101 protein-coding genes and 2 pseudogenes (2 of these 103 cut by a window edge) are annotated in these 115,343 nt (G+C 38.6%); 55 read left to right on the top strand and 48 right to left on the bottom strand.

Annotation, left to right across the window (positions count from 1 at the left end; all coding sequences use genetic code 11):
* Together Q0093_RS00680 and Q0093_RS00675 are read left to right on the top strand one after the other, a co-directional pair.
* A protein-coding gene (locus tag Q0093_RS00680; RefSeq protein WP_297928051.1) for a T9SS type A sorting domain-containing protein crosses the window boundary here: on the top strand, positions 1-331 show its end. The gene continues 620 nt to the left of window position 1, outside the view; the window shows 331 of its 951 coding nt (coding positions 621-951); its start codon lies beyond the left edge, outside the window; its stop codon occupies positions 329-331.
* A 73-nt stretch (positions 332-404) separates the two neighbouring features.
* Complete coding sequence (locus Q0093_RS00675) at positions 405-803, top strand: C25 family peptidase propeptide domain-containing protein (protein ID WP_297928049.1); 399 nt, start codon at positions 405-407, stop codon at positions 801-803.
* 757 nt (positions 804-1,560) lie between these two features.
* Here the strand turns inward: Q0093_RS00675 and rhuM are convergent.
* From rhuM to Q0093_RS00625, 10 genes and pseudogenes are all read right to left on the bottom strand, one after another.
* Positions 1,561-2,334 (bottom strand): annotated as a pseudogene (rhuM, locus tag Q0093_RS00670) (RhuM family protein); the annotation flags it as partial.
* Positions 2,335-2,383: 49 nt separating this feature from the next.
* On the bottom strand, positions 2,384-3,745 hold the full coding sequence (locus Q0093_RS00665; protein ID WP_297928048.1) for a hypothetical protein: 1,362 nt from the start codon (positions 3,743-3,745) through the stop codon (positions 2,384-2,386).
* Positions 3,723-4,994, bottom strand: a complete 1,272-nt coding sequence (locus Q0093_RS00660) for an AAA family ATPase (protein WP_297928046.1) — start codon at positions 4,992-4,994, stop codon at positions 3,723-3,725. Before Q0093_RS00660 ends, Q0093_RS00665 begins: the two co-directional genes overlap by 23 nt.
* An 11-nt stretch (positions 4,995-5,005) precedes the next feature.
* A complete protein-coding gene (locus Q0093_RS00655) occupies positions 5,006-5,530 on the bottom strand; it encodes an exonuclease domain-containing protein (protein WP_297928044.1) in 525 nt (174 codons plus the stop codon).
* Between the two features lie 3 nt (positions 5,531-5,533).
* Entirely contained in the window at positions 5,534-6,499 is a 966-nt protein-coding gene (locus Q0093_RS00650; RefSeq protein ID WP_297928042.1) for a WYL domain-containing protein, read from the bottom strand.
* 467 nt (positions 6,500-6,966) lie between these two features.
* A complete protein-coding gene (locus Q0093_RS00645; protein WP_297928041.1) occupies positions 6,967-7,998 on the bottom strand; it encodes a hypothetical protein in 1,032 nt (343 codons plus the stop codon).
* A gap of 10 nt (positions 7,999-8,008) precedes the next feature.
* Positions 8,009-8,311: a hypothetical protein gene (locus Q0093_RS00640; RefSeq protein WP_297928039.1), complete on the bottom strand. Its 303-nt coding sequence runs from the start codon at positions 8,309-8,311 to the stop codon at positions 8,009-8,011.
* 51 nt (positions 8,312-8,362) lie between these two features.
* Positions 8,363-8,851: a hypothetical protein gene (locus Q0093_RS00635; protein ID WP_297928037.1), complete on the bottom strand. Its 489-nt coding sequence runs from the start codon at positions 8,849-8,851 to the stop codon at positions 8,363-8,365.
* 35 nt (positions 8,852-8,886) lie between these two features.
* A complete protein-coding gene (locus Q0093_RS00630; protein ID WP_297928035.1) occupies positions 8,887-9,330 on the bottom strand; it encodes a hypothetical protein in 444 nt (147 codons plus the stop codon).
* A 53-nt stretch (positions 9,331-9,383) separates the two neighbouring features.
* Positions 9,384-9,620, bottom strand: coding sequence for a hypothetical protein (locus Q0093_RS00625; protein WP_297928033.1), 237 nt, complete (start codon positions 9,618-9,620; stop codon positions 9,384-9,386).
* Between the two features lie 345 nt (positions 9,621-9,965).
* Here Q0093_RS00625 and Q0093_RS00620 point away from each other — a divergent pair.
* From Q0093_RS00620 to Q0093_RS00550, 15 genes and pseudogenes are all read left to right on the top strand, one after another.
* Positions 9,966-10,441, top strand: a pseudogene (locus Q0093_RS00620) (transposase); the annotation flags it as partial.
* Positions 10,428-10,622, top strand: coding sequence for a T9SS type A sorting domain-containing protein (locus tag Q0093_RS00615; RefSeq protein ID WP_297928031.1), 195 nt, complete (start codon positions 10,428-10,430; stop codon positions 10,620-10,622). The pseudogene Q0093_RS00620 and the gene Q0093_RS00615, both read left to right, overlap by 14 nt.
* A gap of 114 nt (positions 10,623-10,736) precedes the next feature.
* Complete coding sequence (gene tsaD / locus Q0093_RS00610; RefSeq protein ID WP_297928029.1) at positions 10,737-11,759, top strand: tRNA (adenosine(37)-N6)-threonylcarbamoyltransferase complex transferase subunit TsaD; 1,023 nt, start codon at positions 10,737-10,739, stop codon at positions 11,757-11,759.
* A gap of 12 nt (positions 11,760-11,771) precedes the next feature.
* On the top strand, positions 11,772-13,007 hold the full coding sequence (locus Q0093_RS00605) for a M48 family metallopeptidase (protein WP_297928027.1): 1,236 nt from the start codon (positions 11,772-11,774) through the stop codon (positions 13,005-13,007).
* 1 nt (position 13,008) lies between these two features.
* Positions 13,009-14,250 (top strand): CinA family nicotinamide mononucleotide deamidase-related protein, encoded by a 1,242-nt coding sequence (locus tag Q0093_RS00600; RefSeq protein ID WP_297928025.1) that lies wholly within the window; start codon positions 13,009-13,011, stop codon positions 14,248-14,250.
* A gap of 128 nt (positions 14,251-14,378) precedes the next feature.
* On the top strand, positions 14,379-14,618 hold the full coding sequence (gene rpmB / locus Q0093_RS00595; protein ID WP_009319564.1) for a 50S ribosomal protein L28: 240 nt from the start codon (positions 14,379-14,381) through the stop codon (positions 14,616-14,618).
* 19 nt (positions 14,619-14,637) lie between these two features.
* Positions 14,638-14,826: a 50S ribosomal protein L33 gene (rpmG, locus tag Q0093_RS00590; protein WP_009319565.1), complete on the top strand. Its 189-nt coding sequence runs from the start codon at positions 14,638-14,640 to the stop codon at positions 14,824-14,826.
* A gap of 9 nt (positions 14,827-14,835) precedes the next feature.
* On the top strand, positions 14,836-14,988 hold the full coding sequence (locus Q0093_RS00585; protein WP_009319566.1) for a DUF4295 domain-containing protein: 153 nt from the start codon (positions 14,836-14,838) through the stop codon (positions 14,986-14,988).
* 212 nt (positions 14,989-15,200) lie between these two features.
* The gene (ftsY, locus tag Q0093_RS00580) at positions 15,201-16,157 is read left to right on the top strand and encodes a signal recognition particle-docking protein FtsY (RefSeq protein ID WP_297928022.1); all 957 of its coding nucleotides are present in this window, start codon (positions 15,201-15,203) and stop codon (positions 16,155-16,157) included.
* A 114-nt stretch (positions 16,158-16,271) separates the two neighbouring features.
* A complete protein-coding gene (rimO, locus tag Q0093_RS00575; RefSeq protein WP_297928020.1) occupies positions 16,272-17,576 on the top strand; it encodes a 30S ribosomal protein S12 methylthiotransferase RimO in 1,305 nt (434 codons plus the stop codon).
* 39 nt (positions 17,577-17,615) lie between these two features.
* Entirely contained in the window at positions 17,616-18,722 is a 1,107-nt protein-coding gene (locus tag Q0093_RS00570) for a chorismate-binding protein (protein ID WP_297928018.1), read from the top strand.
* A 56-nt stretch (positions 18,723-18,778) separates the two neighbouring features.
* Positions 18,779-20,464, top strand: coding sequence for a 2-succinyl-5-enolpyruvyl-6-hydroxy-3-cyclohexene-1-carboxylic-acid synthase (menD, locus tag Q0093_RS00565; protein WP_297928017.1), 1,686 nt, complete (start codon positions 18,779-18,781; stop codon positions 20,462-20,464).
* Positions 20,465-20,485: 21 nt separating this feature from the next.
* Entirely contained in the window at positions 20,486-21,310 is an 825-nt protein-coding gene (menB, locus tag Q0093_RS00560) for a 1,4-dihydroxy-2-naphthoyl-CoA synthase (protein ID WP_297928015.1), read from the top strand.
* A gap of 10 nt (positions 21,311-21,320) precedes the next feature.
* The gene (locus Q0093_RS00555; RefSeq protein WP_297928013.1) at positions 21,321-22,367 is read left to right on the top strand and encodes an o-succinylbenzoate synthase; all 1,047 of its coding nucleotides are present in this window, start codon (positions 21,321-21,323) and stop codon (positions 22,365-22,367) included.
* The gene (locus tag Q0093_RS00550) at positions 22,358-23,386 is read left to right on the top strand and encodes an AMP-binding protein (RefSeq protein ID WP_297928011.1); all 1,029 of its coding nucleotides are present in this window, start codon (positions 22,358-22,360) and stop codon (positions 23,384-23,386) included. Before Q0093_RS00555 ends, Q0093_RS00550 begins: the two co-directional genes overlap by 10 nt.
* Here Q0093_RS00550 and Q0093_RS00545 read toward each other — a convergent pair.
* Positions 23,377-24,693 (bottom strand): Na+/H+ antiporter NhaC family protein, encoded by a 1,317-nt coding sequence (locus Q0093_RS00545; RefSeq protein ID WP_297928009.1) that lies wholly within the window; start codon positions 24,691-24,693, stop codon positions 23,377-23,379. The genes Q0093_RS00550 and Q0093_RS00545 overlap by 10 nt on opposite strands.
* Positions 24,694-24,870: 177 nt before the next feature.
* Here Q0093_RS00545 and Q0093_RS00540 point away from each other — a divergent pair, with 177 nt between their 5' ends.
* Positions 24,871-25,827 (top strand): FimB/Mfa2 family fimbrial subunit, encoded by a 957-nt coding sequence (locus Q0093_RS00540; RefSeq protein ID WP_297928007.1) that lies wholly within the window; start codon positions 24,871-24,873, stop codon positions 25,825-25,827.
* Between the two features lie 56 nt (positions 25,828-25,883).
* On the opposite strand, the gene secG is transcribed toward Q0093_RS00540, so the two are convergent.
* The 6 genes from secG to Q0093_RS00510 form a co-directional block, all read right to left on the bottom strand.
* Positions 25,884-26,237 (bottom strand): preprotein translocase subunit SecG, encoded by a 354-nt coding sequence (gene secG / locus Q0093_RS00535; protein WP_297928005.1) that lies wholly within the window; start codon positions 26,235-26,237, stop codon positions 25,884-25,886.
* Position 26,238: 1 nt separating this feature from the next.
* Positions 26,239-26,991 carry a tetratricopeptide repeat protein gene (locus tag Q0093_RS00530; RefSeq protein WP_297928003.1) on the bottom strand — a complete coding sequence of 251 codons (753 nt, stop codon included), beginning with the start codon at positions 26,989-26,991 and terminating at the stop codon, positions 26,239-26,241.
* Positions 26,992-26,993: 2 nt separating this feature from the next.
* On the bottom strand, positions 26,994-27,491 hold the full coding sequence (locus Q0093_RS00525; protein WP_009319578.1) for an LptE family protein: 498 nt from the start codon (positions 27,489-27,491) through the stop codon (positions 26,994-26,996).
* 9 nt (positions 27,492-27,500) lie between these two features.
* Positions 27,501-28,724, bottom strand: coding sequence for a sigma 54-interacting transcriptional regulator (locus Q0093_RS00520; RefSeq protein ID WP_297928227.1), 1,224 nt, complete (start codon positions 28,722-28,724; stop codon positions 27,501-27,503).
* Positions 28,725-28,932: 208 nt separating this feature from the next.
* Positions 28,933-30,726: a glycoside hydrolase family 15 protein gene (locus Q0093_RS00515; RefSeq protein ID WP_297928001.1), complete on the bottom strand. Its 1,794-nt coding sequence runs from the start codon at positions 30,724-30,726 to the stop codon at positions 28,933-28,935.
* An 8-nt stretch (positions 30,727-30,734) separates the two neighbouring features.
* A complete protein-coding gene (locus tag Q0093_RS00510; protein WP_297927999.1) occupies positions 30,735-32,996 on the bottom strand; it encodes a bifunctional alpha,alpha-trehalose-phosphate synthase (UDP-forming)/trehalose-phosphatase in 2,262 nt (753 codons plus the stop codon).
* Between the two features lie 429 nt (positions 32,997-33,425).
* Between Q0093_RS00510 and Q0093_RS00505 the strand changes: the two genes are divergently transcribed.
* The 3 genes from Q0093_RS00505 to Q0093_RS00495 all read left to right on the top strand — a co-directional run bounded on the left by Q0093_RS00505 (position 33,426) and on the right by Q0093_RS00495 (position 38,921).
* Positions 33,426-33,977, top strand: a complete 552-nt coding sequence (locus Q0093_RS00505; RefSeq protein WP_297927998.1) for a DUF3575 domain-containing protein — start codon at positions 33,426-33,428, stop codon at positions 33,975-33,977.
* Positions 33,978-34,039: 62 nt separating this feature from the next.
* Positions 34,040-36,040 carry a hypothetical protein gene (locus Q0093_RS00500; protein WP_297927996.1) on the top strand — a complete coding sequence of 667 codons (2,001 nt, stop codon included), beginning with the start codon at positions 34,040-34,042 and terminating at the stop codon, positions 36,038-36,040.
* A 37-nt stretch (positions 36,041-36,077) separates the two neighbouring features.
* Positions 36,078-38,921, top strand: coding sequence for a hypothetical protein (locus Q0093_RS00495; RefSeq protein ID WP_297927994.1), 2,844 nt, complete (start codon positions 36,078-36,080; stop codon positions 38,919-38,921).
* A 67-nt stretch (positions 38,922-38,988) separates the two neighbouring features.
* On the opposite strand, the gene Q0093_RS00490 is transcribed toward Q0093_RS00495, so the two are convergent.
* Positions 38,989-43,056 (bottom strand): two-component regulator propeller domain-containing protein, encoded by a 4,068-nt coding sequence (locus Q0093_RS00490; protein WP_297927993.1) that lies wholly within the window; start codon positions 43,054-43,056, stop codon positions 38,989-38,991.
* A 730-nt stretch (positions 43,057-43,786) separates the two neighbouring features.
* On the opposite strand from Q0093_RS00490, the gene Q0093_RS00485 reads away from it, so the two are divergent.
* The 5 genes from Q0093_RS00485 (at position 43,787) to cydB (ending at position 50,702) form a co-directional block, all read left to right on the top strand.
* Positions 43,787-46,888: a glycoside hydrolase gene (locus Q0093_RS00485; protein ID WP_297927991.1), complete on the top strand. Its 3,102-nt coding sequence runs from the start codon at positions 43,787-43,789 to the stop codon at positions 46,886-46,888.
* A gap of 166 nt (positions 46,889-47,054) precedes the next feature.
* Complete coding sequence (locus Q0093_RS00480; RefSeq protein ID WP_009316473.1) at positions 47,055-47,561, top strand: ferritin-like domain-containing protein; 507 nt, start codon at positions 47,055-47,057, stop codon at positions 47,559-47,561.
* A 156-nt stretch (positions 47,562-47,717) separates the two neighbouring features.
* Positions 47,718-47,960, top strand: a complete 243-nt coding sequence (locus tag Q0093_RS00475) for a DUF4492 domain-containing protein (RefSeq protein WP_297927989.1) — start codon at positions 47,718-47,720, stop codon at positions 47,958-47,960.
* A 27-nt stretch (positions 47,961-47,987) separates the two neighbouring features.
* Positions 47,988-49,544, top strand: a complete 1,557-nt coding sequence (locus tag Q0093_RS00470; RefSeq protein WP_022602773.1) for a cytochrome ubiquinol oxidase subunit I — start codon at positions 47,988-47,990, stop codon at positions 49,542-49,544.
* Between the two features lie 6 nt (positions 49,545-49,550).
* Complete coding sequence (gene cydB / locus Q0093_RS00465) at positions 49,551-50,702, top strand: cytochrome d ubiquinol oxidase subunit II (protein WP_009316476.1); 1,152 nt, start codon at positions 49,551-49,553, stop codon at positions 50,700-50,702.
* A gap of 76 nt (positions 50,703-50,778) precedes the next feature.
* Here cydB and rsxA read toward each other — a convergent pair whose 3' ends face one another.
* From rsxA to Q0093_RS00430, 7 genes are read right to left on the bottom strand one after another with little or no spacing between them, the layout of a single operon-like run.
* Entirely contained in the window at positions 50,779-51,357 is a 579-nt protein-coding gene (rsxA, locus tag Q0093_RS00460) for an electron transport complex subunit RsxA (protein ID WP_297928226.1), read from the bottom strand.
* A 6-nt stretch (positions 51,358-51,363) separates the two neighbouring features.
* Entirely contained in the window at positions 51,364-51,948 is a 585-nt protein-coding gene (locus tag Q0093_RS00455) for an RnfABCDGE type electron transport complex subunit E (protein WP_297927986.1), read from the bottom strand.
* Positions 51,949-51,963: 15 nt separating this feature from the next.
* Entirely contained in the window at positions 51,964-52,587 is a 624-nt protein-coding gene (locus tag Q0093_RS00450; protein WP_297927984.1) for an RnfABCDGE type electron transport complex subunit G, read from the bottom strand.
* Positions 52,580-53,530, bottom strand: coding sequence for an RnfABCDGE type electron transport complex subunit D (locus Q0093_RS00445; RefSeq protein ID WP_297927982.1), 951 nt, complete (start codon positions 53,528-53,530; stop codon positions 52,580-52,582). Before Q0093_RS00445 ends, Q0093_RS00450 begins: the two co-directional genes overlap by 8 nt.
* A gap of 21 nt (positions 53,531-53,551) precedes the next feature.
* Complete coding sequence (gene rsxC, locus Q0093_RS00440; protein ID WP_297927980.1) at positions 53,552-54,889, bottom strand: electron transport complex subunit RsxC; 1,338 nt, start codon at positions 54,887-54,889, stop codon at positions 53,552-53,554.
* A 58-nt stretch (positions 54,890-54,947) separates the two neighbouring features.
* Positions 54,948-55,802, bottom strand: a complete 855-nt coding sequence (locus Q0093_RS00435; RefSeq protein ID WP_297927978.1) for a Fe-S cluster domain-containing protein — start codon at positions 55,800-55,802, stop codon at positions 54,948-54,950.
* Positions 55,803-55,836: 34 nt separating this feature from the next.
* Positions 55,837-56,250 (bottom strand): SoxR reducing system RseC family protein, encoded by a 414-nt coding sequence (locus Q0093_RS00430; protein WP_297927976.1) that lies wholly within the window; start codon positions 56,248-56,250, stop codon positions 55,837-55,839.
* A gap of 258 nt (positions 56,251-56,508) precedes the next feature.
* On the opposite strand from Q0093_RS00430, the gene Q0093_RS00425 reads away from it, so the two are divergent.
* From Q0093_RS00425 to Q0093_RS00405, 5 genes are all read left to right on the top strand, one after another.
* A complete protein-coding gene (locus tag Q0093_RS00425; protein WP_297927974.1) occupies positions 56,509-57,711 on the top strand; it encodes a dTDP-glucose 4,6-dehydratase in 1,203 nt (400 codons plus the stop codon).
* Between the two features lie 3 nt (positions 57,712-57,714).
* On the top strand, positions 57,715-58,611 hold the full coding sequence (gene rfbA / locus Q0093_RS00420; protein ID WP_297927972.1) for a glucose-1-phosphate thymidylyltransferase RfbA: 897 nt from the start codon (positions 57,715-57,717) through the stop codon (positions 58,609-58,611).
* A complete protein-coding gene (locus Q0093_RS00415) occupies positions 58,592-59,002 on the top strand; it encodes an FdtA/QdtA family cupin domain-containing protein (protein ID WP_297928225.1) in 411 nt (136 codons plus the stop codon). Before rfbA ends, Q0093_RS00415 begins: the two co-directional genes overlap by 20 nt.
* The gene (locus tag Q0093_RS00410; RefSeq protein ID WP_297927970.1) at positions 58,995-59,438 is read left to right on the top strand and encodes an FdtA/QdtA family cupin domain-containing protein; all 444 of its coding nucleotides are present in this window, start codon (positions 58,995-58,997) and stop codon (positions 59,436-59,438) included. The genes Q0093_RS00415 and Q0093_RS00410 overlap by 8 nt, the downstream gene beginning before the upstream one ends.
* 725 nt (positions 59,439-60,163) lie before the next feature.
* The gene (locus Q0093_RS00405; protein ID WP_297927968.1) at positions 60,164-61,369 is read left to right on the top strand and encodes an MFS transporter; all 1,206 of its coding nucleotides are present in this window, start codon (positions 60,164-60,166) and stop codon (positions 61,367-61,369) included.
* Positions 61,370-61,427: 58 nt separating this feature from the next.
* On the opposite strand, the gene Q0093_RS00400 is transcribed toward Q0093_RS00405, so the two are convergent.
* From Q0093_RS00400 to Q0093_RS00380, 5 genes are all read right to left on the bottom strand, one after another.
* Positions 61,428-62,105 carry a hypothetical protein gene (locus Q0093_RS00400; protein WP_297927966.1) on the bottom strand — a complete coding sequence of 226 codons (678 nt, stop codon included), beginning with the start codon at positions 62,103-62,105 and terminating at the stop codon, positions 61,428-61,430.
* An 11-nt stretch (positions 62,106-62,116) separates the two neighbouring features.
* Entirely contained in the window at positions 62,117-63,352 is a 1,236-nt protein-coding gene (locus Q0093_RS00395) for a porin (protein ID WP_297927964.1), read from the bottom strand.
* Between the two features lie 29 nt (positions 63,353-63,381).
* Complete coding sequence (locus Q0093_RS00390; protein ID WP_297928224.1) at positions 63,382-64,749, bottom strand: di-heme oxidoredictase family protein; 1,368 nt, start codon at positions 64,747-64,749, stop codon at positions 63,382-63,384.
* A 100-nt stretch (positions 64,750-64,849) separates the two neighbouring features.
* Positions 64,850-65,995, bottom strand: a complete 1,146-nt coding sequence (locus Q0093_RS00385) for an imelysin family protein (protein WP_297927963.1) — start codon at positions 65,993-65,995, stop codon at positions 64,850-64,852.
* A 32-nt stretch (positions 65,996-66,027) separates the two neighbouring features.
* Entirely contained in the window at positions 66,028-67,317 is a 1,290-nt protein-coding gene (locus Q0093_RS00380) for a hypothetical protein (RefSeq protein ID WP_297927960.1), read from the bottom strand.
* Positions 67,318-67,539: 222 nt separating this feature from the next.
* On the opposite strand from Q0093_RS00380, the gene Q0093_RS00375 reads away from it, so the two are divergent.
* The 3 genes from Q0093_RS00375 (at position 67,540) to cysK (ending at position 70,083) form a co-directional block, all read left to right on the top strand.
* Entirely contained in the window at positions 67,540-68,241 is a 702-nt protein-coding gene (locus Q0093_RS00375; protein ID WP_297927958.1) for a hemerythrin domain-containing protein, read from the top strand.
* A complete protein-coding gene (locus Q0093_RS00370) occupies positions 68,231-68,839 on the top strand; it encodes a response regulator transcription factor (RefSeq protein ID WP_297927956.1) in 609 nt (202 codons plus the stop codon). The genes Q0093_RS00375 and Q0093_RS00370 overlap by 11 nt, the downstream gene beginning before the upstream one ends.
* Positions 68,840-69,132: 293 nt before the next feature.
* Entirely contained in the window at positions 69,133-70,083 is a 951-nt protein-coding gene (cysK, locus tag Q0093_RS00365) for a cysteine synthase A (protein ID WP_297927954.1), read from the top strand.
* A 47-nt stretch (positions 70,084-70,130) separates the two neighbouring features.
* Here the strand turns inward: cysK and Q0093_RS00360 are convergent, their stop codons facing one another.
* The 4 genes from Q0093_RS00360 to Q0093_RS00345 form a co-directional block, all read right to left on the bottom strand.
* Positions 70,131-70,781, bottom strand: coding sequence for a response regulator transcription factor (locus tag Q0093_RS00360; protein ID WP_297927952.1), 651 nt, complete (start codon positions 70,779-70,781; stop codon positions 70,131-70,133).
* A 17-nt stretch (positions 70,782-70,798) separates the two neighbouring features.
* Positions 70,799-71,974, bottom strand: a complete 1,176-nt coding sequence (locus Q0093_RS00355; RefSeq protein WP_297927950.1) for a MalY/PatB family protein — start codon at positions 71,972-71,974, stop codon at positions 70,799-70,801.
* 37 nt (positions 71,975-72,011) lie between these two features.
* Entirely contained in the window at positions 72,012-72,563 is a 552-nt protein-coding gene (locus Q0093_RS00350; protein ID WP_297927948.1) for a GNAT family N-acetyltransferase, read from the bottom strand.
* Between the two features lie 347 nt (positions 72,564-72,910).
* Positions 72,911-73,159, bottom strand: coding sequence for a YtxH domain-containing protein (locus tag Q0093_RS00345; protein ID WP_297304340.1), 249 nt, complete (start codon positions 73,157-73,159; stop codon positions 72,911-72,913).
* A gap of 225 nt (positions 73,160-73,384) precedes the next feature.
* Here Q0093_RS00345 and aspT point away from each other — a divergent pair, with 225 nt between their 5' ends.
* Both aspT and Q0093_RS00335 read left to right on the top strand, forming a co-directional pair.
* A complete protein-coding gene (aspT, locus tag Q0093_RS00340) occupies positions 73,385-75,085 on the top strand; it encodes an aspartate-alanine antiporter (RefSeq protein ID WP_297304339.1) in 1,701 nt (566 codons plus the stop codon).
* A 41-nt stretch (positions 75,086-75,126) separates the two neighbouring features.
* Positions 75,127-76,794 carry a bifunctional aspartate transaminase/aspartate 4-decarboxylase gene (locus Q0093_RS00335; RefSeq protein WP_297927946.1) on the top strand — a complete coding sequence of 556 codons (1,668 nt, stop codon included), beginning with the start codon at positions 75,127-75,129 and terminating at the stop codon, positions 76,792-76,794.
* 43 nt (positions 76,795-76,837) lie between these two features.
* Here Q0093_RS00335 and Q0093_RS00330 read toward each other — a convergent pair whose 3' ends face one another.
* Positions 76,838-77,665, bottom strand: coding sequence for a transporter substrate-binding domain-containing protein (locus Q0093_RS00330; RefSeq protein ID WP_297927944.1), 828 nt, complete (start codon positions 77,663-77,665; stop codon positions 76,838-76,840).
* 27 nt (positions 77,666-77,692) lie between these two features.
* Entirely contained in the window at positions 77,693-79,669 is a 1,977-nt protein-coding gene (locus Q0093_RS00325) for a putative porin (RefSeq protein ID WP_297304335.1), read from the bottom strand.
* A 370-nt stretch (positions 79,670-80,039) separates the two neighbouring features.
* Between Q0093_RS00325 and Q0093_RS00320 the strand changes: the two genes are divergently transcribed.
* From Q0093_RS00320 to Q0093_RS00295, 6 genes are all read left to right on the top strand, one after another.
* Positions 80,040-80,609 (top strand): HdeD family acid-resistance protein, encoded by a 570-nt coding sequence (locus Q0093_RS00320; RefSeq protein ID WP_297304334.1) that lies wholly within the window; start codon positions 80,040-80,042, stop codon positions 80,607-80,609.
* A gap of 330 nt (positions 80,610-80,939) precedes the next feature.
* Complete coding sequence (locus tag Q0093_RS00315; protein WP_297927942.1) at positions 80,940-82,181, top strand: hypothetical protein; 1,242 nt, start codon at positions 80,940-80,942, stop codon at positions 82,179-82,181.
* A 122-nt stretch (positions 82,182-82,303) separates the two neighbouring features.
* Complete coding sequence (locus Q0093_RS00310) at positions 82,304-83,941, top strand: OmpP1/FadL family transporter (RefSeq protein WP_297927940.1); 1,638 nt, start codon at positions 82,304-82,306, stop codon at positions 83,939-83,941.
* Between the two features lie 117 nt (positions 83,942-84,058).
* Positions 84,059-84,625: a Crp/Fnr family transcriptional regulator gene (locus tag Q0093_RS00305; RefSeq protein ID WP_297927938.1), complete on the top strand. Its 567-nt coding sequence runs from the start codon at positions 84,059-84,061 to the stop codon at positions 84,623-84,625.
* 97 nt (positions 84,626-84,722) lie between these two features.
* A complete protein-coding gene (locus Q0093_RS00300) occupies positions 84,723-85,649 on the top strand; it encodes an EamA family transporter (RefSeq protein WP_297927936.1) in 927 nt (308 codons plus the stop codon).
* Between the two features lie 13 nt (positions 85,650-85,662).
* Positions 85,663-86,199, top strand: a complete 537-nt coding sequence (locus Q0093_RS00295; protein ID WP_297927934.1) for a GNAT family N-acetyltransferase — start codon at positions 85,663-85,665, stop codon at positions 86,197-86,199.
* Between the two features lie 90 nt (positions 86,200-86,289).
* On the opposite strand, the gene hisB is transcribed toward Q0093_RS00295, so the two are convergent.
* The 8 genes from hisB to Q0093_RS00255 all read right to left on the bottom strand — a co-directional run bounded on the left by hisB (position 86,290) and on the right by Q0093_RS00255 (position 93,393).
* Positions 86,290-87,429 (bottom strand): bifunctional histidinol-phosphatase/imidazoleglycerol-phosphate dehydratase HisB, encoded by a 1,140-nt coding sequence (hisB, locus tag Q0093_RS00290; protein ID WP_297927933.1) that lies wholly within the window; start codon positions 87,427-87,429, stop codon positions 86,290-86,292.
* Entirely contained in the window at positions 87,426-88,463 is a 1,038-nt protein-coding gene (gene hisC / locus Q0093_RS00285) for a histidinol-phosphate transaminase (protein ID WP_297927931.1), read from the bottom strand. Before hisC ends, hisB begins: the two co-directional genes overlap by 4 nt.
* Before the next feature lie 10 nt (positions 88,464-88,473).
* Entirely contained in the window at positions 88,474-89,760 is a 1,287-nt protein-coding gene (hisD, locus tag Q0093_RS00280) for a histidinol dehydrogenase (RefSeq protein WP_297927929.1), read from the bottom strand.
* A gap of 1 nt (position 89,761) precedes the next feature.
* A complete protein-coding gene (hisG, locus tag Q0093_RS00275; protein WP_297927927.1) occupies positions 89,762-90,613 on the bottom strand; it encodes an ATP phosphoribosyltransferase in 852 nt (283 codons plus the stop codon).
* Between the two features lie 277 nt (positions 90,614-90,890).
* Positions 90,891-91,313 (bottom strand): DUF6789 family protein, encoded by a 423-nt coding sequence (locus tag Q0093_RS00270; RefSeq protein ID WP_297304319.1) that lies wholly within the window; start codon positions 91,311-91,313, stop codon positions 90,891-90,893.
* A 377-nt stretch (positions 91,314-91,690) separates the two neighbouring features.
* Complete coding sequence (locus Q0093_RS00265; protein ID WP_297304317.1) at positions 91,691-91,942, bottom strand: DUF4834 family protein; 252 nt, start codon at positions 91,940-91,942, stop codon at positions 91,691-91,693.
* 60 nt (positions 91,943-92,002) lie between these two features.
* Positions 92,003-92,692, bottom strand: a complete 690-nt coding sequence (pssA, locus tag Q0093_RS00260) for a CDP-diacylglycerol--serine O-phosphatidyltransferase (protein WP_297927925.1) — start codon at positions 92,690-92,692, stop codon at positions 92,003-92,005.
* A gap of 44 nt (positions 92,693-92,736) precedes the next feature.
* The gene (locus Q0093_RS00255) at positions 92,737-93,393 is read right to left on the bottom strand and encodes a phosphatidylserine decarboxylase family protein (RefSeq protein ID WP_297928223.1); all 657 of its coding nucleotides are present in this window, start codon (positions 93,391-93,393) and stop codon (positions 92,737-92,739) included.
* 401 nt (positions 93,394-93,794) lie between these two features.
* Between Q0093_RS00255 and Q0093_RS00250 the strand changes: the two genes are divergently transcribed.
* From Q0093_RS00250 to Q0093_RS00240, 3 genes are all read left to right on the top strand, one after another.
* Positions 93,795-94,724 carry an RluA family pseudouridine synthase gene (locus tag Q0093_RS00250; RefSeq protein ID WP_297927923.1) on the top strand — a complete coding sequence of 310 codons (930 nt, stop codon included), beginning with the start codon at positions 93,795-93,797 and terminating at the stop codon, positions 94,722-94,724.
* Between the two features lie 239 nt (positions 94,725-94,963).
* The gene (gene pheT / locus Q0093_RS00245) at positions 94,964-97,432 is read left to right on the top strand and encodes a phenylalanine--tRNA ligase subunit beta (protein ID WP_297927921.1); all 2,469 of its coding nucleotides are present in this window, start codon (positions 94,964-94,966) and stop codon (positions 97,430-97,432) included.
* Positions 97,433-97,469: 37 nt separating this feature from the next.
* The gene (locus Q0093_RS00240) at positions 97,470-98,198 is read left to right on the top strand and encodes a YebC/PmpR family DNA-binding transcriptional regulator (protein WP_009316537.1); all 729 of its coding nucleotides are present in this window, start codon (positions 97,470-97,472) and stop codon (positions 98,196-98,198) included.
* A gap of 235 nt (positions 98,199-98,433) precedes the next feature.
* Here Q0093_RS00240 and Q0093_RS00235 read toward each other — a convergent pair whose 3' ends face one another.
* Positions 98,434-99,156: a hypothetical protein gene (locus tag Q0093_RS00235; RefSeq protein WP_297927919.1), complete on the bottom strand. Its 723-nt coding sequence runs from the start codon at positions 99,154-99,156 to the stop codon at positions 98,434-98,436.
* Positions 99,157-99,342: 186 nt separating this feature from the next.
* Between Q0093_RS00235 and Q0093_RS00230 the strand changes: the two genes are divergently transcribed.
* Positions 99,343-99,591, top strand: a complete 249-nt coding sequence (locus tag Q0093_RS00230; RefSeq protein WP_297304308.1) for a TIGR03905 family TSCPD domain-containing protein — start codon at positions 99,343-99,345, stop codon at positions 99,589-99,591.
* A gap of 233 nt (positions 99,592-99,824) precedes the next feature.
* Here Q0093_RS00230 and Q0093_RS00225 read toward each other — a convergent pair whose 3' ends face one another.
* Together Q0093_RS00225 and Q0093_RS00220 are read right to left on the bottom strand one after the other, a co-directional pair.
* On the bottom strand, positions 99,825-100,715 hold the full coding sequence (locus Q0093_RS00225) for a transporter (RefSeq protein WP_297927917.1): 891 nt from the start codon (positions 100,713-100,715) through the stop codon (positions 99,825-99,827).
* A gap of 258 nt (positions 100,716-100,973) precedes the next feature.
* Positions 100,974-102,035 carry an endonuclease/exonuclease/phosphatase family protein gene (locus tag Q0093_RS00220; protein ID WP_297927916.1) on the bottom strand — a complete coding sequence of 354 codons (1,062 nt, stop codon included), beginning with the start codon at positions 102,033-102,035 and terminating at the stop codon, positions 100,974-100,976.
* Between the two features lie 452 nt (positions 102,036-102,487).
* On the opposite strand from Q0093_RS00220, the gene Q0093_RS00215 reads away from it, so the two are divergent.
* The 5 genes from Q0093_RS00215 to Q0093_RS00195 all read left to right on the top strand — a co-directional run bounded on the left by Q0093_RS00215 (position 102,488) and on the right by Q0093_RS00195 (position 110,228).
* Entirely contained in the window at positions 102,488-105,490 is a 3,003-nt protein-coding gene (locus Q0093_RS00215) for a TonB-dependent receptor (protein ID WP_297927914.1), read from the top strand.
* Positions 105,491-105,509: 19 nt separating this feature from the next.
* Positions 105,510-106,763: a DUF5689 domain-containing protein gene (locus Q0093_RS00210; RefSeq protein ID WP_297927912.1), complete on the top strand. Its 1,254-nt coding sequence runs from the start codon at positions 105,510-105,512 to the stop codon at positions 106,761-106,763.
* Between the two features lie 52 nt (positions 106,764-106,815).
* Positions 106,816-108,027, top strand: coding sequence for a DUF5689 domain-containing protein (locus Q0093_RS00205; protein ID WP_297927910.1), 1,212 nt, complete (start codon positions 106,816-106,818; stop codon positions 108,025-108,027).
* Positions 108,028-108,128: 101 nt separating this feature from the next.
* Positions 108,129-109,508: an endonuclease gene (locus tag Q0093_RS00200; protein WP_297927908.1), complete on the top strand. Its 1,380-nt coding sequence runs from the start codon at positions 108,129-108,131 to the stop codon at positions 109,506-109,508.
* A 15-nt stretch (positions 109,509-109,523) separates the two neighbouring features.
* A complete protein-coding gene (locus Q0093_RS00195) occupies positions 109,524-110,228 on the top strand; it encodes a hypothetical protein (protein ID WP_297927906.1) in 705 nt (234 codons plus the stop codon).
* A gap of 125 nt (positions 110,229-110,353) precedes the next feature.
* Here Q0093_RS00195 and Q0093_RS00190 read toward each other — a convergent pair whose 3' ends face one another.
* Positions 110,354-110,857: an RNA polymerase sigma factor gene (locus Q0093_RS00190; protein WP_009316612.1), complete on the bottom strand. Its 504-nt coding sequence runs from the start codon at positions 110,855-110,857 to the stop codon at positions 110,354-110,356.
* Between the two features lie 453 nt (positions 110,858-111,310).
* On the opposite strand from Q0093_RS00190, the gene Q0093_RS00185 reads away from it, so the two are divergent.
* From Q0093_RS00185 to Q0093_RS00170, 4 genes are all read left to right on the top strand, one after another.
* The gene (locus tag Q0093_RS00185; RefSeq protein ID WP_297927902.1) at positions 111,311-112,717 is read left to right on the top strand and encodes an NfeD family protein; all 1,407 of its coding nucleotides are present in this window, start codon (positions 111,311-111,313) and stop codon (positions 112,715-112,717) included.
* Positions 112,718-112,728: 11 nt separating this feature from the next.
* A complete protein-coding gene (gene kdsB / locus Q0093_RS00180; RefSeq protein WP_297304295.1) occupies positions 112,729-113,469 on the top strand; it encodes a 3-deoxy-manno-octulosonate cytidylyltransferase in 741 nt (246 codons plus the stop codon).
* A 58-nt stretch (positions 113,470-113,527) separates the two neighbouring features.
* Positions 113,528-114,808 carry a pitrilysin family protein gene (locus tag Q0093_RS00175; RefSeq protein WP_297927900.1) on the top strand — a complete coding sequence of 427 codons (1,281 nt, stop codon included), beginning with the start codon at positions 113,528-113,530 and terminating at the stop codon, positions 114,806-114,808.
* A gap of 99 nt (positions 114,809-114,907) precedes the next feature.
* Positions 114,908-115,343: the 5' portion of a methylglyoxal synthase gene (locus tag Q0093_RS00170; RefSeq protein WP_009316617.1), read on the top strand. It continues 8 nt past the right edge of the window; 436 of the gene's 444 nt are visible here — the first part of the coding sequence; the start codon lies at positions 114,908-114,910; its stop codon lies beyond the right edge, outside the window.

Genomic DNA, 115,343 nt, shown 5'->3' with positions numbered 1-115,343 from the left:
ACGTAGTGCATTAATGTGTTTAAAAGTGGGAGATAAGATTCGTTATAAAGATCCGGGATGTGAAGAATGTATGGAAGTCTTGAATGTATCGGAAAATGTTGTAATTCCGGTAACGGTACGACAAGTAGGTAACAGGCGGTTATTTATACAAAGTTCAGAGAACAGTCTCCCCTTGCGATTTGAATTGTTAAATTTGTCAGGGCAGATAATGCAATCTCAAATTATTCGAGAAGCGGAAAGTCGTATCGAATTACGAGTAATTCCGGGTATCTATCTGTATCGTTTAATCGGCGATAAAGTCTATAAAAGTGATAAAATCGTGGTGCGATAGTTCCTGACACTTCCTTATTCCTTTCAAGAAAGGGAAAAAAGAAAATATGATCCTTAATCTAATTTATTATATCATGAAAAAATTGTGCTTATTGGCGGGTATATTGTTTTGTATTTGCAATAGTTCGTTGGCTCAAATTACAGATAGTTTCCGGGTCGAAGAGCCGGAGGTCGAGGTCTCCGAGTCGGGATACGAACCGAATGTTTCGATTTCGTTTCCCGGATCTCAGCCTATGACGGAGATCGGTTGTCCGCAACTGCCGTATGTAACCCGTTCGTATGTGATTCCTGTCGATGCCCGGGTGACAGGAGTGCAGGTGGTGCATCTTTCTAAGCGATTGTTTCCGGGTTATTACCGTATTGTCCCTGCACAACCGCCTGTACCTACCGATAATGTAGAGATGTCCTCCGATTTTCAGATTAACGATTCGTTGTATGCTTCGTCTGGCAGATACCCCGGCTTTGGGTACTGAAATATTGGTTAAGTAGATGAATATCAGCGGTTATCTGATTTTATTTTGCGCTTATTATTCCCTTTTTGTTCCCATACAAATCCATTATTCATCTTATTAAATGAGTTTGAATGTCTTTAAACATTGGTTATCTTGCTATTGGGTCAGTCTTTAAAATTGGTGATTTATTGAATAGATACAAGGCAAAAAACACTTGGCATTATTAGACTTAATGTTAATGGATGGGCAAAGACTCAATGGGTGTACAAACATAGGAAAATATAGTTTGTTATATGGATGTCTTTTTAACAATACCATTTCTTCAATATTATTTCAAAATAGAATCTCAAAAGCAAATAAAATCTTTCTCCTATAAGAGTTTATCAAGAAAATGAGTAACTTTACAAATAAATAGGGGTAACCCTTTTCAAAATATAGATAAAAAAGAAGCGTTATGCTTATCTTGTGAATTGGAAACATAGGAAATTTCACAATAACACACAAGGGTGGCATAGAGAGGTTCTCACGCTATAGCGTGAGCTGCTATTACAACATTCGTATGTACAGGTTCCCTACGACCTCCAATTCAGAACGTGGCATTTGCAGTTCCATGTTTGAGCCGAAGTATAATTTATATCAATCTTATATACAACTAATAATTTATATTTGTTTCCATTATATTTGATACCACTAACCTCCCATCTATTGTTGATTTTCCCAAAAGCAAGCATAGCGTCCCAAATGCAAATTTCATTTGGACTAATCTTTATTCCTCAATTATTTTCAATGCTTGAAACTCTGCAAAATCCAAGAAACCTGAAACAAGCAAATTCAGACGTTGTAATTCAATTTCAGACAAATAGTTCTTGGCTATTTTCACATCATCTTTGGTTACATAGTTCCCTTTGAAGTTGGTCATTTCGACAAAGTTTTTTTCATTATCTACACGATTGTATATGATTTCGGCAGCGGTATTTTCATGAACAGCGTAATACAATTTGTTTTGCACTGTAGCGAAAAAGATTTTGGTCATTTCACTACGAGGGTCATAGTCCGTCGCAGTGTCATAAATATCTGTAACTTGTTGGTAGAAGTTACGTTCACTACTACGAATATCCCTGATGTGTTACAGTAGTTCTCGGAAATAGCGATTCCCTCCCTGTTTCAACCGCTCATCATCCATAGCAAACCCCTTTTGAATATATTCGTGAAGCCGTTGTGTAGCCTATCTGCGGAATCGTGTAGCTACCTGTGATTGGACACGATACCCTAAAGCGATAATCATATCAAGATTATAGGGCATAACACTACGCTGTACCTGACGGTTGCCTTCCTGACGAACTGTCAAGAATTCCTTTACAGTTCGATTTTGGTCAAGCTCTCCATCGTTTAATATATTATCAATGTGCTGACTTATATTCTGCTTTGTCGTATAGCATATATCTGCCAACTGATTCTGTGTCAGCCACAAGTCTTCATCTGCAAAGTGTACCGACACGCGAGTTATTTCATCATCGTCTTGATAGAGTATGATCTTGTTTTCTTTGTTCATATTTAACAATTTGAGGATATGAAGTTTTTGTTACTTATATTGGTGCACCTCACCTAGGCATTAAATAAGATAGTTCATTTATTATCCCATTCTCTTCTGCTACTATTTCTTTACAAAATTCATCCATACTATTTATATTCTGAGGAATATTTAGTTCTATTAGACCTATTTCTCCTCTCATACCGTTCAAAGTGCCGATTGTTTTGACACAAGAGTTATGATTGCCATCAATAGGATGTGCAAGATATGCACCATTCGCGTCAAGAACATGAAGATAAGATATTATTTGATGTATATCGTCTCTGGCAATGTCAGTGTGGCCTAAATGTTTATACTTGGCATCTATAATAATTGTGTTCGTTAAAAAGAAATCCGGATAACGTACATATTTGTTGCCTTCAAACAAATAAATAGGATTTTTGCCTGTCTTGTTTTCAGCATGATAAATTCCCAATGGCTTAAGCAGGGTATTCAGATATTCTTCCCAAAGCCATGCTCCATCGAAGAGTATGCCGTGAATTTTGTCTTTGTTGGAGCCATATTTCAATTCTTCGTGTCGCAATATACTGATACACAATTTTTGTAAAACGGTATATTTTGTAAAATAAGGATGGCGCAACTCTTTGTGATTGCTTGCTATCACTTTACGACGATCACTGTAGCAGTATGAACTGGTGTTATCGACAATGAGGCGTATGTTATCTTGAGTATCTTTCCCCACCAGAAATGAACGTCCAATTGGTGATGTCTTTAAGAATTCAATGGTGTGACGTATCAGTTGAGTAATAGGATTATCAAATGAAAACTCACGGGTGCGATAAGCTATTGTCCCTTTAAAGGGTATGTTGTTCCGAATATGACGAGGGATGTCAATAGTTCCGTTTATTTTGCTATCATTCCGTTCGAAATTACGATACATTTTGAATAACCCTTGTTTCATTGCTTCATTGAAATAATGCGGGAAAAGATATAAGAGGAAATCGAATGCTGCATCTTTACTTGTTTCGTGCTTCAGGTCGAAGATGTTGGGACAGAATACTTTTATAAGCATATAATGCAGAAAGAAGTCTTCATCTCCTTTGGCAAATCTTGACGTGATGCTCATTTGGGTATCATTGACACCAACAAATCCCATTAGATTTCCAGTATATACACGGTTGTAAGCCTTACTATATGAGCAAATATGTAAATTTTCAACACCATCTTGATGTGCACCAAGAGTAGGCGGAAAGACGAGAAGATTGGGGTTTTCAGCCACTACATCTTTCAATCGCTTTCCACTTATAAGACTGAGGTCACGGATTGTCTGTTCACGAGATTGTTCTTCTAACGGAAATTCGCAACAACGTTCCAACGACCATCCTTCTTCTCCATTCTGACGAGCATTATCAGTTATTTTGAGCTTTACCATTATCGTATGCCGCTTTTAGTCTTTCCATTTTTGAACTTTCCTCGCCAGTTCCTCGGAGATACTCCGTAAGGATACTTTTCAGGTGATTGTTCCAAAGCGAATTAAATGCCTGTTCTTTTTCTTGATCTGCATAAAGTGCGTATTTCAGAAAATAGGCGGCTCCGATTTGGTAGTCAGAAGAAAGACCTATTGCTGTACTTGTGATTTCTGCATTTAGAGCATTCATCTTTCCCTTTATGTCTTCAACTTCGGTATAGGCTTTGTCTGCATTTTTAGCACTTACATCATTGAATGCTTCCAAGGTGAGCATCGATTGGCTCTCTTGAGCTGTTATTTCCATGAATGCAAAGCGACGACGCATTGCAAAATCCATTGATTCAACAGAACGGTCAATGTCATTCATAGTACCAATGATATATACATTGTCAGGTACGTAGAAACCTTTTTTGAACACATCATCGTCTTTTACTAGATTTTGATATTGTGTATAGATTTGACCTTTTTCTCCTCTATAGCCAGGATCAATGGAAAAGAAAAGTTCTCCAAAGATTTTTGACATATCTCCACGGTTGATTTCATCGATAATGAAAACATAGATAGTATCTGGATGGTTCTTAGCTTCTTTACAAAAAGCCTTAAATACGCCATCGATTCTTTCAAAGCCAATCTGATCATCTTTTTCTTTGGGGCGTAATCCTTCCACGAAATCGGTGTAATCATAACTGGGATGGAACTGTACAAAACCAATAACATATTCAGCTCGTCCATCATATATATGACGAGCTAAATAGGTTTTTCCTGTTCCGGGAGCTCCGTGAAGAATCATATTTTTATTGCTTTCGAGGAGAGTCCGAATTTCTTTCTTACGCATATATTTTAATTTTATGGTTTCTAATTTATTCAGTACATCTTCATTCCATATTTTAATGATTCCCTGTTGAGTTTGATATAAAAATCTGTCACATTCATTCAGAGGGGTAATTTCAGCTTTATAAATATCAATATCCTCATTAAAAGGAAGTTCCGACTTGCGACAATCTTCCTCAAATAAAACGTAATCTATGATAGGTTTTGGATTCGCTAATATCTTTGCGAATGCTAAAACAGTGTGTCCATCTGTAAGCAATATCCAATCTCCTATTTTGTATTTTTTACCATGCCAACCAACAACGACTTGTCGAGCTACCAAGAAATTGTAAAATAGGGGCTTTCCTGATCCCCAACGGCAACCTAACTTCCATACATTCATAATATTTAAGTTTATGTGTTTATACAATCTGAATCTTCCATTTCTCTCAAATACAACCTTGCACACATTTCTGTATCGTTTCTGGCACGGTGGTGCGTACTTTCAGGAATGCCGAGTTGTTCGCATAAGAGTCCGAGGGTGTTACAGCCGAAGTTATATAATTGTCTGGCTATCTTCAATGTACATTGCCATTGCAATTCCGGCAAATGCAAATTATATAATTGGGAGGAATGCTCTAAACAGCTATGGTCGAATGGAGCATTGTGTGCCACAAGGGTGCCGAACTCGTCAAGATACAGACGTTCGATTTTTTCCCAGACTTCGGAGAAAGAGGGGGAATGTGCGGTGTCTTCGGGGGTGATACCGTGGCATTGCATATTCCAATGGTTGTACAGATTGTCTTCGGGCTGCACTAACCAAGAGCGTGTTTCTGCGATTTCTTCATTACGCACTACACAGATACCAACCTCACAAATTGAGGCTCTTTTTCCTGTCGCTGTCTCAAAGTCTATTGCTATAGAATTTAATCCGTCCATAATCTATTTATTATAGTACGACATCAAGTTCTTGGTAAAGTTTTGCATCTGCCGGCGTACCGATTCCGGTTCAATGACCTCTATCTGATCGGCCTGAGCCAGCAATGACTGATACAAATCGTACGTAGGGCACACTTCGAGTTCGAAATAGGATGCTTCATCATCGTTCAAGCTTACCAGTTCGCGCTGCGATTCGTGCAAGGGAAGTGTACGAAGATAATCCGGTCCACCATGGTATGCTTTGACAACTACTTTTATGGGGGCTTCATCAGAATGAATAATACCACAACATCCGCGGAAGTATTCGTTTATGTCGAAATCTTCTCTCATGTGGAATGTTGTATCCGTAGGGTGGCAATCCAGAATGCGGTCAAGTGCATATACCATATACACGTTTTCGGGACGGTCACCGCCTTTTTCTTTATTTTTCTTGCGATTCAATTCAGAATAATAGGGACTACGGGCCAATACATACCACCGGCGTTTTACCACTTTGAGGTAGTATGGCTCAATATCAAAGTTCCATGCCTCAGATTTTCCAAAGCCATGGTGAGTAATATGCAGAACTTGGTTATTGCGCATGGCATCGGTAATGACATCAAACCATTTATGCCCCGATGGAACGTTTTCGAAAATGATACGTCCTTTCAGTTTTCTGTCGGCCTGTATCTGATTCATGGCTGTGTAGGAATCTATCAGCCAAATACGCAAATTGTCGCTTTCCAGTTCTTTCGGATTATTGATGAAGTATTTGTATCCTCCTTTGGTATCACATGCTATTTCAACTTCAAAAATATCGAAGATAGCTTTGCGATGGTTGTGAAAAGTACGGAGAGCAAGATTATCCTTGTCCCCGTAACTCAAACCGCTCTTGTGCCAAAGGTCATTGATTTCCTCGTATGTCAAGCGGTCATAACGTCTGAACTGTTCTATCAACCAGACATAGCGACCGAATATGTTTGCTGCCATAAACCATTAATATTGTTGCAGTTGCAAAGTTACACAAAATCTATGAAAAAATATGGCAGAGGATGACTCTTTTTAATACTAACCTGTCTTTCAACGAATTTGGTCATTGCAATAGTTCTTTCTGTCACATTTTTCGCAGTGCCTTCCACGCCAGACTTCATCAAATTGATTTATCATCGCATCAACAAGAGAAGGCTCATTCGTCAAGATACCTGCCTCAAAGTTCCTTTTTTTGTTCGCTATTCATATCTATGCCGGCACCTGTAAGATTGTCAGAACCGATATATGCCGTTTCCATATCGAATATCATCAGTTTGAAATATACTCGCAGACACAGTAATAGTATGTGTTCCTAAATATAGGACAACTTTCGGAATTGATAATACGATTCTGATTGGCTACGAGACAGACTCCATCGTACAGATAAGAATCGGACTGTATAAATAAGATCCCTGCTTAATAAAAATTCAAATATGCAGTTGATTATATACATCTAGTAAATAGGCATCGACCTTTGTGTCATCATAGAAACAATCATTCGCCCCACACCAAACAGATGATCCGATGGCATCAGGGAATAGTTCTGCTGTCCGAATAACTATAAACTGCCCAAAACGCAAATGAGCAGGCCTATGCTCCGCTTCAGTCCGTAATTTCTTTGCAAACTCCTCGTACGAATAGGTTTTCCACCACTCCATACGGGCTACATTCTGTGCGACAATGTGCTGATGAGTTATGCCGACTTCACACCAAAAGTCATTCATGCGCAACAGGTCGGGAATCGAGTACTCTTTATGAGTACAGAGGTCGTGTACGGCATGGCAGATGCAGATATGGTTCATAGCCGGATGACACAAACAACCTTCTGCCCATGTCGTCCCGTCGTTCAAACAATCCTTGAATCCCAACTCCTCATCGGTCATATCGGACACTTTCGTAAGATCAAGGCTATTATGACAATATTCTATGTCCGAATCATAAAAATAGCTTAACACTGCAACCATGGATCGAAAGTCTGAACCGTAATAAGCATCATTTTCCAACTGCAAAACCGACTCGGGGCCATTGAAAACAAACCGTAATCGACCTTCTACTTCCACATCGTCATCAAATGACGGAGTATACGTAGTCAGAACCTGCCGATAGAACGCTGCGCTCTGACTGTACATTTTCTTGGTCAAATCAAACAGTTGGTCATTGACTTGGCGGAAATGTTCTATCTCCGCCAAGGTCGCCGCAAAAAGAGCATTCAATAGTTTATACCGCTCAAAAAGCAACTCTCTGACAGATTCCTGTTCAATCCTTGATAACGACTTCAAAAATCCGTCTTTATCGACTTCCGTTATTTCTACAATTTTTCGCTCTATGCGCTGTATCTTTTTCCGCACATTTGCCAACCGCTTGTTCTGAGCCTCCTGCAGGTAGCCATCCAGTTGCCCGAATCGTCTTTTGATTCGATGTCTCTTCCATCTGATGAGTAATTGTTGCATCCAATTCATAAGCACGTTACTATTCGCAGCCCAAAAACAGAATTTGATACAGACTGTTTTTATAATAAAATCCTATTTCTATATGATTCTCTTTCGAACAGCATGCTGCCCGCCCACGCAGAAATCGGACTGTCCCCTTTTTGTAGTCGGGAAAATCATATAACCTGACATAGTACTGCAATAGTTTCGGAACGGATTTATTTGCAGCCATGTAAAGGTACAATATATCCACTGTGGGAATCTTTCTTTTCTCTTTGGTAGGAAGTTCGGTCCACTTGCACCTATATGCCCGGATCTCGTCTAACGATTTGATTGGCTTCATCTCAAACTTTCACACTCTATTTACGGTGGTTTAATAAGATTTTTCTACACATTAAGCTATTACTTCAAGTTTAAGCTCCTTAGCCCGTTCTTCTACAAGTTCTCTCCATAGACGAGAATCTTGCAGTTGACTTGACGGAATCTTATCAGCATAGCGTTCAAGAAAATCAATGTTGTACAGTTTGTCATTGCGCCAGCGATTGATCAGCTCCGACCAATCCCATTGATCAATAAATCTGTCAATCAACTGGTAATCAAGTTCAATATTGTTGTTATACGAAAGTTTTGACCAATCCCAATAGTCCTTAAACTGCTCTAAACAGTCCTCTGTCAAGATGGTTTCACAGCCAGTACTTGACAATTCTTGCCAGCCGATGAGCTTCTTAAACTTTTCAAGCATTACTGGTGTCCATACAATGTTGCTGTTATTGGAAATTTCTTTCCAATCTACTTTGTTTTTATGCTTTTCAAGCATCTGTTCTGTCCATGCAAAGTTCTCTGAAAGTTCTTTCCATGCCGAATCATTGAGAATTTTCTCCATAAATTCATTAGCCAATTTTTTTTGTTGCCATAAGTCTAATATTTAATATTCTTCAATTTCAAGTTTGCAGCTACAAGTCGTGCTATCACGGTGTCATCCGTAATGCTGTCGTCGTAGCCTATTCCCCATATGACGTCCACATTAAACGTATCGAATATCTGAAGAATTTCTGATGCCTCCGACCCTCCGATCGGATTATCTTCACTGCAATTGAGATTCAGACATATCTTGTTTGCCGTGAAAAAATCAAAATTCTGTGCTACCGTGTTTGTTTGCAATATTGCATCTTTTATAGCATCGGATACTCGCTGTGGGCCATTGGCAAAGCCTTCTAATAGCACTACATTACTTGCATTTTCCGATGTGTATCTTATGTCTACATAGTCGAAGCAGATCAGTTGTCGGCCTACATTTAGCATCTCATAGGCCTCTTTTACAACGGAGTCGATTGATGGAGTCTTGAGAAATTGTGATTTCATTTGTTTTATATAAATTAAGCCGTGGCACAACAGCCACGACTACAAATCAACGATTAGCGTTTGCGTAACATCCAGTTTCTTCCTTCGTTGGTAGAATAGAATAAACCCTTCTCGGTAGTTCCGAGAATTTCTTTACCGGCATCCATCAGGTCTATAAAAGATCCGGTGGTGGATAGGCCATTATACCGGAGCATCCATGTGCGGCCTTGATTGGTTGAATACTCGATTTTCTTGCTGTCATTGGGTGAAATACGAAGCATCTCTTTCCCACGATTAATCATAATTGGCATAATGTTGACATTTAAATGTTATTTGTCACTATTGACGCTGCAAAGGTACTATGATAGTTGTGCTATATTGCGGCATAGGTATCAGAAAGATTTGGATAATCTTCATTTTTGCTGGAAAATTTAAAGTCAATTGACCCACCTCTATAATCTAAACTGACCCACTGGAGTTATAATAAAAATTGTCCTATAGAATAACCACATTTTAGTCTTGTTTTTGTACTTAAAAAAGCATTTTAATTTGGTATTATTTATCGAATAATATTTTTAAAGGATGAAAATAGGAATCAAGCACATACTTCGGTGTTATCAGTCAGGAATGACAATCCTCAAAGCACACCGTCCAAAGGCTTCTGTACTTCCCAACAGCCGTATTTTATGGGTATAAACTACACGCTATCTGCGGGATAAGTGGAGTTATCCACTCTTATGATATGACGGTGGCAAACGTTCACGGTATACATTATCCGGATGATGTAAAATGGGTCTATCACGACTGCCTTATGCTTGGGGATAAGGGGTATTTGAGTGCTGACGTGCAACAAAACCTTTTCGAGACGGCTCACATCAGAGCGGAAGTCCCGTATCGGTTGAACCGGGAGAACCGGAAAAGATCGTCATGGGCTTACAGGTGTTTCCGCAAGCGTATCGAAACGGTTTTCTCTCAACTTAACGACCGGTTTATGATGATACGCAACTACGCTAAGCAGACATGCGGACTGTTTACCCGTACAGCCGCGAAAATCGGTGCTATGACCGTGCTGCAGTACGTCAATTTCTGCAATTATCGGAATATTGGTTATGTTAAATATGCTTTATTTTAATTCAACCAACGGGTATATTTATAATATGCAAGGGACACAGATAAAGAATATATCCGGACTTTCCGGAGGTGCTGGGGTTATAACGATTAATGGAAGAGAACTTAAAGCAGGGATGTATATTTATACCTTGATTGCCGATGGTAAAGAGGTGGATACGAAACGGATGATATTGACCGATTAATGGAATAAAGGCTGTAAAACCGAATCATTTTATTAAAAAAAATACTTCTCTCATCTATATTCTCTTTTTAATGATTAATTTCGTCCGCAGAAATATTGTGAGAAAATCAATTATATGAATCATATAACTATTTTAGGAATAGAGTCATCATGCGACGATACGTCGGCAGCTGTAATTCGAGATGGCGTTATGCTGTCTAACGTTATAGCCAGCCAGGATGTGCATGAGGCTTTCGGAGGAGTTGTGCCCGAATTGGCATCTCGTGCACATCAGCAGAATATTATACCGGTAGTGTCCGAAGCACTGAAACGTGCAGGAATCGATAAGAGCGAATTGAGTGCATTGGCGTTTACTCGCGGACCGGGATTGATGGGGTCTTTACTCGTCGGCACGTCTTTTGCCAAAGGTTTTGTAACCGCTTTGGACATTCCTTTGATCGATGTAAATCATTTGCAGGCACATGTCATGGCGCATTTTATCAAAGAGAATGAAAATGACCATAATCAACCGTCGTTTCCGTTTATCTGTTTATTGGTGTCCGGAGGAAATTCCCAGATTATCCAGGTGAATTCGTATAAGGATATGGAGGTGATCGGGCAGACGATAGACGATGCTGCCGGAGAAGCTTTCGATAAATGCGCTAAAGTCATGGATTTGGGCTATCCCGGCGGACCGGTAGTGGATCGTTTGGCTAAAGAAGGGAATCCGAAGGCTTTTACCTTGAATAAACCGCATATTCCCGAATATAATTACAGTTTCAGCGGATTGAAGACATCTTTCCTTTATTTACTTCGTGACCGCATTAAAGAAGATCCTGATTTTATAGAAAAAAATAAACAAGATTTGTGCGCTTCTTTACAGTTTACCATCGTGGATATATTAATGGATAAATTGCGTAAAGCGGTAAAGGATACCGGTATTACCGAAGTGGCGGTAGCTGGGGGGGTGTCGGCTAATTCGGGAGTGCGAAGCGCTTTTGAAGATCATGCCCGTCGGTATGGCTGGAAAATTCATTTGCCGAAATTTTCTTTTACGACCGATAACGCAGCTATGGTAGCGATAACGGGATATTACAAATTTTTAGACAAAGATTTTTGTTCGATCGACGAAGCTCCTTTTTCTCGGGTAGTATTATAAGCTGTTTGTAAAATGTATAATTGGGTATTTTATATCATTGTGTTTTTTGTCGTGGGAGAATATATTTTTTCCCAATGGTTGGCATCGAGAAACCGTCGTGCTGCATCTCCGGTTTTACCGGCAGTATTACAGGGATTTTATGATGAGCGAAAATATGCCGATCAACAAAATTATTTCAAAGTCAATGATCGTTTCGGTCTTATAACTTCTACATATACGACTTTGCTCGTCTTGTTGATGCTGGTTTTCGGCGGATTCGGATGGCTCGATACATGGGCATTTTCATTGTTTGAAAAGTTGATTCCGGCGACATTATTCTTTTTTTTCGTCCTTTTTTTAGTGAATGACCTGTTGACTATACCTTTTGATTGGTACGATACGTTTGTGATCGAAGACCGTTTCGGATTTAATAAAACAACTCGTAAAACGTTCGTTACCGATAAGTTGAAATCTTGGCTGTTCGGTATAGTTATAGGTGGATTGCTTTTGGTTGCGATCCTTTGGCTGTACGAATGGTTGGGTACTTCTTTTTGGTGGGTTGCCTGTATTGTGGTCGTGGTTTTCAGTATGTTGATGAATATGTTCTATTCGGAATGGATTGTTCCTTTATTTAATAAACAAACGCCGTTAGAAGAGGGAGAATTGAGAAATGCGATAGAGAAATTCGCTAATCGTGCCGGTTTCAAGCTGAATAATATTTATGTGATAGACGGTTCTAAACGTTCCACAAAAGCAAATGCCTATTTTAGCGGATTAGGACCTAAAAAACGGATCGTACTTTATGATACTCTGGTAGATGATTTGACTACGGAAGAGATTGTAGCGGTTCTTGCTCATGAGATAGGCCATTATAAACATAAACATACATGGCAAATGATGGGGGTATCGGTAATGAATACGGTTCTGATGTTTTTTTTGTTGTCTTTGGTGTTGGACAGTTCGATGTTGGCTGAGGCGATGGGGGGAGATACACCATCTTTTCCGTTAGCTTTGGTTGCATTCGGTTTGTTATATACCCCTTTGGGGCTGTTGACAGGAATCGGGATAAATGCTCTTTCTCGTCGAAATGAATATCAGGCAGATGCTTTTGCCGCATCTTTTGGTTTAGCGGACGCTTTGATAAATGGTCTGAAAAAACTTTCCGTGAAATCGTTGAGTAACTTGACTCCGGATTCTTTGTATGTAAAAGTATATTATTCCCACCCTACGTTATTGCAACGCATGGCGGCTTTGCAAAAATATAAATGATATGAATGTCGAGATTATCGTAATCGGGGATGAATTACTGATCGGGCAGGTAACCGATACGAATTCGTCTTGGATAGCCCGCAACTTGAATAAAATCGGTTGGGAGGTAATGGAAATTACGACGGTGCGTGATCGTCGTGCTGAAATTATATCCGCTATCCGACAGTCGTTCGATCGAGTGGATGTCGTATTAATGACCGGTGGGCTCGGGCCTACTAAAGATGATATTACCAAACAAACTCTTTGTGAGTATTTCGGAGGTAAATTGGTCTTTAATGCTGAAGTTCAGAAAAATAATGATCTTTTTTTTGAACGAAGGGGATTGCAGATGAATGATGCTACCCGTACGCAGGCGATGCTGCCGGACAGTTGTGCCGTGATACAGAATCCGGTGGGAACAGCTCCGATCATGTGGTTTGAGAAAGACGGAAAAGTTTTGGTTTCGATGCCCGGAGTTCCGGCAGAGATGCAGCGAGCCATGACAGAGGAAGTAATACCCAGAGTGAGAAAGCGTTACCCTGATCATACGGCGATTTTGCATAAGACTTGCCTTGTAAAAGATTTCTCGGAATCGGGTTTATCTGAATTTCTTTCGGATTTTGAAGCCGGATTGCCGACATCTGTTAAACTGGCTTATTTGCCCGTTCCGGGAGTTATCCGGTTGAGGCTGACGGCACGGGGAGAGAACGAGGAAATTTTATCTCGGCAGTTGGATGACTCTTTCTCTCGTTTAGAAGATTTGTTAGGGAAACATATATTTTGTCATCAGGATGCTACTATGGCGGAGGCGTTAGGGCTGCTGTTATCCTATAAAGGATTGACAATTGCTACGGCAGAAAGTTGTACCGGAGGAAATATCGCACATGAAATTACTCTGATACCCGGCAGTTCGGCCTATTATAAAGGGAGTGTGGTATCTTATGCCAATGAAGTGAAGGTGCAGGTTCTGGATGTCGATCCTTCGACAATAGAAAAACACGGAGTCGTGAGTTGTGAAGTAGTGGAACAGATGGCTAAAGGGGTAAGACGTTTATTGAAAACCGATTGTGCTATTGCTACATCGGGTATTGCCGGACCGGACGGGGCTGTTCCCGGTAAGCCGGTCGGTACGGTTTGTATTGCTGTAGCCGTCGGAGATCGGATAGTAAGTCGTAAATATTGTTTTGAAAATACACGGGCGGTAAATATAAATCGTTTTACACATACGGCACTGTTACAGATGATCTCTGTTTTAAGCGAATGATTGGGAGTGGGGAGTTCCAAAAAAAAGAGTATTTAATAGAAAAAAATTTGGAAGGTATTCTTAAAAACGTTTACTTTGCACTCTGTTTGTGAAAGCAGTAGAAAATCAATAAAAAAATAGATAAAGCGATGTCGAAGATTTGTCAAATTACCGGAAAAAAAGCATTGGTTGGCAATAACGTATCTCACTCGAAGAGACGCACAAAAAGAAGATTTAACGTCAACCTGTTTACCAAAAAGTTCTATTGGGTAGAACAAGATTGTTGGATCAGTCTGAAAATATCAGCTGCCGGTCTCCGTACCATTAATAAAATGGGATTGGATGCAGCTTTGAAACAAGCTGCGGAAAAAGGTTATTTAAACGCATAATTAGAAGGAAATTAAGAAGATGGCAAAGAAAGCTAAAGGTAATAGAGTACAAGTTATTCTTGAATGTACGGAGCACAAAGCAAGTGGTATGCCCGGTACTTCGAGATACATTACCACTAAAAACAGAAAAAATACCACAGAAAGATTGGAATTGAAAAAATACAATCCTATCTTGAAAAAAGTAACTATTCACAAAGAAATTAAATAATATTGAGCTATGGCAAAGAAAACCGTTGCGTCTCTTCAGAAAGGTGATGGACGTACTTATTCAAAGGTGATTAAAATGGTAAAATCACCGAAGACAGGAGCTTATATTTTCCAGGAAGAAATGGTTCCTAACGAAAAAGTAAATGAAGTGCTCGCTAAATAATTGAGAATATCGGATACTTAATATAAAGAGCTTCCTTACAATTCTGTAAGGAAGTTTTTTTTTGTCGCTTTATTTTGTAATTTTGTGCTTTGAAGATCGTGTGATATGCTGGAAAGTACCTCGAAATCTTCATTTATCCGATAACCGATGGCTGGGAAAGCAGAGAGTTTGGAAGATATAATTGCAATTGTAATCAATGATAAAAAATAGATATGGGATTATTCGGTTTCTTTTCTAAAGAAAAAAAGGAGACACTTGATAAAGGTCTTTCCAAAACCAAAGAAGGGGTATTTTCGAAACTTGCCCGTGTCGTAGCGGGAAAATCGAAAGTCGATGACGATATCTTGGATGATCTGGAAGAGGTGCTTATCACATCGGATGTCGGAGTAGAGACGACCTTGCGTATTATCGAACGGATCGAAAAGCGGGTCGAACGGGATAAATATGTTTCTACCGGGGAGTTGAAAAGGATGTTACGCGAAGAGATTGCTGCTTTACTGACTGAGAACGATAATGAAGCGGAGGGAGAATTTACTGTCCCGGAAAATAAGCGTCCCTATGTAATAATGGTGGTTGGTGTGAATGGTGTGGGAAAAACGACAACGATCGGGAAATTGGCTTATCAGTATAAAAAGAACGGGAATAAGGTTTATTTGGGAGCGGCCGATACTTTCAGAGCGGCTGCGGTAGAGCAGCTCGTAATCTGGGGCGAACGTGTCGGTGTTCCGGTTGTAAAACAAAAAATGGGTGCTGATCCGGCTTCTGTTGCCTTTGACACTTTGAGTTCGGCTAAAGCGAATGATGCGGATGTCGTGATTATCGATACAGCGGGGCGTTTGCACAATAAAATCAGTTTGATGAATGAACTTTCCAAGATTAAGAAAGTAATGGACAAGGTTATTCCGGGAGCGCCTCATGAAGTATTACTCGTATTGGACGGATCTACCGGACAGAATGCTTTTGAGCAAGCAAAACAATTTACTGCTGCAACTGAAGTAAATGCATTGGCGATTACCAAACTTGACGGTACGGCAAAAGGCGGGGTTGTAATCGGAATATCCGATCAATTTAAAACTCCTGTTAAATATATCGGTTTGGGAGAAGGAATGGAAGACTTACAGGTATTTCATAGAAAAGAGTTTGTAGATTCCCTTTTCGGGGATGAATAAGATATGTAAAATTTCCGATGTTTTACTTGAACAGGATCGCGCAGAGAAGATCTATATCGCTTTGCGCGATTTCTGTGCAAAGCGGGTCGGAAATCTATTTTAATTACAAGATAAATGGTAAAGAACAGAGTTGATGTAATAACATTAGGTTGCTCTAAAAATTTGGTAGATTCGGAACATCTTATGCGGCAGTTCGAGGCTGCCGGATATGAAGTCTGGCATGATGCTGAAAAAGTGATGGGAGAGATTGTGGTGATCAATACTTGCGGATTTATAGGCGATGCCAAGGAAGAATCGATCGATATGATTTTAAACTTTGTTGCAGCGAAAGCAAAGAAAAAAATCAAAAAGCTTTATGTTATGGGTTGTTTGTCCGAACGTTTCATGACCGAACTTGCTGGGGAGATTCCCGAAGTTGATAAATTTTATGGAAAGTTCGATTGGAATAAATTGCTGGATGATTTGGGAAAAGAATATATATCTGACCTTCGTTTGGAACGCATATTGACAACGCCTCCCCATTACGCATATATAAAAATAGCTGAGGGTTGCAACCGGATGTGCTCTTATTGTGCTATACCTATCATAACAGGACGATATCAGTCCCGTTCTATGGAAGATATTGTTGAAGAGGTGGAGATGCTGGTGCGGAAAGGCGTAAAAGAATTTCAAATCATTGCTCAAGATCTTACCTATTACGGGATGGATATTTACAAAAAATTTTGTATTGCCGAGCTGGTCGATCGTATTGCATCTGTTCCCGGAGTGGAATGGATACGGCTGCATTATGCTTATCCCGCGCGTTTTCCGTATGATCTGTTACCCGTAATGCGCAAACACCCCAATGTTTGCAAATATCTCGATATAGCGTTGCAGCATATTAGCGACAATATGTTGCAGACGATGCATCGTCATGTGACTAAGAAAGAAACCTATGAGTTGCTTTCCCGCATTCGGGAAGAAGTGCCCGGAATACATATTCGCACCACTCTGATGGTAGGACATCCCGGAGAGGGAGAATCTGATTTTGAAGAACTGAAAGAGTTTGTTCGGCAAGTCAGGTTTGAACGTATGGGGGCGTTTGCCTATTCCGAAGAAGAGGGTACTTTCTCGGCAGAGCACTATTCTGATGATATACCGGAAGATGTGAAACAAAGACGGTTGGATGAACTGATGGCTATACAAGAAGAGATTGCAGCCGAAATAAACGCTTCTAAGATAGGAGAGGAGATGAAAGTGATTATCGATAGGGAAGAGGAGGATTATTATATCGGACGTACAGAGTTCGATTCGCCGGAAGTCGATCCTGAAGTCTTGATTGGAAAAGAAAAGCCGTTGATTACTGGAGAATTTTATACCGTTCGGATTATTGATGCCCAAGCATTTGATTTGTTCGGAGAAGTTTTAAGGCCTGTTTAAATTTGCTGTATTGAAAATATATCTTCAGGCTTTTTTATAATGATGTGTAGAAAAGTGACTGTTTTTGAAATAAGAGAAGCCCAGCAGTTATGTCTGGAAAAAGGGATTCCGTTTTTCTCGTATCGTTTGCCGAATAGTAGAAATATCTGTTTCGGTGCGCAGATCTTGGGAGAAGTTGACGGAAAGCGTGATTCTGCTGTTTTCCTCAGTAAATCAGGTTTCTTATTTTCTCCGTTTCATATAACGAATACCTCTCCCGTACGCTTTCTTCGGAAAGACATCGATTTGTCGAAGGTCGGAGATTTGGACATATTGAAAGCTGCATCTAAAAGAAATGTATCGGATGCCGTTCCGGTCGGAGAAATTGGAAAAGCTGTTTATATGAAACAGGCAAATCGAATGATCTCGGTCTTGAAATCCGGAGAAGTTCGGAAGGCTGTATTGTCAAGGGTGAAGTCAGTTTCCTGTAATCCGCATAAAAGAGTTACGGAATGGTTTGCCGGATTGTGTGAAGCTTATACCGAAGCTTTTATATTTTTAGTTTCTATTCCGGGAGAAACTTTGTGGATGGGAGCGACTCCCGAAACTTTTTTTAGCTGTTCCGATACCCATATTCGCACGATGTCGTTGGCCGGAACAAAAGGAAAATCTGATTTTTCCGAATGGGGTGAGAAAGAGCGTGATGAACAGCAAATCGTTACCGAATATATAAGATCTTGCTTCTTAGATGTAACCGGAATAGATCCGAAGATATTCGGACCTGAACCTCTACGGGCCGGGAATGTCGCACATCTATGTACCACATTTATGATCGATAGAGAAACATTGTCTTCGGCCGAGATAGCTCGATTGATAAAAATGTTGCACCCTACACCTGCAGTCGGGGGATTTCCGTTACAGAAAGCATTGACTTTGATTCGTGAAATAGAAAATAGGGAGCGTCGGTATTATGCCGGATATTTAGGTCCGACCTATGGCAACGGACAATTCGATTTATTTGTAAATTTGCGAAGTATGGAGCTTTTCAGGGATAGAGTCGAGTTGTATGTCGGAGGAGGTTTAACAGCCTTATCCGATGCTGAAGCGGAATGGAACGAGACAGAGATGAAATCCCGTACTTTACTGGATTTAATAGAGATTAGGTAAAAGAGGGTAGATGTCGGATTTGTCGAGTAAGCTGATTGGCATAAAATGCGGAATAAATGAATATGTTGGATTCAGATAAAGAATGTTGTACGATATTGGCAAAGTTATTAGTCGCTAAAGGTGTGAAACGGGTTGTGTTGTCTCCCGGTTCTCGAAATGCACCTTTGATCGTCTCTTTTGCCCGTCGTGAGGAGTTTGAGAAATTTGTCGTTTTAGATGAGCGAAGTGCGGCTTTTATGGCAATGGGAATAGCTCAACAGTCGGGAGATCCGGTTGCTGTGGTTTGTACTTCAGGAACAGCATTGTTAAACTATGCTCCTGCTGTGGCCGAAGCCTATTACCAGCATATTCCTTTAATCGTCATCTCTGCCGACCGGCCTGAAGAATGGATCGATCAGGAAGACAGCCAGACTCTACGACAGAAAAATTTGTTTGCTCCGTTCGTAAAGGCTTCTTATTCCTTGCCTTCTGATATTACCTGTGATGATGAACGTTGGTGGGTGAACCGTTTGGTCAATGACGCTGTTAATTTGGCTGTTCTGTCTAAACCTGGTCCTGTGCATATTAATATTCCTTTACGAGAACCGCTTTATTGTTTGCGAGAAGTTCGCGACAGCCGTTCGGAGCGGGTAATTACATCTGTGGACATTAATACTTGTCTTAATGAAGAAATCGTAAAAGAGTTGTCCGGATTAATCTCCCGAAGCAAAAAGGTGATGATTTTGGCATCATTCGGTAAACCGGATTCGATATTATCATCGTTGTTAAACCGATTGTCATCATTTCCTCAAGTGATTGTCCTTACCGAAACAATCTCGAATTTGCGCATAAGCGATTCTGTTCCGACTATCGACAGAGTTTTATCGGTGATCTCCGATGAAGAGAAATCGAAATTTTCACCCGATTTGTTGATTACTTTTGGTGGGTCTCTTGTTTCACGCATGATAAAGCAGTTTTTGAGAAAATATTCTCCTTCTGAGCATTGGAGTCTGGATGAGAATATCCATGTTGCAGATACGATGCAGTGTATGACCCGGCATATACGAATGAAGCCCGTTGACTTCTTTTCTCGGATTATAGATTACATACATCCTTCGGAGAGTGATTATCATGATTTATGGATAGATCGCAGGGTAGAAGCTACGTATCGGCATGAGCGTTATCTTGTGAATGTCGAATGGAGTGATTTGAAGGCATTCTCTCTGATATTTCCAGCTATTCCGCGAGGAAGCGCATTGCAGTTGTCGAACAGTACGCCTGTACGTTATGCTCAATTGTTTGAATATGACCAAATAGAGCGCTCGGATTGTAATCGTGGGGTAAGCGGTATAGACGGAGCGACATCTACAGCGGTGGGGGCTGCTTGCGTGAGGAAAGAACCTACGGTCTTTATTACCGGAGATATGGGTTTTTTATATGATTCCAATGCCTTGTGGAACAGATATGTTCCGCCTACACTCAAAATTATCGTGATGAAAAATGGAGGAGGAGGAATATTCCGATTTATACAAGGGCCGTCTGAGCTGCCGGAGTTGGAAGAATACTTTGAGACAGTACGGGAAGTTGATGTAGAAGGATTTGCCCGTTTACATGGGTTCGATTACTATGTTGCAGCTTCTGAAGATGAATTGAGAAAAATCCTCTCTGTTTTTTTTAGTGTTTCCGACAAACCTGCTATTTTGTCGGTAGAGACTCCTCGAACTGTTAATGATCGGATTTTAAGAGGATATTTTAAGCGATAAATAATTAATGTAAATAATATTATGGCAATAAGAGAATGGAAAACTATAAAAGAGTATGAAGATATTAAGTTCGAATTTTTCGAAGGGATAGCGAAAATAACGATCAATCGTCCCGAAGTATATAATGCATTTCGTCCGCAAACCAATTTTGAAATGCTGGATGCCATGTCTATTTGTCGAGAACGGAGCGATATAGGAGTTGTGGTGTTTACCGGAGCTGGAGATAAAGCATTTTGTTCGGGAGGAGACCAGAAAGTAAAAGGTATTGGCGGTTATATTGATAAAGACGGAGTTCCCCGTTTGAATGTCCTTGATTTGCACAAAGCGATACGTTCCATTCCTAAGCCTGTAATTGCGATGGTCAACGGCTATGCGATCGGAGGCGGTCATGTTTTGCATGTTGTTTGTGATTTGACCATTGCTTCGGAAAACGCACGTTTCGGGCAGACCGGACCTAAAGTCGGCAGTTTCGATGCCGGTTTCGGATCTTCTTACTTGGCACGTTGTGTCGGACAGAAGAAAGCTCGAGAAATTTGGTTCTTGTGCCGTCAATATACAGCGAAAGAGGCTGAAGAGATGGGTATGGTTAATAAAGTAGTTCCTTTTGAACGACTTGAAGATGAAACGGTAGATTGGTGCAAAACTATATTAAAACGTAGCCCGATGGCGATACGCATGATCAAACGGGCGTTGAATGCCGAACTTGACGGACAGCGTGGACTTATGGAGTTTGCCGGAGATGCGACGTTGATGTATTATTTGATGGAAGAGGCGCAAGAAGGGAAAAATGCCTTTTTAGAAAAGAGAGATCCCGATTTTCAGAAATTTCCTAAATTCCCCGGATAAGAAGAAGTAAATGAAAGCTGCTTATACTCGGTATATTCTTGATTTTAAAGTGCCCGGAGGTACTTCAAGAGGTGTTTTAACCCGGAAAGAAACCTGGTTTATCCGTATATGGCATGATGAAACCCCTTGGATATTCGGACTTGGAGAGTGTGCCTTGTTTCGAGGGTTGAGTGCGGATGATCGTCCCGGATATGAAGAGAAATTGAAAGAAGTTTGTGGACAGATCGATACGTTGGATACGGTTTCGTTGAGAGATTGGAGTTCGATCCGCTTTGGGGTTGAAACGGCTCTTCTCGATTTAAAAAACGGTGGTAGACGTAAAATCTGTCCGGGAGCTTTTTATGAGGGTAAGCAATCGATCGAGATCAATGGACTGATTTGGATGGGTGATAAAGAGACTATGTATAGCCGCATCGAAGAAAAATTGGCTACCGGATTTCGTTGTGTCAAATTAAAAATCGGGGCGATAGATTTCGATTCGGAATTAGAGTTGTTGAAGTCTATACGTTCACGTTACGGAAAGGATGAAATTGAGTTGCGGGTGGATGCGAACGGTGCGTTTTTACCGTCAGAAGCGATGTCAAAATTGGATCGACTGTCTCGGTATGACATTCATTCTATCGAGCAACCTATCCGGCAAGGGCAGTGGAGGGAGATGGAGGCTTTATGCCGGAATACACCGATTCCGATTGCTTTGGATGAAGAGTTGATCGGAATTAATGATCCGAAATTGAAAGAACAGATGTTGGATGTAATAAATCCTCAGTATATAATTTTAAAGCCTGCATTGGCCGGAGGTTTGAGCGGATCTGCCGAATGGATCGATGAAGCCGAAAAACGAAATATCGGATGGTGGATAACTTCTGCTTTAGAATCGAATGTGGGGCTGAATGCCATTGCTCAGTGGACGGCAACACTTCAATTCTCTATTCCTCAGGGATTAGGTACCGGGCAATTATATAAGAATAATATTATTTCACCTTTAGTTCAAAAAGGTTCTGCAATACAGTATGATCCTTCGTTGAGTTGGGATTTATCACCGTTAATATGGGAATAGTACTGAATGATAGATGTTATTCAGATGTCGATGAGATTTCCGAAACAGAGGATAATGTCGATGTCATTTCATTTCTGACCGAATGGTTCGATGATCGTGAATATGTTGTCGGACATACGTCCGGATCGACCGGAACGCCTAAGAAAATTCACTTATTGAAATCGGATATGGAGGCTTCGGCTCGCCTGACGAACGAGTTTTTCGGAATAGATACCGGTTCGGTTCTTTTACTCTGTCTGTCTTCGAATTATATCGCAGGAAAAATGATGATTGTAAGAGCCCTTCTTGCAGGTGCGAATTTATTGGTCGTAAAACCATCATCTTCTCCGTTAAAAGAGATAAATCGTTTTGTGGATTTTGCAGCGATGGTTCCTATGCAGGTTAAAGAATCTCTTTCAGATCCGGTAACCCGGAATAAGATTTCTTATATAAAACAATTGATTATCGGAGGTGCTGCTGTATCTCCGACTTTAGAATCAGCTTTATCGGCGTTTCCGATACGGTGTTTTTCTACTTATGGTATGACGGAAACTGTTTCGCATATCGCTTTGCGTGAATTAAATACCTTCTATTCCGGATATACGGCTTTGGGAAATGTTACGTTCTCACAAGATGATAGGGGGTGTCTTTGCATTCATACTCCGCATTTGAGTAATGCATTTTTTGTAACGAACGATATAGTCAGACTTTCGGGAAAAACGAGTTTTGAATGGTTGGGTCGCTTTGATAATGTGATCAATTCGGGAGGGGTAAAACTTTTTCCTGAAGAGATCGAGAAGAGAATATCCGAATTGATACCTGATAAACGTTTTTATGTGACCGGAGTATCGGATGAACGGTTGGGCGAGAAAGCCGTTCTTATGGTCGAGGATCAGAATTGGACGCAAGAAAAGATTGTTTCTTTTATGAGAGAGGTAAGATCTATCTTATCTTCTTATCAGATTCCTAAAGAAATACGTTTTGTATCAAATTTTCGTGAAACCTATTCCGGAAAGATAATACGTGATAATCAGGAATAGCGACGGGGATATCGAAATAAAATAGCTGCCAGAGCAAAAATACCCATGAGTATAGGATAATAGAGATATCGGATAATAGAAATCGGGGAGATACTTGCAAGAGAAGCTGCTATCAGCATCTGTGCTCCATAAGGTATCAATCCTTGCACTAAACAGGAAAAAGTGTCTAAAATACTGGCAGATTTTCTTTTATCTATATGAAATCGATTTGCTATGTCACGGGCTATTTCTCCGGTAGTAATAATGGCTATTGTATTATTTGCCGTGCAAAGATTTGCAAAGCTGACTAATCCTGCGATACTGAGCTCTGCACCTCGTTTTGAGTTGACTCTTCGGGTCAGCTTTTCAATAATGTAATCGATTCCTCCGTTAAAGCGTATCATTTCAAGCATACCTCCGGCTAATAATGTGATTATGATCAGTTCTCCCATCCCTGTTATACCTGTTCCCATAGCACCGAACCAACCGAAAAAATCAAAACCGTTTGTTGTGATTCCTATAACTCCAGATGTGATGATTCCGAGTAATAAAACCAGCATGACATTTAACCCTGCGACGGCACTACCTAAGACAATCAGGTAAGGAATGACTTTTACCCATTGTACCTCTGTAAGATGTGACGGTGAGTGAATATTTAATCCGGCGAATATATAATAAAGCAATACGCAAAAGGCTGCAGGAACAACAATCATGCTGTTGACTTTAAATTTATCTTTCATTAAACATCCTTGTGTTTTTGTCGCGGCGATTGTCGTGTCTGATATGAAGGAGAGGTTATCTCCGAAAAATGCTCCTCCGACAACGATGGCAACCATGTAAGGTAATTCTGTATCTGTTTGATTTGCTATTCCTACGGCAACTGGGGCAAGAGCAACGATCGTTCCGACAGATGTTCCTATGGAAAGTGAGATGAAACAGGAAGCTATGAATATGCCTGCTAATAAAAGATTATCGGGTAATATTTGAAGCGTAAGATTTACGGTTGCATCGATCGCTCCCATCGATTTAGCGGATTGAGCAAATGCTCCGGCAAGTATGAATATCCAGATCATTTGTATGATATTTCCGTTTGCTGCTCCTGATGAAAAATGTGCTATGCGCTCATTTATGCTACCTCCTCGTGATATGATAACGGCAAAAGCCGAAGATATGAGAAATGCCACAGCGATAGGAACTTTATAAAAATCGTTTACTAAAAGAGAGGTAATGAGATATATGCCCAGAAAAACAAAAAGAGGACTGAGTGCCCAGAAATTGGGTTTTCTGGTTTTATGTATATGATAAGGAGAATTGACTGATCTTTGCATTCAGGAAATTTTAATTTGTATAATTCTACAAATGTACTGATAATCTGGTTTCGGGTAGTAAAAAGGATTTGAAAAATCCCTAATGTGATTCTTTAAACTTTTTGTTGTACCTCTCTGTTATGAATTACAAGATCTATTTACTTGAAGAGTGATATTAATTTAATAAATTGTTTTTATATGAAAAAGTTTTTTTATTTTTTCTCTGTCTTATTGTTTTTCGTAGGATGTTCGAATGATGATGAGTGTCTTAATGAAAGTACTCCTAAATCTAGTAACCTGATAAGCCCGGAATTATTTGTAACCGAATTGAGTACGAATTCGCCATATTCCGGAATCTTGGATATTTATCCGTGTGTGTCCGGTACTCCTAATTATTATGGAAACTATAAAAATGGACAATTAACGTCCTTGAATCCTATATATACTATTGCTTCCGGTTCTATACAGAATTATATTCGTCCTATGATTTTACCAATTGGTGTTTATACTTTATTATATTGGGGAGTTGCTTCTGCCGGAGCGGGTGGTACGTATGATAATCCTGCATCGACAGAACCTGCTCTTACATTGAATACCGATATGAGTAAACAGTATTATGGGTTACGGGAGTATCCTTCTGATACGGTTTGTCATCCGATATACGATTATGTATTTGCAGTAAAACAGGTTGATTTGGGAAATGAGAGTATTGCTGTTGCTCTACAACGAAAAACGGCGGGTATTAGTGTAACTTTAAAAAATGAGGATGGTAGTTCTTTAGCTACTTCTATTGATTCTGTCAGAGTGTATGTCGGAAATTTGGCGGAAAAAGTAAATGTATATAATGGGAATTATGAGAATTATACGAAAACAGTGATGTTCCCATTAGTGATTTCTGGAACGCAGGCAGAAAATAAAATGGCGATGGTGTTGCCTTCGGATGTACCTCCTTATTTTAGGGTAGAAATTGATTTGAAAAATGGGGAAACAAAAAAATATGAAACACACCTCTCTTCGATTTTGTCTCCGGGAACAAAATTGTCGATAATAATGGTCTCGAATGTAATATTTTCAGAGACAACCGAAGGTTCGGGATTTGAAGTGAATGATTGGACAGAAACAGAAGAAACAATTACCTTACCGCCTTTGAGTTGATTTTATACAAAACGGGCTGATTCACAAAAAATCAGCCCGTTTTATTTTTATTTTTCTTATTTTGCAGAATCCGGTTGCGCTGCAGCAGGTGCTGTAGTTTGTTGTGTTTCAAAACCGGGTTGTGCAGTAGCAGGAATTTCCTTTTTTATAGCATCTTTAATTTCTGATCCGTGACTGCCGGTATTGGCGGAGGGTAAGAATGCTGAAGCTACGATGCTTAAGATAACGACCGTACCGGCGAGTGTCCAAGTTGCTTTTTCAACAAAATCGGTTGTCTTTCGGACTCCCATAATCTGATTAGTTGAAGAGAAGCCTGATGCAAGACCTCCTCCTTTGGAGTTTTGTACCAATACGATCAATATTAAGAATATTGATGCGATTAGAATTAAGATGGTGATGAACAAATACATTTTATTCGCTTTTTATGTTAATAATCAATTTTTCTAAAAATCTTATTTGGTCTGCAAAGTAAATATTTTTTTCTGGATATTTCAAACTTAATTTTTTAATTATTTCCAAAGCTTTAGAATATCTTCTTTGCTTGATGTATATTTTTGCCAGACTTTCAGTTAAGAAAGCTTCATCTGTAGATTCGGTTAGAGGTGTTTCGGGGACATTTTTTGTGTTTTCCGGTTTTGCTGTGGCATCTATATCGGTAATCAGAGGATTCCCTTTTTCCGATTTTTCAATGAAAGAATCTATCAGGTCGATATTTTGCAATTCGTTTGAATTTGAAGTATCATTTCCGCTTTCAGTTTTGGAGAGAGATAAATAATCTGTTGTTGGTATTCCTCCTGTTTGAAGGATAAGCTGTTCGATATTTTCGGAAAAATTTTCATTTTGTGCCGACAAGAAAGAGTCTATTAGTGAAAAAGATTCCTTACTCTTTTCTGATTCGACATTTTGTCGGTAAAGAGAAGTCCATGATTGGCGAGCACCTTCCAATAAAAAAAATAGAGATTTGCGGTCACCTGAATAGATCGCATTTCTTTCAAGAGCTTCGGGGTAAAGAAGCGGCTCTTCTTTTTGTACTCTTTTTAAATATAAAAAACGAATGGCTTGAAAATAAGGATAATCGGATTGTAATGTACGCAAGTCTTCTAATGGTATTTGTGGAACACCTTCAGATAATTCTTTTCGTATTTTTTCTCCGTTTATCGACATAATTACCAACTTCCTACGGTTGCGTTAAATATTAGTTCCGCTAATTCATCTACAATTTGGGAGATCAACTCATCTTGGACTTGAGTCAACATCTGACTACTGGAAAAATCTCTATAAGCTCTAAAAGTTTGATCAACGTTAAGATTAGGATTTTTCGTATTAGTATATCTTACTTTTACCGAGATGGTCAGCCTTGTTTGTGATGCATAAGCATCTTCGGTTACAGCTTGAGGACTCAGGTCATAACCCGTAATTTCTCCTTCAACTTGCAGATCTCCTCCGGTTTTAACCATACTTAATCTGGTTTGTCGTGTATATATATCCTTCAAGGCTTCATTAAATGCAGGACCGAGAGGGGGATATACCAATGCTGCCCTGATCGGAAACTCGGCTACGGATATGGTTTTTGTCGTATTATAATCGATAGCTGCTCCGTTGAATTTGTAAGATATGGTACAAGAGGTCAATATGATCAGCAATAGTATGGTTAATCGTTTCATTCGTGTGGTTTACTCCAAATTATATTCTTTAATTTTACGGTAAAGTGTACGCTCCGATATTTTCAGTTCTTCTGCGGTTTTTTTCCGTTTTCCGTTATTCCTTTCCAAAGATTTCCGAATCATCTCTTTTTCTGCGTCCTCCAGAGATAGAGAAGTTTCTTCGAACTCACTTTCATCATGCACATCTTCTGTAGATTCTTTATCGATATGGAATGTCTTGACGGCGGGAACGGTCGGATGGGTTATTGCTGTATTGTGTTCCGGAGTATAAACTTTCAACCCATGTCCGTTTTCAGATGCCGCCAGATTATCTACAATGCTTTTCAGTTCATTCATCTCTTTACGCATTTCGAAGATAATCTGGTATAACATTTCTCGTTCATTTCCGAAAAGAAAGCCGTCTTTCCCTTCTGAACCGCTTACGACCGGTAACCGTTCTACATTATATGACGGTAGATATGACTTTATAATGTCGGCTGATACCTCACGAGAAGTCTCAAAGATGGATATTTGTTCTGTTACGTTTTTCAGTTGTCTGATGTTCCCCGGCCATCGGTAAGTCAGTAATAAATTTTTTGCATCATCGGTCAGTTGTATCGCCGGCATCCGGTATTTTTCAGCAAAATCATTTGAGAATTTTCTAAACAGAAGAAGTATATCATCCATTCTGTCTCGTAACGGAGGCAATTCGATAGGTACGGTATTTAATCGATAAAATAAATCTTCCCTGAATTTTCCTTCTGAGATCGCTTTAATCATATTGACATTTGTCGCAGCAACGATACGGACATTGGTTTTTTGAACTTTGGAAGAACCAACTTTTATGAACTCTCCGCTTTCCAAAACTCTCAATAAACGTGCTTGTGTCGTTAGAGGCAGTTCTCCGACTTCATCTAAAAATATCGTTCCTCCATCAGCCTCTTCGAAGTATCCTTTACGGTCGGCAAGAGCTCCGGTAAACGAACCTTTTTCGTGCCCGAAAAGCTCTGAGTCGATAGTTCCTTCAGGTATAGCGCCGCAATTTACCGCAATATAACGTCCATGTTTACGATGACTGTTTGTATGTATAATCTGAGGAAAGAATTCTTTTCCCGTTCCGCTTTCTCCGGTAATTAGTACGGAGAGATCGGTCGGAGCAATTTGTAAAGCTCGGCTGACAGCTCTTAATAATCCCGGTGTATTTCCAATGATGCCGAATCTTTGTTTGGCCTGTTGTATATCTGAGAGTGCGATCATATTTCTTAATTCTCTATTGCAAAAGTAGCAAAAGAGAGATTATAAGCCAAATGTATGCGATATATTTAACGGGTCGGTAATTTAAAATTTGTATAAACGCTTTATGTTCTGTATTTTTTTAGACGTTTTTCTAAATGGGAAATATATTCTTTATATTTTGTTGATTAGTAGGTGATTGTGTTTTGTTTGTATTTACATAATTTTTTTAAGGTCGAATAAAATCAAGCCTTTTTTCTTCTTCTGCGAAGAGAATTGCTGTATTTACTAATGCTAAATGAGAATATGCCTGAGGAAAATTACCAAGTTGCTCTTTTGTGTCGAAATTGATGTCTTCACTGAACAGGCCTAAATGATTAGAATAGGAGAGAACCTCATTAAATAGACAACGAGCTTCTTCTTTTTCACCTATGACGTATAATGCTCGGATAAGCCAGAATGTGCAGATTGTGAAAGCGGAAGATGGTAGCCCGAAATCATCCTCATTGTTATATCTGTACATCAGACCTTTATGAAATAAAGCTTTTTTTACGGCTTTTACGGTTTTATGGTAGCGTATGTCGTCTGCTTGTAGAAAGCCGTATGGCTCCATCAATAATAGAGAAGAATCTAAATATAGATTTTCATAAGTTTGTGAAAAACTCTGTATTTCTTCTTTCCATCCATATTTTAGAACGTCGGATTTTATCTTGTCCGCTTCTTTTTTCCAGCGTTCGCTATAACTGTATTTATCGAGCATGATTGCGATGCGAGAAGCCCTATCCAAAGCAACCCAACACATGACTTTAGAGGATACGAAATGCTGTTCTTTTCCTCGTATTTCCCAAATGCCTTTGTCCGGTTTATGCCAATCTTCGATGACTATGGCTATAATGCTTTTAACCATTTCCCAGATGTCTTCAATTTCATCGAGAGTGCCCGGCATTAATTGATAATACTGATAAATGAGGTCCATCAAATATCCGAACGAGTCGTTTTGCCGTTGATGGTAAGCATCGTTTCCTATACGTACCGGTTTCGAGTTTTTGTATCCTGAGAGATGATCGAGGATGATTTCTGTTAATTTACGTTCGCCTCTAATTCCATACATGATCTGAAATGATTCATGTTTGGCAACAAATGTTGATTGTATGAACTTCATGAATCGACGAGCTGCATCCGGATGTCCTATTTGGAATAATGTTTCGATAGACATAGATGCGTCGCGTAACCAGCAGAAACGATAATCCCAGTTTCTTACTTCTCCGATAGCTTCCGGCAAGCTGGTCGTTAAAGCTGCTAATACAGCACCGTTGTAGTATGACATTAGTTTTAAGATTAATAGGCTTCTTTCTATAATATCATTGTATATAGAATATTTTTTTGTTCGGTTTATCCAGTTAAGCCAATACACTAATGTCCTGCAATATTCTAATTTTTCTCGTTCGATGTTGACGGGTATGACTTTTTCATTATAGGATAAAAGGAGAAATTCATCTTTTTCTAATATGATTTCTTGATGATTTAAGATTGTTTCTAAAGGGAGCGATGAATATAGATATTGTCGGTCTTTGTTATTTTGGGAACTATAAGTTTCTATATATTGAGATGTCATGTTATAAATTACTTTACCTCTTGCATAGTCTGGAGCTGGGTTATAATCGATTTTAAATCGGGGATGCCCTTTAATGCGATTGATATAACGATAAATCTCTGCAGGACGGTAATGCTCATCTTTATTTTGGGAATGATAACACGGCATAAAATCGACAACAACGAATTCTCCTTCCTCTGAAGAAAAACGGGTAGATAGAATATTGGTGTGAGGTACGTATGATTGTGAAATAGAATATTTATTCGATACCTGAAATCCGAAATTACCACCATTTTTACGGTCTAATAATGCTGCAAAGATAGAGGGTGAATCGAATTCGGGGAAACATAACCATTCGATGTTTCCGGTTTCGGAGATTAGAGCTGCGGTACGGCAGTTTCCTATGACACCATAATTCAGATTACTCATATTTGTTTTTATTGTTTGTTGTTTGGAAGTAATTTTTTGAAGAAATTCATGATAGAAAAAATATTCTCCTTTCTGTCGAGATTTTTTTGTTGAAATAAATCTCGATGTATTAGAGCTTGGAGAAAAGGTATGACTTCTGATTGAGCAGTCAGATTATATCGTGCATTTTTTGATGCAGTTCCTATTTTTACGGTAACAGCTGTTGCCGGAAGAGCTTGGAACATATCGTCATCAGTCACATCATCCCCTATGGCCAGTATAAAATCGTAATGATCTTTTTGAAGCAGGCGGTTTACTTCAGAACCTTTGTTGTAATATGGAGATTTAATTTCGACCACTTTATCTCCTTGTAATATTTGTAATTTTTGTTGTAAGCATATTTTTATTAAAGAATTGGTTAATTGTTGAGCACGTAGTGCTCCTAACCAACTGTCTGTCTGTCGGTAATGAAATGCCAATGCCGTATCTTTTACTTCGAGGTGGGAACGGGGAGTTTTGGATACAAAAAGTTTTATTGTAGAGAGTAAAGATGGACTCCATTCGGTCGATTGTATATTTTTATTCCATTTCCCGTTTTCTTTATAAAATGCCCCATGCTCAGCGGCAAAAGATATAGGCAGTTGTCCCAACCATTTTTCTAAAGTCAGATGGTCTCTTCCGCTATTGATTACGATATGATTTTTTTTATCTTCCGCTAATTGTTGCAACAATTCTATCAGTTCAGGATCGGGTTTGGCATCTTCCGGACGATTTCGTATAGCGGTCAATGTTCCATCGTAATCAAGTAATATAAGGCGTTTATGAGCATGTTTATATCTCGATCGTATGTCGCTTATAACAGGACCTACAATGCGCTTTAATCTGAATCGTTGATTTTTGCTGCATATATCATTCCATTCGGTCATAAAATCTGCAGCCCATTTGTTAATAGTTTGATTAGATAAAATTGCCTGCATGTGATTAATTCTGTTTTTTTGTTCTCTTTCAGGCATTTCTAATGCTTTTACGATAGCTTGTTCTATTTCCTCAATATCGTTCGGATTAATTTGTATGGCATCTGTTAGTTCTACTGCACAACCGGCCATTTCACTTAGTATCAGTACTCCGGGATTGTTTTGTTTTGTTGCGACATATTCCTTAGCTACTAAGTTCATCCCGTCACGCAGTGGAGTAACTAATGCTATATCTGCAACAAAGTACATAGCGGCTAATTCTTCAAAAGAAAATCCATGATAGAAGTAGCATACGGGTGTCCAGTCTATTGTTGAATATTTTCCATTGATTGCTCCTATTTCTTCGTCTATTTTAGTTTTTAATTCTGCATATTGATTTACTTGATCTCTCGATGGCACGATTACCATCGCTAATGTCACTTTCCCAAGGTATTCGGGATGGTGTTCTAAGAATAGAGAAAAGCCCCATAAACGATGTAAAATTCCTTTGCTGTAATCTAATCGATCGACGGATAATATCATTTTATGGTTACCGAACAAATTTTGAAAGCGATTGATGGCTTTTTGTACTTCAGGATTTTCCGATACACTATGATAAAGATCATAATTGATACCCATAGGTAATGCTTCGACACGTATAACCCGATTTCCTATTTGAATTTCGTCTAATTGGAAGTCTATGTTGAGTACCCGTTCTGCTGCACTGATGAAATGACGCATATAATCGTGTGTATGGAATGCGATGAAATCAGCACCCAATAATCCTTGTAGAATTTCTCCTCGCTCAGGTAAAATTCTGAATAATTCGTATGAGGGAAAAGGTATATGGTGGAAATAACCGATACGCAGATGGGGCATGCGTTTTCGCAGCATGCCCGGTAGCAGCATTAACTGATAATCTTGTATCCAAACATAATCGTCTGCGGATACGATACTGCAAATTTTTTCACAGAAAAGAGCATTTACTTCTTGATAAGCTTTCCAAAAACAGTTTTTATATTCTGTATATGCGAAAAAATAGTGACATAAAGGCCAAATCGTACTATTACTATACCCTTCATAGTAGTTTTTATATTGATTGCATGATAAAAAGACGGGGTGAAAATTTAATTTTTCTAATTGTTCTGAAATGATCTGTTCGTCCTCTTTTTTATCTACACAAATACCCGGCCATCCGATCCAATGTTTCTCGTCGGTGGTTTTTAGAGAATTTAACCCTGTCGCTAATCCTCCTTCACTTCGAGAAAAAATGAATGTGCCGTTTTTCTCTTTACAGGCTTTGGCCGGTAATCTATTTGATATAATATATAGTTTCATATTTATGAATTGAGCAAAGGGTATGCCATATATTAATTTGTTTTATATAAATATCTGATATTTAGTATAATATGGTTATTTATTCTATAAAAATACCTTTTCAAAATGAAAAAGTGCTTTTCTTTTTGAAAAGGTTGTAGACAGGGGAAAGTAGTTGGTTTTGTAGAATTGTGGCAGGTTTAAATCAAATATAAAAATAGTTTAGGCTGTAAACAGGTGAACGATTATTAATAAATGCTGTTTTTGTGTTTTATAGAATTATATTTTAAATATAATTTTTGTGTACTAAAAATCGCTTTTAGATTGTTAATCAATTTTATTTATGTATTTTTGCCATGATTTTTTGACAATAAGTTACTAAAATAAAAAGATAATTTATTGTCGTGTGTATAGTTTTAGGTGTGAAATTCTTTATTTAAATTTATTTCTTTGAAAGCGAAAATTGTACATTGCCGTAAAATTTGTTTTATTTTACTTTGTTTGTTTTCAATCAATGGATATGCACAAAAATTGGCGTTGAAGACCAATTTAGTACAATGGGCGACTGTTTCTCCGAATTTAGGTGCTGAATTTGTATTAAGTAATCATTTATCGTTAGATCTTTCAGCTTCATTTAACGTTTGGTTTCCCGGTTCATCTTTAGATTTGAAGCATGTTTTAGTGCAACCTGAATTAAGGTATTGGTTCGGTAGACCTATGTCCCGGCACTATTTAGGAGCAACAGCTTTTTATACCAGTTACGATGCATTGCTGAAACGTAAATACTATTACGGAGATGCTGTCGCTGCAGGTGTAACATACGGTTATGCGGTAGTGATCGATAAACATTGGAATTTTGAAGCATCGGTAGGGATAGGAGCTCTTCGTTACCGTCAATATAAATATGCTAATACAGAACGTCGGCCTTTATCTGTCAATGATAGAGGATGGGCGCTTGTTCCTGTGAAGTTAGCTCTCTCTTTTGTTTATATACTACGCTGATTTTTTGTGTTTTGTGTTAACAATGCGGTGTATTTGTGGTAAAATATAATTAAGTGTACACGATGAAAAGTTTTATACAGATATGTTTTTTATCTGCTTTGATCTTCTTACTTTCGGGAGTTGATATTATTGCTCAAAATTTACGTGTAGCAGGAGTTGTCAGGGGCAATAATGAAGAGCGTTTGGCGGGGGTTACCATTATAAATAAAGAAACGAAAAATGTGGTCGGTTTGACGGATGAAGATGGTAAGTATTCTGTTGTTGTACCGGTAAACGGCATTTTAAATTTTACATGTCTCGGATATGACGGGCAAGATATAAAGGTAAAAGGACGTCAGATAATTGATGTTGTTTTGGTTTCTACTGCGGTAAAAATACAAGAAGTTTCGGTCGTTGCAAAAATTAAGAATAAGGTTATTTTCGAGCCTTCCGAGATCGAGGTTGTCGGAAATTATTTTCATTTAAAAACTCGTTTTAAAGTACCTGCGGAGATGTTCTCCAGCAATACCCGACTTATCGTTCAACCGACATTATATAATATTACTCGTAAAAAGGGTGTTTTGTTAAAACCTGTGGTGACAGATGGGCGAGAATATACACTTACGCAGGAGCGTATGTATGAGTTTGATTTGAGAAACGATCCTTTAGAGCCTTATATACGTAAGAGTGAAATGACTAAGAACGGAGAATTGGTTGCATACCATGATTCTGCTTATATCGAAAATCTTAAAGAAGATTTTCGTGCCGATATTCGATTGTCTCTTGAAAATTATAACCGGATTTTATTTACGGATAGTTTTCAAATAGCTCGCGGGCTTGTCAATCCGCTACGTTTTTTTGAATATAAATTGGAAGCAAAAAATATTACGGATGAACGTTATTTCCCAAAACCCGAATTACAGCTGCGTAATGATAGAGGGGAAGTAGAACTTTCATTTTTACCCGGTAAGGCGGATATTAATGATAGAGATCCGAAAAATGCATCGGAATTGGCGAAATTGAGAGAACGATTGTCTTCTATAGAAACTAATCCGGATGCGAAATTACAGACTTTTTCTATCTTGGGTGTTTCTTCTCCGGAAGGACCTCATGATAAAAACCTTGTTTTGGCTAAAAAACGTATGGATTTGGCGGTAAATCGTATTTTATCGCATTTGAATAAAGAGACTCTGGATTTTTTGAAAATTCAGACAGGTTCGAAGGTTGAAACTTGGCAGACTGCAATTGAAATGATGAGACGAGATTCTCTTTTCGGGCAGGCTCAAGATTTACAAAATATCGTAAATAAATATCCCGATAGTCCGGATAAACAATGGCGGGCGATTATCAGGCTTCCTTATTATAGAAGTGTAATCGTACCGCACTATTTGCCTTTAATGAGACGGGTAGAGTATAATTTTGATTATTCGATATATCGTTTTCTCACAGATGCAGAGATCAAAGAACTTTATCTTAAAGATTATAAGCAGTTGTCACGTCATGAATTTTGGCGGATGTTTGAAATCGCTGAGTCGGATGAAGAGAAAGAAACGATTTATAAACAAGCCCTTGAAGTTTATCCTAAATTTATGTTAGCGGCGAATAATCTTTCGGCTCTTTATATAAATCAAGGTAGACCCGATGATTCTATTTTAGAATCGTTTATTAGTAAAGATGCTCCTGAAGAGGTCTTAACCAATCAGGCTGTAGCATTGTTGAGCAATTGGAAATATGAAAAAGCTGATTCTGTCGTTTCTTTGATTCCAGACGGAGTTTCTTCGGAATATTTAAAGTCTGTAACTCGTGCGTTAAACGGCAATTATGAAGAAGCACTGGCAACTTTCGGACAAGAAGGTGGCATTAACGAGGTGGTGTTGTTATTAGCATTGAAACGTAATGACGAGGCTTGGGAAAAGGCTCAGAATTTACCTGAAACAGCCCGATCAGAGTATGTTAAGGCAATAGCGGCCAATCGGTTAGATAAAGTAATGGATGCGATCAATCACATAGAAAAGGCTTTTGAATTAGATCCGTCCTTAAGAGATGTGGCCAAAGTGGATGCGGATGTGATGGATTTATTGTGATAAAGAACGTAAATAAAAGATTGAAAGTAATATTGCTATGTCATCATCGAGATATTTCTGGTTGTTTGTTCTGAGTCTGTTTTTCGTATCAGGATTTACTCAAGCTCAGATTAATGGATTGGATTATACTTTGCAGAAGCGACGTAAAGCCGAGAAGTTCGAATCCGGACGTTTTTCTGACCATATGTTCATATCAGGAGGTTTAGGGGCTAATATGAAGCTGAGCCGTGAAGCTTCCGGTATATATGTCGGTCCTTTGGCTTCTTTTTATGTTGGCAAATGGTTTACTCCGGTTATAGGTTCTCGTGTAGGATTAGACGCCAGTTATATGTCTGTTAATAATGGATTTACTGGGAATAAAGCCGGGATTATCGGCGTTAATTGGGATTATCTTATGAATTTGAGCGCATTTGCCAATCGATATAATCCGGATCGATTATTTGAACTGGTCGGTATTTTGGGTATTAGTTACCATAATGCGTTTCGTCATGCAAGTTATCGCCATGTGTGGGGACTGAGTGGCGGGTTTCAAGGTAAGTTCAGTTTATCACCTTTGGTAGATTTGTTTATCGAGCCGGAGTTGTCGATCTATCGAGATAATATCGATGATAGGTCTTCATGGCGTAAATATGATCTTTTCGGATCTGTAATGTTTGGGGTTTCATATAAGATGATTCCTGTCGAGAAACGTGTTACGACAGCATTTTTTCGTCCTTTCCGAAATAATATGTTTATATCCGGAGGGGTAGGTACTCGTGCATTGATTTCGAGACAAATGTTTTCTAATGGTATTTTCGACTTTTTTGGTCCGTCTGCTCAAGTTGCAATAGGAGGATGGATAACTCCGGTTTCCGGAATTCGTTTCTCAGCAGATGGAGGTTTTTCTGATTGGAAAGCTCCTGTGAACGGAGTGCATTATCGATTAAAAACTGTTGGGCTGAGAGCTGATTATTTATTGAATTTCAATACGGCTTTCGGGGGATACAACCGGAATCGTTTATTTGAAGTTGTCGGAGTTGCAGGAGTAGAAGGAGTTTATGCAAAGAAAAGCATGGATAAGGCGGCTATTGTTCCGGGTGTAGGAATTGGTTTACAAGGGAATCTTCGCCTGACGAAAGATATCGACTTTTATGTCGAACCTCGTATGTCATTTTATACGAATCGCTTAGCCGGAGGGAAGACTGTGTCGAAATTGGATGCTTTAGGTTCTTTGAGTGTTGGTATAATATATAATACGGTTGAACGGGAAATACGCAGAAACCAAGATAAATTCGTTAATAGCGTATTTTCTGATAATATGTTTATTGCTCTTAGCGGGGGATTAGGAAAAATAGTCTCCAGACCTAAGTTGGGACTTTCTACTCGGCAAGCTTTAAGCGCCAGAGCGACAATATCTTTAGGAAAATGGTTTACTGCTATTTCCGGTTTACGGGTTAATGGTACGGGGATGATAATCGGTTCGGCCTTTCCTGCAGGAAAAGCTACTCGTTACAATGCAATTATAGCAGGAGCGGATTATATGTTTAATATAACGTCTGTTTTTGCCGGATATAAGGAAGATCGCATATTCAATTTGATAGCAGCTGCCGGTCCTTCAGTTTTTTATCGGAATCAAAAAGTCTATCCGGCATTAGAAGCTGGTTTGCAGGCGCAGTTTAATGTTTCTTCTCATTGGAATCTTTTTCTCGAGCCTCATCTTCTTTGGGTTGCCGATCGAGATGCTCTTTCGGGATTATCAACGTATAAGACTGTTCTTCCAACCGTAAATATCGGTGTCGGTTATACATTCCGTGGATATGACCGGGAGACCAATCGTTCTCTATTTGAAGGGGAAAAAGGATCTTCTTATTTTGTTTCTGTTTCAGGTGGAATATCTACTTATGTCAATAATGAAATGTTTCGGAATATAAGCGTCGGACCTGTTGGCAGGATCTCATTAGGCCGATGGTTTTCTCCTTTATCGGCATGGCGTTTATCGTTATCCGGAGAGCAAGTTAAGGATCAAAGTGGCGAGTTTACTGTGCATGGAGGTCTGGATGCCGACTATATGTTGAATTTGAGTACTCTTGCTGCAGGATATAATCCGGATAGATTGTTTTCGTTAAGTGGTATTTTAGGGGCGAAATTAGGATTGGGTGTGACTTCCTTTTATAAAGAAATACGCTTTGTACCGGGAGTTTCAGCCGGATTGCAAGGGGCATTTCGTGTAACTCCTGCTTTGGATATATTTTTAGAGCCTCAAATTTCGGCATATTTCAATCGATTTGATGGACGCAGGAATCAGGTAGTTGCCGGAGATTTGCTTTTGGGATTGACCTACAAATTTAAAAATAGGGCGGAGCGATATTTAAATAAGGACGAGGTTGATAATTCAACGTTCGTTTCGGCTGGAGTTGGTACAGGCGTTTGGGGAAATACCGTTGTTTCCCGTACGGGAAAGGTAAAAAATAAACTTTCTTTTAATGCCGATGTATCGTTGGGTTATTGGTTTAATTCTATTTCTGGAGTTCGTTTGTCTTTCGGAACAAATACTTTCCGTCCTGCGGTATGGTATGATGCAGACAAGATGACAATTTTATCTTTACGCAGTGATTATTTAGTAAATCTGACTTCTTGTTTTTCGGGATATGATCCGGATAGATTATTTGATATGATAGGAATTGTGGGAGTCGGAGCTGCTTTTCCGACTAACGCTACGGATGCAAAAACGACATATACGGCGATTGTCGGTATGCAGGCTAAATTCAATATAAACCGTAAATTGAGTATATTTGTTGAACCGAGGGGATCGTTTTTCGGAGATAAAGTCGATGGAAAAAAATGTTCTGCTAAGTTTGATGCGGCGGCTAATCTCTTGGTCGGTACGACATATTCTTTTTAGAACCGATAAATAAGCCTGCCTAAATTTTCCAATAAGAAAATTTAGGCAGGTTCTAAAAACTCAGTTTTTATTTACTTTTCAATTTCTTCAAATATTCTGATGGAGATATTCCGAATTCTTCTTTGAAACATTGTCTGAAATAGACGGGACTATTCATTCCTACTCTGAAAGCTATTTCAGAAATCGTGTATCTGCCTTCCAACATTAGTTTTTCTGCGTTTTGCATTTTTATTTTTCGTACATATTCGTTTGTCGAAATACCGGTTAAAGCTTTTATTTTCCGATAAAGAGTGGATTTGCTCATGCATAATTTATCGGCAAGGTAGGCAACATCTATTTTTTCTGATTTAAGATTGTCTTCGATAATTTGTGTGATCTTTTGTATAAATTCATTATCAAGTTGGTTTAGGGATTCGTGAAGTATTATGCTTTTGTCGGAACTGATGTTTAGGTTTTTACTGAATTGATTAGCCAATTTTTTACGGGATTCTAATAAATTGTGAATACGGCTTCTCAATAAACTCGCACTGAAAGGTTTCGTCAGATACGAGTCTGCACCGGCCAGATAACCCTCTTCTTTATTCTGCAAAGAGTCCTTTGCTGTGAGCATTATAACCGGAATATGGCTTGTGCGTACATCTCCTTTTATAATTTTACAGAAAGTGATTCCATCCATACCGGCCATCATAATATCTGTTACTATAATGTCGGGGATCTGAGAGATTGCCGTACGATAACCAGCCTCACCTTCCTCTGCAGTTATGACTTCGAATGAATCGGAAAATGATTCAGATATATATTCGCATATATCGGGATTATCTTCTACTACTAATAAAATGGGTTTTTCTCCGGAAATATGGCTGTTGAGTATAATATCTTCGGCAGATTCTGTATCGAGGTTATCGTTTTGTTCTTTTTCTTCAGAGTCTGCATGAAGAGCATTCGGATATATGTTGTTTATAATAAGAGAAAACCTAAAACTGCTGCCTTTCCCGGGAATACTTTCTGCATGAATCTCTCCTTGATGCAGTTTAACGAGATTTTTTACTAATGCCAGCCCTATACCCGTACCTGATACATGACGATCGTTTTTGGCTTGATAATATCTTTCGAAAATGTGAGGTAGCTCTTCGGAAGAGATACCCTGTCCCGTATCGGAAACTCTGATTTCTGCATAGTCCGTATTATTTTTTCGGATAGTATAAAGAGATATATTGATATAACCTTTCTCCGTATATTTTATAGCATTTGAAATTAGATTGTCAAGTATTATCGTTATGATCTCTTTATCGAAATATAAGGGGAGAGGATCGCTTTCGATCGCAATGTTGAATTCAATATTTTTCTTAGGATTCAGTTCTTTGTATTTGAGACCGACTTCTGTAACCAATGCGGCAAGGTTATTTTTACTTACACAAAGTTTTTTGTTTTGTGTCTCTGTTTTGCGAAATTCGAGTATTTGGTTGATTAAATTTAAAAGTCGAATAGCGCTATTATGAATGATTGATATCTTTTTTTGTTGATGTGGGAGCAGATCTTTATCTTCTTGCAAATCTTCCAAAGGGCCTAAAATTAAAGTTAACGGTGTGCGCAATTCGTGTGTGATATTGGTAAAGAAACGTAACCGTTCGTTATTAAGTTCTTGTTCCTGTTCATGATTTTTTTTCTCCAGTTCATAAGAACTTTGCATATCTACTTTTTTCTTGTAAAGTCTGAGAAGGTAGAAAATAATGCTTACCGAAAGAATAAAATAAAGGATTTTAGCCCACCATGATAACCAAATAGGAGGAGTAATACATATCGGAAGAGTATTGATCTCTTCAGTCCATTCTTGGTTACGAATTCGAGTTTTTACTTGGAATTCGTATTGTCCCGGAGGGATATTGCGAAACAATGCTGTATTTTCGTCAACGGTGTACCAAGAGTCGTCAAATCCTTTTAGTCGGTATGCATAATCGACTAAACCGGCTTGAGAATAGTCCTGAATATTGTATGTCAAGTTAAAAGTATTTTGTTTATACGTTAATTCTATATCTTTATTGTTTTGTCCATAAAAGTTTATAGTATTATTATTTTCGTATGAAGACTGTCCGTCAAATATTTTCATTTCGGTAATGATAACACGAGATACTTTGCGCTTACTTAGTACGGCACTCGGATCGAAATAACGAGCTCCATTTATCGATCCGAAATAGATAATTCCATTTTCGTCCTTCGTTACGGCTGCACTGGTAAAATTGCCCATTGGGACTTTTTCGAAATAATTGTAATTTATAAATTGTTCGGTATTTGCTGTATAACAACTGATCCCGGCGTTGGTACTGAACCAGATATTCCCTTCATTGTCTTCGGTAATAGCTCGGATATGGGCATTGTGAATGCCGTCTTGTCGGTTATAAATTTTGTATTTCCGTTTTTCATTAGCGGTGAAACAGACTAATCCGTCTCCGGTTGCTACCCAGATTCTGTTTTTTGAATCTTTGAAAATATGATTTATACAATTAGAACAAAATCCGTTATTTTCATTGAAATGATCAATCGGTCGCATATCTTTTGTAAAAACAGACAGTCCCTGTCCGAAAGTGCCGACCCACATTTGACCTTTATCGTCTTGAACAAGACTACGTATCATGTTTTCGGGAAGAGAAGAATTTGCCGAAGTATAGTGAAATGTATTTTCTCGTGTTTGAGTATTGACGATGAATATTCCGGAACTAGTTCCTATCCACATGTTGTGTTCAGTATCTTCATAAAAGCAACGGGCATCGTGAGTAGGAGCTTCTTTCAGGTCGATATGAGAAAAAGTATTTTTCTCGTTATTATATACATCCACTCCCCCCATGAACGTTCCTATCCATATATTATTTTGAGAGTCGCAATATTCACTTGTAATAGAATTGTGTCTTAGTTTTTTGTTTTCTTCAGTGTAAATGGTTGTACGGTTACCTTTTTCAAAGACATTGATTCCTCCGCCATCAGTACCGATCCATAATTTATTATTTTTATCGGTACATAGGCTCAATACGATTCTGTTGTTGAGGTTGTTTTTATATTCTTTAATCGGGGAATAGCTGTAAGTTCTAAAAAAAGGCTGAATATGACCGATAAAGTCAATGCCTCCTCCATACGTTCCAATCCATATATTTTTAAAAGAGTCTTGAAATAAACATCTTACTGTCGAGTTCGATAAACTGTAATTATCGCTTCCTACTGTAAGATGCTCTGGATTAATCGTATTTTGTGACAGATAATATTGATGTTTGAGATCTATGATAAAAATTCCATTCAGTTCTGTGGCAATCCAAATTTTGTTATTATCCATTTGACGAATATCAAAAACGGCAGATATTGAAGGTGTGTTTATAAATTGACTTATAGAAAAAAATTGTTCTGTTTTCGGATCGAATAAGGCCGCACCTTTTTCAGTTCCTACCCAGATGTTATTCGAATTATCTTTATATATGCAATTAACTCGGTTCCCGGGTATGCTGTTTCTATTTTGGGGATTGTGTCTGAAATTCTTTACATGTTTGGATTTCAAAGAAATAATACTCATTCCATGTTCTACATGTCCGATATATATATTTCCGTTTTCATCTTCTAATACAGTCCAGGTATTGTTGGATGGCAAATCAGGTAATGTGTTGGTATTGAAATGAATGAACTCTCCGGTATTTTTATTGAAATATTCTATTCCCCGATAGTAAGTACTGAGCCATAGATTTCCGTCTTTTGCAGGGGAAATATGTGTGACATCGTTTGTTATGAGGCTGCTGGATATAGAATCATTATGTGTGAATACGGTTAATTCGTTTTTTTCATAATTATAAGCATTCATTCCCGCTCGTTGAGTGGCTATCCATATAATCGGTTCTGAGGGGTCGGCATAAATACAGTTCAATTCGTTCCCACTGAGATGATCGGTATGTTTATAATAATTAATAAAACGACTACCGTCAAATTTATTGAGACCTTCTTCGGTAGCAAACCATAAAAATCCGTCTTTATCTTGAGTAATATTTACGACATAGTTGTTTGATAGACCTTGTTCTATTCCCAATTGTTTGACATAATAGTTTTGGGAATATAAGAGGGTGGGAATAATAATGCCGAGACTTATCAATAGAATTTTCATGATATTATATGCATTTAAAATAAGTAATTATAGTGTTATATAATTATTTGTGATGTTTTTTTCTGGTTTTAGAGTCAGTCGTCTAAAATTTCCGATAAAAAAATATTATCAGGTCATCTTTACATTTTCTTCCGGTCTGTTTTTCTGTTTTCATTCGTTAGAAAGTTGAATATCTCCTTATAAAAAAGATTCTTAAATCAGAGCTGAGCCTTTCGATCGCTAATTTACAAATATACCGATTAATTTATTTTATTTCGATAATGATAAAAAAATATATTGCATGATTTACTGTCTATATTTGAATGATTTGGTATGTTGCTATTTTACAGAAAAAGAATATGTCGAAGTAGAAAATTTGTATATGCATGATTTGACGTCTGTTATTGCTTGATTTTTATTCCGTTGTTTTGTATTTAAGTGAATAAATTTGTATAACAGAGTTTTAGGTAGGAGTCATTCGCTTAAATATTAGATTTTTAAACATTGCACCCGTTTTGTCTCGGGTATGAGTTAAGCAAGTTCTATATTGTTTTACTATAATTTTTGTATCATGAAAAAAAATGTGAGTTTGTTGTGTGAATGTATCCCGTTTGTATGATATATTTCAGGGTTAGATGGCGGTCAATCGCTTTTGTTTCGGTAGTTACATTATTGAATATTTGGGTCTTCGCTAATGGCGATTATTTGTAAATGAGAGTTTTTATAGAAATAGTAATTAAAAATAAGAAATATGGATATAAAGAAACTGTTGATACTTATTGCTTTGATTTTACCGGGTTGGCTATTGGCTCAGAATTATGCGGATTATAAATTGTATGCATCCTATAATTTTGAACAAGGTACGGCGGAGGACAACCAGTCCAATACGAGCATGGAGCTAAAAGGGGCGAGGATCGTCGATGATCCTGTTCGAGGAAAGGTGCTTTCATTTGACAGAGTTAAGTCTCAGTATGCAGTGATAACGCCTGCACCTGTTATAGGGGATACGTTGTCGCTTTCTTTCTGGTATAAACGCAGCTCTTTCGATGACGATGTGCAATGGAAACAGATTTTTGAATTTTATAGTTCCACTAATGGCAGTAATATTTATTTGATGCCGATATATGATGATAATTCAAGTGGTATTGTTTCTTCTGCCAATAAGATCAATAATGGTATTTGGGAGCTGTTGTATGGTCCTCGAATAGAAAAGGATAATACATGGCATCATATCACTTTGGTAGTTGCCGGGACTTCTTGGAATTATTATCTGGACGGTAAGAAAGTAGGTTCGAAAAAGATCTTGGCTCCTATATCTTTGTTGGATCTGACACATCTTTATTTCGGTGTGAATCCCGATCGTTCACCGCGTCCAAATACCGGATCGATAGATGATATCAATATCTACCATTATCCGTTGAGTGCGAGCCAGGTAGCTCAAATATATGCGGGAGAAGCCATAACGGAACCTCTTTCGGAAGGCCCTATAACTTTCCTTTTCGATAATGATCTGAAAGAGGAAGGCGGACGCATCGCTATCGAGGGGTCAGGATATTCATTTGAAGAGGATTCACAGAGAGGCCAGGTCGTAAAGTTGGAAGCAGGCGGACAGTTGCAGTTTTCCGATAATATCATCCCCGATGAAGCTTCGACGTTGAATTTCCTGTATAAGAAAGAGTCTATTGACGATGCAGATCATGGCAAATATATTTATCGGGCTTTTAAGGATGAAAACAACGGCTACGGCCTTAAGATAAAGGTTGATGGGGACGCGGCCTATGTGGTTTTGGAGACTATTGTAGAAGGGGAGAAGACCGAGACGGTGGGCAGTGAGCTTTTAGAGTCCGGAAAATGGAATGCGATAAGTGTAGTGCATGCGGTAACCCCCAGAATCATTATACGCGTTTATCAGAACGGTAAACAGACCGCAGCGAAGGTAGCGGTAAATCCTTATAATTTGGGTTTTGATAAATGGAGTTTAGGTGGAAGTACGGCATCTGAGAGTGCCGGAGGACTTTATGATGAGTTGATGGTCGATGATTATGCGATGGATGTCGAAGATGTTGCCTATTACTATTCATCGATGCTTATGTCGCCGGTCGAGATAACTGTTAACTGTTCAAATGAATATCAGACAATACGAAATTTCGGATCGTCAGATGCCTGGAATGCCGATTGGTTGGGTCGACTTTGGCCTGAAGCGAAGAAAAATCGTCTTGCGGAACTGCTTTTCAGCAAAGAACTGGATGAAAATGGGAATCCGAAAGGTATAGGACTCTCTTGTTGGCGGTTCAATATCGGTTCGGGATCGGCAACGCAAGGCGATGATGCCGGAATGGGTGATTCGAAACGTACCGAGTGTTTCTTGAACCCCGACGGAACTTATACATGGGAGAGACAGACCGGACAGCTCTGGTTTCTTAGAAAGGCGGCTTTGGAATATGGAGTGGAAGATCTTTTGGGATTTATGAACTCTCCACCTATATATATGACGAAGCATGGGTATGCCTATAATAAGGACAATGGATCGAACTATATCCTTGCAGAGGATAAATATGATGATTATGCGTTGTTTACCGCAGAGGTTGTAGATCATTTTGATAAGGAGGGTATTCATTTCGATTATATCAGTCCGATGAATGAACCGCAGTATGCTTGGACTGGGGGGCAAGAAGGATCGCCGGCCACCGATCAAGAGATTGCGGATGTGATAAAAGCGATGAGCAGTGCGTTCGCAGAAAAACAACTGACAACGCAGTTGACTTTTGCTGAGGCCAGTTTTCTCGGTAGTGCAGAGACTCAGATTCCGAAATTTTGGGGAAATGAGCAACCGACGATGAAGGTTGCGGGATTACCGAATGTTTCTAATATCGTATCTGCTCATAGTTATTGGGCTGACAAAGATGCTCAGGGCATGTATGATACTCGCGTTAATTTTAGGAAAGCTATGGATGCAATAAACCCATCACTCGAATATTTTCAGTCGGAGTACAGTCTTTTAGACGGTGGGTACAGTTGGGGGCATCCAGGTTCAGAAGGGGGATTCAGTGAAATAGAATGTGCCATCTCCTTAGCCCGTATGCTGCATGTCGATTTGGTGGTAGCCAATGCTACCGGATGGCATTGGTGGACAACTTTTGAATCGGGTGATCATTATGGAGAAAGCCGCTTTGCTTTAATTGAAGCTCCGACAGTAAAAGATCTTAATGATGGTTTTATTCACGGAACAAAACTCCTTTATACATTAGGTCAATATTCCCGATTCGTACGTCCTGGAATGAAGCGGGTGGAAGCGAAACGGTCAGATAATTTAAGTGTTGTCGATGCGTTGAAGAACGATATGTATTCTTCGTACATTAATGAGGAAACGCAGCAAGTCGTAATTATTGCGACAAATTCGAGAACTGTGAAAAGGCCGTTTACGTTTAAGGTAGAGAATATATCAGGTAATACAGACTTGGAGTTTACGCCTTATGTGACTTCAGAGGATGACAATATGAAAGCTTATCCTAAGATTAAAGAAGGCGATGTGTTTACGATACCCCCTCTTTCAGTAGTAACATTTGTGTCGGGTTCAGGAGATATTTCTTCTGTTACAACGGTAAAAGAGGAAGATAAAAATACGGATATTCATATTCGGCCGAATCCGGTTGGGGATGAAGCTACGGTTAGCTGTGGGAGTTCTATAAAAAATGTCACTTTATATGATGTTTACGGAAAGCCCGTTTATCAGCAATCGGATATAAATGATAAAATCTGTAAATTATCTTTGTCGGGTTTGTTGGCTGGTATATATGTTATAAAAATAGAGACAGATAATGGTTATAATACACAGAAGGTGATAAAGAAATAATGGTTTTATAGACTGTTTAAAATTTTATTTGGAATGAAATTTTAAATGAACTTTTAGAATCCCGGAATTTCCGGGATTCTTTTATTATTTCTACTTCTAAACAATTTATCTCATAATTTGTTTTAAGTAATAAATCGACATTTATTTACATAATAAAAATAGAATTATGGGAAAAAAAGGAGTTGAAATTCTTACATTAGATGTAAAGAGTTTGATCGATGTTCTGAATCAGGCATTGGCAGAAGAATGGTTGGCATATTATCAATATTGGGTAGGGGCACGTGTAATGAAAGGTCCGATGCATGATGATATTGAAAAAGAATTATTGAAACATGCAGATGAAGAACTTGATCATGCAAAACTATTGATTGACAGAATTATTCAATTGGATGGGACTCCGGTTTTGTCACCTGAAGAATGGTTTAAATTAGCTCATTGTAAATATCTTCCTCCCGTAGATCCTAATATTGAGGCTATATTGAAACAGAATCTCGGATCAGAAAGATGTGCCATTCAGAGATACGAAGATATCGCTAATTTCACTAATGGAAAAGATTTTACGACTTTCAATATCGCTACTCATATTCTTGCAGAAGAATTGGAGCATGAAGAAGATATTGAGTCATGGTTGGAAGATATGCGTATTTTCCGCCAGGAAGTTTGCAAAGCTTAATATGTTGGGGTGTTTTTGATGAAGAAAAGACTTTGTCTGAGTGATCGGGCAGAGTCTTTTTGATATTGTTTGCAGATAAAAATCCTGATTTATTTTATGAATATGAAAAATAGTTTTTAAGTTTGTATTCGTAAGCTTTCTAATACGGAATAGAGAATGACCTTGATAAATAATAAAAATATATTTGTTCGTATATTTCGATTTTATGTAGACGGATTCAGAAATATGACTTTGGGTAAGACCTTATGGACAATTATTCTGATTAAATTATTTATTATGTTTTTCGTACTGAAGCTGTTTTTTTTCCCTAATATTTTAAATGCAAATTTCAATACTGATGAGGAGCGGGCCGAGCATGTAGGCATGGAACTTACGTTTCCTGTTCCTGAAAGCAGATAAATACTATAAATTATAAACGTCTAAGTTATGAATGATCTATTTTCTGTTGTAGATTGGTCGAGGGCGCAATTTGCTTTGACGGCCATGTATCATTGGCTTTTTGTTCCGTTGACGTTGGGGCTGGGAGTTATTGTCGGGATTATGGAGACAATTTATTATCGTTCTGGAGATGAACGGTGGAAACAAATGACAAAATTCTGGATGACTCTATTCGGAATAAATTTTGCCATTGGCGTTGCAACCGGTATTATTTTGGAGTTTCAGTTCGGAACGAATTGGTCTAATTATAGTTGGTTTGTCGGTGATATATTCGGAGCTCCGTTGGCTATCGAGGGAATTATGGCCTTTTTTATGGAATCGACTTTTATTGCAATTATGTTCTTCGGATGGAATAAGGTGAGCAAAGGCATGCATTTGGCTGCTACTTGGTTGACAACTTTGGGTGCTACGATTTCGGCTTTGTGGATATTGGTAGCCAATGCTTGGATGCAGTATCCGGCAGGAATGAAATTTAATCCCGATACCGTCCGCAATGAAATGGATAGTTTTGCAGATGTCGTATTATCGCCTGTTGCAATCAATAAGTTTTTTCATACCGTATCTGCAGGTTGGGTATTCGGGGCTATATTCGTTGTCAGTATTAGTGCTTGGTATTTATTAAAGAATAGAGAACGTTTTATGGCTGTCAAAAGTATGAAAGTCGCTTCATGGGTCGGGCTTATAGGAATGATTGTTGTTGCTTATACCGGAGATGGGTCGGCGTATCAGGTTGCAGAGAAACAACCGATGAAACTTGCAGCTATGGAAGGGGTATATCATGGAGAAAATAGACAGGGATTGGTCGCTTTCGGCATTCTTAATCCTGAAAAAAAGAGTTATACGGACAATATCGATCCGTTTTTATTCGAGGTGAAAATTCCCGGACTTTTGTCTTTCCTCGCTACTCGCCATATTGACGGTTTTGTACCGGGAATTAATGATATTATCGATGGTGGGTATGAGATGAAAAATGCAAAGGGAGAAGTGATTATCGCCCCTTCTGCGCAAGAACGTATCGAAAGAGGGAAATTGGCTATTAAGGCATTGTCCGATTATAAAGTAGCTCAAAAAGCCGGAGATAAAGCTGCCATGGAAGAAGCAGGGAAACGATTGGAAGAAAATTATTCTGATTTCGGATATGGGTATGTGACCGATATGGAACAATTGATACCGCATGTTCCTTTTGTCTTCTATTCGTTTCATATTATGATTACGTTAGCATTTTTCTTCATTGCGCTTTTTCTATTGATATTGGCTTATATCTCTAAAGATAAGTTGGATAAGGCCAAATGGGTACTATGGATCTCTCTCTTATCTCTTCCTTTGGGATATATCTGTCTGGAATCGGGATGGATTGTTGCGGAGATGGGACGTCAGCCTTGGGTGATACAGGATATTATGCCTACGTTTGCTGCAGTATCGAAAATTCAGACATCTGCAGTGCAGACGACATTCTGGATGTTTGCCGTTCTTTTTACGGTATTGCTTGTTGCCGAGATTGGAATTATGTTGAAACAAATAAAAAAAGGACCTGTTCAAAAATAGAAGATTATGGAACTGAATGAATTTTTTTACCAGCATTATTGGTGGTTTATTATTTCGCTGTTAGGGGCGTTATTGGTGTTCTTACTTTTTGTGCAGGGTGGGCAGACTTTACTGACGACTATTGCCAAGAAGCCGATAGAGAAGACTATGCTCGTTAATTCTTTAGGTAGGAAATGGGAGTTTACGTTTACGACTTTGGTGGTGTTCGGAGGGGCTTTTTTCGCATCGTTCCCATTATTTTATTCTACGAGTTTCGGAGGAGCGTATTGGTTATGGATGGCTATTCTTTTTAGTTTTATCATACAAGCTGTTTCTTACGAATATCGTTCTCGTAAAGGGAATCTTTTGGGAACGAAAGTATATGACATATTTTTATTGATTAACGGTGTTGTCGGAATCATTTTATTAGGGGTTGCTGTCGGTACTTTTTTCAGCGGTGCTGATTTCAAAGTTGATAAAGAAAATCTAATGGATATATATCAGCCTGTAATTTCTACGTGGGTAAATCCGTATCATGGATTAGAAGCGATAGCCGATTGGCGTAATCTTTTGTTAGGAGTGACTGTTTTCTTTTTGGCAAGAGTTCAGGCCTCGCTTTATTTTATGAATAATATTGCGGACGAAACGATCTTTAATCGTGCTCGTCGGCAAGTATTGATCAATGCAGTACCTTTTGTCGTGTTGTTTCTTATATTTGTTGGTGTAACGCTTACAGCCGACGGTTATGAACTGAATCCTGTAAATGGAGAAGTGTTTGTGAGAAAATATAAATATTTCTTTAATTTGATAGAGATGCCTTGGGTTGCGGTTATGTTTCTGATTGGTGTCGTGTCGGTATTGTATGCAATTATACGAGCAGCATTTTCCAAGACATGGATTTGCGGTATTTGGTATAGCGGTATTGGGACAGTGTTAGTCGTTTTGAGCCTATTCTTCTTGGCAGGTTATAATAATACTCCGTATTATCCTTCTGCTGTTGATTTGCAAAGTTCTCTGACGATTTATAACAGTTCATCGAGTCTCTTTACTTTAGAAGTAATGACTGTCGTCTCTTTCTTAGTTCCTTTTGTTTTAGCTTATATTGTCTATGCGTGGAGAGCTATGGACAAAAAGCCTATTACCGAACAGGAAATGGAGAGTGGGGAACATACTTATTAGAAATTTATTGTCTTAAAAAGCGGAATCGCTGAAAACTAAATGGTTTTCGGCGATTCCGCTTTTTAAGAGCAAGTATTTATCCGATTTTTATACCCGAAAATCCCATGAAAGCCATAGCTAAAAGTCCTGCTACCACTAAAGCGATAGGAATTCCTTGCATAGCTTTAGGAACTTTAGTCGTACTCAATTGTTCTCGGATACCGGCGAATAAAACCATTGCCAATGTGAAGCCGATAGCGGTCGAAATGGCGAATACGACAGATTCCATCAGATTATAATCTTTTTGTATTACCAAAATAGCAACTCCCAGAATGGTGCAGTTGGTGGTAATCAAAGGGAGAAAAACTCCTAATGCCTGATAAAGCGGAGGAGATACTTTCTTCAGAATAATTTCTACCATTTGTACCAATGCCGCTATTACTAAAATAAAGGTTATGGTCTGCATAAATTGTAATCCGGTAACATCCAGCAGATATTTTTGCAACAAGTATGTGACGATTGTTGCAATTGTCATTACAAACGTTACGGCAGCCCCCATTCCGATTGCAGTGCTTACTTTTTTAGAAACTCCCAAAAAAGGGCATATCCCTAAAAATTGTGCCAGTACGATATTATTGACGAATATGGCGGTAATGAATATGGATATATAGGTAATCATCTCTTATTTGGTTTTAAGTTTGTTAACAATGAGAATGAGATATCCCAGCACGATAAAAGCTCCCGGAGCAAGGACGAAGAGTAAAGCTCCGTATTGTTCGGGGAAAATTGTAGTGCTGAATATTTTTCCTGTACCTAAAAACTCCCGTACAGCACCTAAAAGAGTCAGTGCTCCGGTAAATCCCAAACCGATACCTACACCGTCGAGCATCGAATCGAATGCGTTGTGTTTTGCCGCAAATGATTCGGCGCGACCTAATACGATGCAGTTTACTACAATTAGAGGAATAAATAATCCGAGACTTGCGTATAGTGCAGGGACATAAGCTTTCATGCACATTTCTAGAATAGTAACGAAAGCTGCGATTATCACAATAAATGCCGGAATACGGATTTTATCGGGAATGAAGTTTTTTACTGAAGATATAGCTACGTTCGAACAAATCAGAACAAATGTTGTCGCCAGTCCCATTCCCATTCCGTTTTCTGCGGATGAGGTCGTTCCCAAAGTAGGACACATCCCCAATAATAGAACAAATGTCGGATTTTCTTTAATAATTCCGTTTAGTATGATGCTCATTTTATTCATAATATCATCTCCTGTTTATTTGGTATGCGCTTTAGATGATGCGCCGCTTTGTGCGTCGGTTCGATTCATATAAGCATTATAAGCTGTTTGTATGGCATCCAGAAATGCTCTTGAACTAATAGTTGCAGCAGTGATAGCATCTACGCTTCCACCGTCTTTGCTTACCGTCAAGCGGTCGGTTGCAGGGTTCTTACCTAAAATATTTTGATTGTTTTTGTCTGTTCGAAACCACTCATCCATTTTAGACCCTAATCCCGGAGTCTCTGCATGTTTCAAAACTCTATAATTACGTATTGAACCATCTGCATTAAATCCTACCATGATTTTTATTTCTCCTCCAAAACCCTTTTTCGTGATTGCTTCTACTGCCGCGCCGACTTTTTTACCTCCTTTTTTTGCCGGGAAAACGGTAACTTCCAAACTGTCCGCTCCGATTTTCAGCGAATATTTATCCTCGATCGGTGAATTATCAAATTCCGGAGCTACCATTTGTATGGCCTCTATTTGCTGTTTCTGTTCTGCTTCGGCAATAGGTTTTTTGGTGATGTTGTACACATATCCCAATGCCGCTCCGACAATCAGAGTGATGACCGTCAAGACGATAAGCATATTTAAAAATGTAGATTCTGTTTTAGCCATGTTTTACGACCTCCCCGAAACGTTTAGGTTTGACATACATATTAATTAACGGTGTGAAAGCATTCATAATCAATATAGCGAACGACATTCCTTCGGGATAGGCAGCCCATTGGCGGATAATGACCGTTAAAAGTCCGATAGCGACACCATAAATGATCATTCCTTTGGGCGACATTGGTGATGTAACGTAATCGGTAGCCATGAATATCGATCCTAACAACAGCCCTCCGGTAAGAAGTTGGGTCAGAGGATCTATGCCTATTAAAAGAGAGAAGAGTGCGACGGTTGCCAATATCGATACCGGAATGTGCCATGTAATGATTTTTTTCCATAACATATAAGCAAAACCTAAAAGTAGGGCGATTGCCCCGATTTCACCGAGACTACCTCCGACATTTCCGAGTAATAAATCTAAAGTCGTGTTTTCTATCGGCATACCTTGTTTTAACATACTAAGAGGTGTCGCACCTGTTGTCGCATCCAGATAATGTGTGTTGAACGCCTCCGGTTTTGGCCATGTTGTCATTTGTACGGGAAAAGAAATCAATAGAAATACCCTCCCTACTAATGCCGGATTGAAAATATTATTTCCCAATCCTCCAAACGACATTTTCCCGATCCCGATAGCGACCAATGCTCCTATGATGATGATCCATATCGGAAGATTTGAAGGGACATTGAATGCTAATAAGACCCCGGTAAGAATTGCTGATCCGTTAGAAATAGTTACTTTTCCTTTTAAAATGTATTTTTGAATCAGGTATTCGAATAAGACACATGCCAATACCGATGTAACGGTCACGATCAATGCTCCTAACCCGAAAAAATAGAGCGCTACAAGAAATGCCGGAATCAAGGCGACCAGAACACCGTACATACATCCTTCTACAGAATTTCCGCTATGAATATGCGGTGAAGGTGATATTATAAATTTTTTATCCATAAATTAAAGAATTTCTTTTTGTTATTTTTTGACAGCCCGGTTACGGATAATATTTCCGACTTTACTTTTACCTAAACGAATAAAATCGAGTAAGGGACGGTGTGCCGGACATGTATAGCTACACGAGCCACATTCAATACAATCCATGACGTGTTCTTTTTCCGATTTTTCCCAATCGGCAAAATCCGATAATTTCGCTAAAAGATTGGGTTCGAGTCCCATCGGGCAAACAGCTACACATTTTGCACAGCGAATACATGGCGACATCTTTTTTCTTTCGGCTTCTCGGTTTTGAATAAGGAGAATACCGGAACATCCTTTTGTCGTCGGTATATCTGTCGATACCACCGCTTTTCCCATCATAGGACCTCCGGATACGATTTTTTCGGTATCGTCAGGCAATCCTCCGGCAGCATCGATCAATTGTCCGATAGGAGTTCCTATTCGTACCAGAAAATTAGACGGAGATTCTAACGATTTCCCTGTTACGGTTACTATACGTTCGAACAGCGGTTTATTCTTTTGTATCGCTTCATATACTGCAAATGCCGTACCTACATTTTGTACTACAGCTCCGGTAGCGATAGGTAATCCGCCACTTGGAACTTGACGGCGGATAATAGCATCGATCAGTTGTTTTTCACCTCCTTGAGGGTATTTTACTTTTAGCGGACAAATTGTGATTCCGGGATATGAAGACACCAGACTTTGCATCTTGGATATAGCGTCTTTTTTATTATTTTCTATTCCGATTACCGCATGTTCTACTCCAACCGCTTTTTTCAATATCATAATTCCGACGAGAATCTCTTCGGTTTTTTCCATCATCAATTGATGATCTGAAGTGAGATAAGGTTCACATTCTACAGCATTTATAATCAGTATCGATGCTTTCGTTCCCGGAGGCGGAGACAGTTTTACTTGAGTAGGAAATGTTGCTCCTCCAAGTCCTACGATACCGCAATCACTGATTCGTTGTATTATCTCTTTGTCACTAAGAGTACACTCTTTTTTCAGAGTTTTACTGCGGTCAATGCTTTCTTCCCATTCATCACCTTCAACATCGATAAATATTGCCGGGCGTTTGTAACCTGACATATCGGTAATTTGATCTATTTTTGCTACTGTTCCGGAAACAGAAGAGTGAATATTGGCGGAAACAAAACCTCCGGCTTTTGCCAATAACGTTCCCACTTTTACCGAATCACCTTTGTTTACGACAGCTTGAGCCGGAGCTCCTATATGTTGTCCTAAAAGAATTACAGCTTGTTTGGGAAGAGCTGCCGTTTGTATGGTTTTTCCGGCAGATAATTTATTTTCCGGTGGATGTATTCCACCTATCCGAAATGATCTTAACATATATATTATGTTTATAATTGGATTCTGATTTGATAATTCATAATGGTTATTTTCAGGTTTATACTTCGGATGTTACCGTAGTTTCTGCCGGTTTTCGGAGAGGAAAGTTTATTGCATGAATTGCTCCGGTAGGACATACGGTTTCGCATTTACGGCATAAACGACATTTGTTATCATCTATATATGCGAGATTATTTTCTACAATAATCGCATCGAACGGGCATTCTTTAGCACATTTCCCGCAGCCAATACATGCGGTTGTACAGGCTTTTCGTGCTATGCCACCTTTGTCTTTGTTCATGCAACTGACAAATATACGGCGTGATTTAGGTCCTTTTTTCCGCAATTCGATAATCATTTTAGGGCACGCTTTTACACATGCTCCGCATGCTGTACATTTTTCGTCATCGATTTCGGGTAGTCCGGTTTCAGGGTTCATCTGTATAGCCCCAAAAGTGCAGGCTTTTACACAATCTCCGTTTCCCAAGCATCCGAAAGAACATCCGGTGTCGCCTCCGTAAAGTGAAGCTTCGATAGCACAACTTTTAGCCCCATCATAAATATTCGTTTTAACTCTGTTGTTACAAGTGCCGTTACAACGGATTACAGCGACTTTGGGAGTGTCTTCGATTACTTCTTTACCTAAAATTGCAGCAACTTTGATCATAACGGGAGTACCCCCTACGGGGCATAGAAGACCTTCTAATGATTCGGCTTTGACGCAGGCATCTGCAAAACCTTTGCATCCGGGGTATCCGCATCCTCCGCAATTAGCTCCCGGAAGCACCTCTTCTACTTGCCCGTTTCGAGGATCTTCGTACACCTTAAATTTTTGTGCGACAAAATACAGGATAACAGCGCTTATTGCCCCGATTGCTCCAAGTGAAAGAGTCGCGATTAATACTAAATTCATGTGTTTGTTCTATTTAAAGTTTAAGTCGTTCTGTTTATTCTTTCTCCAATGTGAATATGAAATCTTTTCTTAGTTTGCTTTTACGAAAATATAGAACTGTGTAATAGGGTATTAGAGCTATGATTGATAAAATACCGGATAGCAATTCATTTACAGAAAAAGCGTATGCAATGCAAAGTATTCCGAAAAGACAAAAAAACGGATATATGATTGCCAGCTTTAAAGCCTTTCGGCTCATTGTTTCGTTTCCGACTACAAAAACACGGTCTCCTGTTTTTATGTCGTATCCCGAACAAACTGTTTCAATAATTTTTTCTTGTTGATCTGCTATCGTACAAGCTGCTTTGACGTGACATCCTGAACATGCGGAATGTTGTATGATTTTTACATAAGCAATACCGTTTTCAATTCGTTCTACGATACCTTCGTGTTTTATAGTATTATTCATTTTGCTATCTCGACATTGCAATTATGGGGCAAATATAGAAAATTTTTATTTCTTTGTATCTTATATTCGTACAATAAATGTGTAAAAAATGACGATTTTTATTTGAGAAAATAATTTTAGCTTATATCTATATTATATTAAAAGCCAGTCTGAATTTTTTATCAGGTTATAAAAAAAGAATCCGATTTAAGGTTAAATTTACGGTATTCCATGAAAAAATATTCGTATCTTGCAACGTTTTATTTTAATAAATGATTTATGAGAACATACTTGGTAACGGGAGCAGCCGGGTTTATTGGTGCAAATTTTGTAAAGTACATGCTTAAAAAGTATGAAGATATTCATATAGTTATTTTAGATAAGTTGACTTATGCCGGTAATTTAGGGACGATAAAGACCGAATTGAAAGATCCTCGTGTAAAATTTGTAAAAGGAGATATCGGCAATGAAGAATTGGTTTCTTATATTTTTGCAGAAAATGATATAGATTATGTTGTCAATTTTGCTGCCGAATCTCATGTAGATAGAAGTATTACAAACCCTCAGTTATTTTTACAGACAAATATTTTGGGAACTCAAAATCTGTTGGAATGTGCTAAAAAAGCATGGATGACAGGTAAAGATGCAAATGGTTACCCGACTTATCGCGAAGGTAAAAAATATTTGCAGGTATCTACTGATGAGGTATATGGATCATTAAATAAAGATTTTGTAGATCCTCAGCCTTTGGTTATTAAAGATGAAGCGGTGAAGTCTGTTGTGAAAGGACGTTCGGCAATACATACCTACGGTAAGTATTTTTTTACGGAAGAAACACCTTTAGATCCGCGTTCTCCATATTCATCTTCAAAGACAGGTGCCGATTTGATTGTTAGAGCATATCATGAAACATATAAATTTCCTGTAAATATTACTCGTTGTTCGAACAATTACGGTCCGTACCATTTCCCGGAAAAATTGATACCCTTGATTATTAAAAATATTCTTGAGGGTAAAAAGCTGCCGGTATATGGTAAAGGTGAGAATGTTCGCGATTGGTTATATGTCGAAGATCATGCTAAAGCAATTGATATGGTATTGAATTCGGGAAGAATAGGAGAAGTGTATAATATAGGAGGATTTAATGAAGAACAAAATATCAATATTGTAAAGCTGATTATCGATACTGTCGTGCGTTTAATGAAGGAAGAACCCCATTATCAAAAAGTTCTTAGAACCGATATTTCGAATATAAATTATGATTTGATTATTTATGTGGGAGATCGTTTGGGGCATGATATGCGTTATGCGATAGACCCTTCGAAAACAGCGAAAGAATTAGGCTGGTATCCGGAAACTCCATTTACAGAGGGGATAGAGAAAACGATTCGTTGGTATCTTGAAAATCAGGATTGGGTTGAGGAAGTAGCCAGTGGAGATTATCAAAAGTATTATGAACAAATGTACGGACATAAAGATTAAGAAATGAAAGGGATCGTTTTGGCCGGAGGTTCCGGAACACGTTTGTATCCGATTACGAAAGGAGTTTCAAAACAGTTATTGCCGGTATATGATAAACCGATGATATATTATCCTATTTCGGTATTGATGTTAGCCGGTATTCGGGATATTTTGATTATTTCTACTCCATTCGATTTACCCGGATTCGAACGTTTGTTAGGTGATGGATCTCGGTTTGGCGTTCATTTTGAATATGCCGAACAACCGACTCCTGACGGTTTGGCGCAGGCATTTATTATCGGAGAAAAATTTATAGGTAATGATTCGGTCTGCTTGGTGTTAGGTGATAATATTTTTTATGGACAGAGTTTTTCTGCGATGTTGCATGCTGCTGTTGAAAATGTCGGGAATGGGTATGCTACGGTATTCGGATACAGAGTCAGTGATCCCGAACGATATGGAGTTGCGGCTTTTGATCCAGAAGGAAATGTAACTTCTATCGAAGAGAAACCCGAAAAGCCGAAATCTAATTATGCAGTTGTAGGACTTTATTTTTACCCGAATAAGGTTGTAGATATAGCTAAATCGATAAAACCTTCTGCACGTGGGGAACTTGAAATAACTTCGGTAAATCAAGCCTTTTTAGAAACTGAAAAGTTGAAGGTACAGTTAATGGGACGAGGGTTTGCATGGCTCGATACGGGAACACATGATTCGCTGTTCGAAGCATCGGCTTTTATAGAAACTATCGAACATCGTCAGGGATTGAAAGTCGCTTGTCTGGAGGAGATTGCATACAGAAAAGGATGGATCTCGAAAGAATCTGTGTTGCAACAAGCAAAACCTATGTTGAAGAATCAGTACGGGCAATATATGATTAATCTTATTAAAGATGAAGCCGATGGGGTTGGAGGCCGTTAAAATAGTCGATTTGCCTAAAATTGTAGATGCGCGTGGAAATCTTTCTTTCATAGAAGAATTTCGGCATATTCCTTTTCCTATAAAACGGTCTTATTGGGTGTATGATGTTCCCGGCGGTGAAAAGCGAGACGGACATGCTTTTATAGAGCAGCAAGAGTTTATTGTGGCTTTGTCCGGTAGTTTCGATGTCATTCTGAATGATGGACGGCAAGAAAAGGTATATCCTCTGAACCGTTCTTATTATGGGGTGTATGTTCCCAATATGATTTGGCGCAGATTGGAAAATTTCTCTACCAACTCTTTAGCCTTGGTACTCTCTTCGACTTTATATGATCCGGCAGACTATATTGAGGATTACGATCTATATTTAAAATGTCTTGAGCATGGATAATATATTTGTAATGAGTAGAGTCGGTGATTGTCAGGTGATAGAACTGGACAAACATTCTCGCCCCAATGGGAATATAACGGTCGTAGAAGACAACATAACCGTGCCGTTCGATATTCGTCGTGTTTATTATTTATATGATGTTCCCGGAGGAGAAGAACGGGGAGGACATGCCCATCGTGATTTATACCAGTTGATCGTTGCTGCCAGTGGAAGCTTTGATGTTATTTTGGATGATGGGAGTGAGCGTCGTATTGTATCGTTGAATCGTCCTTATTACGGATTATTGGTACGTCCCGGAATTTGGCGTGAATTGAATAATTTTTCTTCGGGAGCAGTTTCTTTGGTATTGGCTTCCGAATTGTATGACGAAAATGATTATATTCGAGAATATTCCGATTTCTTAAAAGAGAAAAAGGTTTCGTTGAGTAATGTCTAAAGGGCTCTTAACTTCCTTTTTAATTATAGTTTTTATGGTATTAGTGTGGGCTGATACTATTTTTGTGAAATAGCTTTGAGAATTTATATAACAAGTATCCCGATATTGCTCCTGCAATGGAATAGGACATTTTTGTTCCTTCAAAGAAGTTTTTAATTAGTGAGTCGAAGTTTATATTATAGTTGATGTGGAGACTTATCCACCATGGGATATGTGTAACAACAATACCTGTTAATAATGCATATAAAATTGTATTTGGTTTAAGGAATTTATTGGTCATTGCACAAATAAGATAAGTCAAGGCAACAAATAGTAAACCCCATATAATTTTTGACTTAGTTTCGAAAATCGTTAAACCATACGATATTAAGATTGCAACTATCACAAGACTGATGATACTTATAACTCGCTTTTTCATAATCATGCTATTGGAGATTTGCAAATACCATTACAATCAAACTTTTACAATGTTTCGTTATTGCAAGAAATAGATATATTGATTTCAACATTCGATCTAAATGTACATAAAAAATTCAAATTTATATACAGATAATTTTATTATTTTTATATCCTTCAGAGATGATTTTGAATTGAATAAAATAATATTTGCGGTCGTTGTTGGAATAATTTAATGGAGTAAAGAGGTGTGAGGTTCAAGAACTTTTTGCGCTAAAGTTCTTTGAACCTCTTTTTTTACTAATTTTGTGCTCCCAAAATTAGGAGTTATGCAAGAGCAATCTTTCCCAAACGCTGCTGAGAGTACAGCTTTTCGAGTGTTATTGGCATTGGGCCTTTCTCATTTATTGAATGATACATTACAGTCTGTAATTACGGCTGTATATCCTTTGTTGAAAGAGAGTATGGCTTTGAGTTTTGTCCAGATCGGATTCATAACATTGGTTTACCAGATCTCGGCTTCGGTGTTTCAACCGTTAGTCGGGTTTTATCTGGATAAAAAGCCTAATCCGTGGTTCTTGCCGATCGGGATGAGTTTTACTCTTATCGGACTTGTTGTTTTAGCTTTTTCGGGAACTTTGCATCAGGTTTTATTCTCTGTGTTTTTGGTGGGTATAGGATCTTCTATACTGCATCCGGAGGCGTCTCGTCTTACTTCTTTAGCTTCCGGTGGGAAGCGAGGACTTGCCCAATCGGTTTTTCAGGTCGGTGGGAATATGGGAAGTTCATTAGGTCCGTTACTTGCTGCGTTGTGTATAGCACCTTATGGACAGCGTAATATTGTGTTTTTTGCTCTATTGGCTTTATGTGCCATAATTGTAATGATACCCATTTGCCGGTGGTACAAAAGAAAACTGAAGGCTTTACGGTTAAATAAGGATGGAATGAAAACTGAGGTTGTGTCACCGTTATCTCGTAAAAAGACGATATTTTCGTTGTCGGTTTTGTTGATTTTGATTTTTTCCAAATATGTTTATTTAGCAAGTATAACCAGCTACTATACATTTTTTCTAATAGAGAAATTCGATGTAACTGTTCGTGATTCGCAATTCTTTCTGTTTGCTTTTCTGTTCGCTTCGGCGCTCGGTATTTTGTTGGGAGGGCCGGTCGGAGATAAAGTAGGCCGGAAATATGTAATCTGGGTTTCTATTTTAGGAGCAGCACCTTTCAGTTTGATTATGCCTTATGCAAATCTTTTATGGACTTGTATTTTAAGTATCCTTATCGGATTGATTCTTTCTTCGGCTTTTTCTGCCATATTGGTTTATGCTCAAGAATTATTACCATCTAAACTCGGCTTGATTTCGGGGCTTTTTTTTGGTTTGGCTTTTGGTATTGCCGGAATTGCTTCGGCCGTTTTAGGAGGTTTGGCAGATAAATTCGGAATAGAGTATGTATATCAGTTGTGTGCTTATATGCCTTTATTGGGATTGATTGCTTGGTTTTTACCGGATATACGTAAGATAAAAAAATAGAGATGTATCTTTGGGTAATTATATTTGAATAATCCTTTAAGATACATCTCCGAGCGAATTATTCTTTTTTAGCTCCGGCTTTAATCCATTCTTTCAATAAAGTTATATCGTCATTTTTTAAAGAAGATAAGGTCGTATGGTTTGTTTTGGTAGCTTGAGCGTCTGTCAGTACCGTAATAATAAAACTGCTGTTTGGAAGTCCCGGTTCGACTAACATTTTATCCGGATGGGTTGAAGAAGCTTTATTTACCAAAGCATCGTAACTTTTATCTTCCGTAAGATACAAACCTCCGGCACCGCCATGACAGGCAGAACATTGGTTAAATACCTGTTCCTGGATGCGGTTATATTGTACAAGGTTTACATTCATATCAGATAGGGATATGTTTGTTTCACTACCGGGTAATTGTTGTTCATTGAGATTACAGACCCATTTTCTGTTATTCATGATCGATACGGCAATATTCTTGGCTTCGAATGGCACATTGTGCATAAGATAAGTACCTGAGCCTTCGTCGTTTTTTTCCAGCAGTAGAGTAGTTAGCGGAGTATCCTCGTTATCACCGAAAGATGTGAGTTTCAGTTCATATTCTTCGGGCCATGCATTAACACCGGAGAAATGGAGCGTTACGTTTACATTGCGTCCGCTGTACTCTTCTTCCTTAGGATATATGTCTCCACTGTCACAAGCTGAAAATGCAAGTAATCCTGCTATTATAATAAACGAATATTTCATTTTTGAAATTTTTAAAAAGTATATTGCAACATTACTGTGGCGCTGTGCATTGCCATTCCATTATCGTCCATGTCTCTGTCGAGTTGAGTTTCATGTCCCCAACGACCTATGTATTGGTACATTGCTTGCAATTTTAGATTACACCGAGAAAAGAAATAGTTGAGACCTACGGCAGGCATGTTCAAGCTTCCGTCTTTATCTGTTCCGTTTCTGTCAAAAAAGTCGTATCGTAAAGCTGTTTGTAGTTTGCTCGTGACAAAATATCCTCCTTGTATATAAGCTCCCCAAGCTGTAAAATCGGCTGCAGATTGCATTCGTTTAGTGAAATTCATACGCAACATATAAGCCTCGCCCGATATATAAAATCGGTTTTTTAACCATGCGAATTCAAATCCGGCACGCAAATCATCGCTACTTTCGTCTTCGGCTTCTACATTATAATTTCCCGAAATGGCAAATAAAAGTTTGTTGTTGTGCAGATCGTCCGGATTTCCTTGATAGGTCGGCATCGGACCGAACGGCATATATGCAAAACGTGCGGCATATAAAAGAGACGGGATTCCTTTATGATCATCGCTTGTCGTTTTGGTTGCAGTATTTACGTCTATTCCTGTCCCATTAAATACGCCGACCTGATATCCCCATTTTTGTTTGATGAGTCCGTGTAGTTCTATTCCTAAGTCGAAGCCTGTTGCAATATTGGGCTTTACGGCATTTAATGATTTGTCGAGATTGACTCCTGTGGTTAGAGATGACGGTAATACCGGGAAAAGCGTTTCTCCTAAAGTAACTAAGTAAGCTTGATTATAAGGCGTTTTAAATTTCCCTGCACGTAATTGCAAGGCCTCTTTCATTTTTACATCGAACCAAGCTTGTTGTAACAATGCTCCTCCGCTTTGGGATGCGTTCAGGGCAAAGTTGAATGTCAGCCTGCCAAATGCCCTGCCTGAAAAACCTATGATCGCATTTGGTATGGCAAACCCCGAATTTGCGACTTTATCCTGATCTGCAAGATTTAAACCTTCATCATCATAATAATTAAATTTTCCGGCTATTTGTATGAGAGCGTACGGTTTAAATAGAAATTTTTTGTTTTTTGTTTGAAAGCTGAATCCTTGCCTTCCTGCCGAAGAAATTACTCCGTTATCGATATCGTTATCGTCAGTATTATTTTGAGCTGTTACCGGAATTATTAAGAAAGAAAATAACAGCAGAGTTATACTTAATTTTGAATAGATATATTTCATAATTTGTAGATCGTAATAAAATGAATGTTTTATAAACTTTCGATAAAAAGAATCAGTGCGTCCCGGTCTTCCTTGCTCATTCTTTTGAACAGTTCGCGCGATACGGCACCTTCGCCCCCGTGCCACATGATCGCCTCTTTTAAGTTGCGTGCACGTCCGTCATGTAAGAATTCTGTATGTCCGTTAACCACCTCTTGTAAGCCTATACCCCATAATGGAGTTGTCCGCCATTCAGCTCCGGTTGCCAGACCTGCCGAAAGGTGGTCGTCTAATTCGGGTCCCATATCGTGTAGAAGATAATCTGAATATGGGTGTATAACCTGATTGCAGAGCCAAGGCAGTCGAGTGCCGTTAAGTAATAAAGGCGCATCTGCACGGGTGTGTAGAGTAGGCATATGGCACAAATCGCATTTTGCTTTATAGAAGTTTTCTTCACCTTTTTTTACTTCGGCGTTATTGACATATCTTCGGGCAGGTACGCCTAAAGCGTGCAGATAGAAATCGACATATTCCATATCTTTCGTACTTATTTGTATCCCCTGTAACCCGTGAGGCGATTGGCTTTGGCCTTCGCAAACTTCTTCAGGATAACGGTCATTTGTAACACCCAGATCCGAAGAAAAGCCGAGTTCTACCGTCAAGTCCAAATGATTGGCTTTATTTCCGGATACTCCGATTTTTCGTACCCCTTTTTCGGTTACATAATTTAGTTTTCCGCTGATTCCGTATTCCGGGTAATTACTTTGGGCTGCAATTTTTATGAGTTCCGTTTGGCTGAGTGCCATCATTTGTCCCATCCCTACATGGCGCAACGGAATACGAGGACTTATATATAGGTCTTCGGGACGAATACTATCGGCATACCATTCGGTAACTCGATAATGCGGTGTTTGTAGTTCATATTCTTCTCCGTCCGGAAATTTGAACTTTTCTGTTGTATATGTTACAGAAAGTTTTCCTTCAGCTTGGCTACCCACAATGCTTTGATCATGCAGTACGCGCCCGTATTGGCGAAAATAACCGCCATCTTTACGAGTTATGTAGATTAATATGGAGGAAAAGCCGTTTCCCGAACCTCCATGAGTAAACAAAGTTGAAGAGGTTCTTCCTGCATTATTATGGCAGCTTCCGCAAGAATAGCCTCCATATATCGGTCCTAATCCTCCTGTAGAAGGATCGTTCCCGCTAACCCTGGGGTCATCATATAACATATCTCCATTGGTGAACATTGTTTCCAGATCGCCTGTTACCCAGTTAGCTTCGGTGTCGTATGCACGGCTGGAGGATGAGAATATTGTAGAAGTTCCGGCGGACAGTTCTTTATAACTGGCTACAGTTCCGTTCGGTTTCAGTATTACCGTGTCATCGAGAGCTTCGCTACAACTATAGAGAAGCATTGCCGGGACAATAGTCTGGGCAATGCTGAGTACAAGGGGAAACGAGAACAAATTTTTAAAAAATCTGTATTTTGTCATTTTAAGAATTCAAAAAATATTTTTAAAGAACACTTTTAATTTTTTCAAGTGATTTATTCAATTCGGCTAATTTATCCATTGCTGTATCTATTGTTGCAACTTTTCCTTTTGTGACTTGATCGCGGAAGGGTGCTGGAATGTCCCGAATCGCTTTTCTTGCATCAGAAATCGCTTTGGTTATTTCCGCATCCAAGTCACTATTTTTTGATGCTACATAAGCCGACATGCTAGTTTCTGATTTCCGGGTTGCCGCCGGTCCTCCCAAATAAGAATTCTCAATACTGATTATGTTATTTTCATAATCGTCCAAAGAATTGAAACTATACCATGATTCTACGGCATATACATCTTGTTCGCGATAAGGATTTCCGATTTTTTGTGTTCCTACCTCATTCGCTATGTTACACAATCCGTTATCGATTATTTCTTCAAGTACTTGATTTTGAGTTTTATATTTTTGATACATGTTCGGATTTCTCAATAATTCGGCAAATCCATCTTCTCCTCCGGCAATTGTGATTTCATCATTTTCAATCAACTCTGCATCGCGTTGATCGCTTATTGCTTTTTCACCGTGCCATTCTGCCCAAAGACGTACGGTATCATCCAATAATTTTTTTGTTACATAATAGATATACTCTTTTTGGCGGGAAGAAATGGATGAAATATCTCGGGGATTTCCGTCTAAGAAAATAAGATATTCAAGTGTATGAAACCCTGAATTGTCTTGTGCGAAAGTTTGTTCCGCGATGTTTTGGCTACTATTTAACAACGCCTCTATATTTACTTGGTCGAGAGGCCATGAGTCTAAAGATGGGTCTATGCTGTAATTAGCTGCCGGACCATATAGAAATCCCTCGCTCAATTCCCACGGTTCACGGGCATTTCTCCATGCCGCACAAACAGCATTGAGCTGATCTTGTGTTGCTGTTTCGCTTTCGAACATAACGGTTACGGCGTCCATCAGATCCCATACTTTAGCTTTCATGTCATCGTAAGTAGGCAATACGGTAAGATCGATATAATCATTGATAAGGGCGGTTTTAACCGGATCCATAGCCGAATCATCCACTGTGTTATCATTGTTATTATCATCACTACATGATGATACGGCAAATGCCATAGAGCTTATGAATAAGCTCATTACTAACCAATTTTTCTTTTTCATACGTTTTGTAGATTATTTATTAATTTATTTTGTTATTTAGAAAAGAACCAACCGATATAAGCTAATCCTAATGATATAGTACTTTCATTATTGAAACGTCCTCCTCCGATCCATCTGCGTGTATAGTCTGCTTTGGCAACGAGATTGGGGAGTATATAATAGTTTAAGCCTGCAGTAATAAGATCTACTTTATAACGAGGATCGGCAGAAATACTGCTTGCTGTTTTGTGCATCGAATTATAATATTCGTAACGTATAAATGGAAATAAATTGAATTTGTGGTTAAAAAATGCACCGATGTTGTATCCTACCTCTGCACCGTATGTCAAAACATCTTTTGCAACAGGGGTTTCTGAATATCCCAGAGCTGTGGGATTTCTTAAATTTTCTTTGTAAATAAGGTCGCTTTCGGTCAAATTTCCGTATATAACGTTTGCTCGTGCAATAATATCGCGGCTGTAATATTGCGCATCGGCAGATAAAATGGTGATTGCACCTTTTATCCCTTCCATTCGGCTCGGTTTAGTCGAGTTTTTGGCGGTGCTTGGAGTATAATATGCCGATATACCGAATCTCGTATTTTTAACGCCCGAATAATCTACCCGTGCTGCATATGCCGGATTGGTCATATTCGGTATTTCGAATTTGTTCTGTTTTCCGTTTTTAATCCAATTGGCAGCATCGAATCCGTTGGGATCTAATCCGCTGATGACCATTGCTTGATAGTCGAAATCTCCGGCTTTTCCCAAAATGGCGATCCCGGTTTCATGCCAAGTAGACGGGATTATCTGTGTTTCGCCTTCCGGTCGTGTAGCACCGAAAAAGAATATCGGTTCGTGATGTGCATTTGTCAATCCTATAGGAACGATCATGTGTCCTGCTCGTACGGCAAATGCCGGATGAAATATTTTAGTAATGTGGAATTGTTCCAATGCGACTTCTCCACCTTTTTCTATTTCAGCTTCGTATTCGCCTCCTTCAGTGTATTCATGTTCTATACTTGCACCCGTACCTCCGTATTCGAATTCTATTTCAGCAGATAAAATGATAGATGGAGTAAATTTGTAATCGAAAGCTAATACAAAACGGGGAAGCGATATAGAAGATCGTTTATCACTCGGAGAGCCAGCTCCGCCGTTTCCAAAACGATATGGGCCATAATCCATATGTTGGAAAAGCATTTCTCCGTAACTACCGACTCTGAATTTTTTATATTCTTCGTGATTTTTTACTTTTGTAGTATCGTTATTTTGAAAATTTCGGGCTTGTATTCCCTGACATAAAAGCAGAATAAGGAATGTTAAAGTAGTAAATCTTTTCATTTTTTTTGACGTTTTTACAGGAGGCAAAGGTATAAGTGTTGTAAAGTGTTGACAATACCTAAAAATAAGTATTGTCTTATTTTTTCTCATTATAAATCGGGATTCTAATGGGTCATTATTTGTACTGAAAAAACTTTGTTGAAATACCTATAAATAGGGATTGTATTTTTAGCTAATAATCCGTTATTTTGCGCCTGTACTTAAACATATAAAAGTGAAAATATGAGCGATAACGTTCCCAAATATAAAGCGACGGATAAGATGAGCGATCTTATTTGTGAAAACTATACTCTATTGATGGTGATGAGCCGTTTCGGTTTGCCGTTAGGGTTCGGGGATAAAAATGTAAAAGAGGTTTGCGATGCTTGTAACGTAGATTATAAAACGTTTTTGGCAGTCGTCAATTTTATGGATACCGAGCAATTTGTTGTCGGAGGCACAGATCTTTCTATCCAAGCATTAATGGAGTATCTGAAAAATTCTCATTCTTATTTTCTCGATTTTTGTTTGCCGGCAATTCGCCGTAAGTTGATTGAAGCCATAGATTGCTCCCAAGATGGTGTCGCTATTCTGATTTTGAAGTTTTATGATGAATATGTTCATGAAGTGCGCCGGCACATGGAATATGAAGACAATATGGTTTTCGGATATGTTTCATCTTTATTAGAAGGGAAGAAAAAACCCGATTATAATATATTGGTATTTGCTCGAAAGCATAATCAGATAGAGACGAAACTTACCGAACTGAAAAATATAATAATCAAATATTATCCGGCGGAAAAAAGCAATAATAGTTTGAACTCTGTTTTGTTTGATATTTATTCTTGTGAACAAGATTTGGCATCACATTGTAATCTGGAAGATTTGTTGTTTGTCCCGGCTGTAGCCCAACTTGAAAAAAATTTCGAGAAAAATGAAAAATAATGAAGCAATAAGGATTGCTATTGCTGAAAATTCTGTAATTATTCGGAATGGCATGACCGCAGTACTCAAACGTGTTCCGAATTTAAAAATACAGCCGATGGAGGTGTTGAGTACAGATGCTTTGCAAGAGTTTATGCGGATGCATACACCGGACATATTGATTGTCAACCCTGTATTTGACGGATATTTCGATTTGAACCGATTTAGAGAAAATCCTCGTACTTCTCATATTAAATGCGTTGCGCTGCAAGGCTCTTTGTTAGATACAACTCTTTTGAATAAATATGATGAGGTTATTTCTATATTCGATGATATGGATACGATAACCGGAAAGATTCTTCAATTACAAAAACATTCCGGAAATGAAGATGTTGAAGAAGAATCTGAATCACTTAGTTATCGGGAGAAAGAGATCGTGGTTTGTGTTGTTAAGGGAATGACTAACAAAGAAATTGCATCAAAATTGTGTTTGTCTATCCATACCGTTATTACTCATCGTCGTAATATTGTACGTAAATTGCAGATACATTCTCCTGCAGGATTGACGATTTATGCCATAGTTAATAAATTGGTTGAACTTGATGACGTAAAGAAATAAACAATTTTCCATGAAAATCCGTTTAATTAGAAGATGTTTCTATTTTTTGAGGAAAAGTAGTGGACTATTATCTGACGAGTGAAAACGTAAAAAAGATCTGAGAGGGTTATCTTATTGAAAAATTGTTTTTTTAGAACTGAGACATATCGTTGATTTTATTGTGACTAAACCTCCTATTATTCAGTATTTTATGAATGAGAGAGATAAAATACCATAAATGTGGTATAGGATGAGTTTTTCTTAAAACCTACCTTTGTCAAATATGATATGATAATTGTTAAATGGAGAATGATATGGCAAGAATAGCTAAAAGTTTGACCGAATTGGTCGGGAATACACCATTATTGGAGTTTTCTAATTTTAATGCAAGTAAGAATTTGCAGGCGAAAGTAGTAGGTAAGCTGGAATATTTTAATCCCGCAGGTAGTGTGAAAGATCGTATTGCTTTGGCAATGATTGAGGATGCAGAGACACGTGGAGTCTTAAAACCGGGTGCTACGATTATAGAACCGACCAGTGGAAATACCGGAGTCGGATTGGCTTTTGTATCTTCTTCTAAAGGATATAATCTAATTCTCACAATGCCCGATACTATGAGTATTGAACGTAGAAACTTGCTCAAGGCATTGGGGGCTCAACTTGTACTGACTCCCGGAGCAGAAGGAATGAAGGGGGCTATCGCCAAAGCAGAATCTTTAAGGGATGAGATTCCCGGATCGGTTATTTTGCAACAATTTGAGAATCCTGCTAATCCGGCCGTTCATCGAAGAACTACTGGAGAAGAAATTTGGAGGGATACTGATGGTAAAATCGATATATTCGTGGCTGGAGTAGGTACTGGAGGAACAATAAGCGGTGTCGGAGAAACATTGAAGAAGCATAATCCTGCGATAAAAATTGTTGCAGTAGAGCCTGCGGATTCTCCTGTCTTATCTGGAGGAGAACCCGGACCGCATAAAATACAGGGTATAGGAGCTGGGTTTATTCCTCGAACTTATAAAGGGGAAGTTGTTGATCAGATTATTCCGGTACAGAATGACGATGCTATACGTACCAGTAGAGAATTGGCAAAAAAAGAAGGACTTTTAGTCGGAATATCTTCCGGAGCAGCAGTTTTTGCTGCATCTGAATTGGCGAAGCTTCCGGAGAATGCCGGAAAAACTATCGTTGCATTACTTCCTGATACCGGTGAACGTTATTTGTCCACAGTCCTTTATGCTTTTGAAGAATATCCTTTGGATTAAAAGGTAAATAGCAGGTTCTAAGGCTGTCTTCATGACAGCCTTATTTTTTATATGCAGTATTCTGCCATGTCGATTATTCCGGCACGAAAGGCATACCGGGTTGCTTCATGTATATTGTTAACGTTCAGTTTTCGGAATATATTCTTTTTGTGAGTAATAATGGTATGTACGCTTGATATGCGGATTGCCGCGATTTCTTTAACGGATTTTCCTTGTGCGACCAGTTTTAGTATTTCTATTTCTGTAGTGGTTAATAAAGATTGTTCGGTGATTCCTTGTTCTGTATTATTTTGCAGTTGATTTTTTGATTGAGCACATAGATATTGTCTATCGGAAGTCGTATGCTTTAAAGCATCAGAAATTTCTTGAAATGAGGAATTTTTGAATAAGATGCTGAATGCCTTATCAGAATAAATATTACGGATAAATTCGGTAGTAAGTTCTTCGGAAAATAAAATCCACCGGACATGAGGGAATCGTTCGTGCAAGTTTATCAATTCTTCGACTCTTGAAAAATCGAAAAGTGTATAATCTAAGACGATTACAGCCTGAGAATCTTTTTTCAATAAGTCCGGTAATTCTCGTTTTGAATATATATGTACAATATTTTCGGACAGATGTAATTCCCGTATTATGAAATTTAATCCGGCTCGTGTAATGTCTTGATTATCGGCCAGTATGTAATATTTTTGAGGCATGCTATAAGTTATCCAGTTTATTCGAATCTTTCGTAATAGGCCCTTTCAAGTTGTTGCAAAGCACGGTTAAGAATAGCTCGTGGACATGCGATATTCATACGCATAAAACCTTCTCCTTCTTTTCCGAACATGCTTCCGTCATTCAGAGCGAGATGAGCTTTATCGACAAAAAATTCGACCAGATCTTTTTGTGACAGGTATAATTCTCTGCAATCTAAAAAAATTAAAAAAGAGGCCTGTGGAATTATAGCCTTTATACGGGGCATTTTTTCTTTTAGATACTGTTCGGTATAAATTACATTTTCTTGAAGGTATTCCAATACTTGTGATAACCACTCTTCTCCGTAGGTATAGGCCGCTTCTACACTCCTGAACGCGAATACATGTCCTTCGGTAAGATCGCTTCCTTCTGTGAATTTTTTGAATTTTTCTCGAAGGAACTCGTTTTTTATTATGCAAAATGAACTGGCGAGTCCTGCCATATTGAATGCTTTACTGGGCGACATGAAAACCAGCGAATTATCTGCGGCTTCTTTTGATACTGAGGCGAAAGGGATATGCTGATATGGCGGGAAGGTGAGATCTGCATGGATTTCGTCCGAAAAGACCAGTACGTTGTTTCGGGCACAGATTGAGGCGATCCGTTTCAACTCTTCCCTGCTCCACACCCGTCCGCCGGGATTGTGGGGGTTACAAAGAATAAAGGCTTTGCAGTCTTTTATCTGTTTTTCGAAATGTTCGAAATCGATCTGATATTGTCCGTCTTTTAAAATCAATGGACAAAATACGACCTCACGGTTTTCATTTTCCGTAACTAAAAAGAACGGGTGATAAACAGGAGGCATTACCAATATTTTATCTCTTGGTGAAGTAAAACATTTTATTGCGAAAGCAAGTCCGGGTACGATACCCGGAGTATAAGAAATCGATTTGCGTTCTATATCCCAATTATACCGTTTTTTCAACCAACCGATAATTGCCGAATAATAAGAATCTGGTTTGCTCGTGTAACCTAAAATCGGGTGTTGACATCGTTTTTGTAGTACCTCCATAATAAATGGAGGTGTAGCTAAGTCCATATCGGCAACCCAAAGAGGAATAAGATCATTTCTTCCCCATCGGATAAGCAACGCTTCTTGTTTTATAGCATCTGTATTGTTTCTGTCTATTATTGTATCAAAGTTGTATTTCATAATAAGTCGATTTTAATACAAAGTTTTGTTATTTTGATTATGTGAGAGGTTTATCTTCCGAATGAAAGCTTTTATACAAAACGTGTCGGCATAAACGATTCTCGGGAACTACATTCGGATGATCGAATTCTCCGATTTTTTGTAGTCCTATTTTTTGCATGATGCGTTCTGATCGTTTATTGATAGCAGCAGTGAAAGAGTATATCTCTTTAATATTTAAATTAATAAATCCATATCGAAGGCATGCTTTGGCAGCTTCTGTTGCATAACCTTGATTCCATGCATCTTTTATAAGTCTCCATCCGATTTCGATACAGGGGGTAAAGTTAGCAGGAAAACAAGCTTTATGCAATCCTGTATATCCGATAAACTTATGATCTGATTTTCTTTCTACGGCAAACAGTCCGTATTTCGCTTCATCGAGCTCTTTGCAAATACGTTGGTAGAAGTCTGTAGATTCTTTACTATCCAATGTTTTTGGGAAAAACTCCATTATCTCCGGATCTTGATTCATTTTAATGAAGATCGGCAAATCATTTAAATTCCATTCTCGTAATAAAAGCCTTTCTGTTTCTATGTATAGTTTCATAATTAATATCAGATAATTTACAAACTTACGTTTTATTTTGAAAAAACAGAGAAGTTTCTTTTATAAAAAAATAAGGAGTATGTCAAGAATAGGACTTATATCCTATTTAGACATACTCTTTACTCAGGCAGATCTGTTTAAGAAGATTAAGAACCTGTTTAGAGCCTGTTTAAATTTTCCGATAAAAAAAGTACTATCAGGTCATTTTTGCGTTCTCTTTCGGTCTGTCATCCCGTTTTCACTTGTCAGATAGCCCGCTATCATCCTCGTAAAAACAGAAAAACATACTCGGAAGAAATTCTCAAAACCGACCATAGTAAAATTTAAACAAGTTTTAGAGTCGGTTTTTATTTACTTTTTTCATGAACAGAGTCGATTCCTTGTTGTACTTTTTCTTTGACGGTGTCAGCAGCTTGTGTCGCTTTCTCTTTTACTATATTTGCTGCATGTTGGGCTTTTTCTTTCAATTCTTGAGTTTTTTCCTGAGCCTTTTCTTTTATTTTATCGGCAGATTTTTTTGTTTTAGCTGTGGCCACATTTGCGGCATCTTTAGTCTGTTCTTTTATTGCATAGACTTTTTGTTCCAGTTTTTCCATATTTGTTTACTATTTAGAAATTAATCGATATAAATACAATATGAAGTTTAAAAATGTTGATCCGGTTAAAGTAAATTATAGATCTTTCTGATTTACTTCGTTTATACCGGACAGACTCTAAGAGATTTATTCTTATATCTGTCTTTTAGAAATAGTCAACAAAATATCGGTTATGCTTGTTATCTGAAAGTGAAAAGAAAAATTATTTATTAAATAATCTGTGATATGGAGACAATCTTACATTTTTTTCGTACCTATCCGGAGATGGCTATATTTCTTACAATCGGCATTGGGTTCTGGTTGGGACAATTGAAATATAAATCTTTTTCTCTGGGGACGGTAACATCTGTGCTCTTAGTAGGTGTGGTAGTAGGACAAATGGATATTCCTATACCAGGACCAGTAAAATCGGTTTTCTTTTTATTGTTTCTTTTCTCTATTGGTTACAGTGTCGGTCCTCAGTTTTTTCAGTCATTGAAAAGCGATGGTATTCCTCAAGTCATATTTGCCTGTGTACTATGTATTCTCTGTTTGGGCGTGACTGTTATTATAGCCAAGATATTGGGTTATAATCCCGGAGAAACCATCGGATTGTTCGCCGGAGCTCAGACAATCTCTGCTGTAATCGGAGTCGGGACTGATACGATCGGGACATTGGGTGTTTCAGAGTCAGAAAAACAAGCTTGGTTGAATATTATTCCTGTTTGTTATGCAGTGACCTATATTTACGGAACAATCGGTTCTGCTTATATTTTGGGGACATTAGGACCTAAAATGCTGGGTGGGTTGGAAAAAGTAAAACAGAAAACCCGGGAACTTGAAGCTCAAATGAGAAAAGGTTCTATTGAAGATGATCCGGCTTTGATCGACGCCAATCGTCCGGTTGTTTTTCGAGCTTATTGTGCTTGTAGTGATTGGTTCGATACACAGAGAACAGTTGCCGATGTGGAGAAACAAATGCAAACTTTGGGACGGAGAATCTTTGTAGAAAGGGTTCGCTCTGCAGGGAAAATAGTAGACGCGACTCCTGATCAAATCATTCATAAAAGCGATGAGCTTGTTTTGAGCGGAAGACGGGAGACTGTTATAGAAGATGAAAGCTGGATCGGTGATGAAGTAAATGATCCTGAATTGTTGACATTTCCGGTTGAAGATATTTTTGTCATGCTTACTCAGAAAACGGCAAAAGGAAAAACGATAAGAGAATTGCGCCAACAGCCGTTCATGCATGGCATTATTATTAAGAAAGTAAAAAGAACAGGGGTTGAATTACCTATTTTAGCAAATACGAAGTTGCAAGCTGGGGATCTACTTGAGATTGTCGGTATGGCAAATGATATAAAGCAAGCTTCACCGAAATTGGGATACGTAGATCGTCCGACTAATAAAACAGACCTTATTTTTGTCGGTTTGGGAATATTGATCGGTGGTATTGTCGGAGCATTGACTATACGTTTAGGTGGTATTCCTATTAGTTTAAGTACCAGTGGCGGGGCTCTGATATCGGGTTTGTTTTTCGGATGGCTGAGAACCAAACATCCGACCTTTGGCCGTATTCCTGATCCAGCGGTATGGATTTTTAATAATCTCGGATTGAATATGTTTATTGCAGTAATCGGAATTACTGCCGGACCTACTTTTTTATCCGGAATAAAAGAAATGGGATTCATAATTTTCTTTGCGGGTATTTTGTCCACTTCCATACCGTTGATATTAGGAATATGGATCGGTGACAAGATATTTAAGTTCCATCCGGCCATTAATTTGGGATGTAATGCCGGTTCTCGTACTACGACAGCGGCTTTAGGTGCAATACAGGAGTCGATAGAGAGTACAGTCCCGGCTCTCGGATATACGGTAACGTATGCCGTCGGGAATACTTTATTGATTCTTTGGGGAGTGGTTATCGTATTGCTGATGTCGTAAATAATAAGTGTAGAATAATATTGATAATTTAAATTTGTAATATGGATTGTAAAGAAAAATTACCTTCGGCTTTAATGAAAGGATATAGCCGGAAGTTTGAAAAAGGACTTGAATCGATGAGTCCGTTCGAGATTAAGAATAAGTTAATAGAGTTTGCCGAAGAACATACTCGAAAAGCTTTTTGTTTATTTCTAAATGCCGGGCGAGGAAATCCTAACTGGATCGCGACAGTCCCTCGTGAAGCTTTCTTTTTATTAGGAAAATTCGGACTGGAAGAGTGTCGTCGGGTATTCGATCTCTCTGAAGGGATTGCAGGTATTCCTGTAGAGAAAGGTATTGCTAAACGTTTTGAAGATTTTATTCAGCAGCACAAGACTTTGCCGGGTGCTGATTTGTTGAACGAGACGTATCGTTATTTTGTCGATAAGAAAAAAGTCGATCCGGATTCGTTGATACACGAATGGGCTGAAGCGATTATCGGAGATCAGTATCCTGTACCTGATCGTATGTTGAAATACGCCGAAATGATTGTACACGATTATCTGTTACAGGAGATGTGTGATCGTCAGCCGGTAAATTTCAAATATGATCTGTTTGCTACGGAGGGAGGTACGGCAGCTATGTGTTATATTTTCGATTCTTTGCAAGAAAATCGTCTGCTGGACAAAGGTGATCGGGTCGCTCTTATGACACCCATATTTACCCCTTATATCGAAATTCCGGAACTTGATCGTTTTCAGTTTCAGGTGACTAAAATTCAGGCAAGTCAAATGACTGAAACAGGACTGCATACTTGGCAGTATCCTGATTCGGAGCTCGATAAATTGAAAGATAAATCGATAAAGGTTCTTTATATCGTCAATCCGAGTAATCCGCCCTCTTATACGTTAGACAAACGGTCTTTGGATAAGATCGTAGATATTGTCAAGAAAGATAATCCGCATCTGATGATTATTACGGATGATGTGTATGGGACATTTGTGCCGCATTTCAAATCTTTGATGTATGAATTACCATTGAATACATTGTGTGTATATTCTTTCTCTAAATATTTCGGAGCTACCGGATGGCGCTTGGCGGTAATAGCATTGAGCGAGAATAATATTTATGATGAGATGATTGCTGCGCTTCCGAAATCGGATATTGAAGATTTACATAAACGTTATGAATCTATAACTCTTAATCCGGAGAAGCTTAAATTTATAGATCGTATGGTAGCGGATAGCCGTATGGTGGCATTGAATCATACGGCAGGACTTTCTACTCCGCAGCAAATGCAGATGGCTTTTTTTGCAGCTTATGCTCTTTTTGATAAAGAAGACCGGTATAAGAAAAAGATGCAGAAAATAATTAAAGAGCGACTGGATGCCATGTGGGAAAATACAGGTTTCGAGCTTGTTCCTGATCCTTTGCGTGCCGGATATTATTCAGAAATAGATATTATGGTATGGGCGAAGAAATTATACGGAGATGAATTTGCTTGTTATCTCGAAGCTAATTATGACCCTCTTGATTTTGTAATTCATTTGGCGAAAGATACTTGTATAGTGTTGCTTAATGGTAGTGGTTTTGATGGCCCTGATTGGTCGATACGTGCATCTTTGGCCAATCTCGATAAAGATGATTATAAGAAGATCGGGAAAGGAGTACGGCTGATATTGGATGAATATGCTTTAGCATGGAAAAAGGCGAAAGGTGAATCGAAATGATTTTATGGAAAGAAGGGAGACGGAATTTTCGTCTCCTTTTTTATTATCTTTTTTGCTTATAATATTTTGTTTTCAGTTTTTGAAATTCCGGACATTCTTTGATATCTTTTAGCCAGATGTTGAGACTGTCGAGAAGTAAAGGCGATGTGAGTCGTAAAGCCCAAGAGCGGAATTGTGTAAAACTTATATCGGTGCTGAAATCGATTTCCGGATAATGCTTACTCATTTCTCGGGCAATTGTTTCGTCGCATACGGCAAATTCGATTTCACCTTTGGCGACCATAATAATTAATTGTTCGTCACCGTATGTGTTTTCTTCATTGACATAAATCGTATCGCCTATTTCATGTGCTAAATTCATAATCCGCAAACGGGTAGGAGCGTCACTGATAATGTTCAGATGTTTTTGAGCCAGATCAAGTTGATTTCGTATAGGATCTTTCCCATTATTATATTCGGCTTTTCTTTGTACTAATACTTGTTTGTTGAGTAGGATAGGATCGGTGAATAGAAAGTTTTCTTTACTGTCCGTAGTGACAGGAATAGGACGGCCGATAATATCGTAGCGGTTTTTCTCGAGACCTTCTACGCTTTTGCTTAAACTGACTTCGGGATATACTTTTACATGCAGACCGCTCCGCTTGGCAATCAGTTGAGATAATTCATAATCAAATCCCGATATGGTGTCATCAGATATGTAGTAATTTATCGGAGTATAGTCTGTTACAATCCGTAGTGTGTCTTGCTTGATTTCCGGAATATCTCTCGGAGTATATGACGGAACGAGTATTTTGGTACGTATCATGTACATAATGAAAAGTACCATAACCAACAGAACGATATAGAGAATAAACCGTGTTTTGTATTTCATATATTCTTTTTTTGTCTCTATAAAGGTTTAATTTGCAAAATCGACTGAGACTCCGAATTGTAGTGTTGCAGGGTTTATTGGGTAATGCAACATAGAAAAATAGTTGTTTCCGCCGAACATTCCTTGATTGAAATTCGAGTATAAAACGTAAAAACGCACCATTTTCAATTTCATGTTTGCATAAACATTCATCATCGGATAATTACCTATTTTAAATTCTCTTTGGTTATAAAACGATAGAGTTGCCGGTTGGTATCCTTCTGCATAATATTCGGTGTGATACCGACAATCTACGCCTATTTGGGTATTCAGTACCTTCGCTATTGGAAAAGATAAATACAGATTTCCGTATGCGCTGAGGTCGGGAAGGGGAATGATAGAAGGTTTACTCGATTTTTGATAAACTGCTTCGAGATCTAAATTGAGAATACCGACTTTGAATGATTGGTTTAGTTTGGCACTGAAAATTTGCATGATCGAACTTTCTTGACGAGGCATACAGTTTTCATCGAAATAGACATAGTTTTGGACGTTTTCTACACCGACGTTCAATCGAGTGCCCCAACGTTCTACTTCAAATTCTCCTCCGACTCGAAAATTCCTGATTTTATTAAAGTCGTTGTTCCATATAAAATGGTTAGAGACGTAGTGTTTATAATAGAATGCTGGTTCGAGATTTTTGAAAAATCCGTAAGCGCGTAATTGCACCGTGTCTTTAAATAAGGGAAAGCGAGTCTGTATTTCTCCATTCACGTCAAACGATCCTACTTCCGGACCGGTTAATCCCAATCTTCCGTTTACAGTATAGGTCAGTATTTTCCCTTGCCGTTTCGAAACTTCAGCGCCTATCCATAATAAATTTTCAGTGTAATATCGGCTTGATGATCGTCTTATAAATGTTACGGGTTCTCCGAGTACCGGTGTTTCAGGTGCGAAAGCGAAGGCTGAAGGAACAGTATCCGGCATTAGCTTAAATTGGCGAATTTCGTATGTCATATAAGCCGCCAATCCCATTTTTGCATATTTGTTGAAGCCTTCGAGCAGAGAAATTCCCAATGTATTTTTGAGAGACCAATAAGAAGTTGTGTCGTTCGATCCGTTTTTATTGAAATAAGTATTTTTGAAAAATTTTTGATCTTCGTCTGCCGAGAGGTTGACAAAACGACGGAAATTTCGATTGTATTCTATTGTATGAATAAAACTGGTGACAGGCACAAATGTCTCTATTGTTGTCGTATCTTTTGTCTCTGTTTTATAAAAACCTACATTATAACGTTGTGTGGCATAATAATTTTGTCCTCTCACACGGTTGTATGCATCGCTTAGGTTGATCGGAATACTTTGTGAATCGATACCCGTTCCTCCATCCATTTCGGTAGGATGAAGGATGTAGTTGTCGTCAGCAAGCCCTCCGTTTTCTTGACATACAAAATTGTATGTGTTGAACATTACTTGTAGTTGATATTTTTCTCCGATATAATTAGATGAAAGTTGCCAAGAAAGCTCGTTTGTTGCCTGATGATCATAACTTCCCCGAGAATAGAGATATTGAATATTAGCCCCGAATCCTAATCTGGCATTTACATTTCCTGAAAAGACGGCTTTTAGGTCGTCTTGTTTTTTCACTTTAGAACCCCCTGTAAGGTAGGATAAAAGTGTCATGGGAATGCGGGTGTTATAAAAGTCGAAATTTTCAGGGGTTGTTATCCATGGATAAAAAGGAGCTTTAAATATGAACTGAGGCATCTGCGGGCGATCGAAAAATATTTTTGAATATCCCGGACCTCCTAAATTTCCGGTATAACCGTAAGCAGTCGAATATGAAGAGGGTTGGTCGGTCTGATAAAAATTGAGTTGAAGCGTGTCCATCGGTACACGATACCTGTTGCCCAACGGTTGTGTATTGCGCCATGCATACGGTTCTGCAATAACCGGCTTTTTCTTGGCAAATACCGAGAAAATACAGCAGATACCGATAATAAAAAGTACCGAAATTCTTTTCATACGGCTGCAAAGATAAAATTAAAAAATCAGAATTAAAGGTGTCGGGCTTATAAAAAGGCTTTCGTAAAGAGAGGGTTGATTAGGTTTTGATAATCTTTAACGTGTATAAATCAATCTAAACGGCATTTATTCTTGTTATACATGCAGCTTGAGAGCCTATCTGAGTTTTGCTCGGGTCGGGTTTGAAAGTTTCTTTCGAGGATGTTTTGTCGTTTTTGCGAGGGAAGATAGTGGGCTATCTGATGAATGAAAACGGGATGACAGACCTGAAGAATACACAAAGATAACCTGATAACATTTTCTTATCAGAGAATTTAGACAGGCTTTAAGCGTTTCGAATTAATATGGTAAATCAATAAAAGTAAAGATTATGGAACTTACGACTTTTAATTTTTGGGGAAAGACCAAATATTGGTGGGGAATAATGCTGGTAGGAATCTTGTTGATACCTGCCGGTTTATGGCTACTATTTCAACCTGTTATAGGATATGCTGTCATTTCGATGTTGTTGGGATGGGGACTGATCCTTTTCGGTGTTGTTCAGTTAACTGTTTCGGGAGATATAGAAAAACGAGGACAAGGATGGGGCTGGTGGCTGGCAGGAGGAATATTCGATATATTTATCGGGTTCTTACTAATCAGCAATTTGGCATTGAGCGAACTGACTCTTCCTTATTTTTTCGCTTTTATATTTTTGTTTAAGGGACTTAGCAATATTATTTCTGCATTTTCTATGACATCGTCTTATAAATATTGGTGGCTGTATTTGATTAACGGAATTATCATGCTTTTGATCTCATTCTTGTTTTTCTTTACACCTTTTACTGCAGCTTACAGTATCGTATTTCTCTGTTCATTTGTTTTTGTTTATTGGGGAGTGGCATTGATTATCTTCTCTTATGACGTAAAGCCGGACAAGACAATAGAACAGCCTAAGTAATCAGGCCAATTGTGTTTTATATATTTCCTATTTTCTTTATCGATAAGGCATGTTTTGCGTGAGCAAAGCATGCCTTTTAATGTATTTTATAGGGTAAATTATTCATTATTAAGTATTCTTTGACCGGTATAAATCTTATCTTTGCTTCGGGATGCAGCGAAATATTCGAATTGTTGCATCTTTACAATAAGATGATGCTTGTTCTTATATTTATTCGTTGATGTATAGACATTTGAATAAAATATAATATATGGTAAAGTGTGACAGTATAGTTAAACTTTTGCCGACAGGACAAGTCAAAATAGAAATTATTATAGGGAGGACATTGCAATGAAAATAAAAAGATTATCGTCTGTCCTGATATTTTTAGGATTATCGATTGTTGCTTTCGGGCAAAAATATATTCCCGAAGACGATTTATATTATCAGCCGAAAGATAAAAATCCGATTGTAGAAAAAAAGAAACAGGAAAAATCGACTTCGACTTATCAACAGCCGGTAGCGACGACAACGACGACTACTACAACAGTTACGACAACTACTGCTCAATCTGATTATGATCGGGAAGTCGATGCATATAATCGCCGTTATTCTCTGGAGGCCACTGATACGATTCCGTCTATTACTCTTGATGAGTTTACCCGAATGACTCAGGAGAATGAGCAGGATGTGGATGATGACGATACCGGATATTATCTTAACGGTTTTGAGGGTACTCAAAGTGACCTCGAATATGCCGAACGGATACGCCGTTTTCACAACCCGAAATTTACCATACATATTTCTGATCCTGCTTATACAGATATATATTTCTTGAATCCTACGGATTGGAATGTATATATTGATAATTCGTATGCATTTGTGACACCGACATGGACCAATCCATGGTATTGGAATTATATGTGGGCGCCTTACAGTTATTCGAGTTTGTCTTGGCGCTGGAATTTCGGGTTCGGTTCATGGGGATTCTCATGGGGATATGGTTATCCGGGATGGGGCTACAATCCTTATTGGGGTTGGGCAGGACCATGGTATCCGCATTGGGGCTGGGCAGGTCATCACCATTATCCCGGCTATTATCCGGGACATCGTCCGGGATGGAATAACGGGCGGGATATTCGTTATTCGAATGGGGGACGCACGACTTATGGAAATTATGGTTCTTCAAATCGTTACAGTGGGGGAAGAAGTACGGTAAATACTCGTCCGTCTTCTACAGGAAACAAATATACTCCAGGGTCTTCTTCTTCAAGTAAGCAACCTATAATGAGAGAAACCAATTCGAATCGTGGACGTACTCGTATCGGTACATCAAGTGGTAATTCTACGTATAGCCGTCCTTCAGGAACAACCAATCGCCGGTCAACTTATACTCCGGGATCTTCTTCAGGACGTACTTCCGGCTCTTCATCGCGAGTACGGAACAGTAGCGGAGGACGCAGCACATATACTCCATCAAGCAGCCAGAGGCGGGAATCGGGGAGTAGTTATAGCCCGTCCACATCTCGCAGTAGCGGATCGAGCGGTAGTGTTGGTCGTAGTAGCGGAGGTTCCCGTGGGCGTACGAGATAAAAAGATAAATTTAAGATAATATTCGATAATGAAATAGTGTAATGAAAGCCCATAATCATTGTGAATGAGAATTCGAGGAGTGATGTGGGCTTCCGTTTTTTATATCAGAAATATTTATGAAAATGAAACGGTCAATTTGTATTATGGCGATAACGATGTGTGGCGCAACTTCGCTATTCGCACAAGGCAGTATGAATGCTTATAATTATTCTCGTACCGATATAAAAGGTACAGCCCGTTATATGGGAATGGGAGGGGCTTTTGGAGCTTTAGGCGGTGATATATCGACGTTGTCGCAAAATCCGGCGGGTATCGGAGTGTATAGAAGTAATGAAATCGTTACGACTTTGGGTATAACCGGAGTTTCTGCAGAAACAAAAACTTCTGTAAATGTGAATAATAATCTGACAAAATTTGCTTTTGATAATGTCGGTATAATAGGAACTTTTAATACCGGAAAAGATTTGGGAATGGTCTCTTATAATTTCGGGTTTGCGTATAATCGTCGTAATTCTTATGATCAGACATATCGGGTACAGTATAGCAATCTTCGTTCCTCTGTCACGAATTATATTGCCGATAAATCTTTCGGAATTTTGGAGAACGATTTGGCCGGAGCTAATGTGCAAAGCGGGGATGCTTATGATATAAACGGTCTTCCTTGGTTGAGTATTTTAGGATATGAGTCGTTGCTGATGTCTCCTCAGGAAAATCCGGAGGGAGGCTATTATGATGACAGCTACGAAGGTTTGTTCGGGACAAAAGCCTCCGGATCGGGATCGCTTTATGTCAGGGAAAGAGGTCGGACAAACGAATATACGTTCAATTTCGGGGGAAATGTGTCGAATGTAGTTTATTTCGGAATAGGGCTCGGTATAATGGATCTGGATTATGAAATGATTTCTTCTCATGATGAAAATTTATCCAATACATCAGGATTTGTTCCTATATATGAGGAGGAAGATGATGATAATGGTCAGGTTTATAATTATCCGATAACGAGCAGTAATTTCTCTTTATGGAATCGTTTGAAAACGGAAGGTACGGGTTTCAATGTCAAACTCGGATTAATAGCTCGTGTTACCGATTATTGGCGATTAGGATTGGCGTTTCACACTCCGACCTACTATTCGATGAGCGATTATTATATGGCGAGTGTGGACAATAGATATACTTATTTAAAAAATAATAGTAATGAATTGCGTAATGATATTACCGATAGCCCGGAAGGCCGTTATGATTATAGTTTGGTTACTCCGTGGAAATTTATGGCGAGTACGGCATTTATAATCGGGAAAAAGGGTATTGTCAGTTTTGATTATGAATATACGGCGTATGACAAAATGAGTTTGAGCGAAACTGACGGATTGGAAATGAATGATGTCAATGATGATATTTCTTCTTATTTTAAAGCCGGACATACATTCCGGGTAGGGGGAGAATATCGCATTACTCCTCAGTTAAGTGCTCGTTTGGGATATGCCAACCAGTTATCTCCTATGAAAGTGAGTACAGGAGATGAATTGAATATCGCGGGTATGGCTCCTCACTATACGCTTGATCGGGGTACGCAATATTATACTTGTGGTTTGGGTTATCGGTTCGGAATTTTTTATGCAGATATGGCTTATATTCATAAAAACGCAAAAAGCGATGTTTTAGCGTTTTCTCCGATTCCGAGTACGGGCCTGACTTCGGAAGTAGCTACTTTGCATGCTAAAAATAATTCGTTTATATTGACTCTCGGTTTTAAGTTCTGATAAGAAACTGAATCTTTTTATCGGAAAATTTAGACAGGCTCTTAAAGGTTTATTGAATGAGAATGTAATATTTTTTATGCCCGGCTTGTTCGGGCATTCTTTTGTTAAACAGATCGAATGAAAGATTTTATAGAAAAAATCAGAAAAGTATATCCTCTTTCGGATGAAGCTTTGTCCTTGTTTATTGCAGAAACAGAACGAGTATCTTTTCCGAAAGGTCATTTGTTGATACGAAGCGATGTTAAAGAAAAATATTCTTATTTCATTATAAAGGGATATGCACGGGGATTTTTTTATAAAGAAGATCGGGATGTGACTATTTGGTTTGCTTCGTCAGGGATGTCGTTATTATCGATGAATGGTTATATGTTCGGTTCTGCAGGATACGAAAATATCGAATTACTTGAAAGTTGTGACTTGTTGAAAATATCGAATGATGCTCTTAACCGACTTTTCGACTGCAATATCGAATTGGCCAATTGGGGGAGAAGAATGTCTGACCAAATAATTTTAGAATTGGAAAAATTGATTATGGAACGTTGTTTTATTTCGGCTTCCGAACGATATCATCTGTTGATAGAACAAGAACCGGAAATTTTACAAAAAGTGCCGCTCAGACACATTGCTTCTTATTTAGGTATTTCTCAGGTATCTTTGAGCCGGATACGTGCCGGTGTACAATGAGTATCCTATTCTTTTTTTACATATGTAAATTGATAATTGTTTTATTATTCCCAATTTTGCGCCTCGAAAAATACTATACTTAAAAAATAGAGAATAAATGAAACAATTCAGAGGTATATTTTTGGCGATATTGTCTTCTTCTACATTCGGAATGATTCCGTTTTTTGCTTTACCGGTGATACGAGAGGGTGTGGGTATCGATTCTATATTGTTTTATCGTTTTGCCATATCGGCGATTCTGGTGGGGCTTTATTTATTATTTGTAAAAACCGATTTTCGTATTACGATCAAGGAGCTTGTTACATTATTTTTTCTTGGAGTTTTTTATGCCCTTACCTCTTTATGCCTGACGGCATCTTATTTGTATATTCCCAGCAGCGTTGCAACCACTGTACATTTTTTGTATCCGGTGTTAGTGACGACTATTATGATATTATTTTTCAAGAGTAAGGTATCTTTGCCTGTCGTTACGGCGGCGGTGATGGCGATTGCCGGAGTCTATTTTTTAAGTGGAGGCAAGAACGGAGGAGTCATTAATGTAAGGGGATTGGCATTGGTTTTAGTAACGGTGCTCACTTATGCGATATATATTGTCGGTGTAAATAAGTCTTGTGTTCGAAAAATGGACGGGTTAAAGATGACTTTTTATGTTTTATTTTCATCGGCACTTATTTTTGGAGGAAATCTTTTGATAAAGGGAAACGGTTTAGATGCAATTCCGTCTTATAAAGCAGGCATAAACTTATTCTTACTTGCACTGATCCCGACTCTTATTTCTGATTTTACCTTGATTTTAGCAATTAAGCAAGTCGGGTCTACTATTACTGCTATCTTGGGTTGTATGGAGCCTCTTACCGCTTTATTCTTGGGTGTATGTTTTTTAAATGAGACTCTTGATGGGGAACAGTTGATCGGTATCTTTGTTATTTTATCGGCAGTGTTTATTATTATATCCGAGAATAGGATAAATAGTGATTTTGTAAAACGGTTTATTCCCGTATTTTTGTTTAACCGTTCTAAATAAATATAAATAATCTATGATGCAATTAATTCGAATTACTGATCCTGATGATGCTTTTTTGAAAAGACTCATTACTTTATATGAGGAATCTTTTCCGTTGGAAGAAAGGCGTCCGGTAGAACAATTGAGACGTTTGATAAAATCTGCCGACTCGATGCATTTTAATGCTGTCGTTTTGGATGGAGAATTATGCGGACTTTTTGTGTTTTGGGATTTCGAAACGTTCTATTATCTGGAACATTTTGCCATATATCCTCATTTAAGGAATAAGAAAATCGGACAGCAGGTTTTAGATTATGTGGCGAGGAATCTTCCGGGATTGAGGTTGCTTGAAGTAGAGCCCGCGATTGATGATGAAATCGCTATACGACGTGTGGAATATTATCGCAGAAATGGATATAAGGTTCTTGAAAAAGAATATACGCAACCTTCTTATCATAAGCGAGAAGATGCATGTCCGTTATGGATTATGGGGAACGAGAATTCTGACTCTTTACCGCAGTATATAGAGCGAATTAAAGATGAAGTCTATCGCCGGAATATATCGGAATAATAATAGTTTATAAAAAAATCACCGGAAAGAATAAATTGTATTCCGGTGATTCTTTTTATTGAAAAATTCAGACAGGAGCTTAACCCGATTTTAGAAGATCGCACCTTTGGTACTCGGTAACTCATAATGAAATATATCTCGTCGTATAGCCATTTTTAAAGCACGAGCCAGAGCTTTGAATATTCCTTCTATTTTATGGTGTTCATTGTCTCCTTCGGCTTTGATGTTGAGATTCATTCGGGCGGCATCGCTGAATGATTTAAAGAAATGGAGGAACATTTCCGTAGGCATATCTCCGATTTTTTCTCTTTTAAATTCTGCGTTCCATACTAACCATGCTCGTCCTCCAAAATCCAATGCGACAGAACAGAGACAGTCATCCATCGGCAAGTAATAACCATAACGCTCTATACCTCTTTTATCTCCTAAAGCTTTACCGATAGCTTCACCAAGAGCGATACCTGTATCTTCGATCGTATGATGTTCATCGACATTCAGGTCTCCTTTGACCTGAACTGTCAGGTCTATTCCCGAATGTTTTCCGATCTGATCGAGCATATGATCGAAAAATCCGAGTCCGGTAGAGATATTACATTTACCGTTACCGTCTAAATTGATCACTACACGTATGTCGGTTTCAGAAGTTTTACGTATTATTTCTGCACGTCTTTCTCCGGCAAAAAGGAATTCTGTGATTTTATCCCAATCGTGGGTGACCAATACGCAGGTTTGATCGAGCCCGTTATCCATTATTTCTTGTGATCCTTGTTCTTCATTTTTTAAAAATATTCCCCGGCAACCCATATTCTTTGCAAGCTGCATATCTGTGATGCGATCTCCTATGACAAAAGATTGATCCATGTCATAACTTCCGTCAAGATATTTTTTTAACATCCCGGTTCCGGGTTTTCGAGTAGGGAGATTTTCTTCAGGGAAAGAACGGTCTATTAAAATATTATCGAAAGTCACTCCCTCATTCTCGAAAGCACGTATGACTTTATTTTGTGCAGGCCAGAAAGTATCTTCCGGAAAAGAATCTGTCCCTAAACCGTCTTGATTACTTACCATAACCAGTTCGAAATCGAGTTTTTCTTTAATGAAATGCAGGTTGCGAAATACTTTCGGAATAAATTCTAATTTTTCAAGACTATCCAGTTGATAATCGACAGGCGGCTCTACCACGAGAGTTCCGTCTCGATCTATGAATAAGGCTTTTTTTATAGAGTTCATAACGTTACTTTTTTTAATGCGTCGATCAATGCCTTGTTTTCTTCGGGTGTACCTACTGTAATACGGAGGCAGTTTTCGCATAAGGTGATTTTGTTGCGGTTACGGACGATGATCCCTTTTGCGACCAAATAATCATATAAGGCTTGAGCGTTCCGGGTTTTTGCCAGTAAGAAATTTGCATCGCTTGGATATATGTGCAGTATGACCGGAAGTGCGGATAACTCTTTTTGAAGGTTTTCTCTTTCTGAGACAAGTTCTTTTACCCATGCCTGTATTTCTCCGTTTCGTTTCAGTAACTCCAAAGCGTGTTCCTGTGTCAATCGGTTAATATTGTAAGGATATTTTATTTTGTTGAATATCTGAATAATATTTTTTGATGCAAAAGCCATTCCTAAGCGTATTCCCGCGCTTCCCCATGCTTTAGAAAAAGTTTGCAATACCACCAAGTTAGGGTATTGGTCGAGTTTTTCTAAAAGAGAAGGATAAGCGGAGAAATCTATATAGGCCTCATCGACAATAACAATACCTTGGAAATTATTTAATATATACCGGATTTTTTCAAAGGAAAACGAATTCCCCGAAGGATTATTCGGAGAGCATAGAAATAGCAATTTACTGTTAGAGTCGGCTTCTGCCAGAAGTTTGTCCGGTTCGAAATCGAAATCGTTGTTGAGTCGGACAGGGCGGTATTCCACATTATTGATGTCGGCGCAAACTTTGTACATTCCGTAGGTCGGATCGATAGCGATAACGTTATCCACACCCGGCTCACAGAAAGCCCGGTATAAAAGATCGATCGGCTCGTCGCTTCCTACGCCGAGAAAAATAGACTCTATGTTTACCCCTTTTAAGTCGGCGATTTTTTCTTTAACTTTCCATTGCAAGGGATCAGGATAGCGGTTATACGGAGTATTATACGGGTTTTCGTTGGCATCGAGAAAAACAGATGCTTCGCCTTTAAATTCATCTCGTGCCGAGGAGTAAGGCTTGAGCCTCCATATATTGGGTCGAACCAGTTTTTCTAATTCTTTCATGTCGTGTTTATTATTGGTTTATTTTTGCGAGTCTTACCGATACGGCGTTTTTATGAGCGTCGAGCATTTCATTGGCGGCCATTGTTTCTATGGTGTTTCCGAGATTCTGCAGCCCTTTTCGGCTGATTTCCTGAAATGTTATCTTTCGTATAAAGCTGTCCAGATTTACTCCGCTGTAAGCTTTTGCATATCCGCTTGTCGGTAAGGTATGATTTGTTCCCGAAGCATAGTCTCCGGCACTTTCGGGAGTATATGGTCCGAGAAAGACAGATCCTGCATTGATGACCCTCTCTCCCAATTCTCGATAGTTACTGCTTTGAATGATGAGATGTTCAGGAGCATATTTATTGGTAAGGTCGATGACTTCATCCCAGTTATTTAATAATACGAGACGGCTGTGTTCTAATGATTTTTGAGCCAGATCTTTTCTGGGAAGCTGTTCGAGTTGACGTTCGATCTCTTGTTTTACGTTTTCGATCACCGATTTTTCGGTAGTGAGCAATATCGATTGACTGTCTGCACCGTGTTCGGCTTGTGATAAAAAGTCCGAAGCCACAAATTCAGGAAAAGAAGAGCTGTCCGCAATAACTTCGACTTCTGATGGTCCGGCAGGCATATCTATTGCTACATCTTTCAGGCTCACGATCTGTTTTGCTGCGGTTACGTATTGGTTTCCGGGACCGAATATTTTATAAACTTTGGGAACACTTTCCGTGCCGTATGCCATTGCCCCGATTGCTTGAACGCCTCCTAATTTGAAAACTCTATCGACTCCGGCGGAGCGGGCAGCAAAGAGAATTGCCGGGTGGATGTTTCCGTTTGCGTTACACGGGCTGCACATGATGATCTCACGGCAGCCGGCGATGCGAGCCGGTACGGCAAGCATTAGTACCGTAGAGAACAAAGGTGCTGTACCTCCCGGAATATAAAGTCCGACTCGTTCTATGCCTATTGCTTTTTGCCAGCATGTTACACCTTCTGTCGTTTCTATTTTTTGAGGTATTATAGCCTGTGAAGCATGGAATTTAGCTATATTTTTTTTTGCGGTCAAAATTGCTTCTTTCAACTCTTCGTCAAGCAGATTTTCGGCTTCGGCGAATTCGTTTTCCTGAACTTCCAGTTCTGACAATCTGACTCCTTGAAATTGTTCTGTGTATGAACGCACCGAACAATCTCCGTTTTCCCGGATTTCGTTTAATATGTTTCTAACCTTTTCATGCAAGGCTAAAGTATCCAGATGAGGACGTTCTGTGATTTTGCTCCATTCGTCTCGAGAAGGATATTCGATGATTTCCATTTTATAATACCATTTTTTCGATGTTCAGTACCAATATACCTTCAGCTCCGGCAGTTTTTAGTTTATTGATGATTTCCCAAAAACGTTTTTCTTCAAGAACCGTATGCACCGAACTCCAACCCTCTTTTGCGAGAGGCATGATGGTGGGGCTTTTGATTCCTGGCAAAACCTCAAGTATTTTATCTAAAGAGTTATTGGGGACATTCATTAAGATATATTTTTTATCTTCTGCAGCTTGAACAGCATTTATACGGAATATCAGTTCATCAAGTATTTCGAGCTTTTCATCCGTCAGATTATTGTTGGCAATGAGTATAGCCTCTGATTCTACAACGACCTCGACTTCTTTCAGCCGGTTACTGACAAGGGTACTTCCTGAACTGACAATATCGAAAATCGCGTCGGCGAGACCTATTCCCGGAGCTATTTCTACCGATCCAGTAATGACGTGTATATCTGCATTTATGCAGTTGTCTTTTAGAAATTTATTTAAGATTACCGGGTAAGACGTTGCAATTTTACGTCCCGAAAACCATTCTAAACCTTGATATTCTTCATCTTTAGGGATTGCGAGAGAAAGCCTGCATTTGCTAAATCCCAGATTTTTAACGATGCGAGCTTGCTTTTCTTTTTCCATAAATTCGTTTTTACCCACTATTCCTATATCGGCAACGCCGGAAGCGACCGAATCAGGAATATCATCGTCTCTCAGAAAAAGAATTTCTACGGGAAAATTCCGGGCGGGAATCAATAAAGTCCGTTTAGCTGAAGATAATTTGATTCCGGCTTCCATGAGAAGTCCCATTGTGTCTTCATATAAACGACCTTTTGATTGAACAGCAATGCGTAACATGATAAATTGTTTTTATAAGTTTATAAATTAATTTTGTTCCGGACATAAAAAAAGGCTTACCCGATTGGCAAGCCTTCTATTTATATTTCTTTTTTACAATACAATTACAGCTCACCTCATTTGAGTTAAGAATGATGATGACCGTGATGTAAAGTAATATTTGTCATAAGTATTTTATTTTGACATTGCAAATGTACACTAAATATTATTATTTGCAAATAATATGGCGATTTTTCTTTTTGAATGTTTCTGAAAAAATGTCGAAACCGATAATTCGTTATTTATTTTTCTCTTTTGACAGAGGAATGAAAGCTCCGAGAACGATACCGAATATTCCATAAGCGATAAGCATGCCGATTGTGTCTAATATAAGGTTGGGAATAAGTATATTATCTACTGCTATATATAGTCCTATTTCCAATAATATGGCTATTACGATCCCGTATATCAATCCTCTTATCCAGTCGTTTTTTGCCCAGCTTAGTATTTTGATAAAGAAAAGACTGTATATGAATGCCAATATCCAGCCTGTAATTAATTGCAGGAAGAAAGCCCCTAAAATTGAATTGTCGGCTATTGACGATAAAAATATAGGAGAAATATAATTAAATGAGCCGCTGATATTTTCGATGAAAGAGACCAGTAATAAAGCAAGGGTTGCAAAGAATCCTCCTATGATAGGTTCTTGTATTTTTTTCATGTTGTTATAATTTTGCGGTTTGAGATAAGGATACGAACCGTATTCTGTGTACTGTTTGTTCGTTCAAGTGTCTTCTCAACAAACCGGATGATTTGTTGATTAAACACATTTTACGGTCATTTTGTTTTTGTGTATTTATTTTTCGGAACGAAAAAACATTTAAAATTCGGAGAATTTTTCGTTGCAATTGAATGGAAATAGGGGAGAAATAAATAATCTAAGAGCCTGTCTGAATTTTACTCGGGTCAGGTTTTGGAATTTCTTTCCGCTTTGTTTTCCTGTTTCTGTATATCATGTAATTCGACATTCTTTATCGAAACTGAAAGACGCTCTCAAAAGATTCTCAAAAAATGTCTGTACGAAATTAGGGCAGGCTCTTACTTTTCTTCTTTTATTTCTTCAAACTCGACATATTCGCCGTCTGTTTTGTCGAATATTTTTTCTCTTCTTTTTTGGTAAGTGTACCATTTCGTTGAACTGCGTCCGTCCTGCCGATTGCCGGAGTTTCTTGTCGTATCGGAGTTACGTCGTGTATTTCCGAAAAGGACACGTATTATCGTACCGATAAAACCTAATCCTAAAATAAGGATAAAGATGAATATAAATAGGAGACTATAGATAAAAATCATAATTGAGAATATTTTGTGTGCATCGATTATATTTTAACAAAAACCGTTCCGTTTTTGTTTTCACAGTTTTATATTAATAACTGATAAAACGATGTAAAGTACAATAGCTGCGGCAAATCCGCCGAATCCGAATAATGTAATAAAAACTATTGCTCCTAATAAAAGAATATACCGTATGTAGTTGTTGTGTAATGAAAAGTCTTTGAATTTTAGAGAAAACATTGGCAATTCGGAGACTAATAAATAGGAAAAAATTAGAATCAAACAACCTAATACATAAATATTGAATCCGTTTTCAAGTCCCCAGAAGCAGACTCCGATCCAGAAAAGCGCATCAGCCGGAACCGGTAATCCGATGAAAGACGTAGTTTGACGTGTATCGATATTAAATTTGGCCAGTCTCAGACCGGAGAAAACCGGTATTAAGAATGTCAAATAAGGAAAGTATGTTTGAATAAACATCGGATGTTCGGTAGTAATTAATTGTTGGGTAAAAGAAAATATCAATATGCCGGGAGCCATGCCGAAACTAATTAGGTCTGCTAAAGAATCCAACTCTTTTCCCATAGGAGAATAGGCATTTAATAAACGGGCGGCAAATCCGTCCATAAAGTCGAACAGTGCAGCCAAACAGATAAATAGAGCCGATATTTCGAAGTCTGTTTTAAATGCGAAAAGACAAGCAAAACATCCTGATAGTAAATTCAGACATGTAATTGTATTGGGTATGTGGGCTATAATTTTTTTCATAATGATGTCGTTTAGGCATTGTCTTCTCCTATTTTTCGACAAAGCTATAATTTGGCGATTTGAGTTATATTCCCTGTCGTTTTGTCATTTAATTTGACAAGAACCTCTGTTCCTAAAGGGAGAAATACATCTACTCGGGAACCGAATTTTATGAAACCCATGTGTTCGTTTATATGACATTTATCTCCGACCTCAGCATAGGTGACAATGCGCCGTGCCATAGCTCCGGCAATTTGACGCATAAGAATTTCTTCACCTTTATCTGTTTTGATAACTACCGTAGAACGTTCGTTTTCTGTACTTGATTTGGGAAGATATGCTGCCATAAAACGTCCGTTTTGGTGGCTGACATGAGTTACCGTTCCGTTTACCGGAAACCAGTTGGCATGTACGTTGAATATACTCATAAAAATAGATACCTGAATTCTTTTATCATGGAAATATTCATTTTCCATCACTTCTTCTACGGCTACGATTGTACCGTCGGCAGGGGCTACGATGCTGTTTTCCATATCTCCCTTATAGTGTCTTTTAGGAGATCTGAAAAAATTGAGTACCAATAAAAAAAATATGATCGAAATTACAAGAAAAGGAATAGAAACATAATGTATGTTTATAAAATAGTGAATGAGGCTATTCAGTATCAGTAAGATAATACATAATATAATAAGTATGTTTCGTCCTTCCTGATGTATTTTCATTTTCATAATATCGCAACGTAAAAATTTATCATGCAAAAGTAATGACATTTTATGGAATAGCAAAAGAACTCTTTTAAAATCTTATAGACTGTTTAAGAGCCTGTCTTGATTTTCTGATAAATTTTATCTTCAAGGCTTGTTTAAATTTTTCATTGAGGAATATTATCGAGTTATCTTTGCGTTTTTTCCGGACTGTTTCCCCATTTTCGTTCATTAGGTAGACCGCTATCTTCTTTATAAAAACAGAAAGACATCTTCTAAAGAAATTCTTAAATCAGACCCGAGCAAAATTCAGACAGGCTCTCAGACTTTTTCAATATCTTTTCTGAATTTATGAAATATACCCTGTAAAATATTACCGAATGTCTATCTTTGTAACTTAAAATAAAAAGAATGCTTACATGAGACAAACTCGTAACAATAGAAAAAGCAATAAAGGACATGATCAGGCAAGTTCGATAAAGACATATTCGGTGCAGGAAGGTCCTGTCAAGTTATTAGACTATCTGTTTATGTTGTTTCCTGAAAAGAGTAAGACCACCGTAAAATCTCTTTTGTCCCATCGTCAGGTTGCAATAAATAATATTCCTACGACACAATTCGATGATCTTTTGCATCCCGGTGATGAATTAGCGATAAATTTTGAAAGGGGATTCAGAATATTTAAACATACTCGTCTACGCATTGTGTATGAAGACGAATTTTTGATTGTCATAGATAAGGGATACGGGCTTCTTTCGATGTCGACAGATCGTATTAAGGAAAAAACAGCCTATCATATACTTAGTGATTATGTGAAAGCAGATAACCCTGCCGGCAGAATATTCATTATCCATCGGCTCGACCGAGATACTTCCGGGTTGATGATGTTTGCCAAAAGTCAACAAATTCAGGAAACTATGCAACGGTCTTGGAATAATATGGTGCTGGATCGACGTTATGTTGCAGTTGTGGAAGGTGCTTTCGATAAAGATAAAGGAGAGGTATCTTCTTATCTTGCCGAAAATGCCGCTTATGAGGTTTATTCTACTCAGAATAAAGAAGAAGGGCAATATGCGCTTACCCGTTATGAGGTGCTCAAAAGCAATGGAAAATTTTCTTTAGTAGAATTGCAATTGGCCACCGGACGGAAAAATCAGATTCGGGTACACATGAAAGATCTGGGGCACAGTATCATCGGAGATAAAAAATACGGAGCTACATGTAATCCTTTAGGGCGTTTGGCTCTTCATGCTTCTCGTTTGAGGTTCGTTCATCCCGTAACGAGAAGAGACATGTTTTTTGAAACGCCGATTCCCGCTAAATTCAGGTATATTGTAAAAGACCGATGAAAAAGATCCGGGTAAGAGGCTCGTTTTGAGAATACTTTTCGTTCGCTACTTTTTAATAACACAAATAATCTTATTAACTTTGCGTACTTTTTTATTAAAGTACGGTTTTATGGTCATTTGTTTTTATTATTTTATGACGTTGAGAAAATAAATTATATAAGCAGCAAGGTGAATTTTCTTTACCTGACCAGTAAAATTTGTAACCTTTGTCCTGCTGAACCTTTAAAATTATATACAAAATGAATATTTCGTATAATTGGCTGAAAGATTATTTGAATATCTCGCAGACTCCGGAAGAAGTTGCAGCTGCCCTTACCTCGATAGGTCTCGAAACGGGAGGAGTGGAAGAGGTACAAACGATAAAAGGCGGATTGGAAGGTCTGGTAATCGGTAAAGTGTTAACTTGTATAGATCATCCTAACTCTGACCATCTCCATATAACTACTGTCGATTTGGGTAACGGTGAACCTGTGCAAATTGTTTGCGGAGCTCCTAATGTTGCGGCAGGTCAGCATGTCGTTGTCGCAACTGTCGGTACAGTACTTTATTCGGGAGACGAAACATTCACGATTAAGAAATCAAAGATACGCGGAGAAGAATCTTTCGGCATGATTTGTGCCGAAGATGAGATCGGGATCGGCGATAGTCACGAAGGAATTATCGTATTGCCCGATACGGTCGCTCCCGGTACATTAGCTAAAGATTATTATAATGTAAAAAGTGATTATGTATTAGAAGTCGATATAACTCCGAATCGTGTCGATGCCGCTTCACATTATGGCGTAGCTCGTGATTTGGCGGCTTATTTAAAACAAAACGGGTATGATGCCGTCTTGAGACGTCCTTCCGTAGAGGCATTTGCTGTCGATGATAAAAACGGAGAAGCCATATCGGTATCGGTCGAAAATACTGAGGCCTGCCCTCGTTATTGCGGAATTACGGTGCGAGGTGTAAAGGTGGCGGAGAGTCCCGAGTGGTTGCAACAACGTTTATTGGCAATAGGTTTACGGCCTATCAATAATGTTGTAGATATTACCAATTTTTTGTTGCATGAAACCGGACAACCTTTACATTGTTTCGATCTGAATCATATCGAGGGAGGAAAGGTTATTGTCAAAACGCTTCCGGAGGGGACTAAATTTGTAACTCTGGATGGTGTTGAACGTTCTTTGTCAGATCGAGATCTGATGATTTGTAATGAAAAAGAAGGAATGTGTATTGCCGGAGTGTTCGGCGGGCTGAAATCGGGTGTAACTGAACAGACTACGGACGTATTTCTCGAATCGGCATATTTCAGTCCGATGTGGGTACGTAAGACGGCGCGTCGTCATGGGCTTAATACCGACTCCTCATTCCGTTTTGAAAGAGGTGCTGATCCTAATAATTTAGTCTATGTACTTAAACGTGCGGCGTTATTGGTGAAAGAGTTGGCCGGAGGAAAGATAACGGGAGAAATCGTAGATGTGTATCCGAACAAAATCGATAATTTCAGGGTAGAGCTCAGCTATGACCGTTTGAACAGTCTTGTCGGTAAGGTAATTCCTCAAGATATGGTAAAAAGTATTCTCTCCAGCCTTGAAATCGAAATCTTAGACGAAAAAGACGGAGTTCTGACATTGAGTGTCCCTACTTATCGAGTAGATGTTCAAAGAGATGTCGATGTTATAGAGGACATTCTCCGTATATATGGATATAATAATGTCGAATTTACAGATTCTGTACATTCTAATCTTTCATACAAAACGATAACAGATGAGAATCATCGGTTGTATAATTTGATTGCAGAACAGTTGACCGGATGCGGATTCAATGAAATCATGAATAATTCTTTGACAAAAAGTGCGTATTATGCCTCTTTGACGACTTATCCTGAAAAGAACTGTGTTCCGCTTCTTAATCCGCTGAGTAATGACCTCAATGTTATGAGACAAACTTTACTTTTCGGAGGATTGGAAAGTTTGGCTTATAATATCAACCGTCGGCATCCTGATTTGAAGTTCTACGAATTCGGAAATTGTTATTGTTATGATGCGGATGCTGATACGTCGAAAAATGTATTGGCCTCTTATTCGGAGGCACAACATCTCGGCTTATGGATTACGGGTAATCGTGTATCGGGAAGTTGGGCTCATCCGGATGAAAAATCTTCGGTATTCGAGCTGAAAGGGTATGTAGAGAATATCTTTGCCCGTTTGGGTGTGGATATGAAGAAATTACAATTTTCTCAGATTTCAGACGATATATTTGATGCTGCGTTGGTTTATACGATGCGGAACGGAGGAAAAATTCTTGCGAAGTTCGGATTGGTCTCAAAAAAAATATTGAAGTCATTCGATATCGAAACTGAGGTATCTTATGCTGAAATGAATTGGACTCTCCTTGTAAAAGAAGCCGTAAAAAATAAAGTCACGTTTAGTGAAATTTCTAAATTCCCTCCCGTGAAACGGGATTTAGCGTTATTGGTCGATGCTTCCGTACAGTTTGCCGAAATAGAGAAGGTTGCTTATGACACTGAACGTAAGTTATTGAAAGATGTGTATCTCTTCGATGTTTATGAAGGAAAGAATCTGGAATCGGGGAAAAAGTCTTATGCAGTTTCATTCATTTTGCAGGATGAAACCAAGACATTGAATGATAAGCAAATCGAATCGATAATGAACCGGATTATTGGTAATTTGCAACAGAAGCTTAATGCGAAACTCAGATAATTGTTTATATAAATAAGAAATATAAGAATAAAATACAATGGGAAGAGCGTTTGAATATCGTAAAGCCAGAAAGTTAAAGCGCTGGGGAAACATGGCGCGTACATTTACAAAATTAGGTAAAGAAATTTCGATTGCCGTGAAGGCCAGCGGTCCTGATCCCGATGCTAATCCGCGTTTGCGTGTTCTTATGCAAAATGCTAAGGCTGCCAATATGCCGAAAGAAAATGTAGAACGTGCAATTAAAAAGGCGACATCAAAAGATGAGGGCGATTATAAAGAAATCGTTTATGAAGGATACGGACCTTTTGGTATCGCTATTGTAGTAGAGACTGCGACAGATAATCCTACCCGTACCGTTGCCAATGTGCGTAGTTATTTTAATAAATTCGGCGGATCGTTAGGAACCAGTGGTAGTTTATCTTTCCTTTTCGATCATAAGAGCGTGTTTAAGATTAAGGCTAAGGAAGGAGTTTCTCTTGAAGATCTTGAACTTGAACTTATTGATTATGGAGTAGATGAACTTGAGGCCGACGGGGAAGAGATTGTATTATACGGAGAGTTCGAATCGTTCAGCAACATTCAGAAATACCTTGAAGAAAATGGATTCGAGATAGAAAGTGCTGAGTTTGAACGCATTCCGAATGATACTAAAGAAGTGACGGAAGAGCAGCGTGCTTCTATTGAAAAACTTCTTGAAAAGTTTGAAGATGATGAAGACGTACAAAACGTTTTTCATAATATGAAAGAAGCTGACGACGAGGAATAATATCTTTTAGGCATAGGACATAAAAAGAGATCTTTTTAAAGATCTCTTTTTATGTCTTGAATAGTTCATTTATAGCCTGTTTAAATTTTGCTCGGATCGGATTTGAGAGTTTCTTTCGAAAATGTTTTATTGCTTTTACAGTGATGATAGCAGACTATACGACAAGTGAAAACGAAAGAATGACCGGACAGTATTTTTATTGGAAAATTTAGTCGACCGGCTCTTTGACAGTTGCTTAGAATTCAAAACCGAGTTTTACGGATATTCCGTTGATTGCCATATTATCTTTATAGTTTTTATTATTTTCCGGTCTGTCGTTGATTTTCGCTTTTTGCATATTATATCCTATTGTTAAATTCATACCGAATCGGGGAGAGCTGGAAAGAGCTACTCCAATATGAGGGTTTATATAACAACCTTTGCCGTCATAAACTGAGTATCCGGCTTTCAGTCCTAAAAACGGAGATATATTTTTGTTGAGAAAATACGTTTTAATATCAGCAAAAACAGGAATAAAAAAAGTCTCCCAATTCATGTGGTATTCTATTCCGATACCAGCTCCGAAGAAAAAATATGGATTAAACTGATATCCGTGAGTTGTTGATACGGCAATTGCCCCGTCTCCTCTATTTCCGATCCCTATTACTCCTCCGAAATCTATGAATCCTTTGTAACCTGTTTTATCATAAGTCGGACTGTTATTGTACTGTTTGAGTCGGAATTTTTTTTGAAAGATTTCATCTTCGGGCGATATGATTTTTTCTATTTCATGTATAGAATAGACAAGTATGCTGCCGTTCGATGTTTTTACTTTTATAGATGTATTGGGTATTTCTTCGATGATGATTCCCTTTACTTTGTCTCCGTTTTTCAGATATACAATTTCTTGATTGTTTTGGGCGAATGCGAGTAATGTGTTGCACAAGACCATGCAGATAATGAATAATATATTTTTCATATTGTAAATTATATTTTTCGAGACAGACTCCCTTTATGAAGAAATGGGATATTCATATATCAGCAAAGATAATTAATTTTATTATTCCCCGATTTTTGTACTGTGAAGACTTTATAGATTAAAAAGTTTTATTGTCTTAATCGTTTATAATCTATAATTTTGTAGCGGTAAATATATTCGGATGTAATGAAAATAAACTATAAACCAAAAGGAACGTGTAGTACTGATATTGAGCTAGAAGTGCAGGATGGGAGAATAGAAAAAGTCGTTTTCAAAGGAGGTTGTAATGGTAATTTACAGGGAATATCGTCTTTGGTGAAAGGAATGAGAGTCGAAGATGTTATCTCCCGTTTAGAAGGGATTCGTTGCGGAGTACGTTCTACTTCTTGTCCCGACCAATTATGCAAGGCCTTAAGGGCTTTACAGGCTGTCTGAATTTTACTCGGGTCAGGTTTGAGAATTTCTTCCGAGTATGATAGCAGGCTATCTGACGAGTGAAAACGGGGAAAAAAAACGGAAGAAAACACAAAAATGACCTGATAATATTTTTTGTCGGAAAATTTAGACAGGCTCTTAGAATCTGTTTGGAACTTTGTCTGAGGCTATTTATATGTTCTTTTTTCTTTGAAAGAAGTCTGAAAGACTTGCAATAAACACATTCCAGTTTATTATTGTCGTTTTTGTTTTTTCCAAAGTTGCCATGAGTTGATACTGTTTTGCCACACGACATAAGATGCTGGTCCTATGGAAGCTAAAGGATGCAGATAAATAAGTGCCATCCAAATTGCAAGCACTGTATTTTTTTGCCCCAGTCCTTGACCGCCGGCGATTAAATTATTGTTTTTATATCCGACCCATTTCCCGATAATAAATTGAATAACGCAGGCGATTAGTGCGAAAAGAGCGATTAAAATTTCTTCCTTGATATTTCCTGATCCCTGATTGATTATGAAAGAAACTGTTTTTCCCATAACTATAGTGAGGGATATAGCCCACATATAGAATGATATGCTTTGGCGGTTTTGTAAAGCATTATGTGCTTTGGGGAAAAATTTTCTCAGAAAAATTGCTGCAACAAACGGTAAAATGAGGAGGGGGATCATCTGTTTGCATATAATAAAAAATGATTCCATGAATGGCATCGTCCCATGTGCGCCCATAAAAGAAAAAATAACAGGAGAGGTTAGGGCTACAGTCATATTGCTGAGAAGACTATATGTTGCCAGACAGGCTATATCGCCCCCCAACATACCTGTAATAACGGCTGCTGCCGTTGCCGTAGGTGCGAATATGCAGATAAAAGTGCCTTCTGCTACCATCGAGTCGAGAGGTAACAAGAGGTAATAGACCAGCAAACTTCCGAATATTTGTATAAGCAGTAACCAGAAATGTAATGGGGATATATTCATATTGCGTAAAGACAACTTGCAGTAAGTGATCAGCAGCATAGAGAAAATAAGATAAGGAGTCAAAAATGATACTAATTCGACATATTTATAAAATATCGCTCCCACTATCATGGCGATAGGCAGCATGTATGTTTTGAGTTTCTGCAACATTGTCATTATATAAAATACAATGAGAAACAGCCGGAAAATGTTATTATGTTTCTCACTATATTATATCTTATAATTTTTTGATGGTGCAAAAATAAGATTTATTATTGGGATAGACTCAGATTATAACAAATTATTTGTTGTTTGTCTGATTCTTGTGTTTTTTCATTAGAGAATATCTGGAGTAGATAAAAAAATCACACACCCATTTAAAGAGTGTGTGATTTTTGGGTTATCGAATAATCGATACGCTTTGTTTTACTATCGGTTTACCTCTTTTGCCAGATAAATAAGGGTAGGAAAGTGATCGCTATATCCGTTCAGATATACACCTCCGGCATGAGTCCTCTTGGGGTATCCTTTGTATTTGCCTTCTGTCTGTTTTAGGAAATCCCGGTTGAAAATTTCTGCTTTGACGAACTTTAATGTGGAACGATCTTTACCTAAAAGATTTGATGAAATAATGATCTGATCGAAAAGATTCCAAGAACCTTGATAAGCTAAAGATCCGATACCTTTGTCGAAAAAGCTCCACATAGTGTTATAATAACCACCCGACTTAACATCTTTCTGGTCTTTTTTAGCTCCTAAAACGACTCTGCAACTGGTATTGTTCGGATCATCGTTCAAATCTCCCATAATAATGACCTTAGAGTTCGGATCTGCGGTCAAAACCGAATCTGCGATATGTTTAGTCAATGCAGCGGCAGCTTCTCTTTTAGGTCTCGATTGTTTCTCTCCTCCTAATCTCGACGGCCAGTGATTTACGATTATATGTACCCGTTCTCCTCCGAGGATACCGTTTACTAATAATTGATCGCGAGTACGCATTGACGTATCGGCCGGATATACCAGTCTGAAACTATCGCTGTTTTCGAGAGTAAACTGGTCTTTATCGTATATAAGACCTACATCTACGCCACGTCTGTCGGGTGAGTCGTAATGAACGATTCCGTAATTTCTTTCTGCCAGTTTGCCGGTTTTGATAAGGTCTTCCACTACACCCCGATTTTCAATTTCGGATATGCCGATGATTGCAGGGCCGTTCGGTAGAGGAAAAGGTCCGTCGGTAGCCAGTTGGCTGATAGCATAAGACATATTTTTCAATTTGTTGTTGTATTTCAGTGAAGTCCAACGCATTCCGCCCTGAGGAGTGAATTCTTCGTCCAAAACGTCCGGCTGGTCGATTGTGTCGAACAGGTTTTCAAGGTTATAAAAAGCAACGGCATATACGGCGAATTGTTTCCTTTGTTCATTGTTTTGAGCACTTAGCGATAAGAAGCATAAAAAGATTAATGCCAGAAGTAAGCTGCATTTTTTCATAAGTCAAAATATTTAGTTTCTAATCTGTAAAATTATTCCTTACAATTTATAACCGGTATCTGCATACTAAACATGCTTTACGGGAAAACGAATTTTGAAAACCGCGTAAGGACAGCATATCGTAATACAAAGATTCGAAAAAAAATTGAAATAAACATCTCGTTTCTATGAAATTTCAGAAAATTGTAAGGAATTTATCTGTATGTATCGTGTAATACATTTATAATGAGTGTTATATGTAGTTTTAATCGATAATTGGCAAACGGTCTCATCTTTTGAAAAGATAAGCAAATACTTACTTTTAACACATCTGCATAGAAAATATAATGCGAATGTAATATGAATAATCAAAAAAAATATATTAATTTGCCCAACTATTTCGCTCCTAAAAATATAGGGAAGTATGATAGAGACACAACAACAACAAATTATAAACTAAACCTACGTATTTTATGAATCGAAATTTATGGCTGTTTATAATGCTTTTTTTCAGTGTTTCCGCTTTTGCTCAAAAGGCGTCATTGAAAGGAGTGCTTATAGACTTTGGAACTAAGACGCCGGTTGCCGGAGTTAAGGTTTCTTTAAAAAACAAAAACATTTCGGTAACGTCTTCAAAAGACGGAGTATTTATTTTTAAAAATTTGTCTTCCGGTGCCGATGAGCTTTTGGTCATTTCGGCAGATTATCAGTCTTATCAACAAAATGTTCTGATTGGCAAGGATGAAAAAATCGATCTTGGCAATATCGCCTTAATTAGAGTAGAGAAAGCCAGTCAGCAAGAAGAGAATATACAGCTTTTTGATGAATCGGTTTTGGATGATGATAACGAGACTTCTTCTCAATCGTCCTCTTATTTGTCCGGGGCTTCAGACGATATTTATCTGAATGCAGCCAGTTACAATTACAGTCCGATGCGTTTTTCTATAAGAGGTTATGACCAGTCGGCATCTACGACTTATATAAACGGTATCAATTTCAATGATCAGGAACGGGGACGTTTCAATTATTCGAGCCTTGGCGGACTGAATGACGCGTTCAGGAATAAGGATGTAATTAATGGTATTGAAAATGCTCCGTTTGCTTTCGGTAGTCTGGGGGGAACAACGAATATCAATACTCGGGCTACGGCATTTGCAGCCGGAACGAAAGCAAGCGTTGCCTATTCTAATCGTTCGTATAATATGCGGGCTACGGCTACACACTCTACCGGTTTGATGAATAACGGCTGGGCATTTACCGGATCTGCAGTATGGCGTTGGGCAAAAGAGGGTATTATAGAAGGAACATTCTATAATTCTTGGGGTTATTTTCTTTCGGCAGAAAAAATGATCAATGATCGTCATAGCATTTCATTGGCAACTTACGGAGCTCCTACAAAACGTTCGCAATCGGCTGCAGTGACTCAGGAGGTTTATGATTTCAGAGGTATTTATTATAATCCGTATTGGGGATATCAGAATGGAGAAAAAAGAAGTTCTCGTGTGGTGAACAGCTTCGATCCTACTGTCGTTGCCAATTGGGATTTTAAGATTACGGATAAGCAAAATTTGAAAACCGGTTTCGGATTCCATTATAGCAATTACAGTAATACGGCTCTCGGTTTTTATAATGCAGCCGATCCGCGTCCCGATTATTACCGCAATTTGCCGAGTTATCAAATCAATGATGTTCTTGGATCGTATAGTCTTGAAAACCAACAAAATCACATGGACATGATAATGGGTAATGTCGATCAGGACTTGGTGGATGAACTGACCGGGCAATGGGTAAATAATAATACGGATGTAACGCAAATCAATTGGAACTCCTTGTATCAGTCCAATTATCTGAATAATGTCGCTAACCCTGACGGAAGTGCGAAATATGTATTGGAAGAACGTCATAACGATTTGATGACTACGGCATTGAACTCTGTTTATTCAAATCAGATAAACCGTCGTCTTAAACTTACGGCAGGAGTCGAAGCCAACTATTCGAGGGGTATGCACTACAAAACGATGAACGATTTGTTAGGCGGTAATCAATGGATCGATATCGACCAGTTTGCCGAACGCGACTTTACCGGGAATATGTTGATCATACAAAACGACCTTCGTCATCCGAATCGGAAAATTGTAGAAGGGGATCGTTTCGGGTATGATTATAACATGCATATTGTAAAAGCCGGAGTATTTGCTCAGAATGAGTGGAATTGGACGAAGTTCGATCTTTCTTATGCGGCGAGATTTACTTATACGACTTTCTGGCGTGAAGGAAAGATGGAGAACGGTCGTGCAGCGGTTATCGGAGTTCAATCTTATGGGAAAGGAAAATCTTTAAGTTTTTATGATCCGAGTTTCAAGGCGGGATTGGTATATAAGATCAACGGTCGCCAACGTTTGGTTTTGAACGGCTTGGTAGAGACTCGCGCTCCTTATGCCGGGTATGCTTATGTCGCCCCTCGTGTTAAGGACACGCAAATACAAAAAGTCGTGGTGAATCCGAAGAATCCGAAACAGTATCGTTTGGAAGATTTGCCTTCTGAAAAAATTTATTCTTATGACCTGACTTACCAGTTTACGACTCCGATTGTTAAAGGGCGTATTACAGGATTCCATACGATTACCCGTGACGGAGTGGAAGGTACCGGATACTACAATGATGAATTCCGTACATACATTAACCATACGTTATCGGGTGTAAATAAACGTTATATGGGTGTCGAAGCCGGGATTTCCGTAAAACTGAACAATAGCTTCTCTGTCGAATTAGCGGGAACTTACGGTGATTATCGTTATACCGATGACGCAATGGGAACGATGAGTGCAGAAAACGGTGCGAACCTGTTGACCGGAGAACTGCCTGTAAATGCTGAAGCCGCTAAAAAGTCGGATATTCGTGAACGAGTATATATCAAAGATTTGAAGATAAATAACGGTCCTCAATTAGCAGCCAGTATAACTTTGGATTATTTCCATCCGAAAATGTGGTTTGCCGATATAACGCTTTCATATTTCGATAATAATTATCTCGATTTCTCTCCTTCTCATTTTACCGAAATGAACTATTATGGAGGTACTTATCAAGATGAAGCCGGACAAAATATAACTTATAGCGGTTATCGTAAGCGTGGAGCTTATACAGCAGAGGAGATTAAATCGGGAATTTACGCACAAGATAAGGCTTTGGTGGAAATGTTCGGTACTCAGGAAAAACTGAAAGGCGGATTTATGTTGGATGCTTCGGTCGGGAAAGTTCTTTATCTGAATAATCGCAAGCAATCGTTGAATATTAATTTGAGCTTTAGTAATATCTTGAATAATAAAGATATGGTTACCGGCGGTTACCAGCAGGGACGTATAGCTCGTAATAATAAGAGTCAGACCAAAGATATTCAGTTGGTAGATCGTTATCCGAATAAATATTATTATGCATGGGGATTCAATTGTTTCTTAAATCTCGGGTACAAGTTCTAAATTTTAGCGAAGAATAGTTATGAAAAAGATTAAATATATAGTTTGTGCATTATTGACGGCAGTATCATTTACTTCGTGTGTGAATGATTATGATGAGATCACGCAGGAAATGGCGGTTTTACCGGAAAACGATCCTCGGGTTTGGCCGGCAAATATGTCTATCGGCGAGTTGGTGGCAATGTATGACCGAATCGATAGCTTGTATGTGTTCGGTAAAGACGATACATTGCATTACCATGCACCGCTGGACAGAGCAACAGGGAGCATAAAAAATGCTTATTATACTGTTAATCAAAGTAATGTGGAATACCCGATTGTCGGAGCGGAATATGTTGACGGGCGTCTTAAATTGCCGATCGAGTATAAAGGTAAGAAATTTACTATTTATCGGGAAGAAGGAGATACCTATAAGGATCTCTTTACACTGAATCCGATCGAAGGTCCGCAAGATATTTATATAAAGGGACGTATTATTTCTTGTGATACAGCCTCGAATATTTACAAATATTTTGTTTTGGAAGATTTGAATACTCGCCAATCGTTGAAAGTAGCGATAGATGCCGGAAGTTTGAGCGGTGTTTTCCCGTTGGGGCAAGTGGTTGCCGTGAAATGTAACGGTTTGATGATGGGACGTTATGCCGAAATGCCGCAATTAGGAGTTTACTCTTTCCGGAACGATGACAAGACCCGTTATGAACCGGGACGTATTCCTTATTCCATGGTGTATGACCATTTTCAACGTATCGGGTTACCGGATAAAAGCAAGGTTACAATCCCTCATGATGCAGTATTGACAATGGCTCAGGTTGCAACTTTGGATTCTACTTGGTACGGACGATTGATCAAAATCGAGAATGTTAAATTTACATGGAAAAATGATCGAGATGCTGATTTAAAGACCGAATTTGTTTCATTACGTCGTTCTATCGAGAAAACAGGGAATGTAAATGCCCATCAGTTGAGTCCGGTTTTTGCACCTTCTACCTATGATATGAGTAAGAAATATAATATCGGTTATCCAATGTCTCGAGAGGTATCGGACGGCACGGGAACGCTATATATTTCGACGAGTGAATATGCCCATTTTGCCGAAACGTTTATTCCGAAAAAGGGAAGTGTAGGAACTGTAACGGCTATTTTGGGATGGTTTCATGATAAGAATGATAATTACGGAGGAAAATATCAATTGACACTTCGTTCTTTGGATGATCTCGAAGGGTTTGAATATTATAATGGTCCTCGTGAGTATGCCGAAGGCGAAAGACCCCAATAAAAATAAGACAATATAAATATACCAATAATTATAATTTAAATTGAGTTTAACTATGAAAGCAATGAGAAAATTAGTGTGGATGCTTCTTGCTGTTTCGATGGTCGGATTTGCATCTTGTGACAGCGATGATGACGATGAATGGATTGATGATGGCGGACAAGGCAGTGGCGGTTCGGACGAAGGAGGTGTTGTTACTCCCTCGGGTAGCGGTACTTATGCAGATCCTTGGAATGTTGCCGCAGCAAAAGAAAATCAAGACACCGATTATAAGTTCGTAAAAGGGTTTATTGTAGGACAAGTTCCCAGTGGAGATTTGGAAGAAGCTCAATTCGAGGCTCCGTTTAGTGGAACCAGTGTATCTGGTGAACCTCTGACCGAAGGTCAGAATATTTTGATTGCAGCAACCGCAGATGAAAAAAATGTGAACAATTGTCTTGTCGTACAATTGAATCCCGGTGCTTTGCGTACAGGTTTGAATCTGATTACCGAAGGTAATGCTGCTAAAGTTTTGGGTAAAGAAGTAATTTTACAAGGAAACCTTGAGAAATATTTTGGTGTGGTCGGAATGAAAAGTACTTCTTATGCGATATTGGTAGAGAGCAGTGAGGAATTCGGTGCTATAATAGATCCGGATGGAGATTTTAATGTTCCTGAAATATCTATTGCTGATGTTCGAGCTATGCATCAAGGTTCTGATATTACCATCACCGAAGATAAAAAACTTGTCGGTGTGGTGATTTCGGATGTTGTAAACAATAATATTTCTTCTTTGAAGCAGATATATGTTGCGGCCGAAGATAACTCTTGCGGTATTGTTGTGTTCTGTAGTGAAAATGCTTCATTTAATCTCGGAGATAAGATTGAGGTCAGAGTAAAAGATTTGTCGTTGGAAAATTATAATGGATTATTGGAGTTGAACGGTGTACCTTTGGTTAATATCCGGAAGGTAGGTACGGGAACGATAACTCCTCGTCAGACAACTGTGGCTGAAGTAATAGACAACATTGATCAGTGGCAGTCAACTTTGGTTACAGTACAGGGAGAATATATTCCTAAACTTGATACGGGTACGTTTGGTGCTGATAAAAAAGCAACAACGAATACGATTAAGGACGGTGAAACAACAATCAATTCGTATGTTTCTGGATATGCTAAATTTTATTCAGAAACAGTTCCTACCGGGGTAAAAACAATTACGGGTATTGCTGGTGTTAATTATAACACACCTCAATTAAATATTCGTAATGTTGATGATATAAAATAAATCGCAGATTTTAAGATAATAAAAGAGCTGGCCGTTTGGTCAGCTCTTTTTATTTCAGTATATTTGCTCGCTTTATTAATTAATTTCGGAGTTATAAACCTATGTCGAAAAAATTTCAGATATTTTTTTTATTCTTATCGATCTTCGGTCTTATCCGTGCTGAAATTCCCGAAGGGTATTATCCTGTTACATTAAATGGAAAGAAAGAACGGGAGCTGAAAACGGCTATTCATTTATTACTCAAAGACCATACCCGTATCGGATATGGAGGCGGGATGGGCGGAACTTGGTCTGTGTTCCGGTATAGCGATGCCAAACCGGGAGGAATAGTTTGGGATATGTACTCCAATACGGTACGTTATTTTACGTCGGGAAGTTATGGAGCAACGAAAAATATGAATATCGAGCATTCCGTACCGAAGAGTTGGTGGGGAGATGCGGCAGATTATAACGGTACGACTCCGCTTACACGTTTTAAGTATGAGGCATCGTATGATTTACACCACTTGACACCGGCCGATGCCGATGCTAACGAAGAGAAAAGCAATTATCCTTTGGGAGTGGTTACTACTCAATCTTGGACTAACGGAGTTACGAAAGTCGGTACCGGATATATCAATGGTATGCCAACGAATATATTTGAACCGGCAGATGAGTATAAGGGAGATTTTGCCCGGATGTATTTTTATTTTGTAACTTGTTATCAAGATTATACATGGGTGAGTCTCGGTACAAGAATGTTCCAGAGAAACGATTATCCTACATTAACCGATTATGCCCGTGATTTATTGTTGGAGTGGAGTCGTCAAGATCCTGTCAGCCAGAAAGAGATAGACCGGAATGAAGGTGTTTATAAGTTTCAGCATAACCGTAATCCGTTTATAGATTTTCCTGATCTTGCCGAATATATCTGGGGTACGAAGACGGACGAGGCTTTTTATTTGGGAGCGGGAATTACGAACTGGCAGACCGGAGATTATTTTATCTTTCCGAATTCGACTGTCGGAGAGTCTGTCGAGAAGTCATTCAGGATTGAGGGAATACAAATTGCATCGGCCGTATCGTTGATCCTTGATGGTGAAGATAAAAATATGTTTTCTTTTTCTGTATCGGCGCTTTCGGCTGATGAGGTGAATGCCGGGACGAATGTCAGTGCTGCTTATATGCCTTCTTCAGCCGGATTGCATAAGGCAACGCTTACGTTGGCTGCAGATAATATCGCTTCGGTTGCTGTTGAATTACGAGGAGTATCCATTCCTCAAACGATAAGGCGGGTTGTTCCTGTGGGATTGAAAAAAGAATATTCTTTGAGTGATTCGGGAGTAGCCTTGAAATTGAGTGAAACGCTTCCCGGTTGTACATGGGAAGGCGATGGGGTGAGTGCGAATGTCTTTACTCCGGAAAAAGCCGGTAAGGGTACACATACATTAAGGTGGAAGTCTTCATCCGGTTGCGGGTCGGTGCAGGTTGTTGTTAAATGATAAAAACAGGTAATGATGAAAATATACAATATAAATTATGTGGGAATAATGACTTTATTTTTGTTTTCTATCCTTTTTGCTTCTTGCAAGGATGAAAATAAAAATGATACGCCCAAAATACAGCTCGATGTTTCTGAGATTATTGTAGAAGAGGGAGAGGCTGTCGTGGTGACCGTTTCCGGTGTAGAGAGTTTTACGGCTTCTATAGCACCCGAAAATATTGCGAGTGCCGGAGTCTCAGGGAATGTAATTCGAGTCAAGGGGATACAGGCCGGTAAAGGAACTTTGACGGTATCTTCCGGAGAATATACTGTCTCATGCCCTGTTACTGTCTCCGGAAATTTTTATAAGGAAACGGATGTCCGTATCGAAGGCTGGAAGAGCGATATTGTATATCCGGAAAAAGAAGAGGGATATTTATTCTCGAGAGAGAAGGGATTTGACGCATTGGGTTTGATAAAAAGCAAATCTATTGTCTGGGATTATGCTCCGTTGGAAGATGATGCGACTTTTTTTCGGATAAGCGCTTCCGGTGACTTTGCAGAAGAAGGGGAAATATTGGAAGACGGGTTGGTTTTGATTCGTGAAGCCGGACAACCGGATCGTTCTTTGATTGCCAAAAAAGTCGTTTTAAATAAGATTTCCGATAAAAGGTATTGGATAACATTCGAGTTCGAAGGTTCTCAACAAGATATTCGTTTAGTTGCCGACGGATTTTAATCGTTAACCGTTGATAAAACAAGCAGGGTGACTCGAAGAAAATTTATTTCTCGGTCACCCTGCTTGTTTCGGTATAAAGTCTGGAATTTTCCCAATAAAAAGATGAGACAGGCTTTAAAATAGCGTTACTTATAATCTTTCAACATTTCTTGTAAACGTTGACGGGCAAAGAAGATGCGGCTTTTGACTGTGCCTAACGGCAACTCCATCTTTTCTGCAATTTCATGATATTTGAATCCCGCCACGTGCATAGAGAACGGAACTTTGTATTCGTCCGTAAAACTGTTTATTGCTTTGGTAATTTCTTTCACGGTAAAAGAGCCTTCGGGAGTATTGAATCCTGATTCTTGAGGGAGATTAAGATGATATAAATCTTCGGTTTGATCGACAATGGTCTGATTGCGGACTATGCGTCTGTAGTTATTTATAAAAATGTTCCGCATAATTGTAAATACCCAACCTTTGAAATTTATATTATCGATATACTTCTCCTCATTATCGAGGGCTTTTAATGTAGTGTCTTGAAGCAGATCTTTTGCTTCTTCCCGGTTCGATGTCAGCATATAAGCAAAATTTAGCAGATTGTCCTGTAATCCCAACAATCTCTGTTGAAACGAATTTGAATTCATACATTCAAGAATTTAGATTAATTAATTGATATTGTCTTATATTGCTACTGCTCTTTTATCGAAGTTATTAAGATAAAGGGAGAGTTCAAAAAATATTTTCTTAAAAAAATCCCTTTTGTATAGTTAAATAACAAAAGTTGTGCTTTTTTGAAATGTGTTGAGCTTTTTTGAGGGCATTTTGACATTGATTGCTTGTTTGATGCCTCTTCTTCGAGATCTGTTTGACTTGTAGTTTTTCTCATTGTTGTAGATTTTGTTTTTTGGTTAATATAAATAATTTATGTTCAATGGTCGAATTTTGATTTTCAAGATCTGAGTTTGTCGTTTTTATTCGCTTTTTTCTGAATAAAAATCGTAACTTCGGCAATGCGTTCCGAAAGAAAAGCGGATAACAGAAATAGTCTGTATCCATTTGTTGAAATCGGACACATCTTTTTATATAACGTATAAGTGATGAAAAAGTTCTGGATTATAACTATTATTTCACTATTTACTTACATTCAGGTAGGATATTCCGGTGAAAAACCGTTGTATTATAAGATCGATATTAAAAAAGAGATCGGAAGTACTACGTGGAGGTATATGCAGCGTGGTTATAAGGAAGCAGTAGATCATAATGCGCAAGGAATAATATTGCATCTGAATACGTACGGGGGAACTGTCGTTCATGCAGATTCTATACGAACTCTTATCCTGAACAGTACGATACCGGTATATGCTTTTATCGATAATAATGCGGCTTCTGCCGGTGCGCTGATCGCTATAGCTTGTGACAGTATTTACATGCGTCCCGGAGGAAATATCGGTGCTGCAACTGTTGTAAATGAAACAGGGGCAGCTATGCCGGATAAATATCAGTCTTATATGCGGGCGACGATTCGTTCTACTGCCGAGGCTCACGGAAAAGACACGACAATTACCTTGTCGGGCGATACGGTTATCAAATGGGTAAGAGACCCTCTTATTGCAGAAGCAATGGTCGATACCCGAATTATTGTTCCCGGATTGGTAGATTCTACCAAAGTTCTTACGTTAACAGCTCAGGAAGCTCTTAAATGGGGATATAATGAAGCAATCGTGAATAATGTTCATGAAATAGTGACCGAACGGCTTGGTGTGCCGGAATATACGTTGCAGACGTTCGAACCGTCTGTATATGATAATCTTATCGGTTTTTTACTCAATCCGGCGTTGCAGGCGATTTTGGTAATGATAATTATCGGAGGAATTTATTTTGAGCTGCAAACTCCCGGCATCGGTTTTCCATCTGCTGCCGCCTTGATTGCTGCCATACTTTATTTTGCACCTTTGTATCTGGACGGACTGGCGGCAAGTTGGGAGATTTTAATATTTATCGTCGGAGTTATTTTGATGGTTCTGGAATTGATTGTGATTCCCGGATTTGGAGTGGCGGGTATATTGGGTATTATTTGCATGCTTGCCGGGCTTGTTCTTGCGTTGGTAAATAATGTGGATTTTGATTTTGAAGGGGTATCTTCCCGAGAAATGAATCGTGGTATTTTTACCGTAATATCCGGACTTGTCTGTGCTTTTATTCTGGTGATTTATCTGGCTCATAAAATCGGACGTAAGGGGATTTTGCATCGTCTTGCGTTAGATTCGTCCCAACCTGTGGAAAAAGGGTTTATCGCGATATCTCCGGAGTATATGGATTTGGCAGGTAGAGAGGGTATAGCGACAACGATTTTACGACCTTCCGGAAAAGTTCGTATCGGGAATGATGATTATGATGCGGTTTCTTTATATAATAAATTTATTGAACGAGGTACATCCGTACGGGTGGTCAAAGTGGAGAATGCGCAATTATATGTAGTAACTATCGATAATAAAGAGAAATAAAAACGAGATTTATGAAATTTATAGGGATTATTCCGGCACGATATGCTTCGACTCGGTTTCCGGGAAAACCGCTTGCCGATATGAAAGGCAAATATATGATTCAACGGGTATATGAGCAGGTAAAGACTGTTTTGGATCGGGTTTATGTTGCTACGGATGACCGGCGTATTTTTGATGCGGTTCACTCTTTCGGGGGAAAGGCCGTGATGACTTCCGAAAATCATAAAAGCGGTACAGATCGATGTTTCGAAGCCTATTCCCGTATAGGAGAGGGAGAAGATGTCATTATCAATATACAAGGCGATGAGCCGTTTATACAAACTCGGCAAATAGAGGCGATTATGGAGTGTTTTGAGTCTGAGGGAACGCAAATCGCAACTTTGGTAAAGCCGTTTACGAAAGAAGACGGTTTTGATGCTTTGTTCAATAGCAATTCACCCAAAGTCGTACTGAATAATCGGAATGAAGCACTCTATTTCAGCCGTTCTATTATCCCGTATATTCGTAATTATAAATATGATACATGGCTCGATCACCATACTTTCTATAAGCATATAGGTATGTATGCTTACCGGGCAGATATATTGTCTGAAATAACTGCCTTGCCTCAGTCTTCGCTTGAAATAGCCGAATCGTTGGAACAATTGAGATGGCTGCAGAACGGTTATCGCATAAAGGTAGGAATTACGACGCAGGAAACGATAGGAATCGATACGCCGGAAGATCTCGAAAGAGCTTTGAAATATTTATAGAGTTTCTTTGAGATTTTATTTGAAGAATAAGAATAATTTATTAGAGGAGATTATAAATATGCTTGACCGGAAAACAGAGCCGGAAGTACATGACTTCGATTTATTAACATTGCCTAAGGCAGATTGCCGTATTCTTCCGAATGGAGTTCCGTTATACGTGATCGATATGGGAGATCAGGAAGTGAACCGTATCGATATAATGTTCAATGCCGGACGATATGAACAGGATGTTCCGTTAGCTGCAGAAGCTGCTAATGCCATGTTGAGGGAAGGATGTAGGGGGCTGACATCTGTCGATATTGCAGAAAAACTCGATTTTTACGGAGCATGGTTGCAAAGTTCTGTCTCTTATCACAATTCATATATGACACTCTATTCGTTGAATCGGAGTTTCGCGGAAGTTTTGCCTATGCTCGAGTCTATCATTTATGACCCTGTGTTTCCGGAGAAAGAATTTCGGACGTATATAGAACGGAGTAAGCAAAGATTATTGGTTGAACAAGAAAAGGTGCAGACTTTAGTAAATCGGGAATTTTTCGGACAATTATTCGGGAAGAATCATCCTTATGGTCGTCCGGCAGAAGTTGAGGATTACGATCGTTTGACTATAGAAGATTTGAAGATATATCATAGAAATTTTTATTGTCCTGAACATTGCAAAATCGTTATTTCGGGAAAAGTTACGGAGTCTATGATCGATAGAGTTTCCGATTGTTTCGGACAGAAAAGGGGATCTTTTGTGATAAGTACCGGGCTGAAGACTTATCCGATTATACGGTCGGAGGAGCGTTTCAGGTATTTTGAGAAACCCGGAGCTTTGCAGTCGGCTGTGAGAATCGGTATGCCGGTAATCAGCCGAACTCATCCCGATTATATGAAACTTAGGATTTTGAATACTGTATTAGGTGGATATTTCGGAAGTCGTCTTATGTTGAATATTCGTGAAGATAAAGGTTTTACTTATGGAATATCATCTTCTGTAATCGGTTTGAAAGAGGATGCTTATCTTTCTGTATTGACGCAAACCGGTACGGAATATGTACGGCCTCTTATAGAAGAGGTGTTTAATGAAATAGAGAGGTTACGGGAGGAGAAAGTGCCTATGGAAGAATTGAAGATGGTAAAAAGTTATCTGTCGGGAGAGTTGGCACGCATTTTCGATGGACCGTTTTCTGTTTGTGATGCTTATATCTCTTTGATTGCAAATCAACTCGATTTTGAATATTATGACAGACAATTTACGACTGTTCAGCATATAACGCCGGAGGAGTTACAAGAAGTTGCTTGCAAATATTTTGTCAGAGATAAATTTTATACTTCGGTTGCCGGTCAAATGTAATAGAGAGTTATCTATTATATAATATTATATTCGTATTGCTGAAATGGTAGAATAACAAATTATTCCTTATCTTTGTTATTAACTAAAAAGGTGTTGATTATGAATAAAACATTGACTATTGCATTAGTTGCACATGATAATCGTAAGGCCGATTTGGTCGAATGGGCGGTGCATAATGCCGAATTGCTTTCTAAACATCATTTGGTGTGTACCGGTACTACCGGAAGTTTGATTAAAAAAGCGTTTGATGAACATGGGATAAAGGCAGATATAACTTGTATGAATTCCGGTCCTCTCGGTGGAGATGCGGAAATTGCGGCGATGGTAGTAAAGCATCAGATTAATCTGGCTGTTTTTCTGATCGATGATTTGAATCCTCAGCCGCATGAAGCGGACATTCAAATGCTGCTTCGTCAGTGTCGGGTTCATAATGTACCTATTGCTTGTAACCGTTATAGTGCCGATTTAATGATTACGAGCACGCTATGGGACAATGACGATTATGTGCCTACTGAGCCGAAATATGTGTATTTTA

It is taken from the genome of uncultured Coprobacter sp. (genome assembly GCF_947855755.1).
In the GTDB taxonomy this organism is placed as follows: Bacteria; Bacteroidota; Bacteroidia; order Bacteroidales; family Coprobacteraceae; genus Coprobacter.
The sequence above is the reverse complement of the archived record's forward strand: the minus strand, read 5'-3'. Positions and strand labels throughout refer to the sequence as shown.

What these genes read in the sequence shown, in the direction of transcription:
- Q0093_RS00665 (WP_297928048.1), bottom strand. Translation starts at nt 3,745, where the DNA reads ATGGTAAAGCTCAAAATAACTGATAATGCTCGTCAGAATGGAGAAGAA.
- Q0093_RS00675 (WP_297928049.1), top strand. Translation starts at nt 405, where the DNA reads ATGAAAAAATTGTGCTTATTGGCGGGTATATTGTTTTGTATTTGCAAT.
- secG (WP_297928005.1), bottom strand. Translation starts at nt 26,237, where the DNA reads ATGTATTTGTTCATCACCATCTTAATTCTAATCGCATCAATATTCTTA.
- Q0093_RS00210 (WP_297927912.1), top strand. Translation starts at nt 105,510, where the DNA reads ATGAAAAAGATTAAATATATAGTTTGTGCATTATTGACGGCAGTATCA.
- Q0093_RS00225 (WP_297927917.1), bottom strand. Translation starts at nt 100,715, where the DNA reads ATGTTGCAGAAACTCAAAACATACATGCTGCCTATCGCCATGATAGTG.
- Q0093_RS00585 (WP_009319566.1), top strand. Translation starts at nt 14,836, where the DNA reads ATGGCAAAGAAAACCGTTGCGTCTCTTCAGAAAGGTGATGGACGTACT.
- tsaD (WP_297928029.1), top strand. Translation starts at nt 10,737, where the DNA reads ATGAATCATATAACTATTTTAGGAATAGAGTCATCATGCGACGATACG.
- Q0093_RS00630 (WP_297928035.1), bottom strand. Translation starts at nt 9,330, where the DNA reads ATGAAATCACAATTTCTCAAGACTCCATCAATCGACTCCGTTGTAAAA.
- Q0093_RS00385 (WP_297927963.1), bottom strand. Translation starts at nt 65,995, where the DNA reads ATGAAAAAGAAAAATTGGTTAGTAATGAGCTTATTCATAAGCTCTATG.
- Q0093_RS00515 (WP_297928001.1), bottom strand. Translation starts at nt 30,726, where the DNA reads ATGAGTAATCTGAATTATGGTGTCATAGGAAACTGCCGTACCGCAGCT.
- Q0093_RS00435 (WP_297927978.1), bottom strand. Translation starts at nt 55,802, where the DNA reads ATGAATTTAGTATTAATCGCGACTCTTTCACTTGGAGCAATCGGGGCA.
- hisG (WP_297927927.1), bottom strand. Translation starts at nt 90,613, where the DNA reads ATGTTACGCATTGCTGTTCAATCAAAAGGTCGTTTATATGAAGACACA.
- Q0093_RS00390 (WP_297928224.1), bottom strand. Translation starts at nt 64,749, where the DNA reads ATGCTTCTCTATAGTTGTAGCGAAGCTCTCGATGACACGGTAATACTG.
- Q0093_RS00315 (WP_297927942.1), top strand. Translation starts at nt 80,940, where the DNA reads ATGAAAATAAAAAGATTATCGTCTGTCCTGATATTTTTAGGATTATCG.
- Q0093_RS00335 (WP_297927946.1), top strand. Translation starts at nt 75,127, where the DNA reads ATGGATTGTAAAGAAAAATTACCTTCGGCTTTAATGAAAGGATATAGC.
- Q0093_RS00570 (WP_297928018.1), top strand. Translation starts at nt 17,616, where the DNA reads ATGATGTGTAGAAAAGTGACTGTTTTTGAAATAAGAGAAGCCCAGCAG.
- rpmB (WP_009319564.1), top strand. Translation starts at nt 14,379, where the DNA reads ATGTCGAAGATTTGTCAAATTACCGGAAAAAAAGCATTGGTTGGCAAT.
- Q0093_RS00350 (WP_297927948.1), bottom strand. Translation starts at nt 72,563, where the DNA reads ATGAAACTATACATAGAAACAGAAAGGCTTTTATTACGAGAATGGAAT.
- Q0093_RS00430 (WP_297927976.1), bottom strand. Translation starts at nt 56,250, where the DNA reads ATGAATAATACTATAAAACACGAAGGTATCGTAGAACGAATTGAAAAC.
- Q0093_RS00530 (WP_297928003.1), bottom strand. Translation starts at nt 26,991, where the DNA reads ATGTCGATAAACGGAGAAAAAATACGAAAAGAATTATCTGAAGGTGTT.
- Q0093_RS00550 (WP_297928011.1), top strand. Translation starts at nt 22,358, where the DNA reads ATGGGAATAGTACTGAATGATAGATGTTATTCAGATGTCGATGAGATT.
- Q0093_RS00555 (WP_297928013.1), top strand. Translation starts at nt 21,321, where the DNA reads ATGAAAGCTGCTTATACTCGGTATATTCTTGATTTTAAAGTGCCCGGA.
- Q0093_RS00405 (WP_297927968.1), top strand. Translation starts at nt 60,164, where the DNA reads ATGCAAGAGCAATCTTTCCCAAACGCTGCTGAGAGTACAGCTTTTCGA.
- Q0093_RS00525 (WP_009319578.1), bottom strand. Translation starts at nt 27,491, where the DNA reads ATGAAACGATTAACCATACTATTGCTGATCATATTGACCTCTTGTACC.
- Q0093_RS00305 (WP_297927938.1), top strand. Translation starts at nt 84,059, where the DNA reads ATGAAAGATTTTATAGAAAAAATCAGAAAAGTATATCCTCTTTCGGAT.
- Q0093_RS00345 (WP_297304340.1), bottom strand. Translation starts at nt 73,159, where the DNA reads ATGGAAAAACTGGAACAAAAAGTCTATGCAATAAAAGAACAGACTAAA.
- Q0093_RS00425 (WP_297927974.1), top strand. Translation starts at nt 56,509, where the DNA reads ATGAGAACATACTTGGTAACGGGAGCAGCCGGGTTTATTGGTGCAAAT.
- Q0093_RS00470 (WP_022602773.1), top strand. Translation starts at nt 47,988, where the DNA reads ATGAATGATCTATTTTCTGTTGTAGATTGGTCGAGGGCGCAATTTGCT.
- Q0093_RS00545 (WP_297928009.1), bottom strand. Translation starts at nt 24,693, where the DNA reads ATGCAAAGATCAGTCAATTCTCCTTATCATATACATAAAACCAGAAAA.
- Q0093_RS00605 (WP_297928027.1), top strand. Translation starts at nt 11,772, where the DNA reads ATGTATAATTGGGTATTTTATATCATTGTGTTTTTTGTCGTGGGAGAA.
- Q0093_RS00485 (WP_297927991.1), top strand. Translation starts at nt 43,787, where the DNA reads ATGGATATAAAGAAACTGTTGATACTTATTGCTTTGATTTTACCGGGT.
- Q0093_RS00400 (WP_297927966.1), bottom strand. Translation starts at nt 62,105, where the DNA reads ATGAAATATTCGTTTATTATAATAGCAGGATTACTTGCATTTTCAGCT.
- Q0093_RS00500 (WP_297927996.1), top strand. Translation starts at nt 34,040, where the DNA reads ATGAAAAGTTTTATACAGATATGTTTTTTATCTGCTTTGATCTTCTTA.
- pheT (WP_297927921.1), top strand. Translation starts at nt 94,964, where the DNA reads ATGAATATTTCGTATAATTGGCTGAAAGATTATTTGAATATCTCGCAG.
- menD (WP_297928017.1), top strand. Translation starts at nt 18,779, where the DNA reads ATGAATATGTTGGATTCAGATAAAGAATGTTGTACGATATTGGCAAAG.
- Q0093_RS00655 (WP_297928044.1), bottom strand. Translation starts at nt 5,530, where the DNA reads ATGGACGGATTAAATTCTATAGCAATAGACTTTGAGACAGCGACAGGA.
- Q0093_RS00415 (WP_297928225.1), top strand. Translation starts at nt 58,592, where the DNA reads ATGGGGTTGGAGGCCGTTAAAATAGTCGATTTGCCTAAAATTGTAGAT.
- Q0093_RS00615 (WP_297928031.1), top strand. Translation starts at nt 10,428, where the DNA reads ATGCTTTATTTTAATTCAACCAACGGGTATATTTATAATATGCAAGGG.
- Q0093_RS00645 (WP_297928041.1), bottom strand. Translation starts at nt 7,998, where the DNA reads ATGAATTGGATGCAACAATTACTCATCAGATGGAAGAGACATCGAATC.
- Q0093_RS00495 (WP_297927994.1), top strand. Translation starts at nt 36,078, where the DNA reads ATGTCATCATCGAGATATTTCTGGTTGTTTGTTCTGAGTCTGTTTTTC.
- Q0093_RS00325 (WP_297304335.1), bottom strand. Translation starts at nt 79,669, where the DNA reads ATGAAAAGAATTTCGGTACTTTTTATTATCGGTATCTGCTGTATTTTC.
- Q0093_RS00375 (WP_297927958.1), top strand. Translation starts at nt 67,540, where the DNA reads ATGAGCGATAACGTTCCCAAATATAAAGCGACGGATAAGATGAGCGAT.
- Q0093_RS00320 (WP_297304334.1), top strand. Translation starts at nt 80,040, where the DNA reads ATGGAACTTACGACTTTTAATTTTTGGGGAAAGACCAAATATTGGTGG.
- Q0093_RS00215 (WP_297927914.1), top strand. Translation starts at nt 102,488, where the DNA reads ATGAATCGAAATTTATGGCTGTTTATAATGCTTTTTTTCAGTGTTTCC.
- Q0093_RS00220 (WP_297927916.1), bottom strand. Translation starts at nt 102,035, where the DNA reads ATGAAAAAATGCAGCTTACTTCTGGCATTAATCTTTTTATGCTTCTTA.
- Q0093_RS00300 (WP_297927936.1), top strand. Translation starts at nt 84,723, where the DNA reads ATGAAACAATTCAGAGGTATATTTTTGGCGATATTGTCTTCTTCTACA.
- Q0093_RS00195 (WP_297927906.1), top strand. Translation starts at nt 109,524, where the DNA reads ATGAAAATATACAATATAAATTATGTGGGAATAATGACTTTATTTTTG.
- Q0093_RS00540 (WP_297928007.1), top strand. Translation starts at nt 24,871, where the DNA reads ATGAAAAAGTTTTTTTATTTTTTCTCTGTCTTATTGTTTTTCGTAGGA.
- Q0093_RS00455 (WP_297927986.1), bottom strand. Translation starts at nt 51,948, where the DNA reads ATGAATAAAATGAGCATCATACTAAACGGAATTATTAAAGAAAATCCG.
- Q0093_RS00330 (WP_297927944.1), bottom strand. Translation starts at nt 77,665, where the DNA reads ATGAAATACAAAACACGGTTTATTCTCTATATCGTTCTGTTGGTTATG.
- ftsY (WP_297928022.1), top strand. Translation starts at nt 15,201, where the DNA reads ATGGGATTATTCGGTTTCTTTTCTAAAGAAAAAAAGGAGACACTTGAT.
- hisB (WP_297927933.1), bottom strand. Translation starts at nt 87,429, where the DNA reads ATGAACTCTATAAAAAAAGCCTTATTCATAGATCGAGACGGAACTCTC.
- Q0093_RS00640 (WP_297928039.1), bottom strand. Translation starts at nt 8,311, where the DNA reads ATGAAGCCAATCAAATCGTTAGACGAGATCCGGGCATATAGGTGCAAG.
- Q0093_RS00410 (WP_297927970.1), top strand. Translation starts at nt 58,995, where the DNA reads ATGGATAATATATTTGTAATGAGTAGAGTCGGTGATTGTCAGGTGATA.
- Q0093_RS00475 (WP_297927989.1), top strand. Translation starts at nt 47,718, where the DNA reads ATGACCTTGATAAATAATAAAAATATATTTGTTCGTATATTTCGATTT.
- Q0093_RS00450 (WP_297927984.1), bottom strand. Translation starts at nt 52,587, where the DNA reads ATGGCTAAAACAGAATCTACATTTTTAAATATGCTTATCGTCTTGACG.
- cysK (WP_297927954.1), top strand. Translation starts at nt 69,133, where the DNA reads ATGGCAAGAATAGCTAAAAGTTTGACCGAATTGGTCGGGAATACACCA.
- rsxC (WP_297927980.1), bottom strand. Translation starts at nt 54,889, where the DNA reads ATGTTAAGATCATTTCGGATAGGTGGAATACATCCACCGGAAAATAAA.
- Q0093_RS00270 (WP_297304319.1), bottom strand. Translation starts at nt 91,313, where the DNA reads ATGAAAAAAATACAAGAACCTATCATAGGAGGATTCTTTGCAACCCTT.
- Q0093_RS00445 (WP_297927982.1), bottom strand. Translation starts at nt 53,530, where the DNA reads ATGGATAAAAAATTTATAATATCACCTTCACCGCATATTCATAGCGGA.
- Q0093_RS00395 (WP_297927964.1), bottom strand. Translation starts at nt 63,352, where the DNA reads ATGAAATATATCTATTCAAAATTAAGTATAACTCTGCTGTTATTTTCT.
- Q0093_RS00370 (WP_297927956.1), top strand. Translation starts at nt 68,231, where the DNA reads ATGAAAAATAATGAAGCAATAAGGATTGCTATTGCTGAAAATTCTGTA.
- Q0093_RS00240 (WP_009316537.1), top strand. Translation starts at nt 97,470, where the DNA reads ATGGGAAGAGCGTTTGAATATCGTAAAGCCAGAAAGTTAAAGCGCTGG.
- Q0093_RS00355 (WP_297927950.1), bottom strand. Translation starts at nt 71,974, where the DNA reads ATGAAATACAACTTTGATACAATAATAGACAGAAACAATACAGATGCT.
- pssA (WP_297927925.1), bottom strand. Translation starts at nt 92,692, where the DNA reads ATGAAAAAAATTATAGCCCACATACCCAATACAATTACATGTCTGAAT.
- Q0093_RS00255 (WP_297928223.1), bottom strand. Translation starts at nt 93,393, where the DNA reads ATGAAAATACATCAGGAAGGACGAAACATACTTATTATATTATGTATT.
- cydB (WP_009316476.1), top strand. Translation starts at nt 49,551, where the DNA reads ATGGAACTGAATGAATTTTTTTACCAGCATTATTGGTGGTTTATTATT.
- hisD (WP_297927929.1), bottom strand. Translation starts at nt 89,760, where the DNA reads ATGGAAATCATCGAATATCCTTCTCGAGACGAATGGAGCAAAATCACA.
- Q0093_RS00205 (WP_297927910.1), top strand. Translation starts at nt 106,816, where the DNA reads ATGAAAGCAATGAGAAAATTAGTGTGGATGCTTCTTGCTGTTTCGATG.
- Q0093_RS00310 (WP_297927940.1), top strand. Translation starts at nt 82,304, where the DNA reads ATGAAACGGTCAATTTGTATTATGGCGATAACGATGTGTGGCGCAACT.
- Q0093_RS00250 (WP_297927923.1), top strand. Translation starts at nt 93,795, where the DNA reads ATGAGACAAACTCGTAACAATAGAAAAAGCAATAAAGGACATGATCAG.
- rimO (WP_297928020.1), top strand. Translation starts at nt 16,272, where the DNA reads ATGGTAAAGAACAGAGTTGATGTAATAACATTAGGTTGCTCTAAAAAT.
- rfbA (WP_297927972.1), top strand. Translation starts at nt 57,715, where the DNA reads ATGAAAGGGATCGTTTTGGCCGGAGGTTCCGGAACACGTTTGTATCCG.
- aspT (WP_297304339.1), top strand. Translation starts at nt 73,385, where the DNA reads ATGGAGACAATCTTACATTTTTTTCGTACCTATCCGGAGATGGCTATA.
- Q0093_RS00660 (WP_297928046.1), bottom strand. Translation starts at nt 4,994, where the DNA reads ATGAATGTATGGAAGTTAGGTTGCCGTTGGGGATCAGGAAAGCCCCTA.
- Q0093_RS00600 (WP_297928025.1), top strand. Translation starts at nt 13,009, where the DNA reads ATGAATGTCGAGATTATCGTAATCGGGGATGAATTACTGATCGGGCAG.
- menB (WP_297928015.1), top strand. Translation starts at nt 20,486, where the DNA reads ATGGCAATAAGAGAATGGAAAACTATAAAAGAGTATGAAGATATTAAG.
- Q0093_RS00625 (WP_297928033.1), bottom strand. Translation starts at nt 9,620, where the DNA reads ATGCCAATTATGATTAATCGTGGGAAAGAGATGCTTCGTATTTCACCC.
- Q0093_RS00265 (WP_297304317.1), bottom strand. Translation starts at nt 91,942, where the DNA reads ATGATTTTTATCTATAGTCTCCTATTTATATTCATCTTTATCCTTATT.
- Q0093_RS00190 (WP_009316612.1), bottom strand. Translation starts at nt 110,857, where the DNA reads ATGAATTCAAATTCGTTTCAACAGAGATTGTTGGGATTACAGGACAAT.
- Q0093_RS00230 (WP_297304308.1), top strand. Translation starts at nt 99,343, where the DNA reads ATGAAAATAAACTATAAACCAAAAGGAACGTGTAGTACTGATATTGAG.
- Q0093_RS00480 (WP_009316473.1), top strand. Translation starts at nt 47,055, where the DNA reads ATGGGAAAAAAAGGAGTTGAAATTCTTACATTAGATGTAAAGAGTTTG.
- Q0093_RS00635 (WP_297928037.1), bottom strand. Translation starts at nt 8,851, where the DNA reads ATGGAGAAAATTCTCAATGATTCGGCATGGAAAGAACTTTCAGAGAAC.
- hisC (WP_297927931.1), bottom strand. Translation starts at nt 88,463, where the DNA reads ATGAAAGAATTAGAAAAACTGGTTCGACCCAATATATGGAGGCTCAAG.
- Q0093_RS00360 (WP_297927952.1), bottom strand. Translation starts at nt 70,781, where the DNA reads ATGCCTCAAAAATATTACATACTGGCCGATAATCAAGACATTACACGA.
- Q0093_RS00380 (WP_297927960.1), bottom strand. Translation starts at nt 67,317, where the DNA reads ATGAAAAGATTTACTACTTTAACATTCCTTATTCTGCTTTTATGTCAG.
- Q0093_RS00650 (WP_297928042.1), bottom strand. Translation starts at nt 6,499, where the DNA reads ATGGCAGCAAACATATTCGGTCGCTATGTCTGGTTGATAGAACAGTTC.
- Q0093_RS00510 (WP_297927999.1), bottom strand. Translation starts at nt 32,996, where the DNA reads ATGAAACTATATATTATATCAAATAGATTACCGGCCAAAGCCTGTAAA.
- Q0093_RS00175 (WP_297927900.1), top strand. Translation starts at nt 113,528, where the DNA reads ATGCTTGACCGGAAAACAGAGCCGGAAGTACATGACTTCGATTTATTA.
- Q0093_RS00295 (WP_297927934.1), top strand. Translation starts at nt 85,663, where the DNA reads ATGATGCAATTAATTCGAATTACTGATCCTGATGATGCTTTTTTGAAA.
- rpmG (WP_009319565.1), top strand. Translation starts at nt 14,638, where the DNA reads ATGGCAAAGAAAGCTAAAGGTAATAGAGTACAAGTTATTCTTGAATGT.
- Q0093_RS00490 (WP_297927993.1), bottom strand. Translation starts at nt 43,056, where the DNA reads ATGAAAATTCTATTGATAAGTCTCGGCATTATTATTCCCACCCTCTTA.
- kdsB (WP_297304295.1), top strand. Translation starts at nt 112,729, where the DNA reads ATGAAATTTATAGGGATTATTCCGGCACGATATGCTTCGACTCGGTTT.
- Q0093_RS00200 (WP_297927908.1), top strand. Translation starts at nt 108,129, where the DNA reads ATGTCGAAAAAATTTCAGATATTTTTTTTATTCTTATCGATCTTCGGT.
- Q0093_RS00185 (WP_297927902.1), top strand. Translation starts at nt 111,311, where the DNA reads ATGAAAAAGTTCTGGATTATAACTATTATTTCACTATTTACTTACATT.
- Q0093_RS00235 (WP_297927919.1), bottom strand. Translation starts at nt 99,156, where the DNA reads ATGAAAAATATATTATTCATTATCTGCATGGTCTTGTGCAACACATTA.